The 115,343-nt window shown below is 71.4% G+C and carries 97 protein-coding genes and 5 pseudogenes (2 of these 102 cut by a window edge); 64 read left to right on the plus strand and 38 right to left on the minus strand.

Annotated features, from left to right (window positions below):
* The 3 genes and pseudogenes from JK361_RS07305 to JK361_RS07310 all read right to left on the minus strand — a co-directional run.
* A protein-coding gene (locus tag JK361_RS07305) for an FAD-dependent oxidoreductase (protein WP_201814821.1) crosses the window boundary here: on the minus strand, window positions 1-6 show its 5' portion. Its footprint begins 1,110 nt before the window's first position; only the first 6 of its 1,116 coding nucleotides appear in the window; its start codon is at window positions 4-6; the stop codon falls past the left edge of the window.
* A gap of 13 nt (window positions 7-19) precedes the next feature.
* A pseudogene (locus tag JK361_RS41050) lies at window positions 20-163 on the minus strand (MerR family transcriptional regulator); the annotation flags it as partial.
* Between the two features lie 198 nt (window positions 164-361).
* Entirely contained in the window at window positions 362-1,333 is a 972-nt protein-coding gene (locus JK361_RS07310) for a Clp protease N-terminal domain-containing protein (protein WP_201814822.1), read from the minus strand.
* Window positions 1,334-1,401: 68 nt separating this feature from the next.
* Between JK361_RS07310 and JK361_RS07315 the strand changes: the two genes are divergently transcribed.
* Both JK361_RS07315 and JK361_RS07320 read left to right on the plus strand, forming a co-directional pair.
* Window positions 1,402-1,761 carry an excisionase gene (locus tag JK361_RS07315; RefSeq protein ID WP_201814823.1) on the plus strand — a complete coding sequence of 120 codons (360 nt, stop codon included), beginning with the start codon at window positions 1,402-1,404 and terminating at the stop codon, window positions 1,759-1,761.
* A 562-nt stretch (window positions 1,762-2,323) separates the two neighbouring features.
* Window positions 2,324-2,893, plus strand: coding sequence for a hypothetical protein (locus tag JK361_RS07320; protein WP_201814824.1), 570 nt, complete (start codon window positions 2,324-2,326; stop codon window positions 2,891-2,893).
* A gap of 236 nt (window positions 2,894-3,129) precedes the next feature.
* On the opposite strand, the gene JK361_RS07325 is transcribed toward JK361_RS07320, so the two are convergent.
* Window positions 3,130-4,074, minus strand: a complete 945-nt coding sequence (locus tag JK361_RS07325; protein WP_201815022.1) for a beta-ketoacyl-ACP synthase III — start codon at window positions 4,072-4,074, stop codon at window positions 3,130-3,132.
* Window positions 4,075-4,177: 103 nt separating this feature from the next.
* On the opposite strand from JK361_RS07325, the gene JK361_RS07330 reads away from it, so the two are divergent.
* Together JK361_RS07330 and JK361_RS07335 are read left to right on the plus strand one after the other, a co-directional pair.
* Complete coding sequence (locus tag JK361_RS07330) at window positions 4,178-4,804, plus strand: TetR/AcrR family transcriptional regulator (RefSeq protein WP_201814825.1); 627 nt, start codon at window positions 4,178-4,180, stop codon at window positions 4,802-4,804.
* 399 nt (window positions 4,805-5,203) lie between these two features.
* The gene (locus JK361_RS07335; protein ID WP_201814826.1) at window positions 5,204-5,539 is read left to right on the plus strand and encodes a hypothetical protein; all 336 of its coding nucleotides are present in this window, start codon (window positions 5,204-5,206) and stop codon (window positions 5,537-5,539) included.
* 63 nt (window positions 5,540-5,602) lie between these two features.
* Here JK361_RS07335 and JK361_RS07340 read toward each other — a convergent pair whose 3' ends face one another.
* The gene (locus tag JK361_RS07340; protein ID WP_372448690.1) at window positions 5,603-5,854 is read right to left on the minus strand and encodes a hypothetical protein; all 252 of its coding nucleotides are present in this window, start codon (window positions 5,852-5,854) and stop codon (window positions 5,603-5,605) included.
* A gap of 162 nt (window positions 5,855-6,016) precedes the next feature.
* Entirely contained in the window at window positions 6,017-6,709 is a 693-nt protein-coding gene (gene snpA / locus JK361_RS07345) for a snapalysin (protein WP_201814827.1), read from the minus strand.
* A 338-nt stretch (window positions 6,710-7,047) separates the two neighbouring features.
* Between snpA and JK361_RS07350 the strand changes: the two genes are divergently transcribed.
* The 4 genes from JK361_RS07350 (at window position 7,048) to JK361_RS07365 (ending at window position 13,185) form a co-directional block, all read left to right on the plus strand.
* On the plus strand, window positions 7,048-9,168 hold the full coding sequence (locus JK361_RS07350) for an SMI1/KNR4 family protein (protein WP_201814828.1): 2,121 nt from the start codon (window positions 7,048-7,050) through the stop codon (window positions 9,166-9,168).
* Window positions 9,158-9,895: an 8-oxoguanine DNA glycosylase OGG fold protein gene (locus JK361_RS07355; RefSeq protein WP_201814829.1), complete on the plus strand. Its 738-nt coding sequence runs from the start codon at window positions 9,158-9,160 to the stop codon at window positions 9,893-9,895. Before JK361_RS07350 ends, JK361_RS07355 begins: the two co-directional genes overlap by 11 nt.
* Before the next feature lie 493 nt (window positions 9,896-10,388).
* Window positions 10,389-10,826, plus strand: a complete 438-nt coding sequence (locus JK361_RS07360) for a CAP domain-containing protein (protein ID WP_201814830.1) — start codon at window positions 10,389-10,391, stop codon at window positions 10,824-10,826.
* 796 nt (window positions 10,827-11,622) lie between these two features.
* The gene (locus JK361_RS07365; protein WP_236052657.1) at window positions 11,623-13,185 is read left to right on the plus strand and encodes a TROVE domain-containing protein; all 1,563 of its coding nucleotides are present in this window, start codon (window positions 11,623-11,625) and stop codon (window positions 13,183-13,185) included.
* Between the two features lie 203 nt (window positions 13,186-13,388).
* Here the strand turns inward: JK361_RS07365 and JK361_RS07370 are convergent, their stop codons facing one another.
* Window positions 13,389-13,802: a winged helix-turn-helix transcriptional regulator gene (locus JK361_RS07370; protein WP_201814832.1), complete on the minus strand. Its 414-nt coding sequence runs from the start codon at window positions 13,800-13,802 to the stop codon at window positions 13,389-13,391.
* A 161-nt stretch (window positions 13,803-13,963) separates the two neighbouring features.
* Window positions 13,964-15,756 (minus strand): annotated as a pseudogene (locus JK361_RS07375) (pectate lyase-like domain-containing protein).
* A 296-nt stretch (window positions 15,757-16,052) separates the two neighbouring features.
* Here JK361_RS07375 and JK361_RS07380 point away from each other — a divergent pair.
* From JK361_RS07380 to JK361_RS07395, 4 genes are all read left to right on the plus strand, one after another.
* Window positions 16,053-17,126, plus strand: a complete 1,074-nt coding sequence (locus JK361_RS07380) for a DUF1996 domain-containing protein (RefSeq protein WP_201814833.1) — start codon at window positions 16,053-16,055, stop codon at window positions 17,124-17,126.
* Between the two features lie 46 nt (window positions 17,127-17,172).
* Window positions 17,173-18,927, plus strand: a complete 1,755-nt coding sequence (locus JK361_RS07385; RefSeq protein WP_201814834.1) for a discoidin domain-containing protein — start codon at window positions 17,173-17,175, stop codon at window positions 18,925-18,927.
* 30 nt (window positions 18,928-18,957) lie between these two features.
* On the plus strand, window positions 18,958-21,363 hold the full coding sequence (locus JK361_RS07390; protein ID WP_201814835.1) for a glycoside hydrolase family 3 C-terminal domain-containing protein: 2,406 nt from the start codon (window positions 18,958-18,960) through the stop codon (window positions 21,361-21,363).
* Between the two features lie 61 nt (window positions 21,364-21,424).
* Complete coding sequence (locus tag JK361_RS07395; RefSeq protein WP_201814836.1) at window positions 21,425-22,465, plus strand: LacI family DNA-binding transcriptional regulator; 1,041 nt, start codon at window positions 21,425-21,427, stop codon at window positions 22,463-22,465.
* A 27-nt stretch (window positions 22,466-22,492) separates the two neighbouring features.
* On the opposite strand, the gene JK361_RS07400 is transcribed toward JK361_RS07395, so the two are convergent.
* Window positions 22,493-22,867: a peptidase inhibitor family I36 protein gene (locus tag JK361_RS07400; protein WP_201814837.1), complete on the minus strand. Its 375-nt coding sequence runs from the start codon at window positions 22,865-22,867 to the stop codon at window positions 22,493-22,495.
* A 245-nt stretch (window positions 22,868-23,112) separates the two neighbouring features.
* Window positions 23,113-23,853 (minus strand): class I SAM-dependent methyltransferase, encoded by a 741-nt coding sequence (locus tag JK361_RS07405; protein WP_201814838.1) that lies wholly within the window; start codon window positions 23,851-23,853, stop codon window positions 23,113-23,115.
* A gap of 115 nt (window positions 23,854-23,968) precedes the next feature.
* On the opposite strand from JK361_RS07405, the gene JK361_RS07410 reads away from it, so the two are divergent.
* On the plus strand, window positions 23,969-24,223 hold the full coding sequence (locus JK361_RS07410) for a hypothetical protein (RefSeq protein WP_201814839.1): 255 nt from the start codon (window positions 23,969-23,971) through the stop codon (window positions 24,221-24,223).
* Between the two features lie 154 nt (window positions 24,224-24,377).
* On the opposite strand, the gene JK361_RS41055 is transcribed toward JK361_RS07410, so the two are convergent.
* Window positions 24,378-25,742 (minus strand): serine aminopeptidase domain-containing protein, encoded by a 1,365-nt coding sequence (locus tag JK361_RS41055; protein WP_236052526.1) that lies wholly within the window; start codon window positions 25,740-25,742, stop codon window positions 24,378-24,380.
* Between the two features lie 432 nt (window positions 25,743-26,174).
* Between JK361_RS41055 and JK361_RS07425 the strand changes: the two genes are divergently transcribed.
* From JK361_RS07425 to JK361_RS07470, 10 genes are all read left to right on the plus strand, one after another.
* Window positions 26,175-27,377, plus strand: a complete 1,203-nt coding sequence (locus tag JK361_RS07425; protein ID WP_201814840.1) for an RCC1-like domain-containing protein — start codon at window positions 26,175-26,177, stop codon at window positions 27,375-27,377.
* Window positions 27,378-27,818: 441 nt separating this feature from the next.
* Window positions 27,819-28,556 (plus strand): SDR family oxidoreductase, encoded by a 738-nt coding sequence (locus JK361_RS07430; protein ID WP_201815025.1) that lies wholly within the window; start codon window positions 27,819-27,821, stop codon window positions 28,554-28,556.
* A gap of 212 nt (window positions 28,557-28,768) precedes the next feature.
* Window positions 28,769-29,725 (plus strand): DUF4331 family protein, encoded by a 957-nt coding sequence (locus JK361_RS07435; RefSeq protein ID WP_201814841.1) that lies wholly within the window; start codon window positions 28,769-28,771, stop codon window positions 29,723-29,725.
* 708 nt (window positions 29,726-30,433) lie between these two features.
* Window positions 30,434-30,970 (plus strand): DUF3566 domain-containing protein, encoded by a 537-nt coding sequence (locus JK361_RS07440; RefSeq protein ID WP_236052527.1) that lies wholly within the window; start codon window positions 30,434-30,436, stop codon window positions 30,968-30,970.
* Between the two features lie 237 nt (window positions 30,971-31,207).
* Window positions 31,208-33,709, plus strand: a complete 2,502-nt coding sequence (locus tag JK361_RS07445; protein ID WP_201814842.1) for a DUF4132 domain-containing protein — start codon at window positions 31,208-31,210, stop codon at window positions 33,707-33,709.
* Window positions 33,709-36,099, plus strand: a complete 2,391-nt coding sequence (locus JK361_RS07450; RefSeq protein WP_201814843.1) for a DUF4132 domain-containing protein — start codon at window positions 33,709-33,711, stop codon at window positions 36,097-36,099. The genes JK361_RS07445 and JK361_RS07450 overlap by 1 nt, the downstream gene beginning before the upstream one ends.
* Window positions 36,099-36,491, plus strand: a complete 393-nt coding sequence (locus JK361_RS07455) for a hypothetical protein (protein WP_201814844.1) — start codon at window positions 36,099-36,101, stop codon at window positions 36,489-36,491. Before JK361_RS07450 ends, JK361_RS07455 begins: the two co-directional genes overlap by 1 nt.
* A gap of 376 nt (window positions 36,492-36,867) precedes the next feature.
* On the plus strand, window positions 36,868-37,620 hold the full coding sequence (locus JK361_RS07460; protein WP_201814845.1) for an ABC transporter ATP-binding protein: 753 nt from the start codon (window positions 36,868-36,870) through the stop codon (window positions 37,618-37,620).
* A 5-nt stretch (window positions 37,621-37,625) separates the two neighbouring features.
* Window positions 37,626-38,993 carry an FtsX-like permease family protein gene (locus JK361_RS07465; protein ID WP_201815027.1) on the plus strand — a complete coding sequence of 456 codons (1,368 nt, stop codon included), beginning with the start codon at window positions 37,626-37,628 and terminating at the stop codon, window positions 38,991-38,993.
* Between the two features lie 325 nt (window positions 38,994-39,318).
* Window positions 39,319-40,542: a sensor histidine kinase gene (locus JK361_RS07470; RefSeq protein ID WP_201814846.1), complete on the plus strand. Its 1,224-nt coding sequence runs from the start codon at window positions 39,319-39,321 to the stop codon at window positions 40,540-40,542.
* A gap of 7 nt (window positions 40,543-40,549) precedes the next feature.
* On the opposite strand, the gene JK361_RS07475 is transcribed toward JK361_RS07470, so the two are convergent.
* The 5 genes from JK361_RS07475 to JK361_RS07495 all read right to left on the minus strand — a co-directional run bounded on the left by JK361_RS07475 (window position 40,550) and on the right by JK361_RS07495 (window position 45,644).
* Window positions 40,550-41,215 carry a response regulator transcription factor gene (locus JK361_RS07475; protein ID WP_201814847.1) on the minus strand — a complete coding sequence of 222 codons (666 nt, stop codon included), beginning with the start codon at window positions 41,213-41,215 and terminating at the stop codon, window positions 40,550-40,552.
* Window positions 41,216-41,506: 291 nt separating this feature from the next.
* Window positions 41,507-42,019 carry a GNAT family N-acetyltransferase gene (locus JK361_RS07480; protein WP_201814848.1) on the minus strand — a complete coding sequence of 171 codons (513 nt, stop codon included), beginning with the start codon at window positions 42,017-42,019 and terminating at the stop codon, window positions 41,507-41,509.
* Window positions 42,020-42,463: 444 nt separating this feature from the next.
* A complete protein-coding gene (locus tag JK361_RS07485; RefSeq protein ID WP_307787201.1) occupies window positions 42,464-43,432 on the minus strand; it encodes a LysR family transcriptional regulator in 969 nt (322 codons plus the stop codon).
* Between the two features lie 456 nt (window positions 43,433-43,888).
* Window positions 43,889-44,362 carry a hypothetical protein gene (locus JK361_RS07490; protein WP_236052528.1) on the minus strand — a complete coding sequence of 158 codons (474 nt, stop codon included), beginning with the start codon at window positions 44,360-44,362 and terminating at the stop codon, window positions 43,889-43,891.
* 10 nt (window positions 44,363-44,372) lie between these two features.
* Window positions 44,373-45,644, minus strand: coding sequence for an MFS transporter (locus JK361_RS07495; protein WP_307787202.1), 1,272 nt, complete (start codon window positions 45,642-45,644; stop codon window positions 44,373-44,375).
* A gap of 46 nt (window positions 45,645-45,690) precedes the next feature.
* Here JK361_RS07495 and pdxR point away from each other — a divergent pair, with 46 nt between their 5' ends.
* From pdxR to JK361_RS07570, 15 genes are all read left to right on the plus strand, one after another.
* On the plus strand, window positions 45,691-47,100 hold the full coding sequence (gene pdxR, locus JK361_RS07500) for a MocR-like pyridoxine biosynthesis transcription factor PdxR (RefSeq protein ID WP_201814849.1): 1,410 nt from the start codon (window positions 45,691-45,693) through the stop codon (window positions 47,098-47,100).
* 281 nt (window positions 47,101-47,381) lie between these two features.
* On the plus strand, window positions 47,382-48,323 hold the full coding sequence (locus JK361_RS07505) for a DUF6924 domain-containing protein (protein WP_201814850.1): 942 nt from the start codon (window positions 47,382-47,384) through the stop codon (window positions 48,321-48,323).
* A gap of 376 nt (window positions 48,324-48,699) precedes the next feature.
* Window positions 48,700-51,813, plus strand: a complete 3,114-nt coding sequence (locus tag JK361_RS07510; RefSeq protein WP_201814851.1) for an amidohydrolase family protein — start codon at window positions 48,700-48,702, stop codon at window positions 51,811-51,813.
* A 4-nt stretch (window positions 51,814-51,817) separates the two neighbouring features.
* Window positions 51,818-52,159: a hypothetical protein gene (locus JK361_RS07515; protein WP_307787203.1), complete on the plus strand. Its 342-nt coding sequence runs from the start codon at window positions 51,818-51,820 to the stop codon at window positions 52,157-52,159.
* A 192-nt stretch (window positions 52,160-52,351) separates the two neighbouring features.
* Entirely contained in the window at window positions 52,352-53,284 is a 933-nt protein-coding gene (locus tag JK361_RS07520) for a metalloregulator ArsR/SmtB family transcription factor (protein WP_201814852.1), read from the plus strand.
* Window positions 53,281-53,880, plus strand: a complete 600-nt coding sequence (locus tag JK361_RS07525) for a dihydrofolate reductase family protein (protein ID WP_201814853.1) — start codon at window positions 53,281-53,283, stop codon at window positions 53,878-53,880. The genes JK361_RS07520 and JK361_RS07525 overlap by 4 nt, the downstream gene beginning before the upstream one ends.
* Window positions 53,881-54,314: 434 nt before the next feature.
* Complete coding sequence (locus tag JK361_RS07530; RefSeq protein WP_201814854.1) at window positions 54,315-54,902, plus strand: RNA polymerase sigma factor; 588 nt, start codon at window positions 54,315-54,317, stop codon at window positions 54,900-54,902.
* Window positions 54,899-55,213: a hypothetical protein gene (locus tag JK361_RS07535; RefSeq protein WP_201814855.1), complete on the plus strand. Its 315-nt coding sequence runs from the start codon at window positions 54,899-54,901 to the stop codon at window positions 55,211-55,213. The genes JK361_RS07530 and JK361_RS07535 overlap by 4 nt, the downstream gene beginning before the upstream one ends.
* A gap of 112 nt (window positions 55,214-55,325) precedes the next feature.
* The gene (locus tag JK361_RS42345) at window positions 55,326-58,721 is read left to right on the plus strand and encodes a CHAT domain-containing protein (protein ID WP_201814856.1); all 3,396 of its coding nucleotides are present in this window, start codon (window positions 55,326-55,328) and stop codon (window positions 58,719-58,721) included.
* Window positions 58,722-58,945: 224 nt separating this feature from the next.
* Complete coding sequence (locus tag JK361_RS07545; protein WP_201814857.1) at window positions 58,946-59,188, plus strand: hypothetical protein; 243 nt, start codon at window positions 58,946-58,948, stop codon at window positions 59,186-59,188.
* Window positions 59,189-59,569: 381 nt separating this feature from the next.
* Complete coding sequence (locus tag JK361_RS07550) at window positions 59,570-60,244, plus strand: adenosylcobinamide amidohydrolase (RefSeq protein ID WP_307787204.1); 675 nt, start codon at window positions 59,570-59,572, stop codon at window positions 60,242-60,244.
* A gap of 253 nt (window positions 60,245-60,497) precedes the next feature.
* Window positions 60,498-60,989 (plus strand): DUF2975 domain-containing protein, encoded by a 492-nt coding sequence (locus tag JK361_RS07555; RefSeq protein WP_201814858.1) that lies wholly within the window; start codon window positions 60,498-60,500, stop codon window positions 60,987-60,989.
* A complete protein-coding gene (locus tag JK361_RS07560) occupies window positions 60,989-61,210 on the plus strand; it encodes a helix-turn-helix domain-containing protein (protein WP_201814859.1) in 222 nt (73 codons plus the stop codon). Before JK361_RS07555 ends, JK361_RS07560 begins: the two co-directional genes overlap by 1 nt.
* A gap of 331 nt (window positions 61,211-61,541) precedes the next feature.
* Complete coding sequence (locus JK361_RS07565) at window positions 61,542-62,303, plus strand: SAVMC3_10250 family protein (protein WP_201814860.1); 762 nt, start codon at window positions 61,542-61,544, stop codon at window positions 62,301-62,303.
* 457 nt (window positions 62,304-62,760) lie between these two features.
* Window positions 62,761-63,459: a pentapeptide repeat-containing protein gene (locus tag JK361_RS07570; protein WP_307787205.1), complete on the plus strand. Its 699-nt coding sequence runs from the start codon at window positions 62,761-62,763 to the stop codon at window positions 63,457-63,459.
* Between the two features lie 197 nt (window positions 63,460-63,656).
* Here the strand turns inward: JK361_RS07570 and JK361_RS41065 are convergent.
* A pseudogene (locus tag JK361_RS41065) lies at window positions 63,657-64,163 on the minus strand (cupin domain-containing protein).
* Window positions 64,164-64,334: 171 nt separating this feature from the next.
* On the opposite strand from JK361_RS41065, the gene JK361_RS07580 reads away from it, so the two are divergent.
* Window positions 64,335-65,129: a LamG domain-containing protein gene (locus JK361_RS07580; RefSeq protein ID WP_201814862.1), complete on the plus strand. Its 795-nt coding sequence runs from the start codon at window positions 64,335-64,337 to the stop codon at window positions 65,127-65,129.
* A 699-nt stretch (window positions 65,130-65,828) separates the two neighbouring features.
* Window positions 65,829-66,302, plus strand: coding sequence for a hypothetical protein (locus tag JK361_RS07585; RefSeq protein ID WP_201814863.1), 474 nt, complete (start codon window positions 65,829-65,831; stop codon window positions 66,300-66,302).
* 240 nt (window positions 66,303-66,542) lie between these two features.
* On the opposite strand, the gene JK361_RS07590 is transcribed toward JK361_RS07585, so the two are convergent.
* The 4 genes and pseudogenes from JK361_RS07590 to JK361_RS07605 form a co-directional block, all read right to left on the minus strand.
* Window positions 66,543-66,809 carry a hypothetical protein gene (locus JK361_RS07590; protein ID WP_201814864.1) on the minus strand — a complete coding sequence of 89 codons (267 nt, stop codon included), beginning with the start codon at window positions 66,807-66,809 and terminating at the stop codon, window positions 66,543-66,545.
* A 55-nt stretch (window positions 66,810-66,864) separates the two neighbouring features.
* Window positions 66,865-67,686 (minus strand): lipase family protein, encoded by an 822-nt coding sequence (locus JK361_RS07595; protein WP_307787206.1) that lies wholly within the window; start codon window positions 67,684-67,686, stop codon window positions 66,865-66,867.
* Window positions 67,687-68,206: 520 nt separating this feature from the next.
* Window positions 68,207-68,545: pseudogene (locus JK361_RS07600) on the minus strand (NAD-dependent epimerase); the annotation flags it as partial.
* A 124-nt stretch (window positions 68,546-68,669) separates the two neighbouring features.
* On the minus strand, window positions 68,670-68,870 hold the full coding sequence (locus tag JK361_RS07605; protein ID WP_201814865.1) for a hypothetical protein: 201 nt from the start codon (window positions 68,868-68,870) through the stop codon (window positions 68,670-68,672).
* A gap of 231 nt (window positions 68,871-69,101) precedes the next feature.
* On the opposite strand from JK361_RS07605, the gene JK361_RS07610 reads away from it, so the two are divergent.
* Window positions 69,102-72,134 carry an ATP-binding protein gene (locus JK361_RS07610; protein ID WP_201814866.1) on the plus strand — a complete coding sequence of 1,011 codons (3,033 nt, stop codon included), beginning with the start codon at window positions 69,102-69,104 and terminating at the stop codon, window positions 72,132-72,134.
* 220 nt (window positions 72,135-72,354) lie between these two features.
* Here JK361_RS07610 and JK361_RS07615 read toward each other — a convergent pair whose 3' ends face one another.
* Window positions 72,355-73,050 (minus strand): glycerophosphodiester phosphodiesterase, encoded by a 696-nt coding sequence (locus JK361_RS07615; RefSeq protein WP_201814867.1) that lies wholly within the window; start codon window positions 73,048-73,050, stop codon window positions 72,355-72,357.
* Between the two features lie 511 nt (window positions 73,051-73,561).
* Between JK361_RS07615 and JK361_RS07620 the strand changes: the two genes are divergently transcribed.
* On the plus strand, window positions 73,562-74,302 hold the full coding sequence (locus JK361_RS07620) for a dienelactone hydrolase family protein (RefSeq protein WP_201814868.1): 741 nt from the start codon (window positions 73,562-73,564) through the stop codon (window positions 74,300-74,302).
* Window positions 74,303-74,500: 198 nt separating this feature from the next.
* Here the strand turns inward: JK361_RS07620 and JK361_RS07625 are convergent, their stop codons facing one another.
* Window positions 74,501-75,259 (minus strand): maleylpyruvate isomerase family mycothiol-dependent enzyme, encoded by a 759-nt coding sequence (locus tag JK361_RS07625; protein ID WP_201814869.1) that lies wholly within the window; start codon window positions 75,257-75,259, stop codon window positions 74,501-74,503.
* Between the two features lie 124 nt (window positions 75,260-75,383).
* On the opposite strand from JK361_RS07625, the gene JK361_RS07630 reads away from it, so the two are divergent.
* Window positions 75,384-75,923, plus strand: a complete 540-nt coding sequence (locus tag JK361_RS07630; protein ID WP_201814870.1) for a 2'-5' RNA ligase family protein — start codon at window positions 75,384-75,386, stop codon at window positions 75,921-75,923.
* Between the two features lie 177 nt (window positions 75,924-76,100).
* Here the strand turns inward: JK361_RS07630 and JK361_RS07635 are convergent, their stop codons facing one another.
* On the minus strand, window positions 76,101-76,862 hold the full coding sequence (locus JK361_RS07635; protein ID WP_201814871.1) for a MerR family transcriptional regulator: 762 nt from the start codon (window positions 76,860-76,862) through the stop codon (window positions 76,101-76,103).
* A gap of 268 nt (window positions 76,863-77,130) precedes the next feature.
* Between JK361_RS07635 and JK361_RS07640 the strand changes: the two genes are divergently transcribed.
* On the plus strand, window positions 77,131-77,496 hold the full coding sequence (locus tag JK361_RS07640; protein ID WP_201814872.1) for a hypothetical protein: 366 nt from the start codon (window positions 77,131-77,133) through the stop codon (window positions 77,494-77,496).
* A gap of 319 nt (window positions 77,497-77,815) precedes the next feature.
* On the opposite strand, the pseudogene JK361_RS07645 reads toward JK361_RS07640, so the two are convergent.
* Window positions 77,816-78,851 (minus strand): annotated as a pseudogene (locus JK361_RS07645) (C40 family peptidase).
* Between the two features lie 1,002 nt (window positions 78,852-79,853).
* Between JK361_RS07645 and JK361_RS07650 the strand changes: the two are divergent.
* Both JK361_RS07650 and JK361_RS07655 read left to right on the plus strand, forming a co-directional pair.
* Window positions 79,854-80,291: a hypothetical protein gene (locus JK361_RS07650; RefSeq protein ID WP_201814873.1), complete on the plus strand. Its 438-nt coding sequence runs from the start codon at window positions 79,854-79,856 to the stop codon at window positions 80,289-80,291.
* Window positions 80,275-82,404, plus strand: coding sequence for a SpoIIE family protein phosphatase (locus JK361_RS07655; protein WP_201814874.1), 2,130 nt, complete (start codon window positions 80,275-80,277; stop codon window positions 82,402-82,404). The genes JK361_RS07650 and JK361_RS07655 overlap by 17 nt, the downstream gene beginning before the upstream one ends.
* A 196-nt stretch (window positions 82,405-82,600) precedes the next feature.
* On the opposite strand, the gene JK361_RS41070 is transcribed toward JK361_RS07655, so the two are convergent.
* On the minus strand, window positions 82,601-83,668 hold the full coding sequence (locus JK361_RS41070) for a phage baseplate protein (protein ID WP_236052530.1): 1,068 nt from the start codon (window positions 83,666-83,668) through the stop codon (window positions 82,601-82,603).
* 486 nt (window positions 83,669-84,154) lie between these two features.
* Here JK361_RS41070 and JK361_RS07665 point away from each other — a divergent pair, with 486 nt between their 5' ends.
* Window positions 84,155-84,574, plus strand: a complete 420-nt coding sequence (locus tag JK361_RS07665) for a hypothetical protein (protein WP_201814875.1) — start codon at window positions 84,155-84,157, stop codon at window positions 84,572-84,574.
* 202 nt (window positions 84,575-84,776) lie between these two features.
* On the opposite strand, the gene JK361_RS07670 is transcribed toward JK361_RS07665, so the two are convergent.
* Window positions 84,777-85,319, minus strand: a complete 543-nt coding sequence (locus tag JK361_RS07670) for a GNAT family N-acetyltransferase (RefSeq protein ID WP_201815034.1) — start codon at window positions 85,317-85,319, stop codon at window positions 84,777-84,779.
* A gap of 415 nt (window positions 85,320-85,734) precedes the next feature.
* Between JK361_RS07670 and JK361_RS07675 the strand changes: the two genes are divergently transcribed.
* The 4 genes from JK361_RS07675 to JK361_RS07690 all read left to right on the plus strand — a co-directional run bounded on the left by JK361_RS07675 (window position 85,735) and on the right by JK361_RS07690 (window position 90,479).
* On the plus strand, window positions 85,735-87,651 hold the full coding sequence (locus tag JK361_RS07675; RefSeq protein ID WP_236052670.1) for a bifunctional serine/threonine-protein kinase/glutamate ABC transporter substrate-binding protein: 1,917 nt from the start codon (window positions 85,735-85,737) through the stop codon (window positions 87,649-87,651).
* A gap of 282 nt (window positions 87,652-87,933) precedes the next feature.
* Window positions 87,934-88,716 carry a heavy metal-responsive transcriptional regulator gene (locus tag JK361_RS07680; protein ID WP_201814876.1) on the plus strand — a complete coding sequence of 261 codons (783 nt, stop codon included), beginning with the start codon at window positions 87,934-87,936 and terminating at the stop codon, window positions 88,714-88,716.
* A complete protein-coding gene (gene merT / locus JK361_RS07685; protein WP_236052531.1) occupies window positions 88,713-89,024 on the plus strand; it encodes a mercuric ion transporter MerT in 312 nt (103 codons plus the stop codon). The genes JK361_RS07680 and merT overlap by 4 nt, the downstream gene beginning before the upstream one ends.
* A gap of 135 nt (window positions 89,025-89,159) precedes the next feature.
* Window positions 89,160-90,479, plus strand: a complete 1,320-nt coding sequence (locus tag JK361_RS07690) for a DUF4419 domain-containing protein (RefSeq protein WP_201814877.1) — start codon at window positions 89,160-89,162, stop codon at window positions 90,477-90,479.
* Between the two features lie 152 nt (window positions 90,480-90,631).
* Here JK361_RS07690 and JK361_RS07695 read toward each other — a convergent pair whose 3' ends face one another.
* Entirely contained in the window at window positions 90,632-92,098 is a 1,467-nt protein-coding gene (locus JK361_RS07695; protein WP_201814878.1) for an alpha/beta hydrolase, read from the minus strand.
* Window positions 92,099-92,479: 381 nt separating this feature from the next.
* Here JK361_RS07695 and JK361_RS07700 point away from each other — a divergent pair, with 381 nt between their 5' ends.
* Window positions 92,480-93,403, plus strand: coding sequence for a MerR family transcriptional regulator (locus JK361_RS07700; RefSeq protein WP_201814879.1), 924 nt, complete (start codon window positions 92,480-92,482; stop codon window positions 93,401-93,403).
* Between the two features lie 327 nt (window positions 93,404-93,730).
* Window positions 93,731-95,296: an alpha/beta fold hydrolase gene (locus JK361_RS07705; RefSeq protein WP_201814880.1), complete on the plus strand. Its 1,566-nt coding sequence runs from the start codon at window positions 93,731-93,733 to the stop codon at window positions 95,294-95,296.
* A gap of 285 nt (window positions 95,297-95,581) precedes the next feature.
* Here JK361_RS07705 and JK361_RS07710 read toward each other — a convergent pair whose 3' ends face one another.
* A complete protein-coding gene (locus JK361_RS07710; RefSeq protein ID WP_201814881.1) occupies window positions 95,582-96,181 on the minus strand; it encodes a TetR/AcrR family transcriptional regulator in 600 nt (199 codons plus the stop codon).
* A gap of 179 nt (window positions 96,182-96,360) precedes the next feature.
* Here JK361_RS07710 and JK361_RS07715 point away from each other — a divergent pair, with 179 nt between their 5' ends.
* The gene (locus JK361_RS07715) at window positions 96,361-97,152 is read left to right on the plus strand and encodes an SDR family NAD(P)-dependent oxidoreductase (protein ID WP_201815037.1); all 792 of its coding nucleotides are present in this window, start codon (window positions 96,361-96,363) and stop codon (window positions 97,150-97,152) included.
* 99 nt (window positions 97,153-97,251) lie between these two features.
* On the opposite strand, the gene JK361_RS07720 is transcribed toward JK361_RS07715, so the two are convergent.
* The 3 genes from JK361_RS07720 to JK361_RS07730 form a co-directional block, all read right to left on the minus strand.
* On the minus strand, window positions 97,252-98,235 hold the full coding sequence (locus JK361_RS07720; protein ID WP_307787207.1) for a polyprenyl synthetase family protein: 984 nt from the start codon (window positions 98,233-98,235) through the stop codon (window positions 97,252-97,254).
* Window positions 98,236-98,791: 556 nt separating this feature from the next.
* On the minus strand, window positions 98,792-99,394 hold the full coding sequence (locus JK361_RS07725) for an O-methyltransferase (protein WP_201814882.1): 603 nt from the start codon (window positions 99,392-99,394) through the stop codon (window positions 98,792-98,794).
* A 351-nt stretch (window positions 99,395-99,745) separates the two neighbouring features.
* Window positions 99,746-100,429 carry a hemerythrin domain-containing protein gene (locus tag JK361_RS07730; RefSeq protein WP_201814883.1) on the minus strand — a complete coding sequence of 228 codons (684 nt, stop codon included), beginning with the start codon at window positions 100,427-100,429 and terminating at the stop codon, window positions 99,746-99,748.
* Window positions 100,430-100,512: 83 nt separating this feature from the next.
* Between JK361_RS07730 and JK361_RS07735 the strand changes: the two genes are divergently transcribed.
* Window positions 100,513-100,959: a MarR family winged helix-turn-helix transcriptional regulator gene (locus tag JK361_RS07735; protein WP_201814884.1), complete on the plus strand. Its 447-nt coding sequence runs from the start codon at window positions 100,513-100,515 to the stop codon at window positions 100,957-100,959.
* 189 nt (window positions 100,960-101,148) lie between these two features.
* On the opposite strand, the gene JK361_RS07740 is transcribed toward JK361_RS07735, so the two are convergent.
* Entirely contained in the window at window positions 101,149-102,729 is a 1,581-nt protein-coding gene (locus JK361_RS07740) for a hypothetical protein (protein ID WP_201814885.1), read from the minus strand.
* Window positions 102,730-102,948: 219 nt separating this feature from the next.
* Here JK361_RS07740 and JK361_RS07745 point away from each other — a divergent pair, with 219 nt between their 5' ends.
* The gene (locus JK361_RS07745) at window positions 102,949-103,524 is read left to right on the plus strand and encodes an AMIN-like domain-containing (lipo)protein (RefSeq protein ID WP_201814886.1); all 576 of its coding nucleotides are present in this window, start codon (window positions 102,949-102,951) and stop codon (window positions 103,522-103,524) included.
* 245 nt (window positions 103,525-103,769) lie between these two features.
* On the opposite strand, the gene JK361_RS07750 is transcribed toward JK361_RS07745, so the two are convergent.
* Window positions 103,770-104,147: a peptidoglycan-binding domain-containing protein gene (locus JK361_RS07750; protein ID WP_201814887.1), complete on the minus strand. Its 378-nt coding sequence runs from the start codon at window positions 104,145-104,147 to the stop codon at window positions 103,770-103,772.
* A 354-nt stretch (window positions 104,148-104,501) separates the two neighbouring features.
* Between JK361_RS07750 and JK361_RS07755 the strand changes: the two genes are divergently transcribed.
* From JK361_RS07755 to JK361_RS07775, 5 genes are all read left to right on the plus strand, one after another.
* Window positions 104,502-105,329 carry an endonuclease/exonuclease/phosphatase family protein gene (locus tag JK361_RS07755; RefSeq protein WP_201814888.1) on the plus strand — a complete coding sequence of 276 codons (828 nt, stop codon included), beginning with the start codon at window positions 104,502-104,504 and terminating at the stop codon, window positions 105,327-105,329.
* A 288-nt stretch (window positions 105,330-105,617) separates the two neighbouring features.
* Complete coding sequence (locus tag JK361_RS07760) at window positions 105,618-105,770, plus strand: hypothetical protein (protein ID WP_201814889.1); 153 nt, start codon at window positions 105,618-105,620, stop codon at window positions 105,768-105,770.
* Window positions 105,771-105,863: 93 nt separating this feature from the next.
* On the plus strand, window positions 105,864-107,108 hold the full coding sequence (locus JK361_RS07765) for a phenylacetate--CoA ligase family protein (protein ID WP_201814890.1): 1,245 nt from the start codon (window positions 105,864-105,866) through the stop codon (window positions 107,106-107,108).
* Window positions 107,109-107,166: 58 nt separating this feature from the next.
* A complete protein-coding gene (locus JK361_RS07770) occupies window positions 107,167-107,769 on the plus strand; it encodes a hypothetical protein (RefSeq protein ID WP_236052532.1) in 603 nt (200 codons plus the stop codon).
* A gap of 88 nt (window positions 107,770-107,857) precedes the next feature.
* Window positions 107,858-109,102, plus strand: a complete 1,245-nt coding sequence (locus JK361_RS07775) for an MFS transporter (protein WP_307787208.1) — start codon at window positions 107,858-107,860, stop codon at window positions 109,100-109,102.
* Window positions 109,103-109,164: 62 nt separating this feature from the next.
* Here JK361_RS07775 and JK361_RS07780 read toward each other — a convergent pair whose 3' ends face one another.
* Entirely contained in the window at window positions 109,165-110,883 is a 1,719-nt protein-coding gene (locus JK361_RS07780) for a tetratricopeptide repeat protein (protein ID WP_201814891.1), read from the minus strand.
* A 313-nt stretch (window positions 110,884-111,196) separates the two neighbouring features.
* Here JK361_RS07780 and JK361_RS07785 point away from each other — a divergent pair, with 313 nt between their 5' ends.
* Window positions 111,197-111,565 carry a hypothetical protein gene (locus JK361_RS07785; RefSeq protein WP_201814892.1) on the plus strand — a complete coding sequence of 123 codons (369 nt, stop codon included), beginning with the start codon at window positions 111,197-111,199 and terminating at the stop codon, window positions 111,563-111,565.
* 102 nt (window positions 111,566-111,667) lie between these two features.
* Here JK361_RS07785 and JK361_RS07790 read toward each other — a convergent pair whose 3' ends face one another.
* Both JK361_RS07790 and JK361_RS07795 read right to left on the minus strand, forming a co-directional pair.
* Complete coding sequence (locus JK361_RS07790) at window positions 111,668-112,996, minus strand: lipase family protein (protein WP_201814893.1); 1,329 nt, start codon at window positions 112,994-112,996, stop codon at window positions 111,668-111,670.
* Window positions 112,997-113,436: 440 nt separating this feature from the next.
* Window positions 113,437-113,721 carry a hypothetical protein gene (locus JK361_RS07795; protein ID WP_201814894.1) on the minus strand — a complete coding sequence of 95 codons (285 nt, stop codon included), beginning with the start codon at window positions 113,719-113,721 and terminating at the stop codon, window positions 113,437-113,439.
* A 237-nt stretch (window positions 113,722-113,958) separates the two neighbouring features.
* On the opposite strand from JK361_RS07795, the gene JK361_RS07800 reads away from it, so the two are divergent.
* On the plus strand, window positions 113,959-114,327 hold the full coding sequence (locus JK361_RS07800) for a nuclear transport factor 2 family protein (protein ID WP_201814895.1): 369 nt from the start codon (window positions 113,959-113,961) through the stop codon (window positions 114,325-114,327).
* A gap of 97 nt (window positions 114,328-114,424) precedes the next feature.
* Here the strand turns inward: JK361_RS07800 and JK361_RS07805 are convergent, their stop codons facing one another.
* Entirely contained in the window at window positions 114,425-115,042 is a 618-nt protein-coding gene (locus JK361_RS07805; protein ID WP_201814896.1) for a GNAT family N-acetyltransferase, read from the minus strand.
* A gap of 271 nt (window positions 115,043-115,313) precedes the next feature.
* Here JK361_RS07805 and JK361_RS07810 point away from each other — a divergent pair, with 271 nt between their 5' ends.
* A protein-coding gene (locus JK361_RS07810) for a hypothetical protein (protein ID WP_201814897.1) crosses the window boundary here: on the plus strand, window positions 115,314-115,343 show its 5' end (the start). The gene runs 333 nt beyond the window's last position; only the first 30 of its 363 coding nucleotides appear in the window; the start codon lies at window positions 115,314-115,316; its stop codon lies beyond the right edge, outside the window.

Raw genomic sequence — 115,343 nt, forward strand, 5'->3', positions numbered from 1 at the left:
GGTCACGGTTGCCTCCGAACGGTGGCTGCGCGGCGAGGTGGACGCGCAGCTGCCGGGTGGCCAACGCGCGTATGGCACGGGCGAGTTCCGCGTTCACCGTCTGCTGGGCGAGGGGGCGCAGCCGGCGGACGAGCGAGGCGGCCTCGGCCTCGTGGGCGTCCGTGCGGTGGTCTCACGGTGTCGGCTGCTCGCGGCGGTTCGACGGCCATGTGCGCGGCCGGGACCTCCGTCCGCGGCCGGACCGATGCCCGGTTCGCCGGCCGCCCGATCCCGACCGGCTGCTCGCCGACGAGGAGCGCCCTCGGCACGCCCCCGTACCCGCCTGTTCCACCGACCGTTTCCGGCCCGCCGATCGGCCGGTTCATCGGCGTAGCCGGGGCGCGAGCACCGTGCGCACGGCCTTGGCCACCTTGCCCGCGGCGGATCCGTCCCCGTCTTCGGGCTCCGGTTCGAGCAGGCGCTGGAACTGCGTCAGCAGCTGGTTGGTCGACCGCCAGAGGGGGACGAACATGCCGGCGACCGGCCCGACGCCCTGGATCGGGCCGTCGGACAGCTCGGTGACCTTCTTGGCGAGCGTGACCGTCGTCGGGTCCCGCAGGATCAGGTGCACCTCATCGTCGACCAGCCGGATCTCCATCTGGCGCGCGGCGGCTTCCTCCGGGTTCGCGTCCGTGGTCGTCTGCGGATCCAGTTCGTCGATCTTGGCGGCGACCGCGTCCGGATCGACCCCCAGTTCGCGCAGCACCCTGGCCGCCATGCTGTTCTCCGCCCGCAGCATCGCCTCCAGCAGGTGGTGGCTGCCGACCGGTGCGCCACCGGCCAGCGCGCTGGCGGCGGCCACGGTGTCCTCGGCGGCAGGAGTGCCGGCCGGCCATGGGCCGGCCACCGCATCCTGCGATCCCTCCAGTGCCGCCAGCACCGCGGCACGGATCCTGCTGACCGGACTGATCCGCTCGGCGAGCACCTTCGCGCCGACACCCTCGCTTTCCCTGACGAGGGCGAGCAGGATGTGTTCCGTACCGATGTGGTTGTGGTGCAGCTGCTGCGCCTCGCGCAGGGCGAGTTCCAGCGTCTTCTTCGCGCCCGGTGCGAACGGGATGTGGCCGCTCAGCTCCTTCGTGCCGGGCTCGACCGCCGCGGCGACATCGGTCCGCGCCGTCTCCTTGTCGTACCCCAGCCGGTGCAGAACCTGTGCCGCCACGCAGTCCGGCACGTCGAGCAGTCCCAACAGGACGTGTTCCGTGCCGATGTGATGGTGCTTGAGCTGCCTCGCCTCCTCCTGAGCCGAGACGACCACCTTCCGGGCTTTCCCCGTGAACCTTTCAAATGACATGCTTCTATGGTCTCGACCCTGTCAATACGCTGCTTTTGACAGGGTCTCCGTGCTGGAGGGAGGGTGCGATGGCCACACCGTCGGACTGGGAGGACCGGCTCGCACGCTGGCAGAGCGAGCTGGAGTTGTTCGAGCAACTGGACGAGACACCCTGGGTCACGCTGGCCAAAGCGGAAGCGGAGACCGGCGTTTCCCGCTCGGCCCTGCGCTCCTGGTACCGCAACGGAGAGATCCGGTCCCGGCTGGTGGACGGCCCGAACGGGCCACAGCGCCTGGTTCAGCTGGACGCGGTGATCGAGCGTGCCGCCGCCTCACCGCGCATCCAGCGCAGGGCGGAACGGGAAGTGAGTCTGGAAGCCCAAGTCACCTTGCTGCGGCACCGGGTCGACCAGCTCGAACGGAGGCTGGCCGCGCTGGAGCGGAAGTGACCGACGCGAGCAACACCGCGCCGTCGGTCGGGATGGGTGCCATCGGCGTGAGTAACACGGCGCCGTCGGTCGGGATGGGTGCGATCGGCGTGAGCAACAGGGCGCCGTCGGTCGGGTTGGGTGCCATCGGCGTGAGTAACACGGCGCCGTCGGTCGGGATGGGTGCCACCGGCGTGAGTAACACGGCGCCCGCCCGCCCGCCCGCCCGCCGGTCCGCCGGTCCGCCGGTCCGCCGGTCCGCCGGTCCGCCGGTCCGCCGGTCCGCCGGTCCGCCGGTCCGCCGGTCCGCCGGTCCGCCGGTCCGCCCGGCCCGGCGGACCGGCGGTTCGGCTCGGCCCGGGCCGGTGGTACGACTTATCACCGGTATGGGTGGCGGAGTGCCCGGCGAGGTGCCCGGCTGTGGGACGTTGATCTTGCCTCGGTCCGACCGACCATCCAGGGACTCCCACGATGCGACGCACCACCACCCAGCACCGGCCCCCGTGCGCGGCGACCCTCGGCGCGGCCGGTGCCGCCGAGCCGGGCGACGGGCGAGGCTGACGATCCGATGCCGCCTCCGCCCATGCGTGCGCTTCGATCGTTGCCCGCGGCGCTTGCCGCGCTCTGCCTGCTGGGTGGAGTCTCCGGGTGCGCGAACCGGACCGACCGGACCGACCGGATCGAGCTGTCCCCGGACGACACCATCAAGGCCGCGCAGCTCTACCTCACCGACCGATGCCTTGAGCGACAGGGACTGACACCGCCGCGACCCGGCGGGCGTCGACGCAGCGAGGCCGAGCAGCAGCGCGTGAGCGAGGCGCTCTTCGGTTCCGGACCCGCCGAACTGTCCGTCTCGCTGCCCACCGGCTACCGGGTACGCGCTCACACGGACGGCTGCCTCGCCGCCGCGCAGCGCAGCCTGTACGGCGACCAGCGGGCCTGGTTCCACGCATCGACGATCGTCAACAACCTCAAGCCCGAGGCCGCGTACCGTGGCGTCGAGCTGGATTCCGTGCGCCGTATGCACCGCGCCGAACTCGCCGACTGGAGGCGCATGCGCTCCCGAGCGTTCGAGCGGGCCCGCGCCCTGCTGGACCGCTCCCTGAACCACCGCGCGACCGGTCTGCCGCCGGGACCGAACAGCGTCCGGTGATCACGCGCCGCCCCCGCGGGCCGTGACAAGGCGGGGCCGGGGGTGGTGGTACCCCGGCCGCCCGCCGCGACTCGCTACTCGGGGCGGTTTCCCGGGAGGCGCTGCCCCTGTTCCCTGTCGAGGGGCGGGTTCCGGGAGGCGCCGCCCCTGATCCCTGACAGGGCGGAACCGGGGGCGGGCCGGTCGCCGGGTTCGGGCGGCGCGTGGAGGCGGGTTCGCCGTCCGTCGGTACGGTTTCAGGGGCAGGTGACAACCTGGCCGGCCCAGGACAGTCCGCCGCCGAAGGCGAGGAGCAGAACCGGGGCCCCGGTGGGGAGTTCACCGCGTTCGGTGAGCTTGGACAGGGCGAGCGGGACGGACGCTGCGGACGTGTTTCCGGACTCGACGACGTCATGGGCGACCACCGTGCCCTCGGAAAGGCCGAGTTGCCGGACGACGGCGTCGATGATGCGCAGATTCGCCTGGTGGGTGACCACGCCGGCCAGATCGGCGAGGGTCAGGCCGGCCCGTGCGCAGGCTTCCCTTGCGATCGCGGGGAGTTCACCGGTGGCCCAGCGGAAGACCGTCTGGCCCTCCTGGGCGAACCGCGGGTGCCAGTCGTCGACGAGGCGGACGGCATCGCCGCGGGTGGGGTCCGAGCCCCAGCACACGGGGCCGATCCCGGGTTCGGCGGAACCGCTGAGCACGGCGGCGCCCGCTCCGTCGCCGAGCAGGACGCAGGTGCGGCGGTCCATCCAGTCGGTGACGTCGGACATCTTCTCGGCACCGATGACCAGAGCGTGCCGGGCGGCACCCGCGCGCAGGGAATGGTCCGCGCAGGCGAGCGCGGTGCAGAAGCCGGCGCAGCCGTTGTTGAGGTCGAAGGCCACGGGGGAGGGCAGGCCGAGGCGCGCGGCGACCTGGGCGGCGATGGAGGGGCAGCGGTCGACGGCCGTGCAGGTCGCCACGGTGATCAGTCCGATGTCGGCGGGCTCCAGCCCCGACGCGGCCAGCGCCTTGCTCGCGGCGGCCGTCGCCATGTCGGTGACCGACTCGGCCGGGTCGGCGATGCGGCGGGTGGCGATGCCGGTACGGCGCCGGATCCACTCGTCGCTGGTGTCGACCATGGTGGCCAGGTCGTCGTTGGTCAGGACGCGGGTCGGCTGGTGGTGGCCCAAGGCGGTGATACGGCTTCCCGGCACGGCGGAACGCACAGGTGATCTCCTCGGCTCGGCGTCAGGTGTCCCGGAATATAGCAACCGATCGGTCGGAAGCTAAATGGGGGCCGCTCGCTACGATGGGAGCATGAGCCCTCGTCATTCCGCAGCCGAAGCCCGCAGAACCCGGGAACGCATCGTTGAGCGCGGCATGGCCCTCGCCTCCTGCGACGGCCTCGAAGGGCTCACCATCGGACGCCTGGCCGCCGACCTGAAGATGAGCAAGGCGGGGGTCCTCGGGCACTTCGGCACCAAGGAAGCCCTCCAGTTGGCGACCCTGAGCGGTGCCGCGGCGGCGTTCTCCCGTCTGGTGTGGGAGCCGGCGGCGGACGCGGAGCCCGGCCTGCCCCGCCTGCGCGCCGTCTGCGACGCCTGGATCGCCTACATGGACACAGCGCGCGACGTCTTCCCCGGCGGGTGCTTTTTCACCACGGCCTCCGTCGAGTTCGACGCCCGCAGCGGACCCGTCCGCGAATCCCTGGCCCGGATGCACCGGGCGTGGCGGCGCCGCCTCGCCGCCGAGGTGCGCACGGCCGTGGCGGCGGGTGACCTGCCGGCGGACAGCGATCCGGAGCAGGTGGTGTTCGAGCTCGTCGGCCTCTTCATGGCCCTGAACCAGGAGATCCAGCTCTTCGCGGCCCCGGATGCCGTCGACCGTGCCCGGCGGACCCTCGACCGCCTGCTCGGTCCGCGCCGGGAATCGCCGGTTCCGTAGCCGGGCCGCCAGAACATCGGCACGCGGCGGGGCGTCGGAGGACGCGCAGGGGCGCATCCCATGGAGAGGTGGCGTCGGGGCGCGTTCCAAGGCGTCATGTCACCCGGGACCAAGGCGTCATGTCACTCGGGACCAAGGCGTCATGTCACCCGGAGTCGGTGTTCTCGTCGAAATGCCGGGGCCCCTAGCAGGCCTACTCGGTCCGGACCGCGATCCCGTGCGCCTCACCGGACGCGCTGCGAGCGAGGCGATATTCCTCGGCTGGTCAAAACCTCGGCGGTCAAAGCTGAACTTCGCCTGCCAGGTGGAGTTGAAGGTCGCCCGCCAGGTGGCCACGGAGTCTCTGAGGCTCCTCAAGTCGCTTGGCGGCAGCGGAACACGGCAGCCATAGTGAGCCACATGAAAGCAATCGCGGGACTGACCGGAAAACACGACTCCGTACTGCTCATCCGGGACGCGGATCTGGTCATGGCGGCTCTGCGGCAGGCGCTGGCCGACGCCGTGCCCGAGGAACGTCCGGGGCTCGAACGCGCCGTCGCGCTCGTCGAGTCCACGGCCGCCGCCACCGAGACCCGGGTGCGTGCCGACTGGGTGCGTTCCCGGCTGTCCGCCGTCGGCTTCACCGGGGACATCGTCTCGATCGCCGCCCTGAAGGCACTGCGCCGGGCGGAGCCGGGACTGAGCCTGATAGCGGCCGTTCAGCTTCAGAAGGACGCGGTGGCGCATCCGGAGTGAGCCGGCGGGCCCGCCGGTCCGCAGACTCGGGCGACGCGGGTGGCTGGCAAAGCCCGGAGATGTTCAGGTCGTTGGGTGCCCGCTCAGCGGGAGATCGCCGACCGGGTCGTAGGCCGGCAGTTCCGTATGCCCCTCGGACCAGTGGTTGACCCACCCGCAATTTCCGCACGCGTAGCGGCCGTTCACGCCGGAGATCTCCGTACCGCAACGCCCGCAGCCCGTCGTCGTGATCTCCTGGCCCTCCAGGAACGCCGCCGCAAAAGCCCCGGTCCCCGCGTCGGTCGCCGGCTGCGTGTGGTCTTGTGTGCCCGTCACGTCGCCGAGCCTATCGGCGACGGGGCCGGCGAGGTACCGGCGACCGGTCCGGCACCGTGCCGTCGGACATGGCAGCGGTACGGACCGCGGGTCGGCGCACCGCGGTCCGTAGCGTGATCTCGGGTCGGCTGTGGGGAGTTCAGCCAGTCCTGCTCACCGGCGTCAGCCCGCCTTGGCGACCTGCGCGAGGGCCTTGGCGAGGCCGTTGGCCCACAACTGGTTGACGCGGGAGCGCTCGGTGGCGTTCGGGTACCGGTTGGTGCACGAGGTGCCGGGGCCACCACCGGACATCAGTTCGCTGCACGGACCGCTGTAGTGGTCGGGCAGGCCCAGCACGTGCCCGGTCTCGTGGGCGGCGACCCGGATGGAGTCGTACTGCTGGTTCTGCGCGTAGTCCAGGAAGATGTAGCCGCGGCCGTGGCCGTTGGTGGAGGCGTAGGACCCGCGAGGGTCGTTGCCCTCGTAGTAGGCGAAGTCGCCTGAGCCCGAGGTCGCCTGGAGCTTCACGTTCGACACCGAGCCGTTCCATATGGAGGCCGCGCTCGATATCTGGGAGCGGAAGCTCGGGGCTCCCGAGGCGTTGTAGTAGACGGTCACCACCTTCAGTGAGGGCTGCGCGGCCTGCCGCTTGGCGACCGACTTCAGCACGGCGTCGTAGAACGCCTTGTTGGCGGAGCTCTCGGACGTGCCGACGTAGCCGGCGGCAGTGGTGGTGCGGGTGGGGGCCGCGGTGGTGTGCTGGGCGGTCGCGGGGCTCGCGGTGCCCAGTGCGGCGGTGGCCAGACCGAGGCCGAGAGCGAGGGCCGTGAGTCTGGTGGAGTTCTTCGACCCGGTGTTTCTGCGGAACGGCGCCATGGGGGTGGCTCCTTCTCGTCCTGTGGGGTTGAACGATCGGTTGCCAGTGAGTCTCGGGCAGGCCAACGGGTCGGCGGATGATGGCATTCGGGGATAGCCCGGCGCTATCGGCAGTCAATCGGCCTGCCCGGATTGGAGATTTGACCTGCGGATGGCGGGGGAGGACTGGGGCGTCTGCGTGAATCCCCCCTTGTCACAACCGCGTCGGGTTCCCCGGGAGAGCCCGGTTCGTGTGCGCGTGTGAGGCGTTCAGGGTGCGCGGCCCCAGGGACCGTGCCGGTCTTCGTGGCGTCGCCGGCCGTCGGCCGTTGTCAGTGGCGGCTGCCAGGATGGCGGACATGGGGAACTTCGAGTGGCGGCCGCTCCTCACACGATGGAGCGAGGAATGGCTTCAGGCGCTTGCCGCGAACGAGCCGGAAGAGTTCGAGGAGCTGGACGAGGACGTCGTGCGGGACCGCTGGCTGGGATTCGCCCCGGCCGGTCCGGCACGGATGACGGCTCTCCGGGAGCGGATCCGGGGCCTCGGGATCCGGACGCCGCTGCCGCCGTCCCTGTGCTCCTTCCTCGAGACGAGTGACGGCTGGCGCCATGCGGGCGGCTTCGTCTATCTGCTTGCCGGAACGGAGCGCATCGAGCCGTACGGAGATCCGTACGGCCTACAGCCGATGTACGAGGAACACCTGGGCGAGAACCCGGCCGAGAAGGACGTGGTCCTGGCCGGCATGTGGGGCCGGGCGCTGCAGCTGTCGCTCGACTCGGACATGACGGACGTGCTCATCGACCCGGGCGACGTCGGCGCCGACGGCGAGTGGGCGGTGTACGTGTATCACGGCTGGGGCGGGGAGCCTCCCGAGCGGTACGACTCCTTCCGCGCGTTCATGGAGGACATGTACAAGGAGTTCTACCAACTGGGCGGCTCCCACCCCGACTTCGAGAACACCGTGACACGGGACCTCGACGCCAAGGTGGAGCAGGCCCGACTCGTCTGTCTGAAGGGCGAGTTGGACGAGGCACTCGCTGTCTTCGACGAGGCGGGGGAACTCGGCAGGCCGCGAGCCGGGCTGCTGTCCTCACAGCTGAGGGCGCTGCTCAACGGCCGCGGCTCGGTACCGGTCGACCCGCGCATGGACGACCCGCTGTACGCGGGCGAGGTGCTGCCTCTGAGGGTGAGCGACCACCTGCGTGAACGCCGCAGCGACGACACCCTGGTGCTCGGGCCCGTGACCGAGGACTACGCGACGGACAGGGAGCGGGCCAGGGTCGTCCTCGAACAGATCCGGCAGCGCACCTACGAGTACAGCTCACAGGGGCCCTTCGGCCGCGCGGTCGAGGAGGCCAGAGAGCTGGCGCGCTGGGGGGACACGGACGGAGCCTGGCGGGTGCTCGCGGCGGCGGTCCCGCTCTGGGAGCCGTACCGGGAGGACCATGTCGCCCCGTTCGGCCTGCTCGGCGACCCACTGCTCGGGCCGCTCGTCACACCGGAGCGGGGCCGACAGCTGCTGACCACACCCCGAGCCGGTCAGGCGCGGGCCACGAATGCGGCTGGTACCGCGACTGCGAGCACGACTACGGCTGCGGCCGAGGCCCCGCCCACGCCCTCTGCGGAGGTCAGGACAGCGCCCGAGGCCCCGCCGGCGCCCACGCCCTCTGCGGAGGTCAGGACAGCGCCCGAGGCCACGTCCCCGCCCGCAGCCGAGGCCGTGTCCGCCGCTGAGGCGGAGACGCTTGAGCCCGCCGCCGAGGCCACGCCCCCGGGTGCCGGGCTGGGGTGGCTGGCCCACAGCCACCGCAGGGTCGGCCCGCTCCGGGAGAGCTACCGGTTCGTACTGGTCGAGGGCATGCGCCCCGAAGAGCTGGCGGAGCGGTTCGGGGCGGGACCGCTGGAGCCGGTGGCGAGCGAGACGGATCTGTGGCACATGCAGTTCGTGCGGCAGCACGAGCGACGCGGTCCCATGGCCCGGGTCGGCGCCCGCGGCGGCTGGAGCTTTGCTTTCGAGTCGGCACACCGGCTGACGTTCGACGCGTCCCGCCTGACCGACCCCGGCACCGGTCTCTCGCAGGGCGCACGCGCCCTGACCGTCTGGTGCGGGCCGGGCCTGTTCCACTTCGCCTTCGCCGAGGACGGGGAGCAGCGGTATGCCTTCACGGTCCACCAGGCCGAGCGGCACCGGACGGGCACACCCCCCGCCGCCCTCTCGCCCGACCAGCTGTTCCCCGACCCCGCGGGTCCGGCGACCGACCGCTCGGACGACGCCCGCGCCCTGGACGCGATAGCCGCGGCCTTCCAGGTCTCCCTGCCCGAATTCGCCCTCGAGCACGGCAGACTGCCCACCCTGCCGACCCGGCCGTGGATCAGGCCGCCGGGGCCGGGGGAGGGGTACACGGCGGTCTCGATCACGCTTGGCGGTCCGCACGGGGCTGCGGGACCGTTCCATCAGGGGACCGGCGGTGGCGGCTGACGAGGCACCGGCACAGCAATTGAGGGACCGTCAGTGCGATCACCACGTCGGGCTCACCACGGTCCTCGGCGATTCACCTCGGCTCGCCGCCGCAGATGCGTCGAGTTGGACCGAGACACTCGTCGCCAGCTATGTCTGGGGGCAGGGCGACAACGGCTACGGGGCATACCGGCTGGGGGAGATCCTGCGCGACTCGTCGGCAGAGGCGGTGCTGGGGCGCGCCGTCGCGGTGCTTGCGGACGACGGAGCGGTGGCGGCCTACCGCGAGCTGCGCGGCGCGATCCGAGGCCTGGGACCGGCGTTCTTCACCAAGTTCCTCTACTTCGTCGGCGGCGCCGTACCGGACGTGCCGGGCCCACGCCCGCTCGTCCTCGACCAGCGCATCGCCCGGGTCGTGCGAGCCTATGCGACCCGGGTGGGGCAGGAGGCGGGACTCGAGCAGCCCGCAAGGCTCGCCACGTGGTTGTGGAGCGATGGCGGATGGACCCCGCACCGCTACAGCGTCTACCTGAGATGGATGCACGGCGCGACCGAGCAGCTGACCCGGTCCACACACGGGCCGCCCACGCCCGACCTGCTGGAACTGGCACTGTTCAGGGGCGCGTGGACCCCGCAAAGGGCGCCCGCCGGGTCGCCTGGCCCACCAGACGGATTCACCGCGGCCTCTGAGGAGCTGGCTGCGCAGGAAGGTCTCCACGAAACGGGGGATTGCCGGATCTCCGATTAGCCGCGGGCTGCCTACCCCTGCTCAGCACGCTGCGTACGTCTGGGCGGCGCCTGCCGTGGGCTGCCTGGACAGGAGATCCGATACCCACAGCGCTAAAATGGGGTGGCAGGCAGACTCAAAAACGACCAGGGCCGGACACCGAAGGCCCTCGTGACCGGCCTGGAGCCACCTCCGCGCCGGGGCTGGCCGAACGAGGCGGCGGAAAGGGCCTGAGGCCGTGCCTCGACGGGCACGTCGACGCCCCAGTCACCGACGGTGACGGCAGCGTTGCCCCGCCGGTCAAAGGTCACCACTGCCAGCGGCGGCCCGTGCCTCACGGCTTGCTGTCTGAGGCCGAGGCGCTTACGGAGCCGACCCTTCGCGAGGTATGCGCCGGACAACCGCGAACCGTACTCCCCGGTGCAGACGTTGAACGAACGAAAGGAATGCTATGCGCGCCCTCACTCACCGACTCCACGGTGCATGCGCTGTCGCGTGCGCAATCCCCCTGCTCGTGCTGCCCGCCGCAGCCGGCGCGAGCGCCGCTCCCGCCGCCCCTGCCGGGCCCAACGTCGTGCAGCAGGCCAACGCCAACGAGATCCTGGCTCTGGAGAACGCCGCACGAGAGAAGGCCGGTTGCGAGGCGCTGAGCATGAACGGCCAGCTCACCGCGGCCGCGCAGGCTCACAGCGAGGACATGGCCAAGAACAACTTCTTCTCGCACACCGGATCCGACGGATCGAGTATCGCGCAGCGGGTCGAAAAGGCCGGCTTCAGCCCGTCCATACCGACCGAGGAGAACATCCACCAGGGTGGCTCCACCGCGAAGGAGGTCTTCGACAGCTGGATGGGCAGCGGACCTCACAAGGCCGCCATCCTGAACTGCAAGTGGAAGCAGACCGGACTTGCCGGCGCCTCCGGCAACCTCTGGACCCAGCTCTTCGGAACCTGACCGGTTCCGGAACCACAACCAGGGGTCCTGAGCGGTCTCAGCGTCGCCACTGATCGGGTGACGCCGGTGAGGTCGAGGCGAGGGCCGCACCGCACAAAGCCCCCGTGCCGTTGGGGGAGGCGTTCGAAGCCTCAACCCAGCGGCACGGGAGCCTGGTTGGTCCCCCAAAGCTGTCGGTGCGATCCGAGCCTTCCGCGCTTGACGGAGACGGACCGATGGCGGTGGCGGCCACACTGCCGAGTATCGCGTGCCGTTGTCGGCGAGCAGGCCGACGCCCATCGTGGGCTGGTGCCATACACGGGATCGGCCGTGGTGGCCACGACGTCCGCCGTCGTCGCGGGTGCCCGTGGCTCCGGGCACGCGTGCCGCCGGAACGTCCGGGGGCGTCCGCGTCTCCTCCGGGAACCGGGGCCGGGTTAATCGCTGGTGTGTGGCCTCGTGGTTCTTGTAGGTTGGCAATGCGACCGCGCCTCCGATGCGCTCGGCTGCGGCTACTTCCTTCTGACAACCAAGTGATGCCGCCGCCTTCTTTGATCTCGGCAGGCGCGGGCGTGGCGTCTTCGCCCTGTCGTACCTTCGCGCCCCGCCGGATCTCGGACCCGTCGGACCTTCGCCCCGCCGGATCTTGGACCCGTCGGACCTTAGCCCTGTCGGACATCGCTCCGTCGGACCTCTGGCCCGGGGCCGTCCAGCCCTTTGAATCCGGGGAGATTCACTGCCTCGTCACACCCCACGCGTCTCCAAGATGTGGTCCGAGATGCTCGTGGCCCCGCACATCTCGGCGGCCGCCCGCTCCATGCCCGCACCACGGCTCCAGCACCACCCCGCCAGAACGGACCTGCGCACCCACGAGGGCGGACCAGCCTTCGTCCGGGAGCCCCGCGAGGAACTCTTCCTGCTTGCGGTCGCCAACTTCGTGTCCCAGGGGACCTTTTACGAGAGCGGTGAGGAACGCGACGACCGGTACATCCGTCTCGTCGGTGAACTCGCTGTCGAGGACCCGGTGTGGACGGCCGGTCTGCTGAGCTGGCTTCGAGGCGAGGGCAACCTGCGCACGGCGTCCCTGGTGGGCGCCGCGGCATACGTGCGGGCCCGGCTGCGGGCCGGTGCGTCCGGGGGCCCGTCCAACCGTTCCGTGATCGACTCGGTGCTCCAGCGCGCCGACGAGCCCGGCGAGCTGCTCGCCCACTGGATCTCGGAGTACGGGCGGAACGTACCCCAGCCCGTGAAGCGGGGCATCGCCGACGGCGTACGCCGGCTGTACACGTCCCGTTCCCTGCTCAAGTACGACACGGCGACCAAGGCCATCCGCTTCGGCGACGTGCTCAACCTGGTGCACGCCTCACCCGACCCGGACAAGCCCTGGCAGGGCGCGCTCTTCCGATACGCCCTGGACCGTCGCCACCACCCGGAGCAGGCGGCCCCGCAGGCCTCCGACCACCTGCTGACCGCCCACCGGGCGCTGATGGAGACGGCTGCCGACGACCGGCGGGCGGTGGTGACCGGGCCGGGGGGCTCCGAGCGGCTGGCCGCCGCGGGCATGACGTGGGAGGCCCTGGCGGGCTGGCTGCACGGACCGATGGACGCGGCTGTCTGGGAGGCCGTCATCCCCACGATGGGACCGATGGCGCTCCTGCGGAACCTGCGGAACTTCGACGAGGCGGGGGTCTCGGACGAAGTCGCGGCCCGGGTCGCCGAACGGCTCTCCGGCGCCTCCGAGGTCGCCCGGTCCCGGCAGTTCCCCTTCCGCTACCTGGCCGCCTACCAGCACACACCCTCGCAGCGCTGGGCGGCCGCGCTGGAACGGGCACTGGACCACTCCCTGGCCAACGTACCGGCCCTGCCCGGCCGCACGCTGATCCTGGTGGACCGGTCGGACTCGATGTTCTGGGACACCGTCTCCGAGCGGTCGAAGCTGACCCGGGCGGACGCGGCGGCCGTCTTCGGCACCGCGCTGGCCATGCGTGCCGAGCAGGCGGATCTCGTGGAGTTCGGCTGGAACAGCAAGGCGGTGCCGTTCGAGCGGGGGGAGCCGGTGCTCGAAGTGCTGAAACGGTTCCACGGCCTCGGCGGCACCTACACCACGAAGGCGGTGCGCAGACATTACCGGGAACACGACCGGGTCCTGATCGTCACCGACGAGCAGGCCGCCCCCGAGGGCCCCGGCGGACCGGCCGATACGGTCCCGGCCGGCATCCCGGTCTACACGTGGAACCTGGCGGGGTACCGGCCCGCCCATGGCCCGACCGGCCCCCACCGGCACACCTTCGGCGGCCTCACGGACGCCGCGTTCCGCATGGTCGGCCTCATCGAGGCCGGCCGCGAGGCCGCTTGGCCGTGGACCACCGATCGGGCCTGATCCCGCTCGATCCGGCCTGATCCGGCTCGATCCGGCTCGATCCGGCCTGATCCGGAAGGAGACGCCCGGTCGGCGCAGTCGAGTTCGCCTCATGCACGGGTGTCCGTCCTGGCGCGTGGCCCGGGCCGGGGCCGGGCCACCCTTCCCTGACCGGGATCCGTCCGCAGACGTACCCCGCTCCGCAGGTCTGGGGCACCTCCGGTTCAGGCGGAAGTGCCTCGGAGCGAGCCGGTGCTCTGCGACTCCGTGGCGTCATAGTCGGCGCGCGCCTCCGCGATGGCGGTCCGGTGCCGCTCGGCCCAGTCCACCAGACCGGTCAGCGAGGTGTAGAGCTCGCGGGCCATGGGCGTCAGCTCGTACTCCACCTTGGGCGGGACGGTCGGGTACACGGTGCGGACGAGCAGTCCGTCGCGCTCCAGCCTGCGCAGGTTGAGCGTGAGCATGCGCCGGCTGATGCCCTTGATGGCGCGCTCGATCTCGGTGAAGCGGATCGGGCCATGGGCGGCGGCGATCAGGATTCCGATGCTCCACTTACCGGCCACGTGATCGAGCACCTCGGTGACCGGGCACGCCTCGACCTGCACTGCTTCCGCAATACCGGTGTCACTCCGGGACATTGATGGGCCTCCTTGCGCCGAGTGCCCACGTTACCGGGTGCCCTGTCCACGTGGCCGCCGGCGGAGCGGTGCGGACCCGGCCCCGCACAGTAGGGACGGGCCCGACCGGCGCCCGGGTCACGCCGCCGTCATCGGCTCAGGGCTACGCCGCCACCGTCGGCTCAGGGGTACGCCACCACCGTCGACGGCGTCGTGGACGTACCCGACGTAGGCGAGCCCGTCTCGTTGATCACGTGTTCGTACTGGCCGTTGCCGCCGAGCGAGACGACCAACAGGTTGTGGAATTTCACGCCAGGGCGGCCGGGCGCGGAGAAGCCGTGGTGCTGCACGATGGACGGGGCGACGTTGTAGTAGCAGTAGCTGCCGAGGCCCCAGCCCTCGTGAGCGGTGACGTTGTCGCCGACCTTGTAGGCGGCGTACCCCTTGACGGAGCCGTTCTGGATCGCGGCCTGGTTCGGGGCGTCGTACGCCTTCTCGTTCTGGAAGAAGATCGTGCGGCCCCGCTGGCCGTTCCACTGCACGTCGTACTTGTTGAAGTGCTCCACGAACAGACCGGTGCACAGGACGTCGTCGCCGTTGACCACGACCCCGTAGTCGGCGCGGTTGGTCTCCCAGCCGACGCCGGTGCCGTGGTCCGCGCGCCAGACCCAGGTGTGGTCGACGATGGTGTGCCGGCTGTTGATCACCATGCTGGTGGTCGCCTTGCCGGCGCCCGCGCCGCCGATCCGGACGAAGACGTCCTGCACGGTCGTCGGGTTGGCCGAGTGGTCCGCAGACGCGCCCGCCGGGCCGATTTCCAGCAGCGTCGCGGAGTTGACGGGACCGGCGTCGATGAGGAAGCCGGCGAGCCGTACCCCGTCGACATCGGCGACCTTCAGCACCGTACTCCCGTTGTCGGGCACGAGGGTCGCGTAACCGAGGCCCAGCACCACGGTGTTGGCGCGGTTGACCTGTAGGGGCCGGTCCACGTGGTAGACGCCCGGCGTCAGCAGCAGGTGAAGTCCCTGTGCCAGAGCCTGGTTGAGGGTCGCCGCGCTGACGCCCGGCTTGGCCACGTAGAACTGCGACAACGGCAGGGAGGTGCCGCGCGGTGTGCCGCTGCCCCAGGTGACCCCGCGGGCGTTGGTCCGCTTCTCCGGCAGGAAGACCCGGAACTCGCTGCCGCTGACGTACAGGAACGGTTTCTCCCGGGAGACGGGGGTGGCGTCGAGGGTGGTGTACGGCGGGTTGGGGAAGCTCTGCGCGGGAGCGCCCTGGACGCCGGAGAAGACCATGTTCCACACGCCGTTGAGCCAGCTGCCGATGACACTGTCCCTGGTGTACCACTGCTGCTGGGAGTAGGGGCCGACCTGGCCGTCGATCCGGCTGTCCGCGATGTAGCCGCCGCTCGCCCAACCGTAGCCGGACGGCGCGAGGTTGAGTCCGCCGCGCACGTGTATCCGGCGGAACGGGGCCGCCTGCGCCACCGCCCACCGGTTGGTGCCGTTGGCGGGTACCAGCGCCAGATTCTCCGCGGAACGCCAGAAGTTCTGCGTGGCGTTGCCGTTGAACCAGCCGGCGTCGACCGTGACGTCTCCGTTGATCGTGGTGTCGTCGGGGGACAGGCCGAGCCCCGCGATGGAGGTGTAGAAGCCGATCTGGGCGTTCAGCCCGTTGTAGGTACCGGGTTTGAACAACAGGGCGTAGCGGCCGGTGCCGAACTGCGCCGACTCCTGCTGATGGAAGACCTGGTCCAGCCTGGCCTGGATGCCGGGCGTGGACGGGTCGAACACCAGGACGTTCGGGCCGAGATCGCCTCCGCCGGGCAGGGCCGGGGAGACGTGCGCGAGGCGCCGGCCGCGCGGGCGGGCGTGGAGACCCCGGCCAGCACGGGCACCGCTGCGGCCGCCGCACCGAGCACGGTCCGGCGGCCGACGGACGGCGAGGAAGAGGAGGTGGGGGAGGAGGGAGACATGCGCGACTCTCCTTGTTCAGGAAATGAACGAAGTGGGGGTGGGGGAGCGCTCTCTTGACGTTGGATGCTTCATCGGCGTGAACGTTGCGTCAAGAGTTACGACCGAATTCCCGTGTCCTCACGCCTGATTCACCGTCACTTCGCCTTCTTTGTCTTCGAGAAGTGAGTGAAGTCGTCCTCTGGTTCTTTGGTGGTTTCCCTTGACACCCTCCCGTCTCCGCCTCAACACTCCAGCGTTGGGAGAGCGCTCTCCCACCTCCGTACGACCTCTCCTTCCCCTCCGTCGAGGAGCCCCCATGTCACGGAGATCGAAGATCCTCTCGGGCGCGCTGATCACCTCCGCCCTGGTGCTGACCTCGTTGGGCGTCACCGGAGTCGCCGCCTCCTCCGCCCCCCGCGCCACGGCGCCGGCCACGCACGCCGGCCACGGCACGGCGCTGTCGACGGCCGCCTCACCCGAGGACCCCGACGGCGACGGCTACATCCCGGCCAACCCGCCCGTCACCGGCGTCACCCCGTCCACGCAGGTCCCGCCGCACCGCTACTTCCACGAGTTCCAGGCCAACTGCGCGGTCAGCCACACCAAGCCGGACGACCCGATCGTCTACCCGCAGCAGCCCGGAAAGTCCCACGACCACACGTTCATGGGCAACACCAGCACCTACGCGGGCAGCACGACCGCCTCGCTGAGCGCGGGCGGCACCACCTGCAAGGCCCCCGGAGACCTGTCCGGCTACTGGATGCCCACCCTGTACGACGGGGACCGGCCGATCCTGCCCGTCGGCCCGCAGGTCATCTACTACAAGGCCGGCGTCACCGACTACACCAGCGTCCGGCCCTTCCCCAAGGGCCTGAGGTTCGTCGTCGGCAGCCCGATGCAGAGCGCCGACGAGTTCCGCCACCACCCCGGCTTCGTCGAGGGCTGGGAGTGCGGCGACAGCTACTTCAACACCGAGTTCCCGGCGACCTGCCCGAACCGTGCCGACGTCCAGCTCAACATCCGCTTCCAGGCGCCCAGTTGCTGGGATGGCAAGTACCTCGACACACCCGACCACAAGGGCCACATGGCCTACCCCGTGGTCAAGCCCGGCACCAACGACAACGTCTGCCCCGCCGACCATCCGGTCGCGCTGCCGATGATCGAGTTCAAGATGGCGTTCCCCGTCAACGGCGACATGTCACGGGTACGGCTCGCCAGCGGCACCGGCCACAGCTTCCACTACGACTTCTTCAACGCCTGGGACGACCGCACGCTCAAGGCGCTGGTCGACCACTGCGTCGTCGGCGGACTCCAGTGCGACGCCCGCGGCTACGACGAGACCCACCCCGAGGCGGGCGCCGTCCTGAACTCCGACTACCGCCTGCCCTGACCGCCTCCCACGCCACCCGCACTCCCCACGGAGAACCGGACTCACCATGACCCCACCACCCCGCACCCGCGCGCACCGCCTCGCCGCGCCCCTCACCGCCGGTGTGCTGACCGTCGGAGCACTCACCGCCCTGCCGGCCGCCCAGGCCCACGCGGCCGGCAGCGTCGTCAAGGTCACCGGCACCCAGGGCAACTGGCAGCTCACCGTGGACGGACAGCCGTACCAGATCAAGGGCCTGACCTGGGGCCCGTCCACAGCCGACGCCGACCGGTATCTCCCCGACCTGAAGTCCATGGGCGTCAACACCATCCGCACCTGGGGCACCGACGCCACCAGCAAACCGCTGTTCGACTCCGCCGCTGCGCACGGCATCAAGGTCATCGCGGGATTCTGGCTCCAGCCCGGCGGCGGCCCCGGCAGCGGCGGCTGCGTGAACTACGTGACCGACACCGCCTACAAGAGCCGGATGCTGGACGAGTTCCCCAAGTGGGTCCAGACCTACAAGGAGAACCCCGGCGTCCTGATGTGGGACGTCGGCAACGAGTCGGTCCTCGGACTGCAGAACTGCTACAGCGGCACCGAGCTGGAACGCCAGCGCGACGCCTACACCACCTTCGTCAACGACGTCACGAAGAAGATCCACGCCGTCGACCCCGGCCACCCGGTCACCTCCACGGACGCCTGGGTCGGCGCCTGGCCCTACTTCAAGAAGAACGCCCCCGACCTCGACCTGTACGCCGTCAACTCCTACAGCGCCGTCTGCGACGTCAAGGCCACCTGGCAGCAGGGCGGTTACAACAAGCCGTACATCGTGACCGAGACGGGACCGGCCGGCGAGTGGGAGGTGCCCGACGACATCAACGGCGTGCCGCTGGAGCCGAGCGACCGGGCCAAGGCCGACGGATACACCCGCGCCTGGGGCTGTGTCACCGGGCACAAGGGCGTCGCGCTCGGCGCCACGATGTTCCACTACGGCACCGAGTACGACTTCGGCGGCATCTGGTTCAACCTGCTGCCCGCCGGCCAGAAACGGCTGTCGTACTACGCGGTGAAACGCGCCTACGGCGGGGACACCTCGCACGACGACACCCCGCCCGTCGTCTCCGGCCTGACCGTCGAGGGCGACCCGGGCAAGGTGCAGGCGGGCCGGGACCTGGTCGTCGCGGTCAAGGCCACCGACCCCGACGGCGACCCGCTCGCCTACGAGGTCCTCGACAACAGCATGTACGTCGACCAGGGCAAGAACCTCGACCCGCTGCCGTTCACCGACCTCGGCGGCGGCCGGCTGAAGATCACCGCACCGGACCGGCCGGGCGTGTGGAAGGTCTACGTCAAGGTCACCGACGGCCACGGCAACGTCGGCGTGGAAGCCCGCTCCGTCAGGGTCGTCCCGCCCGTGGTCGACGGCACGGACATCGCCCTCGGCAAGCCCGCCACCGCCTCCTCCCACCAGCCCGGCTACGGCGACTGCCCGTGCCCCGCCGCCAACGCCGTCGACGGCGACCGGAACACCCGCTGGGCCAGCGACTGGAGCGACCCCCAGTGGATCCAGGTCGACCTGGGCGCCCGCACCAGCTTCCGCCACGTCCAGCTGCTGTGGGAGGCCTCCTACGCCAAGGCGTACAGCGTCCAGACCTCCGACGACGGCCAGACCTGGCAGACCGTGCGCACCGTGACGGACGGGAACGGCGGCGTCGACGACTTCGACGTCACCGGAACCGGCCGGTACGTCCGGATCAACGGCACCGCCCGCGGCACGGGCTGGGGCTACTCGCTGTACGAGTTCGGCGTCTACAACTGACGAACACCGTCGACACACGAGGGGGTGGGGATGGCCGACGAGGACGAACTCGACCGGCTGCTCGACAAGCTGACCCTGCGCGCCAAGGTCCGGCTGCTCACCGGCGCCACCACCTGGCGCACCGCGGCCGAACCGGACCTGGAACTGGGTGAGCTGGTGCTGTCGGACGGCCCGGCGGGGGTCCGCGGGGAGAGCTGGGACGAGCGCCGCACGTCCGTGCTGCTGCCGTCGGCCTCCGCGCTCGCCGCCACCTGGGACGAGCAGCTGGTCGGGGAACTCGGCGGCCTCCTCGCCTCCGAGGCACGGCGCAAGGGCGTGGACGTGGTCCTCGCCCCCAACCTCAACCTGCACCGCACCCCCCTCGCCGGACGGCACTTCGAGTGCTTCTCCGAGGATCCCCTGCTGGCCGGCCGGATCGGGGCCGCCCTGATCCGGGGCATCCAGGCCCACGGGGTCGCCGCGACGGCCAAGCACTTCGTGGCCAACGACGCCGAGACCGACCGCCTCACCGTCGACGCGCGCATCGACGAACGCACGCTCCGCGAGGTCCACCTGGCGCCCTTCGAGGCGGCGGTGGCGGCGGGCGTCCGGCTGGTGATGGCCGGATACAACCGGGTCAACAACACCACCATGACCGCCCACGCACTGCTGACCACACCGTTGAAGAGCGAGTGGGGATTCGACGGCGTCGTCGTCTCCGACTGGGGCGCCGTCCGCTCCACCCGCGACACCGCCCGAGCGGGGCTGGACCTCCAGATGCCGGGCCCCGCCGACGAGTGGGGTGAGCGGCTGGTGCGGGCCGTGGCGTCGGGCGAGGTCGAGGAGGCGGCCGTGGACGACAAGGTGCGCCGGCTGCTCCGGCTGGCCGCCTGGGCCGGGGCCCTGGGCAGACCCCGCCGCCGGGTCCGCCCGCACCTGCCGCCCCGGCAGGCGCGGGCCCTGGCCCGGCGGGCCGTCGCGGCCGGGGCCGTCCTGCTGGCCAACCGCGGCGTGCTGCCCCTGGACCGCACACGCCTGAACACGGTCGCCGTCATCGGCGCGGCAGCCGCCCGCACCCGCACCCAGGGCGGCGGCAGCGCCGGCGTCTTCCCGCAGGACGAGGTCTCGCTCCTGGACGGCATCAGGGCGGGCCTGCGCGGCCGGGCACGCGTCGTCCACCTGCCCGGCCCCGCCCCGGACGGCCCGCCACCGCCCCTGGACCCGGTCACCGGCTCGGACCCGCGCACCTCCACCCCCGGCGTGCTGCTGCGCGTCCTCGACGCCGACGGCACCGAGCTGTACGCAGAACACCGCAACAGCGGACGGCAGTTGGAGCCTCCTCTGCCACCGGGTGCGCACACCGTCGAGATCAGCGCACGACTGCACCCATTCGGCCGCCTCAGCCTCCACCTCGACGGAGACCCGCTACTGGAAGGCGAGTTCGCCCCCACCACCGATGACCCCGCCGTCCTCCACGTGAGCCCGCCCACCCACACCGTCACCGCACGACTGACCGCCGGACGCACCCCGTTGCTCGTCGCCCGCCGGGAACTCGCCGCCGGCACCGGGCGGGCCACCGTCGTCGGCGTCCAGCCACCCGGGCCCGGCCGCGCCCAGGCGCTGGCCGCGGCGGCCCGCGCGGCCCGCGAGGCGGACGCGGCCGTGGTGGTCGTCGGAACCGGCGAACAGCACGAAGCCGAGGGACGCGACCGCACCCACCTCACCCTCGGGCCCGGCCAGGACGCCCTGGTACGCGCCGTCGCCCGGGCCAACCCGCGCACCGTGGCCGTCGTCAACAGCGGCGGCCCGGTGGAACTGCCCTGGCGCGACGACGTCGGCGCGCTCCTGCTGGCCTGGTTCCCCGGCCAGGAGGCAGGCGGCGGCCTGGCCGACGTCCTCCTCGGCCGCACCGAGCCCGGCGGACGGCTGCCCACCACCTGGCCCGCCCGGCTCGCCGACGCCCCCGTCACCCGCACCCGCCCGGACGCCGGCCGGCTGCCCTACGACGAGGGCATACACGTCGGCCACCGCGGCTGGCTGCGCGCCCGGCGCACCCCCGCCTACTGGTTCGGGCACGGACTGGGCTACACGACCTGGGCCTACGACGCACTCTCCGGCCCGGCGCACACCACCGTGGGCGAGGACGTCACCGTCCGGGTGCGGCTGCGCAACACGGGACCACGCCCCGGACGGGAGGTCGTCCAGGTGTATCTCTCCCGCCCGGGCACCGGCAGCGTCGACCGCCCCGAGCGATGGCTCGCGGGGTGGACCGCGGTGCGGGCACAGCCCGGCGAGACGGCCGTCGCACAGGTACGCATCCCGGCACGCGCCCTGAGCCACTGGGACGTCCACCGCGGCGGCTGGCGCACGGAGCCGGGCCCGTACCGCGTCCTGGCCGGCCGCTCGGCGGGTGAACTGCCCCTGACCCTCTGCTTCCTCGCGCGCGAGGAAGCCTGAGCGGCCCCCACCCGGAGAGCGCTCTATCCGGGCGGGCCGCCGGGCCGTTAGGGTGCGGGGCATGAGCAGACAGGCCCCGACCCTGGAGGACGTCGCCCGCGAGGCCGGCGTCTCCCGGGCCACCGTCTCCCGTGTCGTCAACGGCGTACGCAATGTGGACCCGGCGATCCAGGAGCTGGTCCGCCAGGCCATCGACCGCACCGGTTACGCACCCAACCGGGCCGCCCGCTCCCTGGTCACCCGGCGGGCCGAGACCGTCGCGCTGGTGGTCTCCGGCGCGGGGGACGCCTCCGACGAAGCGCAGGCCGCCTTCGCCGCCCGCGTCTTCTCCGATCCCTTCTTCGGGCGGGTGGTCGCCGGGATCGTCGGCCACCTCCGCCCCCGCTCCGTCCACCCGGTGCTGATGTTCGCGGAGTCGGCCGCCTCCCGCCGCGAGGTGGTGACCTATCTGCGGCAGGGGCGGGCCGACGGCGCACTGGTGGTCACCAGCCACGCCGACGACCCGCTTCCGGCCCTCCTCGCCGAAGCGCGGCTGCCCGCGGTCCTCTTCGCCCGCCCGGCCCGTCCCGTCCCGCTCAGCTACGTCGATCTGGCCCACCGGGACGGCGGCCGGCTCGCCGCCGAGCACCTGCTCGCTCGCGGATGCCGCAGACCGGCCACGATCTGCGGGCCGCTGGCGGTCGCCGCCAGCCAGGAGCGGCTGGCCGGCTTCCGCGACACCCTCGCCCGCCGGGGCCTTCCCTACGCACCCGTCGCCGAGGGCGGTTTCACCCTGGACAGCGGCCTCACGGCCATGACCGGCCTGCTCGCCGAACACCCCGACGTGGACGGGGTGTTCGCGGCCAACGACCTCATGGCCCGCGGTGCCTGCCAGGTACTGCGGGAGCACGGCCGACGGGTACCCGAGGACGTGGCGGTCGTCGGCTTCGACGACTCGACCGCCGCCGTCAGCCGACGGCCGCACCTGACCACCGTGCGGCAGCCGGTGGAGGACATGGCCGCGCGGATGGCCGGCCTCCTCGACGAACACGTCCACGGCACCCGCACCGAGCCCACATCGATCGTGTTCGACCCCGAGCTGGTCGTACGGGAGTCGGCCTGACGCATGCCGTCGGCCCCGGCCGGCGGCTCAGCAGCCCGCGGCCCAGGTGTGGGAACCGCCTCGGTCGTTCGCGCCCGCGTCGTAGCCGACCTCCTGGCCCGGGGCCAGACAGAGGGTGACGGGTCCCAGCAGCTCTCGGCCCTCGTACACCTTCACGTGATCCTTCACTCCGGGGCCGGAGAGACCGTGGTTCGCCCACGACGAGTCGTGCTTGAACATGTCGCCCTCCCACCAGTGGTCGTCGCCGCTGTGTTCGATCTTCAGCCCGTCGAAGTTCACGTCCGTCCAGACACAGAAGTATCCGGAACGGCACTCCGCGGCCTGTGCGGTGGCCGACGACGTGGCGAAGACGGCGCCGGCGGTGATCAGGGTGGCGGTGAGGAGGGTGGTGAGGCGCTTCATGGTGGCGGTTCTCCCGTGGGTCGAGGTGCCGAGCCGATGCCGGGACGCACGTGTTCCGGGGCGGCCCTCGCGGCCGGAGTGATCAACTTGCCCGCCAACCTCACCACTTGGCAGCCGCCCGCTGCATCCGCCATTGGAGTGATCGGCGAGGACCGCATCGACATGCCAGCACGAGGGCGGGTCGACCGCACATGCACGCCTGCCGCGGGGGCGGGTTGTACGGCACGGGGGCGCCGGCGCCAGGCTCACGCGTGCGTCGTCAGCAGCATGTAAGGCGCGGTCCGGGTCTCCGCGGCGGCCTCCGTGACGGTGCCGTCGGCAGGGAGTGTGGGCAGGTCGATGGCGGGGGAGGGGAATCCTGCCTCGGTCAGGAAGGACCGGTAGCGGTCTAGGGAGCGGTAGTAGGTGGCGCTGGTCATCGTGGTGCCGTCGCGCAGGCGCAGCAGCGTCGGGACCGTGTCGCCGTCGTCGTAGACGGCTTCCGGCTCGCCGTGGCGCAGGGTGGAGAAGGCCACGCCGGTCGCCGCCGGATTGAGGTCGGCCAGCAGGTACGGGGCGCCGGGGCGCAGGACGCGGCGGATCTCGGCGGTGAGTGCGGCCAGCCGGCCGTCGTCGGGATCGGTGCAGTACACCAGGCAGCACACGGCGGCGTCGACGCTGTCGTCGGCGAGCCAGTCCAGGGTGCGCCCGTCGAACAGCCGGTAGGAGACGCGCGGATGAGGGCGGTCGGAGCGGGCGATGCCCAGCATGTCGGCCGACGGATCGAGAGCCTGCACCGTCCACGCCCCGGTGCGCGCGAGCTGCGCCGCGACCGCGCCGGTGCCGCACCCGATGTCCAGGGCCAGCGGGTCGGGCCGCGAGCCGCCGGCCAGCCGGCGCAGCACACCGGGGAAGATCAGCTGCTCGGCCAGCCGCATGTCACGGTCCCGGTAGGCGCCGGCCGCGGCGGAGGTGTCCCAGCCGATGGGGTTGTCGTCGGCGGTCAAGGGCGGTGCCTCCTGCACTGGACCGGGCCCGGACGGTCGGACCGGGGCGTTCGGCGGCAGCCTGGCACACGACGGCGCCGTGGGTCCTGCGGCGCCGGAGGATTCCCTCGACGGCGTGTCCGCTGAACGGACGGTTGACGAGGTCCCCGAGCGCCACCGACGTGATGGTGACCCGCTCGCGTTCGATGACGGAGAAGCATTCGGCGGGGTCGGCCCCTCGACCAGGACGACGGTGCCGCCGACGGAGAGGGTGCCGACGATCCCGGGGCAGCCGAAGGAGAAGTGCGACCCGGCGGGCAGCGCGGCGGGATACACGTCGTTCTCGCTCAGCGACACCAGCCCGGCGGCGGCCCCCGCCTGGCAGGCGTAGTCGTCGTGGCTGCGCGGAACGAGCCGGGGCGTCGCGCCGTCGGCCATCCAATCCGTCGGCCCCCTGCACACAATGCGCGTTCCCGCCCATGGACCCCGCAGCCCATGGGCGGAACGTCCAAGGAACGCCGCTGACCAGGAGGCATGGCCGGTGCTCAGCCCGATCCGGTCTCGCCGCGCTCTGCCGTCGCCTTCGCGTGGCGCGACCTGAGCGCCGCGTCGAGTTCCGCCACCGTGCGGCCGAAGGCCGACTCCAGATCGACGTCGTAGAGGTGGGCCAGAACGAGTACCGACCACAGGCAGTCGGCGAGTTCGTGCTCCAGCGCCGTACGGCCGCCGGGTGCCTCCCGGGCGCCCTCCTCGCCCATCACCAGCTTCGCCAGGTCACCGACGTCGCCCAGGAAGCCGAGCATGAACTCCTCACGCGTCCACACCCTGCCCCGCTCGTGGCGGTTCACCACGTCGTACAGATCGCGGATGCGCAGCGCCTGCCGCGTCAGCCCCTCGATGGTCGAGCCCGCGACGGTCCCCTCCGCATCGACGCCGGCGGAGGCGGGATGCGACGGGTGTGCGTGGGCCGGGGAGGCCACGACGGGCCCTTCTGTCCGACGCGATCCGTCGGCGGGCGGAGGAACCCGTCGCGTGCCGGGGCGGCCCAGGTGGTGGAGGAAGAAGGCGGCCGCCTCCTCGCCGACCCGGTCGCGGACGGCCGGATCGGCCGGTCTCGGCGCGAAGAAGTCATCGTGGCGGACGTCGGGGCCGGCCGAGCGGCCGTTCGCCGTGGGAATGTGGTCCAGGTAGGGCCTGGTGTCGAGGTCGTACGGGGCGATCGTGTCCGCACCGCCCCAGCGGATCTCCACCGGCACCCGCACGGTTGCCAGGCTCTCCGGGGTCACGAGCGCGCCGACTCCCGGCGCCACCTGGAAGACCGCCCGCACGCGCGCGTCCGAGACGTCCGCTCCGGCGCGGTCCAGCGCATCGAGCGACGCCTCGTCGTCCGGGTACTTGTTCAGCAGCGCCTCCAGCACCCCGGGGAACTCGGGGATCTCCGGCAGGGGCACCGCCCCGGTCACCACGGCTCCGAGGATCTGCGGGTCGAGGCGTGCCCCGGCGAGTGCCACCGACGTGTAGGCGCCGAGCGAGAAGCCCGCCGCGCCGACCGGACCGAGGGGCTGTTCCCGGGCGAGCACGTCGAGGACGAAGGACACGTCCAGGGGGCGTTCCCAGACGTGCAGGAACCCCTCTGGTTCGTAGCCGTCGACGAAGTTGTTGCCGTGGTGGTCCAGGGCGACCACCCGGAAGCCCGCCTCGCGCAGCGGACGCACCAGCCAATCCATGTTGCTGCCCGAGCCCCCGGTGCCGTGCGAGACGACGACGAGCGGAGCGGGCGCGGCCGGCGGATGGCCGGGCTCCCACAGGTAGACACGGATCGGACGCGGACGATCCGGTTCTCGCAGGTCACTGCGGGACTCGTCGTAGAGGACACGTATCAGCGGTTCGTCCTGTCCGGTGATCGTCATGGCGGCATCGTACGGTTGGGCGCCGCTGGGAGGACGGGCGGTGACCGATTGGTTTTCGCGAGGCCCACGGTCTGCAATCACGGACGGTGTGGCGCAGCCACGCCCGTGCCCGAGGCGGACGCGGACCGCCCCCCTGTCACGATCCTCCACGGCAGCGCCTCGCTGGGACGGCGTGGACGGCGTGGACGGCCGTCGGCAGGCCGGGCTGAAACGGTCCGGGCGCGGTACGTCACACGGGCGGGTGGAATGATTTCGAGTGCTGGTTCGAACGGGCTAGGGACTCGTTCGCGTTTCCGATCATGTGATCTAGGTTCTTCCGTGCCCTACGTGCGGGATCCGCAGGCCCGCCCCCGGGAGGCCGGCGCAGGTTGTCCCGGACGCGCGTGACCGACGGCAGGCAGGTTCCGTCGCCGCTCTTCACGAAAGGCCGACATGACCCGATCTCCAAGACGCGTGCTCCACCGTCTGGCAGTCCTGGCCGGCGCCGCCACTGTGCTGGCCTGCGTTCCCCCGGTCTCCGTCGCCCAGGACACCGCCCCCACCGTCATGAGCTGGGGAGCGGGCCGCACCGGACAGCTGGGCAACGGCACCCTCGAGAACAGCCTCACCCCGGCCCCGGTGACCGGTCTGCCCCGCGCCGGGGTGGACCAGCTCACGGCCGGCGGAACCTCCTCGGCCGACTCCTTCGCCCTCGCCCGCACCGGCAGGACCGTCAAGGCGTGGGGCCACAACTCCTCCGGCCAACTGGGCACCGGCGGCCACGACAACCGGACCGTGCCGGCCGCCGTGCCGCACCTGACGGACATCAAGGACATCGCCGCAGGAGGCAGGCACGCCCTGGCCCTCGACGCCGGCGGCCAGGTGTACTCGTGGGGCGACAACCATTACGGCCAGCTCGGGGACAACCGCACGGGTGACAGCCGTACCATCCCCGACCGGGTTCGGGGCATGCCCAAGGCCACGCAGGTCTCGGCGGGCTGCGACTTCAGTCTGGCCCTGCTGGAGAACGGCGAGGTGTACGCCTGGGGCCGGGGCGCCCACGGCCAGTTGGGCACCGGGAATCGTGCCACCAGCGCCGTGCCCCGCCAGGTCGTCGGCCTGAAGGACGTCGTCAGGATCGACGCGGGCTGCCACCACGCCCTAGCGCTCACCGCCGACGGCACGGTGAAGTCCTGGGGCTACAACCTCTACGGCCAGCTCGGCGACTCCGGTACCAAGTCCTCGGCGGTCCCCGTCGCCGTCGACCGGCTGAAGGACGTCGCCGACATCGAAGCCGGCGCCTACCACAACTACGCCCAGACCAAGGACGGTCACGTCTGGGGCTGGGGCAACAACCAGTTCGGCCAGCTCCTCGAAGCGGAAGAGTCGTCCGACGAGAACGTCTTGCGCACCAACCGGACCGCGCCGGTGGAGATCCCACGCCTTCTGGGGGCCGTGCACCTCTCCGCCGGTGCCCGGCACGGAGTCGCCGTGTCGGCCGACGGTGACGTCCTGACGTGGGGCCACAACGGTGAGGGCCAGCTGGGCAACGGCACCACCGATGCCCGCTTCCGGGACGTGGAGATCGCCCAGGACGTCTCCGTCATCAAGAGCGCGGCCGTTTCGCTCGGGGGCAACACCACGTACGTCTACTGAGCTTCCCGAGCCGCGCCATGCGTTCGCCCGGGTCGTACGGGAGGCACCGGCCCCGTGAGCGGGCCGACCGCTCCTGCCTGAGGGGGCCGGCCCGCTCACGGCGCCGTCACGGGACCAGTGGGGCCATGCCGGTCCCGGCCGCCGACCACGGTTGGTGACCGCTGTGGTCGTCTTGCGGCGTCCCGCGCTCCGGGTGAGCGTGGACGAAGGCCGGCACCGCTGCCCCGGCTGCGGGCAGGGCTGCCCCCGCTACGGCAGGGCCCCCGGCGGTGGGCAGGGCTGCCCCCGGCTACGGCAGGCTCCCAGCTGTGGGAAGGGCTCCCACCCCGGCTGTCACAGACCTGGCCGCTGCCCTGTCCCTCTGGGTGCGGCTCGACGCACCGGTCCGGCGGGGCGTCCGCCGGTGTCCGTCGGGAAGTGAATCAGCAGATGGAGACAGTGATGAAGATCGTGGTCATCGGCGGTACGGGGCTCATCGGCTCCCAGGTGGTCAAGCTGGTGCGCGACCGTGGGCACGAGGCCGTGGTGGCCTCTCCCTCCAAGGGCGTCGACACCGTCACCGGCCAGGGTGTGGCGCAAGCCCTAGAGGGCGCGGACGTGGTCGTGGACGTGTCGAACTCCCCGTCCTTCGACACCGAGCCCGCGCTGGACTTCTTCACCCGCTCGGCGCAGCACGTGATCGAAGCCGAGAAGGAGGCGGGTGTGCGGCACCATGTCACGCTCTCCATCGTCGGCGTCGATCAGGTACCCGACTACGGCTACTACCGGGCCAAGGTCGCCCAGGAGGAAGCCGTGCGCGACGGCGGCGTCCCGTACAGCATCGTGCGCGCGACGCAGTTCTTCGAGTTCGTCGCTCCCGTGATGGACATGTCGACCGACGGCGGGCAGGTGCGTATGCCGTCCACGCGACTGCGCCCCATCGCCTCCGCCGATGTCGCCGCCGCCGTCGCCGAGGCGGCCCAGGGGGAGCCGTCGAACGGCGTGCGCAACATCGCGGGTCCCGAGATCTACCGTCTCGACCAGCTCGGTGAGATCACGCTGGCGCAGAAGCCGGACGGCCGCACTGTCGTCACCGACGAGGACGCCGGTCCGTTCGCGGGCATGCCCGATGTGCTCGTCGGCGACGCCACCGCGCACGTCGCTGCCACCCGCTACGAGGACTGGCTCAAGCGGAACTGATTCCGGCGAGTCGTCGGGGAAGGACTGTGGCCGGTCCACGGTGCCGATGCCTCCGCAGGTCGCTTCCGTTGCCCAGGCGAACCCCGGTACACGGCACGCCTGCTCGCTCTGACGCTACGGAGGCTGTCCGTCCACGTGGCGACGGCGTGATTTCCGGGGGGTGGCCGCCGTGCCACTGAGCCGGCGGACGTCGCCGAACGGATGCTGGGCGTATGTCTCACCACCTCAGCGGCCCCAACCTGCGCTCGCCCCTGGGCGATGCCAGGCTCGACCTCACGGACCTGTTCGCCTTCACCGCGCCCGGCGAACGAACCGTACTGATCATGAACGTGAACCCGGTCGCCCCGACCGGGGGCCAGGCCTTCCATCCGGACGCGGTGTACCGCATCAACGTGGACACCGACGGCGATCACCAGGCCGACGTGGCCTTCAGCTTCGTGTTCTCCCCACCCGCGGCCGGACAGCAGACCGTCACCGTCCACCGCGCCGTCGGCGACCAGGCGCGGACGCACGAGGCCGCCGGCCAGACGGTCTTCACCGACGTGCCGGTGAGTCTCGGTACCGAGCCCGCGGTGGCGGTGTCCGGGCCGTACACCTTCTTCGCCGGGTTCCGCAGCGACCCGTTCTTCGCCGACCTGGACGGCATCGTCAACAAGTTCCAGTGGACCGGCGTGGACTGGGGAGCCGACAAGAACGTGTTCGGCATCGTGCTGGAGATGCCGGACGCCGAACTCGGCACGGATCCCGGGATCGGGGTGTGGGCACGGGTGAGCCTGCGTCAGGACGGCCGGCTGAAGTCCGTCGATCGGGGCGCCCACCCGTCCCTGACCGCTTACTTCAACGCCGAGGACGCCAAGGACGCCTACAACGCCGGCGAGCCCGCCGACGACTGGGACACCTACCGCGCCCCCTGGTCCGCGGTGCTCGAGCACTTCGGCGACTACGACCGGCAGTCGGCCGAGGAGGCCCTGCGTACGGTGCTGCCTGACATCCTGCGTCTCGACCGCAGCGAGCCCGCCGCCTATCCCAACGGCCGTACCCTCACCGACGATGTGACCTCGGCCCGGCTGGCCATGCTCACCGGCGGCAAGATCACCACCGACCACATCGGCCCCCACACCGACCTGCTCCGCGGCTTCCCCTACCTGGGCACCCCCCACGCCGGTTGACGGCACCGGTCCGCGGCTGTGCTCATGGCGTCAGTGGCGAAGAACGGGCGATGGGGACGGCCGCGTAGCCACGGCACGCGGCGGACACGTCCGGCGCGCCAGAGGCACTGCGTTCGCCGGTCCCGGTCCGCGGGCGCCCGTCCGCGCCCGCACCCGCGACGCGGCGATCGCGGTGACGGTGCGCTACCTCTCGGCTCCGCTCGCCATGCATGGTCGCAAAAGGGCCGATACCGTCGGATTCACGGACCAGCAGGCCCCAGAGGCCGCCTGGCGGTCGACGGAGGCCCGTTCGTTGGTGGAGGGCGCTGCCGAGCTGCCAGGCCAGTCAGGGAGACAGGCATGAGCCGAGCCAAGCGCAGGCCCCGCGGAACCTCCGGCGGAGGGGCGACCCCGAAGCAGGACGGCGGCTCCGGTTCCGCTCCGCACCTCCGGCCCGCCGGGTACCAGCGCACGCTTCCCCCCGATGAGGCCAGGGCGCGAACCGCGCCCTGTGCGGGTCCCGAGCGGCGGCGCGTCCCGTCGGAGCAGCCCGGCCTCCATGCGGGATCCGCATCCGGCCACCCTGCCCGTCCCGGGCCGAGCCCGAGCGCCGGTCACCCGTTCGGAGCCACCGGCCCCGGCCGGCCCGCCGTGACCGCCGGTACCAAGAGGCGTTTCATACCCTCCGGTGGGCCCACCCTGCCCGGTCGGCGAACGATACGGCTGCGGTTGGCGGAGGCCGATCCCTGGTCGGTGATGGTGACGAGCGCCGTACTCCTCGGAGGACTGGGCCTGGTCGCCGTCGTCACTGCGTGCGTCGTCTGGATCATGGTGGATGCCATGACCCCGGAGGTCCTGCCCGCCCTGACCACCGTCCTGCTGATCGCGGTCGCCGTCGTCAGTCTGGAAGTCGTCCTGGGCACGTGTCTCGCGACGTTGGGTGCCTTCGTCTACAACCTGTCGGCGCTCTACAGCGGCGGTGTCGAAATAGCCGTGACGGACGGCCCGGACGGTCCGGACGGCCCGGCCCCGGCCGCTCCCCAGGCCCTGCCGCGCATGGCCCGGGCCCGCGTCCGCGTCCGCCGCTATCTGCGCGCGCACACGCCGTCCTGGCGTGCCGGTGTCGTACGGCGCCGGTTCGTGGGCAGCGACGCCCGGACACCCGCCGACGGTGCCGGGCCCGCGCGGGCGAGGCCGGAGACCGACGGGCCGGCGAGGCCGGGCGAGGGCCTCGATACACCAGGGGGCGTCTCCGACACGGCCTGACCCCCGGCCGAGCGGTCGAGAACCGAGCCGATCGAGAACGGAGCCGATCGAGAACGGAGCGGGTCGAAACCGAGCGGGTCGAGGACCGGGACGGAGCGCCCGCTAGAGCTTGCCTTTGCGTGCCGTACCGCGCCATGGGGACAGACCTGGCTCGCGGCGACGGCCGACCTGTCCCGCCTGCGGGTCGACGGCACCGGCCCTGATCGCATTGTCAGTCCCCCCTGCCATCATCCGGCCATGCTGTACGACGCCCTGATCACCGCATCCCGCAGGCACGACTCACTCGACGACGTCAGGTCCGACGCACTCGGCCGCGTCCGCTGGCTCGTCGACCTTCTGGAGCGTCAGCGGGCCGATTCCCGGCGCTCGATGGGGCACGAGCACGAGCACCTGCAGTCGAGAGCGGCGGGCGCGGCGACCCGGGCCGAGATCGACAGCCGGCTCGCGGCCTGCACGGACGAGGAGGGCAGAGCCGCGGCCCTGTGCCTGATGCTGGCCGCCCGCTTCGACGGCACCGGCCCGTGGCTGTACGACGCCGAGATCGGGTCCCTGCTCTCGAGAGTGCGTGGCTGGACGCCCGACGAGGTCGCGGTGATGCTGCTCCGCGCCACGGAGTACGACAAGGGCTACCGGTTCGCCGACGCGCTGGGGGCGGCCCTGAACACCGCCGAACAGCTCGACGCCGAGGGCCACCGCGCGGTCCTGCCCTGGCTGCGGCACGCACACGCACGCCTCATGGACGTCACCGTCGAGGCCTACCGTCGCACCTCACTCGCCCAGCGTCTCCGCGCGCTGCTCGCGAGCGCGGACGAGGCATACATCCCCGAGGGAGTGCTCCCCGCCCACGCACCCTGGGCGGCTCCGCTGAACGACCGTGCGAAAGGCGCGCCGACGCCGGAACTCGCTCGCTTCATACGGCACTTGGCGAGCCTCTCGGGGCCGCGTCCCACGCGGCGATGGCGGCGGACGTGCCTCGAACTCGCTGACGCGGCCTGCGCGCGGGACCTCGCGGCCGACGTCCTGCGGGCGCTCGCGGAGGGCGACCTGCTGTGCAGCGAGGGGAGCGGCACGCACGCCGACTGGCTCCACGGCGAGTACCACTACCACTACCTCGTCCACCAGAACGACGGAGACCTGGCGCGCGGCGCGGTCTGGGCGGCCGCACTGACCGGCGGCGCGGGCGCCGTGCGGCACCTCGGCACGCTGGTCCTGCGAACCGGCGGCCCGGGCAGGGACGGGACGGAGAATCCCAAGCTCGCCGGTGCGGCGGTCAATGCCCTCGCCGAGACCGGCGATCCGTCCTCCCTGGAGGTCCTGTGGCGGTTGCGGTCACAGATCAGGCACCGGGCCCTGCGCAAGCAGCTCGACACCGCGCTGACCACGGCAGCCGCGAAGCAGGGGATCACGGCCCAGCAGCTCATCGAGCGCAGTGTGCCGGACCACGGCCTGGCTGCGGACGGTTCGCTGGAGCGGCAGCTGGGCGAACACCGCGTACGGGTGGCGATCGAGGAGGCGGCGACCGTGCGGCTCACCTACACACGCCCCGACGGGACGACGACCCGCACCGCTCCGGCGGCGCTCAAGGACGGTTTCCCGGACCAGCTGCGGGAGTTGAAGGCCCTGGCCAAGGAGGTGCGGGCGACGCTGTCCGGGGAACGGGCCCGCGTGGAGGCGCTGCTGTCGACCGGGCGCGAGTGGCCGTACGACGAGTGGTGCCGCCACTACCGCGACCACCCGGTCACCGGAACCCTCGTCCGCGGCCTGATCTGGGAGTTCCGGGACGCGGACGGCGAGTGGGCCGCGGTGGCACCGATGGCCGCACCGGACGGCCGGCCCGTCCGCGTCCGGTTGTGGCATCCGATCCGGGCGTCGACCGAAGAGATCAGGGCCTGGCGGGAGCGGCTCGTCACCGCACGGCTCAGGCAGCCGTTCAAACAGGCATTCCGGGAGATCTACCTGCTCACACCGGCGGAACAGCAGACAGGCGTCTACTCCAACCGGTTCGCCGCCCACATCGTCCACTACCGGCAGCTCTACGCGCTGTTCAAGGAACGCGGCTGGCAGGCCAACTTCCTCGGCCCGTACGACGGTGGTCACCACGGGCAGGCGCGGGCCGAGTTCGCCGACGGCGAGTGGCGGGCCTGCTTCCACCACGAGCCCGCCGCGGACGACTATGACGGCTACTCGCACGAGCACGCCGCGACGGACCAGGTCCGCTTCGAACGGCGGGACGGCCGGCGCTGGCGGGAGGTTCCCCTGGCGGAGGTGCCCCCGCCGGTGTTCAGCGAAGCGATGCGGGACGTCGACCTGTTCGTGGGCGTGACCTCGATCGCCGCCGATCCCGACTGGACCGACCGGGGCGAGGACCGCTACGCCGGGTACTGGCGCACGGCCACGTTCGGTGAGCTGACGGCGAGCGCCGAGGTCCGCCGCGAGGCCCTGGCCCGGATCCTGCCGCGCCTGAGGATCGCCGACCGGTGCGCGCTCGACGGCCGATTCCTGACCGTCCGCGGGGACCTGCGCACGTACCGGATCCACCTCGGCTCGGCCAACGTCCTGATGGAACCGGACGACGCCTACCTGTGCATCGTCCCGTCACGAGGCAGGCCGAACGGGAAGGTCTTCCTGCCGTTCGAGGACGAACGGCTCTCCCTGATCCTCAGCAAGGCGCTGCTGCTCGCCGCCGACAAGAAGATCACCGACAGCACCATTCTCCACCAGATCCAGAGGAGCGCCTGATGCATCTCGCGGACCGGCTGTTGCGAGCCCTGACCGACCCGGCCCTCACCCCACCCGGCGAGGACCCGCACCCGGATCTGTCACAGGTCTCCGACGAGCAGCTCGGCAGCCTGCTGGTGGCGGCCTACCGGTCGGACGACCCGGCCACGCACGAGGTGGCCCGTCTCCGCTTCGAGGTCAGGCGCGCGGCCGCGGAACGGCAGCCCCGCTATACACCCGAGGCGTGCCGCCGGATGTTCGACGCACTCGTCGAAGAGTGCGAGAAGAGCGGCTGGGCGGACGTCACCCTGGGCCTGGACGTACTGGAGAACTGCACAGGCCCACTGCCCGACCTGTCCGAACCGGTGCGCGCCCTGGTGCGGTTCTCGCTGGAGAAGGACACCGTTCGCCAGCCGTACGCACTGCTCGCGGTCGCGACGCTCGCCGGCGAGGACACTCTGCGCACGGCCGTGGAGCGCCTCTCCCGCGACGTCGGTCCGATCGTCGCGGACGAGATCGCCGTCGTCGCGGGCCTCCCACCGGGCGGACAGACACTGCTGACCGGGATCGACCGGCGAAACAGGTTCGCCTCGCCGCACGGCCATGCGTGGGGCAGGACGGCCGAGAACCCCGCCTACGTGGCGTTCACCCGCCGCGCCCTGGAGGCGGCGGCCGACCGCACCGACGCCATCCGGGCCGGCGAGATCCCCTACCGGGCGGACAAGGCGTTCACGGACCGGGAGGTCACCTCTCTCGGCCAGGCCCTGCGGGTGGCGCTGCTGCGCGACGAGCCCTGGCTGCCGGAGCTGTTCGACCGGCTGCTGCCCGGCATCGCCCTCGCCCCGACGACTGCCAGGACGCTGCCCTCGCAGGCCCTGCTGTACGAAGTGGTCCGCGCCGCGCAGGACTACCCGACGCCCGAGCTGGTGACCGCGATCCGCACCGTGCGCCGGACCGTCCGGCACGCGGGGGTCCCCAAGCAGCTCGACAAGATGCTCAAGAAAGCCGACGCGGCCCTGGCCGAGCGCACCGATGTGGCCCTGCGGCTCCCGAGGCTGGGGTTCGACGCCGTAACCACCGGCGGTTCCCCGACCGGCGGTTCCACGACCGGCGGCTCTGCCACCGACGGCTCTGCCGTGGGCGGCGTCCTGCGCCGGCCGGCGGGCGACTACATGGCCGTCGTCACGGTCGCCGAGACCGCCACGCTGACCTGGGAGAAGGACGGCCGTCCGCTGCGCGGCGTCCCGGCGCCGGTGCGCCGCGACCACGCCGCCCTGGTCAAGGAGCTGCGCGACCTGGTGAAGCGGGTGAACGCCCAACTCGTCACGCTCGCCCGCGCGCTGGAGGGCGGCTACACCGTGGATGCCGCCCACCCCTATGGCTGGTGGCGCTCCGAGCTGGCCGGGCACCCCCTGGCCCGCTCCCTCGTGCGCCGGCTGATCTGGGAGGTCGAGGTCGCGCCCGGACAATGGCGGGCCGTACTGCCCGAGACCGACGAGCACCTTCCCGACGCCCCCGACGACGCCCTCGTACGCCTCTGGCACCCGCTGCGCTCCCGACCCGACGACGTGCGGGCCTGGCGGGACCTGCTCACCGAACGGCGCATACGACAGCCCTTCAAGCAGGCGTTCCGCGAGATATACCTGCTCACCCCGGCGGAACAGGAGACCCGTGTCTACTCCAACCGCTTCGCCGCACACCTCGTGCACTACCGCCGGATGTTCGCGCTGTTCCGGGCCCGCGGATGGAAGAGCGCCCTGCTCGGCCCCTGGGACGCCGGGGACGCGGACGACGCCGAGCGCACCCTCGCGGCGGGGGAGTGGCGCGTCCGCTTCTTCCACACCTGGGCCGACCGGGCGGGGGAGGACGAACTGGCGTCGACCGACCAGGTGCGGTTCGACCGGCGGGTGGACGGTGCCTGGCGCGAGGCACCGCTCACCGACGTTCCCGCGCTGGTGTTCAGCGAGGCGATGCGCGATGTGGACCTCTTCGTCGGTGTGACCTCGATCGCCGCCGACCCCGACTGGACCGACGGCGGTCCCGAGCGCCACTACTGGGAGCGGGCCGCCTTCGCAGAGCTGACGGCGTGCGCCGAAGCGCGCCGCGACGCCCTGGCCCGGATCCTGCCGCGCCTTAAGATCGCCGACCGGTGCGCGCTCGAAGGCCGATTCCTGACCGTCCGCGGGGACCTGCGCACGTACCGGATCCACCTCGGCTCGGCCAACATCCTGATGGAACCGGACGACAGCTACCTGTGCATCGTCCCGGCCCGGCGCCCGGCGGACCGCAAGGTGTTCCTGCCGTTCGAGGACGACCGGCTCTCCCTGATCCTCAGCAAGGCGTTCCTGCTCGCCGCAGACACCGAGATCACCGACGAGTCCATCCTCATGCAGATCAAGCGAGGTGCCTGATGGCCACCGTGACATTCCGGGACGAGACCGCGACGGGCAAGCCGGTCATCGAGTGGGAGGTCTCCGGTCTGCCCGAACAGATGACCGTGCGGGAGCTGATCAGGCTCCGGGTCCGAGAGGAGGTCGCCCGGCACAACGCCCGCCCGGGCAACCGTTTCCACGGCCTCGTCCGCCCGGACGACGCCGAGGCGGAGCTGAACGGCTACCGGCTCCGCGAACCCCGCCGCATCGACTGGGAGCGCCAGGCCGAGATCGCCGAGCACGCCTTCCTGACCAACGGATTCTTCGTACTGGCCGGGGAACGCCAGGTCGAGGAACTCGACGAGGTCGTGGACCTCACCGCGGACCCCGACCTGGTCTTCATCAAGCTCGTCGCCCTCGCCGGCGGCTGATTGCCGTTCGACGGCAGGAGCCCGGGGTCGGGATCCGGGGTCGGGAGCTGGTTGCCGGGAGGCGGAAGCCGGGTGCCGGGAGCCGGTTGCCCGGAAGCCGGTTGCCCGGAAACAGGAGCCGGCAGCAGGGAGTCAGGAGTGCGCGGTGCGGGGAAGCGCGTCCCGGAGTCCTGGTGGCCCGGAGTCCTGGTGTGCCGGTGCCCCGGGTCTCGATGACCGGAGGGCGCTGCGGCCGACACCGAGCACCACATGGGACCGAGGCTCGGCTCCAAGCCGTCGGGGCGCACCCGCCGGCGACCGGGGTTCGGTTTCCCGCACCCCGGATTCGGGGGCGGGCACGATCGATCGTCCCGGGCCGCTTGCCGAGGATGAGGGCATGACAGAGATGACGACGGATCCCGGGACGGGAACCGCCGCCCGGGCGGACGACCTGCACCGCCAGTACGGACGCGGCACTGCCGCCGTGCGGGCGCTGCGCGGGGTGTCGGTGGCCCTCGCGCCCGGCACGTTCACGGCCGTGATGGGCCCGTCGGGCTCCGGCAAGACCACCCTGCTGCACTGCCTCGCCGGGATGGACCGGCCCACCCGGGGCTCCGTCTGGTGGGGCGGTACCGAGGTGTCCCGGCTCCCCGAGCGGCGCCTGGCGGAGCTGCGGCGCAGCCGGGTCGGGTTCGTGTTCCAGGCGTACAACCTGATGCCGGCGATGACGGTCGCACAGAACATCGAGCTGCCCGGCCGGCTGGCCGGCGACCGGCCCGACCGCGGACGGGTGCTGGACGCGCTCGCCCGGGTGGGACTGGCCGGACGTGAGAGGCACCGGCCCGGACAGCTGTCCGGTGGGCAGCAGCAGCGGGTGGCGATCGCCCGGGCACTGGTCTCCCGTCCTCAGGTGCTGTTCGCCGACGAACCGACCGGCGCGCTCGACCGGGCCACCGGCCACGAGATCCTCGCGCTGCTGCGCGCCGGTGTGGACCGGGACGGCCAGACCTGCGTGATGGTGACCCACGATCCGGTTGCCGCCGGCTACGCGGACCGGGTACTGCTGCTGGCCGACGGTGCGTTGGTGGACGAGCTGGACCGGCCCACCGCCGCCCAGGTCGGCGAACGCCTGAGCCGGCTGGGCGGGTGAGCGCGATGGTCGTGATCGCCCTCGGGCAGATGCGCCGGCGGCCGACCGCCTTCGTCGGTCTGGCGGTCGCGCTCTTCCTCGCCATCGGCACCGTGACGCTGTTCGGTTCCCTGTTCGCCGCCGATCTCACCGCCCCGGAGGCCGCGCGGAAGGCGGCCGCCGGGCCCGGAGTGATGGTGATCGCCGGTGCCTTCGGTGAGATCGCCGTGCTGGTCGCGTTCTTCGTCGTGGTCAACGCCTTGGGCTTCGCGCTACGGCAGCAGCACCGCGAGCTGGCCCTGCTGCGCACCGTCGCGGCGACGCCCCGTCAGGCGCGGCGGCTGGTCCGCGGCCAGGTCGTCGCGACCACGCTGCTGGTGACGGCGCCAGGGTGGATCGTCGGCGCGGTGGCCGCCCGCCGCTTCCTCGCCGAGTTGCAGCGGCGGGGTATGGCGGCGCCGGGTGTGCGGGTGCCGGGGACACCGGTCCCGATGCTGGTCGCGCTGGCCGCCGTGCTCGCCGTCGGCCTGGTGGCCTCTGCGGTCGCCGCCCGGCGGATCTCCCGGATCGCGCCCGCGGCCGCTCTCACCGCCGGCTCGACCGAGAATTCCCGGACGGGCACGCCCCGACTGCTCGCCGGGATCGCCGCGCTGGTGGGTGGCGCCCTGCTGCTGCGACTGGCCGCGACACGGCCCGCGGAGCAGCCGGACAAGGCGGGGCAGGCGGCGTTGCTCGGTTCGCTGGTGCTGCTGATCGCGGTCGCGCTTGCGGGGCCGCTCGCGGCGCGCGCCTTGGCGGCCGTGCTGGGCACGCCGGTACGGGCCCTCGCACCCGGTACGGGATGGCTTGCCGACGCGAACTTGCGCGGATACGCACGGCGGTTGTCGTCCGCCGTGGTGCCGGTCGCGCTGCTCGTGGGGTTGTCGGGGACCATGGTGATCATGACAAGTACCGCCGAGCAGGCCGAGAGCATGACGGCGTCCAGTGTCACTTCCGGCACGGACGTCTGGCTCCGCCAGGTCGAGTTCACACTGCTGGCCTGCTTCGCCGCCGTCTCCACCGTCAACACCCTGGTCGCCGTGACCGCGGCCCGGCGCCGCGAGTTCGCACTGCTGCGGCTGGTGGGCGCGACCCGGTTGCAGCTGCTGCGCATGCTGACGGCGGAGGCGGTGCTGACCGCGGCGGTGGGCGTCCTGCTCGGCGCGGCGGTCGCGGGCGCCGCGTCGGCGGCGTTCAGTACGGCGACGACCGGCTCGGCGATGCCCTCCGTCCCGGCGGCCTGCTGGTGGATCGTCGCGGGCGCGGCCGCGCTGACCGTCCCAGGCATCCTGGCCACGGGCCTGCGGGCGGTACGAGGACCGGCGGCGCAACTGGTGAGCGGTGGCCATGAGTGAGCGCTGCGGTGGAGTGGTGGTGGCGACGAGTGAGTGCTGCGGTGGGCTGTGGCCGGGGTCAAGCCCGTGGGGGTGTGCGGTGGCCGTGAGTGAGTGCAGGGTTGGGGTGTTGGCTGTGTCTGAGTGCTGCGGTGGCCGTGTCTGAGCGCTGTGGTGGGTCGCTGGCCGTGGGGGGCGGCGCGCGAACCACGAAGGTGTACCGACATGGGCCGGTGAACCGTGGCGTGCGCTCCGTTGGTGTGCCCTTTGCCGGTGGGCGCTGTGCTCGACGGCTCGGCGCCGCCGCTCGCTCCGGGTGGGCCGGCGGAGATGCCGGGGAGCGGATATGACTGAGCGACGGCGCTACTCTTCCGTCCGTGGCGGCGAATGGACGTTCGCCGTCCTCGGGCTGCCGCTCGCACTGCTCGGCGGCGGCTACGCACTCGCCGTGCTGTACGCGGGGGCGTTGCTCTCGCTCACCGTGCTCGGGCTGCCGTTCGTGGCCGTCGCGCTGCTGGGCGCGCGCGGCCTCGGTACGCTGCACCGGCGGCTGGTCGGCCGGTTGCTCGACGCGCGCGTGGACGCACCGGCCAGGCCGCCCCGCCCGGCGGGCCTGGTCGCCCGTGGGCGTGCCGTGCTGACCGACCCGGTCGCCTGGCGGACATTGCTGTATCTGGTGCTGCGACTGCCGCTCGGCGTGGCCGGGTTCGCCGCGGCCGTGGCGCTTCCCCTCGGTTGCGGCTGGCTGATCGGCTACCCGCTCTGGGCCCGGCTGCTGCAGCCCGGCCCGATGCCGTTCACCTGGCTGGATGCCGGCTCCCCCGTGCTCGGTCTGATCCTGCTGTCCGCGGTGCCCGGCGCGATCCGGGGATTGAGCGGAGCGAACCGGTGGCTCGCCCGGCTGCTGCTCGGCCCGGCGGGTGCCCAGCAGCGGGTCCGGGAACTGGAGACCGCACGCGCCACCCTGCTCGCGGAGAACACGGACCAGCTCCGCCGCCTGGAGCGCGATCTGCACGACGGCACCCAGGCACGGCTGGTCGCCCTGGCCATCACGCTCTCGCTCGCCGACGACGCGCTCGCTCCCGTCGCCGGGCCGGACCTCGGCCGGCTGCGCACCCTGGTGGGCCGTGCCCGAGGCCAGACCGACGACACCATCGCGGAACTACGGCGGCTCACCCGGGGCATTCACCCGGCGGCGCTCGACGGCGGCCTCGGCGAGGCGTTGCCGGGGCTCACCGCCACCTCACCGGTTCCCGTCGCGGTCCGCCTGGATCTGCGGGAACGTCCGGACCAAGTGGTGGAGCGGGCGGTCTACTTCTGCGCCGCCGAGCTGCTCACCAACGTCGCCAAGCACAGCGGTGCCCACTCGGCCGAACTCGTGGCCGACGCGGGCGGGGGACGGGTCCGCCTGACCGTACGCGACGACGGCCGCGGCGGTGCGGCCCTCGGTGTCGGTACCGGCCTGGCCGGTCTGGCCGAGCGGCTCGCGGCGGTGGACGGCGTCCTGCGGATCGACAGCCCGCCCGGCGGTCCCACCGTGATCACCGCGGAGCTTCCCACGCGCATCTGATGCCAGATCAACTTCGCTGTTCGGCAAGGTAGGTGAGGACGGCCTTCACCCGCCGGTTGTCGGCTTCCGTCGCCCGCAGGTCGAACTTGGTGAAAACGGCGGCGACATGCTTCTCCACCGCCCGCTCGGACACCACCAGCAGCGCGGCGATGGAACGGTTGGAGTGGCCTTGCGCCATCAGCTGGAGCACCTCGCGCTCACGTGGCGTCAACGTGTCCACCCGGCCGCGCTGGGCGCCACGCATCAGCTGGTCGACCACCTCGGGGTCGAGCGCGGTACCTCCGTCGGCGACGCGGTGCAACGCGTCCACGAACTCGGAGGTGCGGGCGACGCGTTCCTTCAGCAGGTACCCGATGCCCGCCGCGCCGTCCGCCAGCAGCCGGGAGGCCCAGGCGGCCTCTATGTGCTGCGAGAAGACCAGGATGCCGACCTGGGGTGCGCGCTCACGGATCTCGACGGCGGCACGGATGCCCTCGTCGGTGTGGGTGGGCGGCATCCGGATGTCCACCACGGCCACATGGGGCTGGTGCCCGGACACCGCGGCGAGCAGCTCGGGCGCCGTCCCGGCGGTGGCCACCACCTCGCATCCGCGGGCGCCGAGCAGCTCGACCATACCGTCACGGAGAACGACGGAGTCCTCGGCCAGTACCACGCGCAGATGCCTGTTGATCATGACGCCATTATCGGGCCCGATCGCCCGCCACTTGCCGCCCGCTCGCGGTTGCGGCCCCGGCGACGGCACCGGTGAGGAGGAGCCGCGCTTGCCGGGCGGGCGTACGGCGTCGGTAAAGGGGAGCCGCGCTTGCCGGGCCGGCGTACGGCGTCGGTAAGGGGGAGCCGCGTTTGCCGGGCGGGCGTACGGCGTGGGCGAGAAGGCGCGGAGGTTGCCGGACCGGCGTACGGGCGTCGGCGCGGTGGTGCCGCGCGGGGGTGTGCAGCCTGCCCCCGCGCGGCACCGTTCGGATCAGATGCCGAACGGAGCGGCGTAGTGGACGGTGCCGCCGGGGAGCGGATGGCCGGCGTCGAGGCTGAGCGCCATCAAGGCCTCGTCGGGGACGTCGATGGTCAGGCCGATGCCGTGCTCCGAGGCGCGGGTGAAACCGAACCGGGGGTAGTAGGCCGGATGCCCGAGTACGACCACATGGTGCTCGCCCAGGGACCTGGCTGCGGACAGCGCCGCACGGACGGCCGCGGTGCCCGCGCCGGTCCGCTGCTGTTCCGGGCGCACGGCGCACGGGGCCAGGCACAGCGCCGGTGTGGTGTCGATGTGGCAGCGGGTCAGCAGGGCATGACCCACCAGGCGGCCGGTCGCGTCCGCCGCGACGAGGGAGAGGCCTTCGATCCAGGCGGTCGGGTCGGCGCGCAGGGTATCGACGAGGTCGGCTTCCGCGGGGGTGGGGAAGGCGGCCAGGCTGATGTCGCGGATGGCGGGGATGTCGGCGCTGGTCTCGGCGCGTGTGATCCAGGTGTTGCGCATGATGATGAAGATCCGTTTCGGATGGTGTTCGTGTGATTGCCCCGCGAGCTCACGCTCTCGGCGAAGCGGACAGGAAGGGTCAGGCCACGGCCCGGGACGTGAGGGAGACACGGGCACTACGCACGGCGGCCTTGAGCGCGGTCATCAACCTCACCTCCCCTTTCCTCGGTAACTCCAGATCCAGCACGAACACGTCAAGTCTACACCGCGGCTGTTGGGGCCGACGCCTCACGGGGCTGCGCCGTTCCACTGCCCGACGCTCGTGCCGGCTTCGCCACCCGCTCGTGCCGGCTTCGCCACCCGCTCGTGCCGGCTTCGCCACCCGCTCGTGCCGGCTTCGCCACCCGCTCGTGCCGGCTTCGACGCCTGCGCGGCCCTGGACGCACCGGCTGGCCACCAAAACCACGTCGACCCGGCGACCCTGGGCAGTCTCGGGGGTGGCCGTCAGCTGTTTCTCAGGTACGGGCCCCAGGAAGAGCGGGCTGACGTCACCAGGAGCAGATGTTCGTACGGGGGCTCCGGCCCGACCGGGCGCCAGAGCAGCTCCGCGTCACCTTGCGAGCCGCTGGACGTGCGCAGCGCCACCAGATCGTCCTGCCCGATGAGCCGGTGACGGAAGAGGGTGTGGCTGCCGTGGTCCTCCGTGATCGTCTCCGCGGTCCAGCCCCGTTCACGCACGTGTGCGAGGACCGCCGCCGCGTAGCCGGGGGCACGTTCCGACGGAAACCACAGCAACCGCTGTCCCGTCAGGTCGGACCAGGTCAGCCGGGGCCGGTGGGCGAGCGGGTGCCGACTGTGCAGCACCACGCCCAGAGGCTCGTCGTTGATCGTGCGCAGCTCCAGGCCCGCGGTGTCCACGGGCGCACGCAGGATGCCGAAGGCCAGCGTGCCGTCCCGAAGCAGATCGCCCTGGCGCCGCGAGTCGACCTGTTGGTAGGAGATCCTGTGCCGGCCGCCACGCGTGATGATGCGCTCCGCATGGGCCAGGACGGACTCCGCCACCCCTCGGCACACCCCGACGGTCGCCACCGGAACCGCGGCCCGTGCTGCCGCGACGGACGAACTCAGCTCCGCCAAAGCCCGGTTGGCGCCCTCGAGCAGCAGACGACCTCCCTCGGTGAGTTCCATGCCCTGCGGCAGGCGACGGAACAGCGTTGTGCCGATGCGCCGCTCCAACAGCCGGATCTGCTGACTGAGGCTCGGCTGGGCGATGCGCAGGCGCCTGGCCGCCTCGGTGACGGTGCCGGCCTCGGCGACCGCGGCGAAGTACCGCAGGTGGCGCAGCTCCACGCCCGGGATCTCGTCCATGCCCGGTTCACCCAATCCCATCTGCGGCCATAGGCACCAGCCTATGGCATCGGTCATGAACCGGTCTTGGCGCTCCCGGCCCCGCTTGCCGTTGGCTGAAGGCATGTTCGTGATTGTGTTCAGGTACCGCGCGCCGCTGGAAACCATCGACGCGCTCAAGGACGCCCACTACTCCAACCCGCACGGAGTGTTCGCCAAGGGGATGGCACGTTTCGCGGGCCCTCTGGAGCCCCGTACGGGCGGATTGGTCCTGGCGGAGGGCGAACGCTCGGCGATCGAGGCCGCCGTCGCCTCAGACCCGTTCGTCACCAGCGGCGCCGCCACCGCCGAGATCCTCAGGTTCCGACCGACCTGGCCCCTGAACCAGACCGCCGCCCCCACACCGATCGCGAACGTCGCCCCCACACCGACCGAGGACGTCGCCGCCCCGCCGACCGAGAACGTGGTCATCGCGTCAACCGAGAACGTAGTCGTCACGGCGGCGACCGACGACGTGGCACCACCCTCGCCGGAACACCAGGACGTGGGGGACACCGGCGCGGATCCGGGGCCGTATACCCGTCAATCAGCTGTCGCCGGGCCCATGCCGGTGGGCGGCCGGACTTCCTGCCCTTCGGCAACAGTGGCTCCAGCGCTGCCGTCGACGCGTGGCTGTGCGGGGTGATGGCGGGCGCATCGTTCCGTGGGTGACCAAGGGACCCAGGAAAGAGCCTCGCGCCAGCCGGGCCGCCCGAAGGCCCAGGCCTGAAGCACCTCGGCGACGGGTTCCACTGCGAAGACCCCGTGATCGCGGGGCACCCACGCCTGGAAGTGCCGGTCCGGCCCTCCCTCGCGGTATTCCACCTGGTAGCTCAGGTCGTCGTTGAGATACACCTGCATGTAGTGCTGGTCGGCGGGTTCCAGATCGAGCCGCTTCACGATCACGAACCGCCATGTGAGGCTCATGTCGGCCAGCAGGTCGTGGAGTTGGTCCTCGGACGGGTCCTCCCAGGTCGTCCCGGTCGCCTCGATCGCCTGAATCACTGGTTCCGTCATGCGCGTGACTCTAGTGACCGATCTTGCTGTCGGCGTCGGCAGGTTCGGCTCCCGATGCGGCGGCCCGGTCGCCCGGCGGAGGACCACCCGGGACGGCCTTCGGGCCCGGGCCGCGCCAGGCCGGTACCACGGAGGTCAGCATCGCCGCGCCGGTCAGTGCGAAGGCCCAGGGGTAGCCGGTCCCCGCCGCGAGCCAGCCGAACGCGACGGCACCGATGCCCATACCGGCGTCGTACGCGAAGTTCCACAGCGCGCTGACGGTGCCGTAGCCGGCCGCGTGGACTCGCTCGTACATCAGCGTCAGGGTGGCGTTCTGCACGACGCCGAAGCCCACTCCGAACACCCCGACCGCGACAATGACGGCCACCGCGCTGCCGGTGAAGGCCATCAGCAGCGTGCCGACGGCCGACAGCAGCAGCCCGGGCAGTACCAGGCCGCCTGGGCCGTGCCGGTCTCCGTGCCGGCCGGCGACCCAGCGGGCGAGCGTGGTCGCCGCGGGCTGGACGAGCAAGGCCACGGCGACCGTGTTCGTCGCCGAGCCGGGAACGGCGAGAGGCAGGAAGGTGACGACGATCCCGGCCGCGACGGCCGTCACGGCGAAGAGCACGGCAGGGCACCGGAGTTCGCGTGTGCGCAGTCCTTCCGCCATGCCGACGGGGCGCCCCGAAGCCTTGATCCGGTCGGGCAGGCCGGGCACCGCCAGGATCGCACCGAGCGCGGCGACCGCCCCCGCCGTGAAGACCACCCCGTATCCCGCGTGTGAGGCGAGCCACACACCGAGCGGCAGCGCCACCAGCGAGGGCAGCCCGCCGACGAGGCCTACCAGGGCCAGACCTTCCCCACGCCGTTCGGCCGGGATGAGGGACGCGGTCAGCGCGCCACCGGCGACCACGGTGAACGCGAACCCCAGTCCGCGCACCAGGCAGACCCCCACGATCCACCACAGGTCCCGGGAGGCCGTCAGTGCCAGCGCCGGTGCGCCCAGCAGGACCAGGCCGACGGCCAGCACCGCGCGGTAGCCGTAGCGGCCGACCAGGGCGGGCGTCGCGAGTTCGCCCACCACCGTCGTCAGCATCAGCGCGCCGGTGGCGAGCCCGGCCGCGCCGCCGGCCGTTCCGCCGCCCCCGCCGCCGGTCGTGGCGTACCGGGGGACGACCGACAACAGCAGGAAGAAACTGGTCGAGGTGCCCAGTATGGAGACGAAACGCAGCAGCAACGGCCTGGTCAGCAGCGGTGGACGTGTCGCAGGCGTCCGGGACTTCGTGTCGGGGGTTTCGGTCACGGGACGACGCTAGGCGGCCGACCGGACCGCGGTAAGCTCCACTTCCATGCCGCCGGAGTGGTCCAGTTGCCCGCCCGAGCTGCTGCTGGTCGTCGACCGAGGCAGCGGCCTGCCGCTGCGCGCTCAGGTGGAGCACGGGCTGCGGGACGCGATCCGCACCGGGCGCGTGCGGGTCGGTGAGAGGCTGCCGTCCTCCCGGGAACTCGCCCGCACGCTCGGCATCTCACGCGGGCTGGTGCAGGAGTGTTACGCCCAACTCCAGGCCGAGGGCTACCTGGTGACACGTCCGGGCTCCGCCACCCGCGTGGCGGCCGGCGCCGCCGCACCGCCCGCGGCGACGCAGCGGCGCCACACCGCTTCCCGCCTCGTGGCCGACTTCCGTTGGGGCGTACCGGACTTGGCCGCATTCCCCGTCCAGGACTGGCTCCGGGCCACGCGCGAGGCGGCACGCGCCATGCCGAGCGCCATGTTCGACTACGGCGACCCGCGCGGCAGCCGGACCCTGCGCGAGGTCCTCGCCGGATATCTGGGCCGGGTCCGTGCCGCGACGACCGACCCGGAAGACATCGTGGTCTGCAACGGTTACGCCCAGGGCCTCGGCCTCGCCCTCCACGTCCTCGCGGGCAGCGGAGTGCGAACGGTGGCTTTCGAGGATCCCGGCTCACCCGCCACCGTCCGTGGGACCGCCGCTGCCGCGGGCCTGCACACGGTTGCCGTGCCCGTCGACGAGCACGGCATCGACGTACACGCACTGGCTGCGACAGACGCCCGCGCCGTCGTCGTCACCCCCGCCCATCAGTGGCCGACCGGCGTCGCCCTCGCCCCGGAACGGCGGCTGGCTCTCATCGAATGGGCCAGGAACCGGGACGCGTTCATCATCGAGGACGACTACGACGCCGAGTTCCGCTACGACCGCGAACCCGTCGGCGCGCTCCAGGGCCTGGCACCCGACCGGGTCCTCTCCCTCGGCACCGTCAGCAAATCCCTCGCCCCCGCCCTGCGGATCGGCTGGATGATCTGCCCGCCCCACCTGACCGAAGCGCTCGCCGAGCACAAGAACCGCAGTGACCGCGGCACGCCCACGCTCGACCAGATCGCCCTGGCCCGAATGATCGAGACCGGACGTTTCGACCGCCACCTGCGCCGCATGCGCGCCGCCTACGCCACCCGCCGTACCGCCCTGCTCGCGGCACTCGCCGAACACGCACCCGGGCTGCCGGTCACCGGCCTCGCGGCCGGCTTCCACGCGGTGACCCACCTGCCGCCGGGCGTCGACGAACTCCAGGTCGTCACCACCGCCCGGGAACGGTCCGTAGGCATCTACGGCATGAGCACCTGCCGCGCCTCCGACGCCACCACCCCCGCACAACTCGTCCTCGGCTTCGGCAACGTCGGCGAGCGAGCCATCGTCGAAGGCATCGCGGCCATCGGCCCCCTGCTCACCGGCCGGCCCTAGCGTCCGGCCGGCGCCCCCGCGCTCGCGCCCTGACGCCTGGCCGGCGCCTCCGTGCTCGTGCGCCCTAGCACCCGGCCGGCGCCCCCGTGCGCGTGCACATGCCCTGGCATCCGGCCGGTGCCCCCGCGCTCGTGCGCCCTGGCGTCCGGCCGGTGCCCCGTGCTCATGGACAACCAGCCGACCAGGGGCCCCGGTTGCCGGCCGAGGCGCCGCGAAGCGCTCGGCAGCCGGGCTGGTTGACTGGTGCCGAGATCGCCGCACCGGTCCTTCGAAGGAGCGTCATGTCCTTTCCCGAGCTGCCCCAGCCCGCGCCTGGTGAAGTGCTGTTGGTCTGCACGTGCTACGAGGATGGCAAGGCGCTGTGGGGCGGGCTGCCCGACCAGATCGGGAGCCGCAGGGAGGGCGACGTGCTCGTCCTCGGCGGCAGCGGCGTGCGGCTCCGGCCGGTCGAAGACCGCGGCTGGGACCACCTGCGCGGCGGTAACGTACCGGCGCTCGTCCCGGACGGCGGCCCCGGCACGCCGGTGGCCGTCCTGGCGGACGTCTCCGTGGTCTACGGCGGGGACGGGCCGCTGCTGATCGACCTGACGGCGATACCCGGGCGCGGCGTCCGGGTCCCGTCGGACCGGCTCGGCGAGATCCTGACCGCTCTGCTGGGCGGCGCGCTCGCCTTCGACGACCTGGTGCGTGACACGGACAAGTACGGCATGTACCAGGGGGACGGCGGCCGGCCCGCCCTCCGCACCCCGACCGTGCCACCGCACCGGCCCTTCCCGGCGCTGCCCTCCACGGCCTCGGCCCTGCTGGTGCGTACCTCCTTCGACGACGAGCAGGCCTGGCTTGCCCTGCTGGAGGAAGTGGGCGGGGTGGACGAGGACGGCTGGGTCGGAACCGGTCTGGACCCCGACGAGATCGACGTCGAGCACTACCCGTTGGAGGCGCTGGTCGTCGACGACCCGGCCTTCGCGGGCCTGGGGCCGGGCCACGTACCGGCGTTGGTCCCGCCCGAGGAGCACACCACGCTGGTCGTGCTCGCCGACGCCAGGACCTTCGCCGAGCCCGGCCGGCCGCTGACCGTCGTCGACCTGTACGACACCCCGGGGCAGTCCACGGTCCTCCCGTGCCGCGAGGTCGGATCGATGGTGTGCAACCTGGAGATCGGCAACATGGACTTCCACGAGTTCGTCGCCGTGGAAGGCGTCAGGCCGTGGTGGAACGGCTGATCAACGGATCGCTCCGGTCGGTCCCGCCTACGAGGCCGCGCGTCGCACTTTCCTGACGGCAGGACCGCTCGCCCTGTACGCGCACGAGCCGTTCACGGGGGACTCGCTCGCCTGGCTGGACCAACACGTCACGACCACGGCGAACGCGCCCGGCGACACGCGGACCCGCCCAAGTACGGCCATGGGAAAACCGTGTTGTCAGGGAGCGAGGCGGGGACGAGGGGGTACGAGGCCGTCATCCGAAGCCCTGCTTCGCCTCGTCCGGGGCGGCGCACCGACGCGAACGTGGCAGTGCTGCGGGCGCGTCGTCCGGCTTCCGGTCCCGGCCCTCGACACCATGGACCCGCCGACTGCCCGGGGTGAGGAGACCGCGACGATGACCTACGTCCCTCTCAGCCGCCGTGACCTCCTGCGGGCGTCCGTGGCCGGACTGGCCGCAGCGACCCCGGCAGTGCCCTCGGTCGCGGCGGCGTCCACCGCCGCCGGGCAGCAGATGCTGCACTACCGGGAATCGACCGGCGGGTCGGTGACCGCTTCGCCGGACGGATCCGTGCTGATCGCCGAAGTGCAGGGCGTCCTGTGGCGCGTGCCGCCCGGGGGCGGCGCGGCGGTCCGGATCACGGACTGGGAGCTGGAGGCAACCCGTCCAGTCCTGTCGCCCGACCGCAGGCGGCTCGCGGTGGGCGGCTACCGGGGCGGCGGGTTCCATCTGTGGACGCTGCGGACCGACGGCAGCGGGCTGCGCAGGATCACCGACGGGCCGTGGGACGACCGAGGCGTGGCCTGGTCGCCCGACGGCACCCGCCTCGTCTTCTCCTCCGAGCGCGGGGGCGACGCGGTGACCGGGGCACCGTTCGGGCTGTGGACCGTGGACGCGGACGGCGGGCACCCCGTTCGGCTCACCGGCGGGAATCACGAGGACTTCGACCCCGTCTGGTGGCCGGACGGGCGGTCGGTGGTGTGTGTCCGCGCCGCCCACACGGCCGAGGGCGGCAGCGACGGCGGCCTGACACTGGTCCGCGTGCCCGTCGCGGGCGGCCGTGAGCAGGTGATCCGCACGGAGCGGGAGGGCCGGCTGCTGTGCCCGTCCGTGTCACCTTCGGGCCGTATCGCCCACCTGCACCTGTCCGGCACCACGGCTTCCCCGTCCCTGCCGGCCGCCCAGGTGGCACTCATGGTCGACGGCCGGGTCGTCACCGAGGACGAGGACCCGGCCGCGGCACCCCCGTGCTGGCTCGGGGACGACCGGCTCCTCTACGTGGCCGACGGCCGCATCCGCGTCCGCACGCTCGACGCGCCCGGCGCGGCGCGGGACGTCCCCTTCACCGCCCGCATGCCGGTCCCACGGCCTCGCCGCCGTACCAGACCGCCCCTCGCGGAGGCTGCCGAACCCGTGCGCGGCATCCACGGGCCGGCCCTGTCGCCCGACGGGAACAGTGTGGCGTTCGTGGCGCTGAACGCCCTGTGGCTGATGCCGGTCGACGGCATGCCCCGCAAGTCGGTGCAGGCCTCCGCCGTCCACCATGTGCAGATGCCCGCCTGGGCGCCGGACGGGCGGAGCGTGCTGTACTGCACCGACCGGGACGGTCTGACGGCCGTACGCCGAGTCCACCTCGACAGCGGACACGACGAGCCGGTCACCGGCCCCGGCCGGCTGAATCCGGCGCTGTCCCCGGACGGCTCGCGCCTCGCCTGCCAGGACGTCAACGGCAATCTGCTGGTGCGTGACCTGCCCGGCGGCGACGAGCGGGTGCTGGCCCGGCCACTGGCCACCGACGGACCGCCGGGCGCTCCGACATGGTCACCCGACGGCCGGTACGTTGCCTTCTGCGACCGCAACCGGCTCAACCGCCGCTTCCGGGAGGGCTATCACCTCATCCGTGTCCTCGACACCCGCACCGGCACCGAGAAACGCCATCTGCCCGCCGCTCACCAGTCCCTGTCCGACCGCGCCGCCGCCGGGCCCGCCTGGTCGCCCGACGGCCGCTGGATGGCCCTGGTCGCCGAGTCGACGCTGTGGCTGCTGCCCGTCGCCGGCGACGGCACCCCGACCGGTCCCGCCCGCAGGCTCGCCGACGAACCGGCCGACCACCCCACCTGGGCACGCGAGAAGAACACCCTGCTCTACCTGTCCTCGGGCCGGCTCCGTCTCCTCGACCCAGCCGCCGCCCTGTCCGGCCCCCGCACACTCTCCGTACCGATCAGCCGCCGCCCGGCCCGCAACCAGGAGCGACTCCGCGTCCACGCGGGCCAGTTGTGGGACGCCACCGGCACCGCTCCGCGCGACGACGTCGACATCCTCATCGACGGCGGCCGGATCGCCGCCGTCGAACCCCACCGTCCGCGCCGGCCCGGGCACCGGACCGTCGACGCATCGCAACACACCGTGCTGCCCGGCCTGTTCGACGCCCACACCCACCCCTACAGCGCCACCTACGGCGCCCGGCACAGCCTCACCGCGCTCGCCTACGGCATCACCACCACAGCCTGCCTCGGCGCTCCCCTGTACGAGGCGGTCCGGCTGCGCGAGTCCCTCGCCTCCGGACACAGCCTCGGCCCACGACTGCTGGCCTGCGCCGAACTGATCGACGGCGCCCGCACGGCCTACTCCATGGGCCGCGCTCACCGCACCACCGCCGGCGTGCGGCGCACCCTGGAGCGGGCCACCGCTCTGAAGGTCGACTTCGTCAAGACCTACGTCCGTGCCTCCGGCGAGGTCATGGCCCAGGCAGCCGACGCCGCCCGCATGCTCGGGGTCCCGAGCGGCAGCCACCTGTGCTCGCCCGGCCGGGCGGCCGGACAGGACCTCACCACCCACCTCCAGGCGACGCAGCGCCTGCCCTACGGCCACGCCACCACGCCCAAGGGCCACATCCACGACGACCTCGTCCAGCAGTACGCCGACGGCGGCTTCGCCATGATCATGACCCCGTTCACCGCGCAGTTCCTGCTCGGCGACGACCCGGCCCTCGCCGACGACCCACGCGTACTCACCCTCATGCCGCCCTGGGACACCGCCGCCGTGCGCGAACGCGCCCACAGGCCGCCGACCGGCCACGAACGGCAGGCCCTAGCCACCGAGATGGCCGACTACCGCAACCTCGCGACCCACGGCGCCCTGCTCGCCCTGGGCACCGACGCACCCCTGGTCCCGGCCGGCCTCTCCCTCCACCTGGCCCTGCGCGCCCTGCACGCCCACGGCTTCTCACCCGCCCGAGCGCTGCTGTGCGCCACCGCCGCCCCCGCACGACTCTTCCGCGTCGAGAACGACCTCGGCACCGTCCAGCCCGGAAAGATCGCCGACCTCACCGTCGTCGACGGCGATCCCTTCACCGACTTCAGCCGTCTCGTGCGCACCCCACTGGTCCTCCGCGCCGGCACCGCCCACCAGCAGACCGACCTGGTGCACGCCCTGGAAACCGCGCACCTGGTGCAGACCGGGGGATCCAGCCGAGCAAGTCGTCGACGCGCGCTACGAGTTCCTCGGTGACCGGGTGCGGTACCGGCAGCCCGACCCGCTCGACGTGCCCTCACTCGCGGCCCGCGCCGCCGCCCTCCCGGGCCGCGTGGCCGCGATCGAGGCCTACTGGGACGGCGACACCGTCCACGACTGGTTCGTGATTCTGGTCGCGGTCCTGGAGGAGCCCTCCGGTCACGGGCACTTGGCGACCGTCTGTCACCGCCGTGGCGGGCCGGCACCGGGCAGCGCCGCCGACGAGGCGGGGCGAGCACTGGCCCACCACCTCGGGCTGCCGTTCCACTTCCCCTCCCCGGACGTCCCCGACGACGAGGCCCCACGCCGGCGCACGGTCCGGCGTCCGTCCGAAGGCCCGTGACGGTCGACCCCGATGGCCCCGCGACATCGAGCGGCCGAGGCGCACGGGCAGGCTGACGCACCGGCCACACGCGCCGCGGCCCCCGTCCGTCCGACTTCCCGGCCGGGGGACCCGCCTGGCCGATCCGGCGGGGCTGGAGCGTGGCGACAAATTCCTTGACACGAATATTCGCGGCGAGGAATAATCCATCCCATGGACGCACTCCTCACCGCACTGGCGGACCCGGCCCGCCGGCGGCTCGTCGAGCTGCTGGCCGAGCGGCCCCGCTCGGTCGGTGTTCTCGCCCAACTCGCCGAGGCGCGTCAGCCGCAGACGACCAAGCACCTCCAGACCCTGGAGCGTGCCGGCGCCGTCGTCTCCCGACGCACCGGTCAGCGCCGCATCTACGCGCTCAGGCCAGCTGCCCTACGAGAGTTGGCGGCTGCGCTCATCCGGCTCGCCGACACCGCCGACCAGGCTGACGGCTCGCACGCGACCTACGACCGCTATGGGCTCAGCCTCCGCGCGGAACGGCTCGCGGCAACGGAGCCGGGGTGGGCCGACGGCCGCTCGTTCACGTTCCTCAGGCCGCTGGCGGGGCGCCCCGAACTAGTCTGGCGCCATCTGACCGAGGCCTCGCTGCTCGCCCGATGGTGGACGCCTGACGATCTCCACGTCTCCGAGCTCGTCTTCGAGGCGCGGCCGGGAGGACGGATCCTTCAGGAGTACCGCGATGCCCAGGACGCCGACGGCTCCGACGCCGTCGCCGGGCGCGCGGAGGGAGTCGTCGACGAGGTCCGCCCCCATGAGCGGCTCGCCTACCGCCTTTCCCCTCTGCTTCCCGACGGCGGCCCGGCCTTCACCGCCCACGTCGGCCTCGCCCTGCGGCCCACCGGAACCGGAACGGACCTCGACGTCCACTGGCGGATCACCGACAGCACTGCAGACGCCGCGGACTTCATCGCAGGCATCGAGATCGGCTTCGGCCAGAGCCTCGACAAGCTCGCGGCGATCCTCGCCGCAGACTCGCACGACACCATCGACACCGCAGACTCGCACGACACCGCCGACACCGCCGACACCACGGACACCGCAGACTCGCACGACACCGCCGACGCCGTCCCCGACACCAGGAGCATGAAGTGACCAAGCAGACCAATGGCCGCCGAGTCGTCACCAACATGGCCCTCTCCCTCGACGGCCGCTACGCCGGGCGCGATCCTCTGGACATGGGCTGGGTGATGCCGTACGCCGTCACCGACGTCGCCCGTGACCACCTGACCAGCCTCTGGCAACCGGCGACGACGGCCCTGCTCGGGCGGGTCAATGCCGAGGGGTTCCTGGGTTTCTGGCCCACCGTCATCGGTATGGAGGGTGCCGACAAGCGGGACGAGGGCTTCGCGAAGTGGCTCGTCGACACCGACAAGGTGGTCCTCTCCTCCACCCTCGGCGAGGCGCCCTGGGAGCGGACGACGATCGTCGACGAGCCGGCCGTCCAGGCGGTCGCTGACCTCAGGGCGACCGAGGGCGGCGACATCCTCGTACTCTCCAGCGCGAGCGTCATCAAGGCATTGCTGGTCGCCGACGAGGTCGACCGGCTGGCGCTCACGATCTTCCCGGTCTTCCTCGGCGGCGGTCCGCGCCTCTTCGACGACGGCCTGCCCACAGGGCAGTGGGCGCTCGTCAGCCAGGCCGCCGGCGATCACGGAACGCTGGCCCTCGTCTACGACCGAGTCCGCTGAGCCCGACGCCCAACCCCCGGCGGCCATCGATGGAGTACCCGGCGTCGAGGCGAAGAGCGAGAAAGTCCGCTCCCGAGGGGAACGCGGGGCCGTCGCCGGCCCTTGTTCGGGTATGACCCTTGTGCCCGGTCGCTGCTGGAACCTCGCCCGCGCCGGCCAGACACCCGCCGTGGGGGAAGGACGTACCCGTGACCTCATCCAGTGAGCCGGTCCTGCCCCCGGCCGAACCGCCGCCTGCCTGCAGGAGTGTCGAGCCGCAACAGGAGCGGGATACCGGGCTCGATCCCGGGACCGGAACCGGGACCGGCTGTGAGCCCGCTGCCGATGCAGGCGCAGCGTTGCGGTTTCGCGGTCCGGCTCTGGCCGAGCTCTCCCCCGTCCCGTCCACGCTGTATCAGCGGGGCAGGCCCACCGAAGCACTCGACGAGGACCAGGTGACGTCCCCGGGGCCCGGACCACGCACCGCCGTCATCCCGGCCGCGCCCCGGGTCCCCGCGCCCACCACCGTGTGCCCGACGACCGCTTGCCCGGACGTGGAGACCTTCTTCGTCCGCGAGAACTTCGAGAAGACACGGCGCGCGATCAGCGCCCTGCTGCGCGAGGATCCCACGCAGGCACAGGACATCACCCAGGAGGCGTTCGTGATCGCCTACGAACGCTGGGATCGGGTGTCGCGGATGGACAACCCCCTCGCGTACGTCAAGATGGTGGCCTGGCGACTCGCGCTGAAGTGGCTGCGCGCCCGAAAACGCGCGCGCGAAGTGGAGGCCGCGCTGCCATGGCCCGTCAGCGACGGCGGGGCCGAAGCGGCGGGGGTCATCGCGCGCGTCGATCTCGTACGGGCGTTCTTATGTCTGAGCCACGCGCACCAGGAGGTCCTCGCGCTGTCCATGTCCGGTCTGGAACCGCAGGACATCGCTCCGCTCCTCGGCATCCCGGCCAGGACCGTGCGCACCCGTCTGTTCCGGGCACGCAAGGCATTGGCGGCGCATCTCGAAGACCCCCGGGAGGGACAGTCATGAAGCACGGCAACGACGGCTCGATCACCGCGGGGGCCGACACCGCCGACGCCTGGCTCGCCGGGATCAAGGCGGAGGCCGCCCGCAGGAAGGAAGTCCGCGACGTGTCGGCGATGAGCGAGGACGAACTCATCGACGAGGCCGCACGCGGCATGGCCGAACGCCGCGCGGCGCGACACGACTTCATCGGCGCACTGGCCTGGGAGGAGATCGCCGAAGGCCCCCGCAGGAGGAATGACCGCAACGCTCCCGCAGCGCCCCGCCACATCGATGAAACCGGATGCCCCGCGGTGGAACGGACCAGCAGCGATTGACCCCTGAAGTGCGAGCGAGAGCCCGGGGGTGGCGTCCGACCGATGATGCTCGGTCGTACACCACCCCTGAGGCATGGGGCGAGGCCCCTGCCGTCACCCCGGTGGAGCCCCGGTGATCGACACTTTGCTGGCCGCGTTACGCTCCCGGCTCGACGCCCTGGCCGAACACGGCGACGCGGCCTTGCTCTTGAACGACCAGGCGGTCCGTGAAGCCCGTCTCCTCGTGGCAGCGCTCCCGGCCGAGGGCGATGACGAGGCCACGGGCCCTGCCGTGCTGGAGGCGTTGCTTGTCGCGGCCCTGGTGCACTGGCACCGCTACTGCCTTCGAGGAGGCGCTACCGAAGAGGTCCAAGAAGACGAGGACCGTGTGGCGGCCGTCGAGCTCTTCGCGCGAATCCACCGCCATGATCCCCTCACGGTTCCCGACCCCCTGCTGCCGCTGGTCGACACCGCGGGCGACGTCGCCGAGGAGGGACCGGGCGGCTGGAACGGCATGGCCCAGCCCTACCTCGCCCGGTACGAGAGCACCGGCGACGCTGCCGACCTGCGCACGGCCGTCCAACTGCTGGCCGCCGGGCTCGACGCCACTCCAGAGGAGTCACCTGAGCGCCCCGAGATCGTGCTCCGCCTGGCCGGAGCGCTGATGGCCTTGCACCAGGACGCCGGTGATGAGGGGGTTCTGGCTTCCTGCATCGAGACGATGCGGGCCGAGACGCGCTGCGCGCAGACGGCGGACCATGGCGCGGCCGCCTTCTCGGCCCTGTCGGCCGCGCTGCTCGTCCGTTTCGTCGAGGACCGTGAACCGGGAGGGCTGGAGGAGTCCGTACGAGCCGCGCACCGGGCAGTGGAGCTGGCTCCGCAGGAGGCCGGCGCCGATATCGCCGCGTATCTCGGAACCGTCTTTTCCACCGTTTTCGACCGCACCGGACATGAGCGTCTGGTGCCCGAGGCACTGCGCTTCCTGCGTGAGGCGGTCGCACACACGCCGCCGGGGGAGCCTGAGTTCCGGTTGCGGTTGCAGGCCCTCAGCGAGGCCCTCCTCGTCCAGTACAGGCGTACGTCGGACCCGGCCGCCCTCCAAGAAGCGATTCTCGCTGCCCACCGGGCCTTCAACGAGCTGTCTCGCCGGGACAGTGCCGGCCGGGCCCGCGTGGTCGGTGTCCTTGCCGGTGGGCTGGTGGAACGCTGGCGCCGGGACGGGGACAGGGTGGATCTGAGCGAGGCGGTGCATCTGTGGCGCTGGTGTCTGGCCGCTCTTCCCGCCGACGATTCGTTTCGTCCGACCGCGGCCGCCGAGGCCGGCGCTGTGTTGTGGTTGCTGCACCAGGACGCCGGTGACATGGAGGCCCTCGAGGAAGCGATCACCTACGCCCAGGAGGCGGTCGAGTCGACGCCGGACGGCCACGGCTCCCGAGCCGGCCTGATGAGCAATCTTGCCGCGATGCTGCGCGCACGCTTCCTCAGCGAAGGCGACTACGCGGATCTCGATCGTGCGATCAGCCTGCTGCGTACAGCCGTCGCCCGGCTGCCGGCCGGTCACGCCAAGCGCCCAGCCCTGCTGAGCAACCTCGGCAACGCCTTGCGCAACCACCACGACCTGACCGGGGACGTTTCGGCACTCGCGGAGGCGGTCGCGGTGAGCCGGGCGGCCGTCGAGGCGACACCTCACGGACATCCGAGCCTGCCGGTCCATCTCGGCAACCTCGGCGCCGTCCTGCGCGCACGATACGAGTCCACCGGTGCCGCCGCCGACCTCGACGAAACCGTCGCACTGCTGCGAGCAGCCGTCGCGGCCTGTGCGATCGGTCATCCCAGCCGCACCGTGCCGCTCGCCAACCTCGGCAACGCCCTGCGACTGCGGCACGAGCACACCCGGGATCCGTACGATGCCGCCGAGGGCCGCCAGGCGCTGTGGGCCGCCGCCGCACCCCCCGCGGCCTCCCCGCTGGTGCGGCTGCGTGCTGCCTGGGCCTACGCGGAAGCGGCACGCCAGGACGACGACACCGCCGAAGCCCTCAAAGGCTTCGAGCTGGCGGTGGAACTCCTGCCGCGCATCGCTCCGCCCTCGGTAGCCCGGAACGACCGCGAGCACAGGCTCGGGTGGTATGCCGGGCTCGGCTCCGAAGCCGCCGCCGCCGCGCTCGATGCGGGCTGCCCCGAGCGCGCGCTCGAGCTGCTCGAGCAGGCTCGGGGCATCCTGCTCGCCGAAGCACTCACAGCACACCGGGAGATGCGGGAGCTGGCAGCACACGACCGTGTCCTGCACACGCGGTTCCAGCGACTGCGAAACGCCCTGATGCTGCCCGAAGTCGACGCGGACACGAGGCACTCCCACGGCATCCGGTTGGAAGAGACGATCACGCAGATCCGTGCGCTGCCGGGCTTCAGCCGATTCCTGTGTCCACCCGCGCTCGCCGAACTGCAACACGCGATCAGTGACGGCCCGGTCGTCGTCGTGAATGTCACCGACCACCGCAGTGACGCGATCATCCTGAACCCCGAGCCCCGCGCCCACCCCCGCGTCGTCTCCTTGCCGGGCCTCACACCGAACGCGGTGACCACACACGTCAACAGCTTCCTCACCGAGACCATGCCGCAGACAGCGGCGGAGATGCACCGGGCGCCGTCACAGATCATGTACACGCTCGCCTGGTTGTGGGATGTGGTGGCCGCGCCGGTCCTGCGAGCCCTGGACATCACCGGCCCACCGGCCGAGAGCGACCCCTGGCCCCGGGTGTGGTGGTGTCCGATCGGGCCGCTCGCCTGCCTGCCGCTGCACGCAGCAGGCCTGCACCGGAACGGCAATGACTCGGTCCTGGACCGGGCGATCTCCTCCTACACCCCGACTCTCCAGGCCCTCGCCGTGAACCGCCGCCGTACACACGCCGATGCACCCGGGCCGGCCGCGCAGCACACCGGCGCGCTCGTCGTGGCGGTGCCCGAGTCGCCGGGAGCACCTCCGCTGCCCCATGTCCGTCGGGAGGCGGACGCCGTGTCCCTGATGATGCCGCAGGCCACACTGCTGGTGGGGCTCGAGGCGCGCCGCGACAGGGTGCTCGCCGAGCTCGACCGGTATCCCGTGCTCCACTTCGCCTGCCACGGTGTGACGGACTGGCGGGACTCCTCGGCGAACCGCTTGATGCTTTCGGACGGGCCCTTGTCGGTACGCGACCTGATCAGCCGCCGGCTCGATAGGACGCAGCTGGTGGTCCTGTCCGCATGCAGTACCGCCACGGTCGGCGTCAGACCGTCCGACGAAGCGGTACACCTGGCCTCTTCATTCCTCGCAGCCGGCGCCGCCCATGTCGTCGGCACCCTGTGGGCGGTCGAAGACGAAGCCGCCGCCCGGGCTGCGACAACCTTGTACGAGCACCTGACCACCGGGGGCAGCCGGCCTCCGCACCCCGGACAGACCGCGCTCGCGCTGCACGCGACGATCCGGCGGCTGCGGCAGCAGCGCCCGGGGGCGCCGGGGCTGTGGGCTCCCTTCGTCCACATCGGTGTGTGAGCAACCGCGGCAGACGAGACGAGCCCGACGGCGCGACTTCCGGCTTCGCAGGACGACTTCGCGGCGGCCGCAGCCCTGCTCCTCGGCTGCCCCCTTCCCCGCTCTCGCCGGATCGGCCCGGCACATCCGAATTCCCTGTAATGCGGGAGGGGGCCCGCGCCTTAAGGAAGTGACACAGCGCTCAGGCGGCGCTGGCGACGGTGAGGCGGAGATGGGGAGGCACCATGGACCCGGTGACGGTCACCGCGGGCTGCGGCGTGGCGGCGTCGGCGTTCCGGTTCGGATATGTCTGGCTGACCGCGCGGTCGCACAAGCGCCGCATCGAGATGGAGATCCGGCGCGCGGAGGCACAGAGTGCGCTGCTGATGACTACTGTCGGTTCTCTGCCTCCCGGCAGCGAGATCACCGAAGTTCTGCCCGACGGCCGGCGAGTCACCATCAAGCTCCCGCCCGGCGAGGCAGCGTGATGCCTGTTCGCCTCCAGCGACATCCGTACGACCGGGGGCGCTTCGACCGCTGATCCTCCGCGACGGATGCCGGGCGGCGGCATGGTTCAGTCCCGGGTGAGATCTCCCCTCCGTGATCGGCACGGCCCGGCACCGGTTGGCCGGGTTCTTCGTGACCTTGACCGCGGGCAAGCGCCGGCCGCGTAGACGACCGTCAGCGCCTCGCCACACAGGTGGATCAGGTCGAGGACGTCGGACAGCGCATCAGCGGACGCGTCGAGCGGGGCGGCACAGTGCCCGACCGCATCACTCATGTCGATGCACCTCGGTCCGGTGCGTTCCGCCTCGGCGGCCCTGCGTACGATCACCGGGTTCCCCCCGACCCTTGAGGAGTCCCGCCCTGTGACCGTGATCCCGCCGCCCCGCACCACGACCGGCGCGCTGCCGCTCCAGCTCGTGACCCGTGTCGAGGACGGCGAGCAACTGCACGCCCTGCTGTGGCGGGCGGGTGCCGGCTGGCGGATGATCAGCAGCGCCGTCCTGGGCGGCGGTATCGGAGAGCGGGCCTGGGTCCTCAACGCCCAGGTCTCCCACGGCTACCGCCGCACCGACCCCGCACGCCACCTCGCCGGCCTCGCCCACGACGCCGGCGCACACGGACCGGGAGTCGGCCTGATGACCGCGGCCGACGTACAGGCGCACGGCCGCGCGCAGGACGGCGGCGTCGAAGCGGTCGCCACCGCGGGGCTCGGCGTACGCGGTTGGGCCGCCTCCCCGGCAAGGGGCACCACCGCGCAGGCAGCGCCCGGCACGATCAATATCATCGCCGCGCTCCCGGTGGCGCTGACCGACGCGGCACTGGTCAACGCGGTCGCCACGGCCACGGAAGCCAAGGTGCAAGCCCTCCTTGACGAGGGCTACGACTGCTCCGGCACGCCCACCGACGCCGTCTGCATCGCCGCGCGCATCCCCCGCCCCGGCGAGGAGATCCAGGCGTTCGCCGGACCCCGCTCCCTGTGGGGCGCCCGACTGGCCCGGGCCGTGCACTCTTCCGTACGCACAGCGGCCACGCCCTGACCTGGCGTCGCGTGCCCGAGAGCGGCAGAGCCGGCCCGTGCCCGGCGGAGGTCAGGCGGGCGCTTGAGCGTCCCACTTGCACTCGAGCGGGATCGGCTCCGGCGAGGTCAGGACGGTTCGCGCGGACGCTGTGCCACGGGAGGGGGCGGCGTCCCGCCACGGTGTGAAAGCGCCGCCCACTCGCTGCACCAGCCCTTGCTTCATCTATCGAAAATCGATAGCTTTCCATCGCATCTCGATGGAAAGTTGGGTCATGGGAAAGCTGACAGTGCGTGCGCTGCGCGCCGTGCTCGTGGTGGTGCTCGCAGGCACGGTGTTCGTACAGGCAGGGATGGTGTGGGCGTTGGCCACCGGGAGCGACCCGGAGGACGGCTCGATCCCACTGACCCCGCTGCGCGTGATCACGGTCCTGGGCATGATGTCGGTCCAGGTCGCCCTGGTCTGCGTATGGCGGCTGGTGACGATGGTGCGACGCGGCACCGTGTTCTCCCACGCCGCCTTCCGGTACGTGGACGGGGTGATCGGCGCGATCGTGGCGGCCGCCCTCCTGTGGTTCACGGTCACGGCCGTCAACGCGCCGGGCCAGCGGGACGACCCGGGCGTCACCGTCATCATGGGCGGGGTCGGCGTGGCCATCCTGGGGGTCGCGCTCATCGTGCTCGTGTTGCGGATGCTGCTCGCCCAGGCGGTCGCGCGCGACGTCGAAGCGTCGCAGATGCAGGCCGAGTTGGACGAGGTGATCTGATGCCCATCGTCGTCGACATCGACGTGATGCTGGCCAGGCGGAAGATGTCCGTGGGCGAGCTCGCGGAGCGCGTGGGGATCACGCCCGCCAACCTGGCGGTACTCAAGAACGGCCGTGCCAAGGCGGTGCGCTTCGCGACGCTCGCCGCGCTCTGCGAGGTGCTCAAGTGCCAGCCGGGCGACCTGCTGCGCTGGGAGGCCGAGGACGCCGCGGGCGTATGACGTGCCCCTGGGTGTGCCGGGGCACGGCATCGGCGGCCCTCGGTCCGGCCGTCTGCTCGCGACGCGGCGAGTGCGGCGCGCCAGACAGCGCTGTCGACGTAGTGGTTGTCGTACCGCTCCTCAGCCGACGGGTTCGCGGATCTTGGGGTGGAATCGCGAGGAACCGGAGGGGACTTGGCGCCCGCTGGCGAAGTAGCCGACGGGTTGCGGACTTATCTCGGATAAGAAGTGGGCATCAAGCACGTTCTCCGAACTAGCGGTGGGTATTAACCTCGGCGGGCCCGCAGTAGCTGGGTCCGCTTGTCCGCGTTCAGCCCAGGACGGTGCTTCCATGGCCACGACGTCCCGACCGCCCCGCTCCTACCTCTACATCTCCGATTCCAAGGTCTTGAGCATGTTCAACCAGATGCCCAGACGGCGTCTGCGCAAGGCTTTCAAGGAGGTCAAGTTCGATCTCAAACTGTTCGGGGCTTCCCTTGCAGAGCCAGCCGATACCCGCGAGTCCCGTTTGGCTGCGGTGGAAGACTTCCTGGAATCGGCCGGCATGGTCGGCACCCTGGAAGCCCCGAGCACCTACTTCCGCGGTGTGATGTCGATGCGCTGGAGTCCTTTACCTCAACCCCACGGTGCAATCGTTTACTTCGGCGGGGAAAACGAGCATTCGATCATAGGTCTGAGCGGGTCGATCCACCATGTGCTGAGTTCCTCGACCAACGTCGGGCCAGGTCAGCCTCCTCCGCAAAGCTCGGTGTCTGACACCGGCATCGGCCCGGCGTTCATCGGCGGTTCGGCGGCGCCCGCGTTGACCTCTGCACTGGAGACGATCGCCGAAATCGAGCTAGATGGCCTGAGCACTGCCCAGGCCGCCATCGACCATCATCATCGGGCCGTCCTCGCCGTCAATGCCAAGCTCAAAGGCCCTGTGTTCGTCGCGGAGTTCCTCGCCAAGCGCTTCACCACCACCGGGATCCTCGCCACGCCTGCTTCGCTCATGGGAGCCCTGACCGGACATCACGATCCGGTGATGGCCATGCGTCGTAGGGGCAAGAACGTTGTTCTGGGCACCCCCGTCTACGTCGCCCAACTCAACTGACCCACCGTGTGCACCGTGCCGCTCGAACGCACGATTTTCGTTCCGTCAACACGCCTGATGCAAGAAGTTCTCGTGGTCCGTGCCCGACAGATATCTCCGGGTCGTTCAGGCACGTACGGCACGCATTGCCTTCAGGTCCCGCACCGGCACTCTCGGGGGCGCCACCCCTCCTTTTCGCTCACCCACTGCTACAGCTTCGCAACAGTAGGTGCATCGACCGCCTGCCACCCGTATCAACGTCTTCATGGCCGCCATACCGCCCCGCCGCTCCGGCCGTGCTGCCCGTCTGCAGCGCGTTGCCCGCCGCCGCACCCACACCGCGTCCCATCGCGTTGCCGCTCCGATCGGCTCGCGTCCACCAGGCCGACGCCGCCGCACCCCCGCCCCCACATCTCCCGCTGCCCAGCAGCCGGCCGTTATCACACCAGTGGGCTGGTGGACGCGCATCCAGGAGGCCGTGGGCACTCTGGCCGCTCTGGGCACCCTCGCCGTGCTTGTCTTCGCCTGGCTGTCGATCCAGCAGGTTGACGACGAACACGCCCTCACCTGGGAGGGGCAGGTTACCGACCGCTACAACGCCGCCGTCACCAACATCGGTGAGGACCCTCCGGAGGTGCGTCTGGGCGGCATTTACGCTCTGCAGCGCATCATGAGGGACTCCCCCCGAGACCAGCCCTCCATCGTCAACGTCCTGTCCACCTACATCCGTAACCACGCCAAGAAGCCGAAGCAAGCCATAGACGCCCTCAAAAGGAAGCCGACCAGCGACGTCCAGGCGGCCCTCACCGCACTCGGAAGCCGGAATCCCGTTCACGACGGCACCGCCCGCGTGGATCTGCACGGCGCGAACCTGTCCGGCGCGGACCTGTCCGGCGCGTACTTGCACGGCGCGGACCTGTCCGATGCGAACCTGATCGTCGCGGACCTGTCCGGCGCGGACCTGTCCGATGCGAACCTGTCCAAGGCGAATCTGTCCGTCGCGAATCTGTCCGTCGCGGACCTGTCCGTGGCGGACCTGCGCCGCGCGGACCTGCCCGGGGCGTACCTGCCCGATGCGGACCTGCGCGACGCGATCCTGTTTGCCGCGGACCTGCGCGACGCGGACCTGTCCGGCGCGGACCTGCGCGGTGCGGACCTGCGCAACGCGAGGCGGTAGCGCACCACCCAGTTCGGGCCAGCGGCTCGTGCCAGCACGGGATGAGAGCCGTCACGTGGCGACGGTTACTTGTACCGCTGTAGCGATGCAAGGCGGGGACGCCGATCAGGCTTGGCTGGGCTCTGGCCCGAATCGGTGGGGGTGGGCTGCTTTGACGTACTTCAGTGCGGTCGTGTCTGAGATTCCGAAGACGCGCATCAGGTGCACGGGGTCGGCAGTTTCGTGTGCCTCATTGAGCAGCCGGTCGATGCGGAGTGTCCGGGGCTGGACTGTGCGGCTGCTGAGTATGTCCTCGATGTCCCTTTGGGTGATCTCACGGAGACTGCTGACCCGTTGGCCCCACTGCTGCAGGGCCGGGACGTTGAAGGGGAATCCGTCGGAGCTCCACTTGACGACTCCGCGATCGTCTTCGGGTCGGCTTCGCCGCGCATCACGCTGCCCATGAGGCGCAGCTAGTCGAAACGGGCCATGCCCGGCGTGAAGGTGAACAGGACGTCGGCCTTGCAGCCGGGCGCCGCGGCGAACGCGTGCGGTGTGTGCGGGGGTACGGCGAGGAAATCGCCGGCGTTGAGGACGGTGATCCCCTCGCCGACCAGCACCTGGCGGGAGCCGCTGATCACGAAGAACAGTTCGATGGCCTTGGTGTGGAAGTGGGCGGGCGCGCTGTGGTGGTGGCCGTGGCGGTAGCCGTGCCGTATTCGCATTCCTAGCCGTAGCCGTAGCCGTAGCCGTAGCCGCAGTCGTGGCCGTGGCGGTAGCCGTGGCCGTGGCCGACGTGGGCTCGCGGAGCGGCACCGTTCACCCGAACGGATCAATCTGGCCGCCCCGAGCCCACCCCGGCGCATGACCGGGCCCCCACCGGTGAGAAATCGGACATGAATGAACCGACATCGCGAGGCCCGCTGCCGGCCCCGCGCGACCCACCGTCGTCCGACCTCGTGTTCACCGCCGACTTCTCCTCCACGACCCAGTGGGTCGCGGGCCGCTCCTGGGCCTATCCGGGAGGTGGGCCCGTCAATCCGGGCGACGACAAACTGGACCACCTCGTACGCGACGCCGACTACAGCCGGTCGGGCGTCTTCCGTGCCACACGCCGGGCGGACGGAATGTGGAACACCGGACTGCTGACCACCGAGGGCAGCGAGGAGGACTTCACCGTCCAAGCCGGGGACGTCCTGGAGGCCCGCGTGCGGCTGCCCCGGGAGATCGGCGCGTGGCCCGCCATCTGGACCTGGCGCGACGGCGACCAGGAGATCGACGTCTTCGAATACCATCCGGACAACACGGACGTACTGGAGTTCACCAACCATGTGAAGGGCGCCAACCGGTACCTGCACTCCGACGCCGTCCAGCCAGGCGCCTGGGTGGACCTGCGCACCGAGTTCGGGGCCCGCTCGGTGGTGTGGTGGCTGAACGGCACACGGGTCTTCGCGGACGGTCGAGGCGTGGGCCACTCCTGGTACGCCTACCTGATCGTCAACCTCTCCGTCTGCGCCGGGCGTTACCATCCGCGGCCGTCGCGCGGGACGACCGAGATGTCCTTCGAGGTGAGCAGCCTGGTCGTACGGCGTCCTCGCGCGGGTGGCACGCCGCAGCGGGCGACGGCTGCCCACGGCCCCGGCGCGGCGACCACGGAAGGAGGCAGTGAGCCGCAGCCGACGGGTCCGTAGGACCACCGGACACCGTCCCCGCCGTTCCACGCCGGACACCGCCCCGCCTGCCGCACGGCCGTTCCACGCCGGTCACCGCCCAGCCTGCCGCACCGCCGTTCCACGCCGGTCACCGCCCCGCCTGCCGCACGGCCGTTCCACGCCGGACACCTCGACCGGGTTGTCGCCGACGCCCTGCGCCACACCACCCCCTCCCCGGTCGGCTACACGCCACCGCCCCCTACTCGTTCTCGCCGGCCCCTCGTCCCCGCACAAGCCAGACTCCTGCCGCTCCTCGGCCCCGCATGCCAAGACGCCCCACGCCGAACACCCGTCCCCGCCTTCGGCACCGCACCCACTACCGCCCCGGGGCCGGTCACCGCCGGCATTACGCGCGCACCCCGGGGCAACGTCTACCGCCGGTCGACCGCACTTCCGGGCGGCCGGTGGTGGTCGTACAGGCGAGGGCCTCCGTCGGCGAGGACGAATCCGGTAGCGATACGCCCGCCACCGGCTGCGTAACGAGCGCACGGTCCTCACCGCGCTCGACGTCCGCTCCGACGCCCGCCCGGGGCGGTGCCGGGGTGGTGCCGGGGTGCGATCAAGACGGACGAGGGGTGCGATGGATACCCGGAGCCGTGCCGCGCCTACCCGGGGCCCCTGAAGCCCGCCCACCGCGCGGCAGTCCCCACCAGGTCCCCACCAGATAGAAGAGCGGCGGTGATCACCATGACCGCGTACGTCGAAGCCGTGGCCCGGCGGACCGGCCCGCGCTGCCGGGGCGCCGCGAGGTACGTCGGCCTCGTCCTCCTGCTTTTCGTCTTCGCCTACGCTCCTGCGGCCCGGGCCTGGTCGGGCGGCTCCACGGCGCCCTCCGAGCGATGCAGTCCGGGCTGGGTGTGCGGTTGGACCGGCCCCTCGTACACCGGTGTGGTGAGCCCCGCGGGGCAGGACATGCCGCGATACCCCGAGACGACCGCCTACGTCGGCTTCAGCAACGCGGCGTCGGTCTGGAACGGCGCTGGTACATGGCGCGCCGACGGCGAACTCTGGGGCCGGTGCGTCACCGTGTACAACGGCACCGCTTACCAGGGACGAGGCCTGACCCTCGCCCCCGGCCAGGGCATCGCGCAACTGCCCCCTTCCTTCGGCCACGTCCACTCCCACCGCTTTCACACCTGCCGACTGTCCTGACCCGCGGACCGGCACCGTCGGTCCGCAGCCTTGACGGTCAGGGGGATCGTCGACCACGGAGGCGTCGGCCGGGCGGATCTCCAGCACGGCAGAACGGCGGGCAGGCACAGCGGGTGCTCACCCAGGCCACCGACCACGGCGACACCATCGGCGTGCTGGAGCCGTGCCCGCCCGGCGGCTACGGTGGCCCGGCTGCGGAGCGCTGCGCACAGTGGCGTCCCGGGACCGGTTCTTGCCGTGTCAGGTGAGGGGGCGCTTGACCAGGATCCGGAAGTCGGTGGCGGTCATTTCCTGCTGCATGTCCAGGGTGGGGGCCGGTGCGTCGAGCGTGGGCAGCCGCATGGCCTCGGCGTCCGAGCGGGGGAAACCGGCTCTGGCCAGGCCGAGGGTGACATGCGGCCAGTAGCCGTCTTCGGTGATGCCCAGGCGCTGGGTGATGTCGGTCTGCATCTCGCGGAGTTCCCCGGTGTGCTCGACGCCGAGGCGAACCTGCTCGCCGTTCTGCACGAGGTCGTCGCGGTCGGGCGCGATGGGTGTGTGTGGCGGCGGCGCGGTGCCGGGGTCAGGTGAGGTTCTTCTCCAGCGCGGTCAGGTAGCTGTGCATGAAGTGGTCACGGACGCCGTCGCCGGCGGGTGCCAGGGGGTCGGCGAGCAGGCCGGCGGCATGGTCGGCGAGGCCGCCGATCAGCGGCATCGCTTCGTGGACCTTGCCGTGGGAGTCGATGTAGCGCAGCGCGTCCACGTGGGAGTAAGGAGGCGCGGGCGGCATCTGGGGAACGACGTCGTTGTTGTTGACGAAACGGTACATCCGGCCCTTTAGGCCCTTGTTGTAGGCCTTCGCCAGGACGCTGTCGCAGGTGCGGGGCTGGCCGTAGGTGTAGACGCCGTCCGCTGCCAGGCGCGGGTCCTCCAGATACATGCGGGCGCCGGCGAGCATGGCGAGCGCCCCGCCCAGGCTGTGCCCGGTGAACCAGACGGTCTGCCCGTTGGTGCGCAGCTCGGCGTGGGTGTTCTTCACGTCGGGCCAGATCGACTCGAGCGCCTCGCCGAAGCCGTCGTGGACGTAGCCGGTGCCGGCCGGGCCGGTCCGGGGCGGGGTCGTGGCATCGGAGAGCCAGTCCTTGATCTGCTGCGGCTCCGTGCCACGGAACGCGGTGACGATCACGTCGTCGCTGGCCATGGTGTAGGCCTGGGTGTCCTGAAGCGGGAACGGCGGGGTGAACCGTGTCTGGTGGTGCCGGACCGTGTCGCACCCCCACTGCCTGGTCTGCGCCTCGATCGTGGCCTCGTCCTTGTACGCCAGGTCCGAGGCCAGTGCGAGCCAGTAGGCACGCTTGAGGCTGTAGTCGGTGGAACGGTGATCGATCTTCACGGGTACGGCCACAGCGGTATCCTCCTGGTTCGGGCCGGGCATCGACCGGCCGGCCGCACCGGCATCGGGCAGCCCTTCGGCCAAGCCTCGCCTCGGCGGAGGCACTTGCCTCCGGCACTACACCCCTTCCACGCCGACACGCCGACGGCCCCACGGTTCACCCAGATGGACAGAGCGCACCGGGGACAAGGGCAGGAGCACGCCGCGCCTTGGCACACGCGCCCCGTCAGGCCGGCCAGCCCCGTTCCGCGCGGTGGCCGGACGCCGGGCCGTCACCCGTACCGGGTTCATCACGGCACCCTCACCCGTACCGGGTTCATCACGGCACCGTCACCCGTACCGGGTTCATCACGGCACCGTCACCCGTACCGGGTTCATCACGGCACCGTCACCCGTACCGGGTTCATCACGGCACCGTCACCCGTACCGGGTTCATCACGGCACCGTCACCCGTCCCGGGTTCATCACGGCACCGCTACCGCGGTCTCCGCCACTGCCGCCGACGCCGGATCTGCCCCGGCGCGAATCCTCGCTAGCTCCTGGGGTGGTCGGCCAGGTAGTCCTGCACGATCGACTGGAAGCCAGGGTCGGGGCGCAGGCCGAGTGCGGTGGCACGTCGGTTGTCGAACACGGCCGGCCATGAGGCGACGATGGCTTCGGTGGCCGGGTCGGGCGAGATGGTGACCAGGTCGGCAGCGGTGTCGCCGGCCACGCGTCGCAGGGTGGTGAGTATGTCGGCGACGGAGACGGTCAGTGCGGGAAGGTTCACCGGCAGCGGGCCCTCCAGCTGTCCGGGCCCGGTGCCGCGTTCGGCTTCGGCGATGCGGAGGATCCCGTCGATGGTGCTTCTGGGAGAGGCCAGGGCCACTTTCTCGGCCCGTCGCCTCTTCCGGGGCCTTTGCCGGACCCCACCGCATTCCGGCCGGTTCCGAGCCATCCCGGGTGAGGGCGTCCGCAACGGCCGTCGGTACTTCTCGCGGGGCTCACCACATCGGTCACCCGAGGACGGTGGCAAGGGCTGCGGTCACGGCGGAGGCGAGGGTCAGCACGGCGGCGAACGCGGTTGCCGCACGGAAGAAGGCAGCGGGGTAGGTCGCGCCGTCGAGACGGGCGATCTTGCCGGCGACCGCCGCGGCAAGGAGTGCGGCGATCAGAACCAGGGCGATGGTGAACAGCACGACGGTGAGACCGGACACGTCAGGCTCCCAAGAGCGTCGGAAAATGGTCTCCTCGAAGGTCGCGGATCCGATGTGCGCCATGGTTCAGGTGGCCGAAGATGGACATTGCTGAACAACAGCGTGCACGGCAGGCCGGGGGGCGAGATGGGCGGCGCGGGAGACAGCAGGAGCGACTCGAATGAACCACGGGCGGCTCTGGCCAGACTTCAGGCATGCCTGACGGATGGTCTCGCGAAGTCCGGACAGAGCGTGACGCAGTTGGCCGGACTGACCAGGCTGGGGCGTACGACGGTGAGCAACGCCCTGAACCAGGCTGAGGTCCCGTCAGCCAGGACGGTCGCCAGGATGGCCAAGGCGCTGCGGCTGAACCAGGAGGAGTTACTGGAGCTGCGCCGCCAGGCCGCCGCCGAACGGGACGAGCCGGATGGGCCGCAGCTGCCGGCGCCGGCGGAGACCGACGAAACTCCGGACCCCGAGGTCGAGGACGCGACCGTGCCGGAGGGGGCGCCGGCGCCCGACGGGCGTACCGGGCCGGTGACGCTGCCCCCGCTGGCGAAGGAGTTCACCGGGCGCGCCGGGGAACTGCGGGACATCCTCGACCGGCTCGACCCCGCCGCGTCGGCCTCCCGGCCGGCCGACGTCCCCAGCGGCACGGCCCGACCGGCGACGGTCGTCGTCTCGGCGGTGATGGGCATGGGCGGGGTCGGCAAGACCGCCCTCGCCCTGCAAGCCGCCCACCGGGCCCGTCTGCGCGGCTGGTTCCCCGGCGGAATCCTCTTCGCCAACCTGTACGGCTACAGCCCCCACCAGGAGCGGACCCCGGGCGAGGTCGCGGACCAGTTCCTGGGCGCCCTGGGCGTCAGGAGCGCGGACATCCCGGTCACCGCCCAGGGCAAGCTGGACACCTGGCGGATCGTCCTCGACCGCCTTACGGCCGAAGGCCGCCCCTTGCTCGTTGTCCTGGACAACGTGCGCAGCGCCGGACAGGTCTCCGCGCTGCTTCCGCAGCCCCCGCACCGCGGGTTGGTGACCTCACGGCATTCCCTCCCCGCCCTACAGGGCCACTGCGTGCACCTGGCGCCCCTCACCCCCCAGGAGGCCGTGGACCTCGTCCAGCAGGTCCTGTGCGCCGGCGGCATCCGCGACGACCGGGTCTCCGCCGAGCCGGAGGCGGCAGCGCGCCTCGCCGAACTGTGCGGATACCTCCCCCTGGCCCTGGAGATCATCGCCGCCCTGCTGCGCAGCGAACCGAGCCGGAGTCTGGAGAGCCAGGCCGAGGAGCTGACCGCCGCCCGGAACCGCCTCAGCGTCATCGAGATCGAGGAGACCGACGCGGAGAGCCGCCCCATGGCGGTACGGGCCTCCTTCGAGTTGTCCTACCGGCATCTGACGGAGCCCCAGGCCGCCGCGTTCCGTCTGCTGGCCGCCGCTCCGGGGCCGGACGTCTCCAGCGCCGCCGCCGCGGCCATGCTCGGCGATCCCGGCAGCCGGCGGCTGCTGGCCGAGTTGTCCCGCGCCCACCTCCTGACAGGATCGCGCGACCGCTGGTCGATGCACGACCTCATCCGCCTGTACGCCGAGGAACAGGGCGACGCCCACTCGGACGGCGACCGGCGGGACGCCGCCCTCACCCGCCTGCTGGAGCACTACCGGACAACCTCCGCGGAGGCGGACACCCACCTGACCGGCATCCCAGGCAACCGGTCCCCCCGCTTCGGCGGGCGTCGCCAGGCCCTGGAATGGCTGGACGCCGAACACACGAACCTGGTGGCGGCTGCCACAGCCGCCCCGCAGCTCGGGCATCCCAGCGTGGCAGTGGCCCTTGCCGGGTCCCTCTCCCACTACCTCGGACACCGCCGCTACTTCGACGACTGGATCACCCTGAGCACCATCGCCCGCGACGTCAGCGGCGAAGACGGCGACCTCACCGGCGAAGGCACGGCGCTCGACAACCTCGGGCTGGGCCTGCGGCACCTGCGTCAGTTCGAGAAGGCTGTCGCGGCGCACACCGAGGCCGCCGGGATCTTCCGGCAGCTGGGCGACCGGGGCCGGGAGGTGCTCGCGCTGAACCACATCGGCATCGCGCTGAGCGAGCAAGGCCGGACGGACAAGGCCATCGCCGCCTACACCCGGGCCAGGGAGATCCTCGCTCTCACCGGTGACCAGCCGCACTTGACGGCCTCGGTCGTGGGCAACCTCGGCGCGGCACTGCGGGAAGCGGGCAGGTACGAGGAGGCCATCACGGCCCATACCCAGGCCGCCGAGACCTTCCGCCGGATCCGCGACGAGAGCGAGGAGGGGGCGGCCCTCACCAGCCTCGGGGGCGTCCTGCAGCATGTGGGCAGGTACGAAGAGGCCATCGACGCCCACAGCCGGGCCGTTCGTATCCACGCGCGCCTCGATGATCCGCACCGCGAAGCCGCGGCGCTGAACAACCTCGGCGGGGCCTGGGAGTTGACGGGACGGACGAAGGAGGCCATCAGCGCCTTCACCGGGGCCGCCGAGATCTTCCGGGCACTCGGCGACCAGTACAGCGAGGCCTTGGCGCTGGGCAACCTCGGGGATGCGGTGCGGCAGACGGACCCCGAAGAGGCCGTCAGCACCCTCACTCGGGCCGCCCGAATCCTCCGGGAGTCCGGCGCCGACGGCTACGAGGCGCGGGTGTCCCATTCCCTCGGGAAGGTGCTGTTGGCGCTCGGCAGGAACGAGGAGGCTGTCACCGTCTTCTCCCGGGCGGCTTTGCTCTGCCGCGGATCGGGCGACCACGGCAACGAAGGCGCGTCACTGCTGGGTTCGGCTGACGCCCTGGATGCGGCGGACCGGCCGGACGAGGCTGCTGACAGCTGTGCGCAGGCCGCCGCGGCCTTCGAGCGGGCCGGCGACGACCCTGCCAGGGGCTGGGCGCTGACCAACCTCGCGGGTGCGCTGTTGTCGGCAGGCCGGACCGGGGAGGCACTGTCGGCGGCGAATGCGGCGTTGGAGCACAACCGGAGCGTGGTCACGGACGAATCCGTCGAGTACACGCATGTCCTGGCGCATTCCCTCATGCTCCTGGCATGGCTGCGTGAGGAGGAGCAGCAAAACCTGCCCGGGAGCCTTTCGGCGGCGATGGAGGCGGCCGGGCTCTTGACCCCGCTGGCCGCGGCTCAGCCCGAGACGTTCGCCGCCCGCCTGAGGGAGGCGCTCGAACAGTGGGCGCACGTTCTAGACCTGCTCCAGCGTACGCGGGAGGCCGAAGAGGTACGCCGCCGGCTGGAGGGGATGGACCGCGGCCAGGCCTGACCGGGTGCCTACGCACGCGGGATCGTGGACGCGGGGACGGTCCCGAGCCCGGCAGGCCGAAGCCGACGGACTGGTTCAGGGAGTTTCGGCGGGTGGGGCCGGGGTGGGATCGGCTGCCTCTTGGTCGTTCTGCCGGCGGTATCACTGCTGAGCAGGGCCCGCGTTGCGCGCACTCTTCTCCGACCGCACGGGCGGCCGGTTCCGTTCCGGACCGTCCGGGTCAGGCCGTGGCCTCGACCAGCCGCTTCATGCCGGGCTGGTCGGTCACGCAGCCCACCAGGCCGAGTGTCCGGGCAAGGGCCAGGTCGCGCTCGTCGTTGACGGTCCAGGCCATGACGTCGATGCCGGCGGCGTGGCACTTGTCCACGATGGCTCGGTTCAGCTGGCGCAGCTCCACGCTGACCAAGGTGGATCCGACCTTCTGAGCGCGGCCGACGAAGGTGTCGCGGTGCGCGCTGGGGCCTGCCACCAGCACGGTGCGGGCCTGCGGCAGCAAGTTGTGGATCTCGATCAGCGCCACGTCGTGGAACGACAGCACCGAGACCCGGTCCAGCAGGTCGCGCTCGGTGAGCACCCTGGCCAGCGACCGGGCGGCGGCCACGTCCTTGATCTCCGCCTGGATCGGCAGCGTCGGCCCGACGGCGTCCAGCACCTCACCGAATGTGGGGACGCGCTCGCCGAGGCCGGCGTCGAGCTTCTTCAGCTCCCGCAACTCCAGGTCGGCGATCGGGCCGCAGCCGTCCGTCGTGCGGTCCAGGGTCTCGTCGTGCATGACGACCAGCTCGCCGTCCTTGCTCAGGTGCAAATCCAGCTCGATGCCGTCGAGTCCCTCGCGTTCAGCCCGCAGGAACGAGCGCAGAGTGTTCTCCGGCTCGGCGGCCATGACACCGCGATGGCCGATGGTGAAGAAAGACACTCGTCGCCGTCCTTGGGTGGGGTGATCCGGGGCGGGCGGTCGCACGAGCACCGTCCTCCCCGCCGGAGTGCCCAAGCCTAATGGCCCCGTCCCACCGCGACCTCGGCCGGCCCGGACCGCACTGGAGCGCGCCCCAGGACAGCACGGGTGCGTCGGGCCCCGCTCACCAGGAGCTGCCACCGCACGGTCCCGCTGGTGCGATGCGGAACTGGGGAGGCAGGGCCCGTCGTCATGGACTCGGGCGCCAGCGCACCCCGCCGTCGCAGAGCCGCCACCGGGGAATTCGCGACGACACTCCGAGCAGCTCTGGCATCCGGCCACGGTGACTCCGTACAAACCCGTTGGTGTGTGAGGGCGACCACTGCTAGATTTCCGGAGGCCGTGCGAGAGATCGAGGAGGTGGTACCCGTGAACGCAGTATCGACATGGGTGCTCCCCTCCGGGGTCACGGTCGGGCGATAGGCGGGTCGTCCGGGAGCGCCGTTCCAGTGCACTCCCGAAAGGCACGACCATGCATTTCACCTCCGAGCAGCGCCTCGACGACGGCGTCCTCGAACGCGAATTCACCCTCGGTGAGATCCCCGGCATCCTGTGGACACCCGCATCGGTATCCGCATCCGCACCGGCTCCGCTGATCCTGCTCGGCCACCCTCCCCTCGGGCTGCGCAAGATGTACCCCCGACTGGTGGCCCGGGCCCGGCACTCCGCGGCGGAGGGCTTCGCCACGGCCACCATCGAGCTTCCCGGAAGCGGCGACCGGCCCCGTTGGCCCGCCGCCGAGCAGGCCCGCGCCGACCTGCGCCGGGCGATGGAGGCCGGTGAGCCGGTCAGCGACGACATCATCGACGCCCTCACCCTCCCGATGGTCGAAAAGGCCGTCCCGGAATGGCAGGCCGCCCTGGACGCACTCCTTTCTCTGCCGGAGATCGGCGGCCCGGTCGGTTACTCCGGGGGAGTGATCTCCATCGGCATCCGGCTGGCGGCGGTCGAGCCGCGCATCTCGGCCGCCGTTCTGTTCGCCGGGAGTTTCGTGCCTCGCGCCCTGTTCGAGGAGGCCCGGCAGGTCACCATTCCACTGCACGTCCTGCTGCAGTGGGACGACGAAGGCAACGACCGGCAGGCGGCCCTGGACCTGTTCGACGCCTTCGGCTCCAAGGAGAAGTCCCTGCATGCCCATCTCGGCGGGCACACCGGTGTCCCCCAGTTCGCGGGGGACGCCGCGGCCCAGTTCTTCACCCGCCATCTGAAGTGAGGCCACGCCGTCGGCCCGGCGGCAGACAGTAGCCGACGTCGGCCGGCACACCGCTCATCGAGGACCGGTCCACCCCAGTTGGCACAGTCTGGGCGGCACTCGAAGCTCTGCGGAGAACTGGACAGTTCATGACTTCGAGCAGCGTGGGTTGGCACGACTACCCCGAAGGACACCTGCGGCCTGACCTGTGAAGACTGGCTACTCCTCGGGCTCCCAGGCGATCAGCTGCTCGAACACCCGCGGGTCGCCTCCGATCTTCAGGTCGTTCAGCGTGAGGCGGCCCCAGACGAAGAGGAGCAGCTGCTCGGCCGTGCCCGTGGCCGAAGCGGAGGCCGGTGCGGCGTCGTCCGTGAGGGGTGCGGGCCAGGCGCCCGTGCCGTCCAGCGTGAGGAGCCAGGAGCGGCCCTCGGTGGCGTGGTAGTGGATGGTGGCGGCCTCGTGCGGCCAAGCCGCCGGGGTGGAGTTGCAGGTGTCGAGAAACTCGGCCACGCCGTCGATCGCGACGTCCGCCGGCATCGGCTGCACGGCGCCTGCGGCGAGCTGGGCGTCGTAGGTGTGCACCAGCACCTCGTGCACCCGGCGCCGGGCAACGCCCCGGGCATTCGCCGGCGACACGCCGGCGCCCCACCACGCCCAGCACTCGCGCTCCGGGCCGGCCTCGCGCAGCGCACTCAGCAGCAGCTCGTTCGACTCGGCGTACCAGGCCAGCAGCGCCTCGAGTTCGCGCGGCACCTCCGCGGCATCCTTGGCCGGCGGAGCCTCGGCCGGGCCCGCGGCGACGATCGCGGCCCACCAGCGCTGGCCCCTACCGAGGTGCTGCACCAGATCGAACAACGTCCACCCGGGGCAGGACGGCACCGGTGCGTCAAGGCTGGGCGCGGCAACCGCACTCCGGAACGCGGCCGACCGCTCGTCGATCAGTTGCAGCAGTGCGGAATACGCAAGACTCTCTGTCACATCGCTTGCCTATCAGGCCAGCTCAGCCGACCGCACCCCATTTTCCAGGCCGTCGGCTGCGGGAGTCGGAGCACCTGATAATGAGTGCTGCAAGTCGACATCCGAGGTGACAGCATGCCGTGTCATGGCAGATGACAGCACGAGTAGGTTCCAGGCAGGCCAGACGGGCCTCATCGTCAGGATTCCGGACGCCGAGCCGGCCGTCCGCGCATGGCGTGAGCGGTTCGATCCGTCAGCCCGAGCAGGAGTGCCGGCGCATGTCACGGTGCTGTTCCCGTTCCTCGACGAGAGCAGCATCGATGCACGCGTCTGCTCGGCCCTCTCTGAAACGCTCGGCAGCCATCGTGCCTTCGACGTGCGGTTCGAGAGCTGTGGGCGGTTTCCGGGGGTGCTGTATCTCACTCCTGACCCAGACACGCCGTTGCGGCGGCTCACTGAGGTGATCGCTGACCGTTGGCCCGAAACCCCTCCCTACGGGGGCCAGTTCGCCGAGATCGTGCCCCACCTGACCGTCGCCGACGGCCAGGACGATGCGGTTCTCGACGAGATCGAGGCCGACCTGCTCGGCAGACTCCCCCTCACGGCGCGCGTCTCGTCAGTTGACCTGATGGTGCATGACGGCGCGAAGTGGCATGAGCGGGAGTCGTTCGCGCTCCTTGGATGAACGGGCCGTGAGCTTGGCCGGTCAGCCGCGACGGGCCGCGGACCAGTGTGGAGACGTCGGCCGGCTGGTTTCGAGCCGCTCGGTGCGACCTCGGGTGCCGGCGAGCCGGCGAGCCGGCGGGAGTCGGTACCGGTCTCGAGATGATGCGGACGTCCGCGTCGCGTTCAGGGCCGACGGTCAGCTCAGCCGTGCGTCGGCGTAGACGGCCATCGCGTCGCACTGGTAGCGGGCCAGCCCGTCGGCGATCCGGTCGAAGTTCGTACGGAACTGAGGGTCGTCCACGTAGGTCTGGCCCAGTCCCTTGTACGCGGCCGCGCACGGGGTCCAGAACGCGCACACGCCCTGGTAGTGGGCGTCCACCTCGGCCTGCACCGCGGGATCGGCGACGGGTGTGCCGGCCGCCATGAACTCCGCCATGCGGATCATCTGCGCCGTCACCTCACGCTGCCACTGCTCCATGTCCTCGGCGGTCATCCCCGCGATGGCTCGCTGGGACTGCTCCCACTGCTCCGGCCACCGCTCGCGCGCCTCCGCCTCGTGGCTGCCGGGCTCGAATCCCTCGAACAGGTTCTCCGGCCTGTTGATCTTTGTCATGTCGCTGCTGTCCTTTCCCTCCTCCAGTTCGGCGATGGTGCGGCCGACCGTGCGGGCGAGTGTCTCCAGCCGGTCGCGTTCCGCAAGCAGTCGTCGGTGGTGTTCGCGGAGCGTGGCCAGCTGATCGACCTGGCTGTCCAGGACCGCCTGGATCTCGCGTAGCCCGAGGTCCAGCTCCCGCATCAGCAGGATCTGCTGGAGCCGCAGCAGATCGGTCTCCTCGTAGTAGCGGTGCCCGTTGCTCCCGATCCACGCCGGCGGCAACAGGCCGATCTCGTCGTAATGCCGCAGAGTCCGGGACGTCACCCCGGACATCCTGGCCACATCCGCGATCGACCAGGCCATTGCCCCGCCTCCCATCGCCGGGCCGGTCTCTCCGGCCACACCGATTACGGTAGAAGTTGACGCAGCGGAAACCGCAAGCCGGAACCGGCACCGGATGCTGGACCACGGCTGCGGCCGCCGCAGGTGCTGGAACCTCCGCCCGAACTCGGCCGGCCCGGCCCGTCCGCCGAGACCCGACCGGCCCGGTCCTGGTAGGCGTGCTCCAGCGCGCCGGCCAGTGCCACCACGAGCAACAGCGGATTTTTGAGCCACGACAGAGGGAACACAAGTGGGCGTTTATGTGTCGGTCAGAGGATGGCTGGAGTGCGACAAGACGCAACTCGCCGCCGTTCAAGAGGTGATCTCGACCCACGCGGACGAGCACTACTCCAACGGATGGAGCACACCTCGGCAGCAAGTCAACTGGACCCATTACATCTTCTACGGCGCCGACATTCGCGAGTCGGCCCTGGAGTGGTTCACGAACCAGATCACCGAGATCGCCCGGATTCCGGCGTCCGACGGCGACGGAGACCGCATCCGAGGCCTGTTCCTTGCCAGCCACGAAGTCGATGGGACGACCGAGTGGCAGGTCCGTGACGGCCGGCTCGTCATCTCGCCCGCCGACGCCAGACACCAGTACCTCGACGAATAGACCCACCAGTTCCGATAGACCCACCCGTTCCGAGGGCTCCCATACCCGGCTCCGCTTTGGGACCACCGGGTGCCCGAAGAACGCGCCCGCGCCCCTGATGTCACAGTTCGTGGTGTCCGGTCCGCCGGCCCGCCTTCGGATCCACTGCGGTCTCGGCGATCTCCGACAGCGGCTTCCCGCCGCCGTCGGTGGCTGCCGGAGTGAGTGCGAGCCTTTCGCTCGTGACGGCCGTTGGCTATGTCTGCCCGGGCGGACCGCATCCGGCCCGCGGCATGGAGCGGGGTGAACGTCGATGCGGTCGGCCCGGTGGCCGGTCAGGTCAGACGCGGACACCGAACATGAACGGTCCGCCGATGGTGTCCATCGACTCGTACCGTACGACCGTTCCCGAGCGAGGGGCGTGCAGGATCTGGCCGTTGCCGGCGTACAGGCCGACGTGGTGCAGGTCGTCGAAGAAGAAGACCAGGTCGCCGACCTGGAGTTGGCTCCGCGTGAGGCGGGTCCCGATGCCCGACTGGGCCTCGGAGGTGCGCGGTATGGCGACGTCGGCCTGGGCGTAGGCCCAGGAGGTCAGGCTCGAGCAGTCGTACGAGGAGGGGCCTGTGCCGCCGCGGACATAGGGCTTGCCGATCTGGCTCTGAGCGGCGGAGAACGCGGCACGGGCCCGACCGGAAGCGGGGGTGTCGTGGCCGAGGTTCACCCGCTCCGCGGATGAGCGGCTGGCGCGCTGCTGTTCGGCGGCCAGGGCCGCCTTCTCCTTTGCGGTCAAGGTGTTGAGCAGCTTCTGCGCCTCGGCGAGCTTGCTCTGAATTTCCCTCTTCCTGTTGCCCAGCTGGTGCGCGTCGTGGCGAGATCCTTGAGCTTCTCGGTGGCCTCGGCGCGCTCCTGGGCGAGTTTCCGCTGTTTGCCCTGGATCTTCTTCAGCGCGTCGACCTGCCGGCTGCTCAACTGGTCGAGGGCGGATGCCCTAACGAGGAGTCGTCCGGGTCCGACGAGAGGAGGAGCTGCACTGAAGGGTCGATGCCTCCGGAGCGGTACTGGGCACTGGCCAGCGAACCCAGGCCGTCGCGCAGTGCGTTCAGTTCCTGCTGGCCGCGGGCGACGCCGTCCTGGATGGCGGAGACCTCCTTCTGAAGCTTCCGCTGCTTCTCGTTGGCTCCGTTGTACTTCTCCGTGGCCTGCTCCGCCTGCTCGTAGAGCTTGTCGACCTTCGTCTTGACCTCGTCCCTGCTGAGCTTCTGACCGGGTGTGGCGTCGGCGGCGTTCGCACTCAGGGCGACGGCAGCGGCGGCTGCCGTGGTCAGCACGGTCACGCGCGTGCGGCTGGGCTGCTTGGGTCGGCGATGGGACGTCACGGTGTCGGACTCCTGTTTCTTCAGCCGCCGGCCAACGTCGTTGGCGCCAGCGGGGTTGGGAACAAACCCTTGGTGGCGTTCCCGCGCATCGATCAAGGGCTTGCAGGAGGAAATAGAGGAAGGTGGGCGCGGAGCTTCCTCACAGGAGCGCATCGACGCTGCGCACCGCGGTCGAGTCCACGGCACGCTGTTGGGGTCGCGCCTGGTCCGCACTTCGAGGAGAGCCTCGGCCGTCGGGCCCGGCACCGGCCTGACAGGGCGCGGGCCCCGGCCCCTCACTGATCAGTGGGCAGCGGTACGCGCAGGGGCGCGGCCGTGTGACTCGCCCACGGTGGTCACGGGCGCCCGGGGCCGTCCTGCACGGTGCAGCTCACTTGCCAGGCGGTCCGCGATGCGCCGGAGTCGCGGCGGCCAAGGCCCCGACTGCCGTGAGGGCACTCTTGAACCTGCGCATGTGCATGCTCCCGCGCCGAGTAGCGTGATCCTGCAAAGGGGACGGGAGAACCGGCGTTCCCCGCGCCACTGGAGAGTTGATCACGAGCAAGTGGGGTGGACCATGCAGAACTACCGGCAGAAGTAGCGCCCTTACCCCAGCCGCCTTGAGAGGCCCGTTGGCAGGGCCCGCGTTGCGCGCCACCGGCAGCACGTGATCCTCGCGATACGCCGTACGACGACCGGCAGCATTTAAGGGCCTCTCGTCTGGATCAGGCCGGGCTCGCGCGGTCTGAGCCGAACGAAAGACCCTAGAGGCCCGCCCTGGACATCGACCATCTGGTTCCGCTCACCGGGGACTGGGACTCGGCCGCCTATGCGTGAACGGTGCTGGCCGCAGGACACGCCGACGACCTGGGTGACGGCCGTGCGCTGATCGCGGTGCCGGCCGCCTCGAACCGGTCCGTGGCCGCTCAGGCCCCGTCCACGTGGCTGCCGGGGGCCGAGGGCTGTCGCTGCGCCGGAGCTGCCGGGGACGCCGTCGCCGCTGTGCGGGCGTAGTGTCCTGGTATGGGCGACGCACGCTGTGCCTGGTGCGGGGCGGCACTTCCGGATTCCGCCGGTGCCGGCCGCCGGTACTGCCACGCCGGCCACCGGCAGGCGGCCTGGCGGGCCCGGCGGCGCTGGAGCCAGGCCGAGGCCGCCCGGCGCACCCTGGTCACCGCCGGCTCGATGCTCCTGACACAGGTCGAACAGGAACTGGCCGGCATGGCCGCCGACGACGGTACGGCACTGGAGGGCGCCGCCCATTGCACGGCCGTCGCCCGCATTCCCCGCCTCACCGAACGACTGGTGCGCCTGGCGGTGCTGGCTGACCGGCAGGCCGGGGCCAGCTGGCCGCAGATCGGCAGGGCGCTGGGCATCAGCGGCGAGGCCGCCCGCGCCCGTTTCACCCGCCGGGGCACCTGCGAGGGCCGACCAGGACCGGGCGATGTCCCGCCCCGGTGACCGGCCCGCCACAAGGCCGCCGGAGCAGGCCCTGGACCGGACGCTGGCCGCGGCCGTGCGCCGCACCAGGGCCGCGGCCGGCGGCCTCTACGTCCTGGATGAGCGGCGGCGGGTGCTGTGCCTGGTGGCGACCGGCGGCCTACCCGCCGAGTACGCCGAACCCTGGACGCGCATCGCGCTGGCCGCCCCGGACCCGGTGGCCGACGCCGTGCGCGAGGACCGCCTGGTATGGGTCGGCGGCCTGGAAGAGCTGGCCCGCTGCTATCCGCGCGCGGCCGCCGCTCAGCCCTACCGGTTCTGCATGGCTGCGGCGCCCGTCTCCGGACCCGGCACCTGCCGGGGCGCTCTGCTGCTGCTGTGGCCCGCCGGCCGTTCCCCGCGCGCCGGCCACCGCGAACGCGCCCGCATGATGCATGCCGCCCACCGCATCAGCGGTCTGCTCAGGGCCGCCGGGGAGCCGCCCGTCATCCCCGAGCAACCACGCCTGGTGCAGGTCCACGGCCTGGACACCCGCGCCCCGCAGGCAGCGCTCGGCTTCGCCGAACGCCTGCCCGGGGGCAGTCTCGCCCTCGACACGGAGGGCCGGATCACCTTCGTGACCTCCAGCGCCGCCCGCCTGCTCAACCACGATGCCGCGTCGCTGCTGGGCCGGCTGCCCTGGCAGGCCCTGCCCTGGCTGGACGACCCCGCCTACGCGGACAAATACCGCACCGCACTGCTCAGCCGCGAACCCGTGTTCTTCCACGCCCTGCGTCCACCCGGTACCTGGCTGGACTTCTACCTCTTCCCCGGGCCCGACGGAATCAGCGTCCGCGTCGTCGAGACCGCGCTCGCCGACCGGCCACCCACCCTGATGCCCATCAAGCCGCCCTCGGCCGGCCGGCCGATCGGGGTGAGCCGCCTGTACCAGCTGATGCACCTGGCCGCGGCCCTCACCGAGGCCGCCGGCGTCCGCGATGTCGTCGACCTGGTGGCCGCCCAGATCCTGCCCAGCTTCGGTGCCCAAGGCCTGGTGCTGTCCACGGCCGAGGCCGGACGACTGAAGATCACCGGCCACCGGGGCTATCCGCCCGAGGTCATCGAAAGCCTCGACGGCCTGCCGCTGGACACCGTCATCACGCCCGCCGGGCAGGTCCTCGCCAGCGGCGTGCCCTCCTTCTTCGCCGACCCGGCCGAGATGGCCCGCAGCTACCCGAAAACACCCAAACTCAGCGACAAGCAGGCGTGGGCGTTCCTGCCGCTGATCGTCTCGGGGCGGCCCGTCGGCTGCTGCATCGTCTCCTACGAGCGACCCCACACCTTCACCGCCGACGAACGCGCCGTCCTGACCTCCCTGGCCGGACTGATCGCCCAGGCCATGGACCGCGCCCGCCTCTACGACGCCACCCACCAGCTCGCCCACGACCTGCAACAGGCGCTCCTGCCCCGGACCCTGCCCCGCATCAACGGCCTGGACGTGGCCGCCCGCTACCTTCCCGCCAGCCACGGCATGGACATCGGCGGCGACTTCTACGACGTCATCCCGCTCGACCAGCACACCACCGCGGCCGTCATCGGTGACGTCCAGGGCCACAGCTCCGCCGCGGCCGCCCTCATGGGGCAGGTCCGCACCGCCGTTCACGCCCATGCCACCGCCGGCGCCACCCCCGACCAGGTCCTCGCCCGCACCAACCGGGTCCTGACCGATGTGGAACCCGACCTGCTCGTCTCCTGCCTCTACGCCCACCTCGACCTCTCCGCCCACCAGATCACCCTGGCCAGCGCCGGCCACGCCCCACCACTCATGCGCAGCCCCGACGGCCGCACCGCTCCCCTCACCCTCGACCCCGGCCCACTGCTCGGCATCCACGCCGGCGCCCTGTATCCCCCCACCACCGTGCCGCTGCCCGTGAACACCCTCCTCGCCCTCTACACCGACGGGCTGGTGGAAGTCCCCGGACGAGAAACCGATGACACCACCGCCGGCCTCGCCGACCACCTCGCCCGCACCGACGTGTCCGACCTCGATCAACTGATCGACAACCTGGTGCACCACAGCTGGCCCCAGGGCTGGCACACCGACGACATTGCCCTGCTCCTGCTCCGCACCACCGGCGCACCCGGCCGGGCCTGAGTCCCTGCCACACACCCTGCGGGACATCTCCCGCACGACCGGAGGCGACGACGGTGACCGAGTCGTCGCCGACTTCTCGAGCACCGCCGCTGCACCGGACCACGCCGCGGACGAGACCGCTCGGTGAAGAGGCCGCCGAGCGTCGCGGCCGCTACGGAGGCGACATCGTCCGCATCCGTGTCGCCGTTGTGGTGGGTCAGACGAGGAGGTCCTTGTAGTAGAAGCTGGCCTTCTTGTCGGTCCGGCTGAGGGATTCCTCGGATCCGAAGCCGAGGTGGAGGCGGGCGGCGGTGGGGTTGCCGGTGTTCGGGATCTGTATGGCCAGCCCCTCGGGCTCCCGGTAGAAGAGGGTCTTGCCGGCGTTGCTCAGCCGCCGCTCGTAGACCGTGCCGTCCCAATCGATGGAGGTGACGTAGGTGTTGCTGGTGGTGGTCTGCCTGCCGTCCTTGTCGTAGTCGTAGGCGTCGCCGTCGAGCGTGTACAGGTACTGACCCATGGACACGTAGCCCTGGAAGGTCGGGCCGGTGAGCACCGAAGGCTGGGTGATGGTGGCCAGCGGGGTGAACGTGCCGGCCTTGAACGCGGCCAGGTCGTACAGGCTGTACTTCCAGGTGGTGCCGTCGATGCGGTAGCGGTGGACGATGCGGTTGTAGACGGGGTCGATGGCCACACTGTTGTGGTCGGAGCCGGCTACGGGGGTGTAGCGGGTGACCTGGGCCGAGTCGGGCCGGAGGACGGCGCCGTTGGCGAACTTGAAGCGGGCGATCTTCGTGCCGTAGCCGTTGTTCTGGCTGTCGGCCACGGAGTCGCTCTCGGTCCACAGAAAGGCGCTGCTGCCGGAGGGCTCCACGCCGATGGACACGCCGTGCCCGAAGCCCTTCAGGTACATCCGGCCGGTGATGTTGCCCTGCCAGTCCAGACGGGTGATGCACAGGTCGCCGTTCTTGGAGCGGTCGGCGTCGCTGTAGGCCTGGGACTCGCCGGACAGCGTGCGGCCACCTTGCACCAACTGAGCGGCGTAGAGGTGCTTGTTGGTGTTGTCGAACGCGAACGACTGGAGGATCCGCCTCTCGTTGAGCAGGATCTCCCGGAACCATTCGTCGGAGGAATCGGTGAGATCGAAGCGCTTGGAATCAGCCACGGTCGCCGACGCCGTGCCCGCCTGGGCGAGGGACGCGGACCCGACCACGGCAGCCGCCGTCAAACCGCCGACGCGCTTCAGGACCTGGCGTCGACTCGGGTGGCTGACGTTCTCACGCTTCATCTGTCTTCCGGCACCTTTCCTCGGGATGACATGGGCATCGATGTGTAGCCCTTGTGTGCACCGTGTGTCTGTCGCAGGGATTGAATCACCTCAACATCCCCTGCGCCAGCGTCGTTTGCCCAGGCGGCGAGCCAGTTGGCCGAGAGTTGGGGAAGCGAATGCAAATTGACTTCGGTGAAGGAGGGGTGAAGGGGGCGGCGTCGGAGGGCCGGATGGGGACGCGTCCGCCGGCTGCGCCCCAGCGGCACCGCCGGCGACAGGCACTGGCGGGGGCCTTCGCTCACGGCGCGGGCGGCGCGAGACGTCGTGCAACTGGCGTGGCACAAGGTGAGTTGTGCCACCGCCCTTAAGTTACCGGCCAGTTGTCCGAATGTGATCGCGTGTCGTACTGTTTCGCTGCTCCGGAGGCCCGAGCCGCCATCCGGACTGTCAAATCGAACTGGAGGGCGGTCTGAGTCCGCCCTGCCCTGAACTTTGGGGGGAACCATGGGTTTTCGCGCACCTCGGGTGAAGAGAGCGCTGATCACCGCGGCGGGGGCCGCGGTGCTGGTGATCGGTGGACAGGGCGAGGCTTCCGCGTCCTCCGACATCTTCGTCAGCTACGGCGCGGGCAGCGAGGGCTACTGGACCGCTGACCCGTACCGCGACCTGACCGGTGACACCGTCATGGCCTGCGACAGCAACAAGGACGGCTGGGGTGTCCAGGCCGAACTCGACATCAACCCGAACCCGCTCAACCCCGGGGCCTTCAGCGCGGACCGCATCGCCAGCACGCGCGGCCACGACTCCCCGTACTGCGACAAGGAGTCGGGCAACCTCAAGGAAGACACCCCGGTGGCTCTCCGTGTGTGCCTGGTGAAGGGTTCCGAGAAGAAGTGCACGCTGCCGAAGTACGGTAGCGCCTGAGCCTCGTAGCTGGCACGGGCAAGGAGTCGGCGCCATGGGCGCCGGCCCCTTTCGTGTCCGGCCGCAGGGTCTCGCCGGGCCGGCGCCCGACGGCCGGACCGGCAGCGGAGCACGCCGGGTCGGCGGGTCTGATGCACAATTCCGGCCGCCAGGTACGACGATCGCGCGGTCCGCTACGAGGCCACCGTCCTCGTAGCCGCCGTCAACGAGTGTTTGTGACGTACTCGTCCGACGACAACTCGAACACCCGTACTCGCCGACCGCCGGTGGGGTTGACGGTCTCACGGACCGGGTGCATCCCCAGTTTGGTCATGATCCGTTCGGAGGCGTGGTTGCCCACTTGGGCGATGCTGACGAGGCGGTCCAGCCCTCGCTTCTCGAACCCGAACTGTACGGCGGCCGCAGCGGCCTCGGTGGCCAAGCCCTGCCCCCAGTGGGAACGTCCCAGCCGCCAGCCGACCTCGACCGCCGGCAGCACCTCCGGCAAGAAGTCGGGTACCGAAAGGCCGGTGAACCCGGCCAGCTCGCCGGTGGACCGGATCTCCACGGCGAACAGGCCGAAGCCCTGCGACTCCCACTCGCTCTCCCACGCCTGGATCCCACCGCGGGTCTGCTGTTCGTCACGGACGCTGCCGTCACGGATCCACCGCATGACCTCGGGGTCGGCATTGATGGCGGCCATGGGCGCGACGTCTTCGTCGCGCCAGCGACGCAGGACCAAACGGGGAGTCTGCAGCATGACCATCCGCTGATTCTGGATCACAAATCGGCTCTCCGCCATCCTCACCAGGCACTTGCGATACACGCCATGCGACGGATGCGGGGCACTTCCAGCGCCGCCCTGGACCGGTCGGTGTCCGCCTCGACGGTATCGGGCCCCGGCGCGGAATGCCGGTGGCGTAGGTGACCACAGGATGGCTGCCGTCCGTCCTGCCCCGGTCAACGGGGCTTCGTCCCGTCCTGGACGATCCCGTTGATCACCGGTCTCATACCGCTGCCCGGGGCCTCACTCATGTGGCAGAGTCGGCCACGGCTTCGGGAGAGGGCCCGGTAAGCGTGCGAAGACCGTGATCGGGATCTCGTAAGGGCACAGGGGGAGCGGCGTGGCGCGGGTGATCGACGGCCGTTTCGAGCTGGTGGAACGGCTCGGCGGTGGCGGCATGGGGCTGGTATGGCGGGCGCGTGACCTCGCGCTGCACCGCGAGGTGGCACTGAAGGAGGTACGACCGCCCGACCCGGCGCTCATCGAGTACGACCCCGAGGCTGCCGCGGCGCTGCGGGGCCGCGTCCTGCGCGAGGCCAGGGCACTCGCCCGTATCGCCCACCCCAACGTGGTGACCATCCACCACATCGTGGACGGTGGCGAATACCCCTACCCCTGGCTGGTCATGGAACTGGTCCCCGGCGGTTCGCTCCACGACCGCCTCGCCGGCGGCACCCTCTCCCCTTCCGAGGCCGCCGCTCTGGGCCGAGAGGTGCTGGCCGGCCTGCGCGCGGCCCACGCGGCGGACATCCAGCACCGCGACATCAAGCCCCCCAACATCCTGCTGCGTCCCGACGGCCGCCCCGTCCTCACCGACTTCGGCATCGCGACCGTCCTGGGCGCCACCGTGCTGACCCCGGCCGGGTCCGTCATCGGAACCCCCGACTACATGGCCCCCGAGCGCGTGGCCGGCCACGACGGCGGTGCCGCGGCAGACCTGTGGTCCCTGGCCATGACGCTCTACGTCGCCGTCGAGGGCCACCACCCGCTGCGCCGCGCCAACACCCTCGCCACGCTCGCGGCGGTCCTCAGCGAGGACGTGCCGCCTCCGCGTCGGGCCGGCCCGCTGGCCGGGGTACTGACCGCCGTCCTGGTGCGCGATGCCGCCGCGCGACCCGACGCCGAGGTACTGGCCCGGATGCTCGCGGAAGCGGAAGCGGAAGCGGAGGCGGAGGCGGAACCGGAGGCGGGAGCGGTAGCCGAGGCGGAGACAGGGTCGGAACCGGAGGCGGGAGCCGAGGCGGCAGCGGGAGCCGAGGCGGAAGCAGGGGCGGCCGCAGTGTCCCGGGCCCAGCCACCGGCCGCTGCCGAACGCCCCGCCACCACGACCCCGACCTCGTACCGGATCGCCCCTCCTCAGCCGGCGGACCCGCGGTCGGTACAGCCACCCGTACCCCTCACCGCGCCACGGACCGCCGGCCGTAGGCACGGCCGCGCCTACGCGTACGCCGCGGGCGCCCTGGCAGTGACCGGCGTCCTCTTATGGGCCCTGCTACCCGGCGCCAAAGGTGACGACCAGGCCGACGGCAATCGCCCGAACGCGACCGGCACACCAGACGGCACCGGGCCCGCCGCCACCACAGGCGGCGTGGGGGGCAAGGGTCCGGCCGGCGGCAAGAAGGTCACCATCGGCATCAGGGCGGACCAGCCCGGCCTCGGGTACCGGGCAACAGACGGCACCTATGCGGGTTTCGACATCGACGTGGCCAAGTACGTCGCCGCGTCCCTCGGCTACGACTCCGCCCACATCGTGTGGAAGGAGGTCAGCAGCAGCCTGCGCGAGACTCAACTCGAGCACGGGGACGTCGACTTCATCGTGGCCTCGTACACGATCACCGACGAACGGGACAAGCGCATCGACTTCGCGGGCCCCTATCTGTCGGCCCACCAGGACATCCTGCTGCGCGCGGACGACACGTCGATCCAGGTGCCCCAGAACCTGAACGACAAGAAGGTCTGCGCGATCACAGGCTCGGTCTCCGCCCTCACCATCGAGACGAAGTACGCCCCCGAGGCACAGGTCCTGCCCCGCGAGACGTACCTGCTCTGCCTGGACGACCTCGCACGCGGCTCCGTGGACGCCGTCACCGGCGACGACACCATCCTCGCCGGCTACGCCGCCCGGGAGTCCAGCAGGTTCAAGCTCGGCGGCCTCCAGATGTCCGACGAACGGTACGGCATCGGCATCGCCCACAGCAGTCCGCTCAGACAACGCATCGACACCGCACTGCGGAAGATGACCGAGGACGGCACCTGGGCCAGGTCCCTCCAAAAGAATCTCCCCGGCCTCAGGACCATCCCGCCGACGCCATGACACCCGGCCCGGCGGGAGGATCGCGAGGCCAGGCGATGTCCACGCCCGCCCGCCGCCCGGGGACATGAACCGCGCCGGACCACGCCCCTTGGACAGCCCCGTCGGCGTGGTCCGTACCTCGCCTTGGCGCCGCCGGGCGAGGGGGATCATCCACGCCCCTCAAGTGCATCCGCGGGCAAGAGGCCGATTCGACCTGGCAGTCACGCGAGGGACGGCTCGCTGGTCGAGGAGCCGACAGTGGGCTTGACCTTCCAGTCGGGTCGAAGGTTTACGGTCGGCGGCATGACGACCTACCGCATCTCGCAGCTGGCGGAGCGCTCCGGTGTGCCGGCCACGACGCTGCGTTTCTACGAGGACGCCGGTCTGCTGCCCGCAGACCGCACCCCGGCCGGCTACCGCGTGTACGGGCAGGACGCGGTCGAACGGCTGGCGTTCATCTCCTCGGCCAAGCTGCTGGGGCTGGCCCTGGACGAGATTCGGGAGCTGCTGGACGTGCGCGAGGAAGGCGTGTGCGCGTCGGTGCGGGTCCGGATGCTGCGGCTGGTCGCCGGGCGGATCACGGAGACCGATGGCCGGATCGCCGAGCTGCGGGCCTTCTCGGCCCATCTGGCAGGCGTCCACGCCGAACTGTCCGGACCGGCCCCCGGGGGCGCGTGCGGACCGGACTGCGGCTGCACCACGACCAGCCCGGAGAAACAGGGGCCGGTGATGGTTGAGCTGTCACCCACCCGCTCCGGCTGGGGCGAATCGTGGCGTGACGCCCCGGTCGCGGGCACGCTGGGCGGCACTGAGCTTGGTGAGCGCATCGAGCGGTGGCGGGAGCTGGCCGGCAGGGCCGAGGGGTACGAGGAGATCCCCGACGGCGTTCGACTGGTGTTCCCGGCGGGAGCCGAGCCGGCCGCCGAGGTGGCCGCGGAGGTGGCCGCCCTGGCCGCCGCCGAGCAGGGCTGCTGCGCGTTCTTCGACTTCACCCTGCACCTGACCCCTTCCGCCCTCCAGCTGGATGTGCGGGCACCCGAGAGTGCCGCCGGAATGCTGGCCGACCTGTTCGGAGCGACCGCATGACCACCTCCTCCCCTCGCCCGCCCCGGTGGGGCGCTCTGGGCGCCGGCGCGGCCGCGGTCGCCGCCTGCGCGATGTGCTGCGCGGGACCGCTCCTGGCCTTCCTCGGCGGCATCGGCGTCACTTCGGCGATCGCCTCGCTGTGGTTGCCCGTCCTCGCGGTGCCGGCCGTGGTGGCCGGGATCGTCGCGCTGGTGCTCCGGCGCCGCCGCGAGACGGCGGCCTGCCGGACCGCCTCGACCCGGGCCGACCTCGGCATGCCCGCCATCGGCGCCGCCCCCGAGAAGCCGGGAGCCAGGCAGCGCCCGTGACCTGTCGCCGGGTTGGTCCCGGCGGCCTGTGAGGATGAAGGACCTGCCTCTTGGGCCACGCGACCGGAGGGACGGGGCCAAGGGGCGCATCGGCCTTCTGGGATCATGGCCGATCATGGCTTCTAGGGGATACGGATGGCTTTCGAGATAGACCTGCCGCTCGCTGAGGACACCGAGGCCGCCGGGCTCGCTTCCGGGCTCACCGAACTCGGCAACGAGCGCTTCCTGCGGGCTGTGCTCCGCGACCAGGGGCGTTTCCACCACCGCAGCACCGAGCGCCTCGTCGGCTGGCCCACCGACGTTCCGGAGAGCAGTGAGCCCACCTCCAGCCTCCTGCTGCGCGCCGTCCACCTGTGCTTCACGGCTCACCTGCCGCTGAGCCTCTCGCCCGACCTGCTCTGGTACGCCGTCGTGCACGAGGTGGCCGTCCACGTCCGCCTGAACTCCGGCACATACGCGGGTGTCTTCACCGAGACGCCGGGGCACCGGCAGACCATCGCCGTCCGCGACGACCTTGCCCCGCTGGATTGGGCGCGCTCGATCAACCTCGTCCAACAGCCCCTGCGTGCCCGCATCGGCGACGAGGTGGCCGACCTGTTCCAGCCCGCCTTCTCGACCACCACCCCAACCGAGGCCACGGCCGCCCTGGTGGCGCTGATGGACGTGGTCAGCCCGTACTACCGGTTCCGGTGGAGCTCGCTCTGCGGCATTCCCCGGATCCGGCTGGAGGGCACGGACCGCGACTGGCGTCTGCTGGCGGGCCGGGTGCGGGAGCTGGAGGGATGGTTCGAAGGGCTGCGGCCGTGGTTCGCCGCCCTGCACCCCGTGCTGGACTCGATCAGCGCGACGGCCTCGGGGTGGGGTGTCGACGAGGAGTTCTGGCGTTCGCTCTACAAGTGGGAGTCCGCGTCCGGCGGCGACACGGTCACTGGCTGGATCAACGCCTTCTTCGCCCACCGGTACACCGACGACGGGCCGTCTCCCAAGCAGTCGTTCGGCCCGGGGACCACCGCCGAGGAGGACTTCCCCTCGCACGTCTCCCGCGTCCCCTTCCGCTGGGAGACGCCCACCGGCACGTTCGAGATGGCCTTCCTCGGCGGTGTGCTCGGCACGGAACGCGACGGTGAGTGGATCCGGCCGGCCCTCGGCTACGCCGTGGTGGAACTGCTCCCGGCCACCGAGCCCCACGACGAGCGCCTGCCCGAGCCGTGGACCATGGCCGACGTTCAGCGCGTCACCGGCTGCCCACAGGCCGAGTTTCTCACCACCCTCGGCACCGTCACGCTGCACGGCGAACCCCTCCGAGCCGACTGCGCGATCAACTTGGCGGGGCTCTGCGCGGTGCGGGCCGAAGACGGCGACTGGTGTCTCGGCGACCTTGTGTCCGACACCGGCGATATCCGGTGCTGGGGCAACTACGGCCCGGACCTCGGCCACGCCCTCCGGTCGCTCTAGCGGTTGCCAGCAGTTTCCATGACGGAACCCGTCCGGCCCGATCGTCCCCCGTCGGCCCGCAGCCACAGGGGTCGGTGCGGCGCAGTCCGGGGACCAACCTCCCAGGCCGCGAGGAGGGTACGGCCGGCGATCCGGTCGACGGACGCCGACGGTCAGGAGTCCAGCCGGCGCAGGACGGCGGTCATCGCCCGTTCCACGGCAGCCCGCGACTCCTCGGTGCCACCGAGCGTCTCGAAGCCGTGCCTGCCGTGCGGCACGTCGACGATCTCGACGGGCGCCCCGCACTCGTCGGCGGCATCCAGGAACCGCTCCACCGTCACCGCGAACGAAGGGTGTTCCAGCCCCGCCCGGGTGAGCACGGTCTCCAGCCGCCCCGCACCGCGCACGGCTGCCACAGGACGGAACCGGGCGTCCACGGTCTCCCAGCCGGAGGGCGGGGCGAGCACGGGGTACGTCATGGCCAGGCAGCGCAGCCACGGCGGGGGCGCCGCCAGCCAGTCCGCCGAGAGGAGGCCGCCGGCGGAGAAGAACCACAGCGCGATGCGGTCCGGGTCGACCCGCGGATCCGCACGGACCTGCTCGACGGCCTCCGCGACGTCCTCGGCCGCCTTCGCGTAGTCGGCGAGGGAGTGGAGCCGGTGATCGAGGGTGACGCCGACCGCTCCGAGGCTCGCGGCGTAGCGCCCGTAGCCGAGGTAGAACGACGTGTCCCGTGGGGTGGGCCGCCGGGCGGGGTCGATCGGGCCACCGTGCACGAAGAGGACCGCGGGCCGGGGTCCGTCGGCCGCCGGGAGATGGAGGTCGATGCGGCCGGTGCGCTCGCGGGGTACCTCGGGCGGATCGAGGAGGAACGTTCCGAGGTCTTCGGGACACTCCTCGTCCGGCACGTCGATGTGGTGGCCCTCGCCCGCCGCCGCCCGGAGCAGCACCTCGGCGAGGTCGTCCGGGCAGGACAGCATCGGCCAGTGGCCGGTGGGGAGTTCGAAGAAGGACACGCGCGACCCGGCGAGTTCCCTGAACTGCGGGGGACCGGACCGGACGAGCATCTCGACCATGTCGATGCCGGGCCCGTCGCCGGTGCACAGGACACCGGTGGCGGGCAGCCGGTGCGCCGCGCCCGTGAGCCGGAGCGGCTCGGTGAGCGTACCGGCGGGCTGGGGCCTTGCCAGCCGGTCCAGCCGGGCGAGCGCCGCGGCGGACAGGCCGTCGGTGCTGCCCCACTGCTCCCACGCCCGGCCCCGGGGAGGCGGCACCGGTGCGTCGTCGTGCGCGAGCCGGTTCCGTACCGTCTCGTCGCGGACGAGCAGCACAGCGGGGTCGCCGTTCTGAGGCAGACCGGCGGCGACGTACACGACGCGGGAGACCCGTTCCGGACGCCGGTCGGCGGCGGCGAGGACGGGGTGAATGCCGTAGTCGTGCCCGACCAGGACGACCTGAGGCGCCTCGATCCCGTCGAGGAGCCGCAGCAACTCCCCGGCGTGGGTTTCCAGTCCGGCCCCGGGATCGCCGTCCAGCGTCACCGGCCACGCCTCTTCCCCCGTGGCCCGCAACCGTCCGGCCACCTCGTCCCACAGCCACCCGCCGGTGAAGGGACCTCCCACCAGAACGAACGCCGTCATCCTGCCTCCTCGTACGCCGTACCGCGCGCTTTCGCGCTCGCCGGCAGGCTAAGAACTCCCCCAGGGGGAGCTTCAAGCGGCTCCCGGGTGGCCCGGCCACCCCCGCTGGGGTCTTTCGGTTGGATCAGGCCGGATCAGGGAGCCGGCTCTGGTGACGGGGCCCCTCCCACGTCGTTCAGGCAGTGGAGGAGCGACGCGAGGCGGCGGAGGGCGCCATCGCAACGCCATGGCAACCGACGACAACCCGGCGGTGCGGCACCTCCCGATCGAGCGAAGCCGAGAGCGGGGGAGCGGTGCCAGGGCCCGCGAGCCCGGCATGGTCCGAACAAGAGGACCTAGGCTGGGCGTTCGGCCGTCGAGACACCGTGGGAGGTGCGCGTCGTGCAGCCGGACGGGCTGTGGAGCATCGGAGAACTCGCCGAGCGGGCCGGGGTGACCGTCAAGACCGTGCGGTACTACTCGGACCGCGGGCTGCTGCCGGAGGCCGGCCGCAGCGGGGGCGGGCACCGCCGGTACGGGCCCGGGGCGCTCGACCGCATCCGGGTCATCCGGTCGCTGCGTGCGCTCGACCTGGCCGTGCCCGAGGTCGAGCGGGTACTGGACCAGGACGAGGCGCTGGAGGAGGTGCTCGCGGGACGGCTGCGGAAGGTCGAGGGCGAGCTGGCCGCGCTGCGGTGGCGGGAGGCCTCGTTGCGGCTGCTCGCGGAGTCCGCGGCCGAGGAGCGGGCGGAACGGCTGCGACTGCTCGGAGCGGTGGCGCTGCCTCCCGACACGGGGGCCGTGGTCCGCTTCTGGCGGCGGGTGCTGCCGGTCCGGCTGCCGGCCGGGCTGGCGTCCCGGGTGCTCGACGCGGTGGTGCCACCGCTCCCGCCGGATCCTGCCCCGGAACAGGTCCTCGCCTTCGCCCGGCTGCACGCGCTGGTCTCCGATCCGCAGCTGGACCGCGTCCCGGGACTGCGGCCGGGGCCGCCGCTCGCCGGGGAGTCGTACCGGCCGGCCGTCCTGTACGAGGGGCTGGAGGAGACGTACGGCCTGGCGGGCGCGGAGGCGCGCGGCGGCCGCCCGCCCGAGGGCGGGGGCGCGCTCGACTGCTTCGTGGCCGCCTACGCCGCGGCGCTCGGCGCCGGGGACGGCCCGGCCTTCCGGCGACGGCTCGTGGAACTGCTCGCCCGTGACGACGGGTTCGTGATGGGGCGCTACTGGAAGCTGGCCGCTCCCTTGCTCCCGGCGGACGAGCCGGCCCTCGGCCTGCTGCACTACCGGCTCGTACTCGCACTGCGCGCCGACAGCGCTCCAACTGCCTGAAGCGGGACCGCCCGTCGGTAACCTCACGTCTTCCCGGTCCGCCGATCCGGATCTGCCAGCCGCGCCCGGGCCGGGACGAGGTCCCGTGGATCCAGGCCCGCACGGGCCTTGCGCCAGGCGCTCCGGGCGGCAGCCGCTGTGACGAGGCCGATCGGCGCGGACGTCGTTCGGCCCGTTCGGGTTCTCCTCCGCAAGTCTCTTTCTCTGTACACCGGGAGTCGCAGCAAGACCGCCCTGTAGGGGGATTCGCTCGCCCCGCGAACACGAAATCGTCGTCCTGTCCTGTTAGTTGACCGAAAGGAACGGCACATCGTGCGGATAGGACGCATGGCTCCCTTGCTCGCCGTGGGGGTCACGGCGACTCTCGTCCCCGCCCTCGCCCCGACGCAGGCGTCCGCGGCGGAACCGCTGACGAGATTCGCGAACCAGAAGCCTGCGTGGCACAGATGCGACGCGTCGCTGCCGGCCGCGTTCCAATGCGCGACGATCAAGGTCCCGCTCGACTACAGCCGTCCCGACGCCAAGACGATCAAGCTGGCGATCTCCCGGGTCAAAACCAGCGTTCCGGGCAAGCGGCACGGCGTGCTCCTCTTCAACCCGGGCGGTCCGGGCGGGGAGGGCCTGGACATGCCGGTCATGGCGAAGGACATGCTGCCCAAGAAGGTGCGTGAGCAGTACGACCTCATCGGTTTCGATCCTCGCGGCGTCGGGCGCAGCAGCCCGGTGACGTGTGGCCTCACGAACACGGAGCAGAACTTCGAACGCCCGTACACGGCCGAGAAGTTCAACCGTGACGTCAAGTGGGCCCGGACCGTCGCGGACAAGTGCCGCGCCAAGAACGGCGACAGGCTTCCCTACATCACCACCCGCAACACCGCCCGCGACATGGACGTCATCCGCGCCGTCCTGGGAGAGAAGAAGCTCTCCTACCTGGGCTACTCGTACGGCACGTACCTGGGCGCCGTCTACGCGCAGATGTTCCCCAAGCGGACCGACCGCTTCGTGCTGGACAGCGCGGTCGACCCCGCACGGGTCTGGCGCGGCATGATCCAGGTCTGGGCGGAGGGCACTGAGCCGGCGTTCACCCGTTGGACGAAGTGGACCGCGCAGCGCCACCGCACCTACAAGCTCGGCGACACCCCCGCCAAGGTCAAGAAGACGTTCTGGGACCTGATCGCCCGCGCCGACCGCACTCCCGTCGACGACGGCGGCGAGAAGTTCACCGGCGACGACATCCGCGCCGCCCTGCGCCCCATGTTCTACAGCCCCAAGGACGCGGCGGAGGCGGTCGTCAGTCTCAAGAAGGCCGCCCGCGGCCATGCCGGGCATCCCCTCCGCTCCTCCGCGCCGGCGCGTCCGCAGGCACCGCGCTGGAGCGCGGCCGCCGCACAGCCGCCGGCCGACAACGGCACCGCCGCCTTCTGGAGCGTGGTCTGCGGTGACACCGGGGCCTGGCCGCACGACCCCGAGCAGTATCGGCGGGACGCGATCCGGGACAAGGCCAAGTACCCGATCTACGGCGACTTCGGCTCCAACATCACGCCGTGCGCCTTCTGGGACCAGCCCGCCGAGCCGGTCACCGCGGTGGACAACAACGTCGGCCTGCTCACCGTCCAGAACCAGTGGGACTCCCAGACCCCCCTCGTCAGCGGCCTCGGCATGCACCGCGCCCTGAAGGGTTCACGCCTGGTGTACGTCAAGGGCGGTGAGGGCCACGGCGTTTACGGCGGAGATCCGCGCGCCTGCGCCGACCGCACCGTCAACGCCTACCTGAGCACCGGGAGGCTCCCGGCGCGAGACGTCACCTGCAAGCCGCCGGTCAGCCCGGGCCGGGGCCTGAACCAGCACATCGTCCCGACGCCGCCGCACACACCGGGAGTCCCGCGCTTCTGACGGGCTTTCCCGCCCCCGGCAGTCGGTGTGCACACCGATCGTGTGGCTCGTCCACCGAAACGGAAGACCCCACTGCGAACGCGTGCTGCCCTCGCCCAGGACAACCTGCGCGGGACGGCACGCGTTCGTCGTGGTGAGCCGGGATCGCCCGGTGTCCGAGCTGCCGCGGGACGACATGTCGACGACCAGCCGTGTGCCGCTGACCGCGGCACCGGCCCTCGAGCGGGCGCCGCCCGGGGTGTCGCGGGGTGGTCACGGGCGTCGAGGGCGCCGTGGCCGTCGCTGTCACGCCGGCGTGTCCTGCCCGGCCGGCTGGACGGCGGCCCCCCGCGCGAGCAGCAGGAGTGCGTCGACCAGGTCTTCCGCGGGGCTCCCGGTGGCCAGGCGCCGGAGTTGCAGACCCATCACCACGGCGACCGTGGTGGCCGCCAGGCGCTCCGCGTCCGGGACGCCCAGGGCGGTGAGGATCCGGGTGGCGAGGCGGTCGTAGGCCCTGAACGCCTCCGCCGCCGCCTCCCGCAGCCGCTCGTCGCGCCCGGCGTGGATGTACAGCTCGAACGGGGCGAGGTGCGCGCTGTCCAGGGCCGTGCCGCACGCCACCTGGCCGGCCAGGGATGCGGCGTCCTCCACGCCGATGCCCTCGGTCTGGCACTGGTCGGCCAGCTCGGTGAAGTGCCGTGCCTCCTCGCGCACGAAGTACAGCAGGCTCTCGCGCAGCAGATCGTGCTGGGTCTCGAAGTGGTACGTCACCGAGCCGAGTGACACTCCCGCCTGCCGGGCGATCCGCCGGTTGGTGACCGCCGCGACGCCGTCCTCGCCGATGATCTGAAGGACGGCGGTGATGATGCGCTGGCGCGTCGAGGCGGAGGATGCGGCGTTCGGCATGCCATGCATTGTTCCATCAATCGTCTTCCGCCCCTGACTGCTCCCGGCCCGTCGGCGGCCGATGCGGATGACGCCCGATCAGGCCTTCCGGCCGGTCGCTGGGCATGACCGGGTGCCGGTGGACAGGAGTCCCTGCCGTCTCTATTGTTCGTTCGAACGAACAGAATCGGAGGGTGACCGTGCACATCGCAGGGACAACTGTTCTGCTCACCGGAGTCACGGGCGGCATCGGCGGCGCGGTCGCCGCGGAGATGGCGGCACGCGGCGCGCAACTGATCCTCACCGGGCGGCGGCGCGAGGCACTGGAACCCCTGGCCGACCGCTACGGCGCGCGGACGGTCCTCGCCGATCTCGCCGACGCCGAAGACGTCAGGCGCCTCGCCGAAGAGGCCGCCGGCACCGACATCCTCATCGCCAACGCGGCCCTGCCCTCCAGCGGCGACCTGCTCGACTACACGCCGGCCCAGATCGACCGGGCGCTCGCGGTGAACCTGCGGGCGCCGGCGATGCTCGCGCGGCTGCTCGCGCCGGACATGGTGGCCCGGGGCCGCGGACACATCTGCTTCGTCGGATCGCTGTCGGGCATGGCAGCCACCAAGTCGTCGTCCCTGTACAACGCGACGAAGTTCGGGCTCCGCGGCCTCTCCCTCGCCTTCCGCCAGGACCTGCACGGCACAGGGGTCGGTGTCTCCATCGTCCAGCCCGGCTTCGTCCGCGACCTCGGCATGTTCGCCGACACCGGTTCCCCCACGCCGGGCGGTGTCCGTACGGTCGCACCGCAGCAGGTGGTCAAGGGTGTTGCGCGGGCGATCGAACGCGACGTCGCCGAGATCAACGTCGCCCCGCTCGAACTGCGTTTCCTCACCAAGATCGCCTCCCAGTTCCCGGGGTTCGCCGAGCGGGTCCAGCGGCGCGCGGGCGCGGAGAAGACCATGAACGCCATCGTGGCGGCGCAGCGGACGAGCCGCTGACCCGCCCTCGCACGCACGGCGACGGCGGGCGCCCCGTGCAGGGCCTCCTCGCCCGCCGCCGCTCGACGCCGGTGCCCTCGCAGGGCCACGCGGGGCAGGTCAGATCCGCGGCTCGAGAAGCATGGGGGACGACCGGTCGACGAGGTCCCTCAGCGTGGTCAAGTAGTCGCCGTCACCGCCGAGTTCATCCAGGATGCCGTGGGCACGGGCACGGAACTCGCCGACGGCCTTCTCGAAGCGGCACAGCACCGCGGGCGCGAGCAGCAGATCGGTGAGGTCCGCACGGGCGCGGGCGGAGTGCCTCGCGGCAGCGTGCAGGGCGAGGACGCGCTCCGTCGAGCCGGCTGTGGCCGCCTCCTCCAGGGCGCAGGCGAGCAGGTAGGTCACGATGCCGTTCCGCAGATCCTCGCCGCGGCCGGACAGGATGTCCTCCTGGTCGTTGAAGAGCTGCCACAGGACCCCGAAGACGGTGCCGAACTCGCGCCACAACTCCACGCGCGGCTGCCGGGCGCCCGCCAGTTCGGCGGCCATCGCGGTGACCATGCCGAAGGGAGCGCCGGACTTGCCGAGGTACGCCGTGACCACCGACGCGCATGTGGCGGCCGCGGCCCTTCCTTGCAGGTCCCTCAGTTGTCCCTCGGTCGCGAGGATCCAGCAGCGCACTATCTCGGCGGACAACGTGCCCCGGACCGGCTCCGGGATGCGCTCCGACTGGACGACGAGGAGGGGAAGGGGAGTGCCCGCGACGACGGTGGCGAGCAGCGCCGCGTTCTCGTCCAGGTCGCCGGCCCGGTAGGTGCCCTGCGAATCGGCGAGATCGTCCAGGCAGCAGGCCGAGGTCCACCACAGCTCATGGGCGACGGCCAGGGGGAGCGCCGGTTCGGGGGCTCCCGTCTCGGCGGCATGGACGATCAACGGCAGGACCGATAAGGGGTACTTGAAGGTGCGGTGCCTCAGGAGTTCCGCGACGACCGCGCGGACCGCGGGTGCCGACGGGCCCAGCAGTCCGAGTGCGGCGTCCCTCTCCGCTGCGATCGCCGTGGCCGTCTGCCGATACAGGTCCTCGTACGTCACCGTCGTCACGCAAGCCTCTTCCGTCACTGCCGAGTGCAACGCACCGATTCGATCACTCCCTCCGGGTGAGGAGCCAGATCGAGTTCTCGCCACGACCGGTTCGCTCGGTGCGTCAACTTCCGCAGCAGCGGGCGGGAAGAACGAGGCTCACCGAGGTGACCGGGACGACGAGCCACAATCGGCCGGCTGCCGTGCACGGCCCGTGCCTCTTCTTTGTCACCGCGCGTGGTCCACGGGCCGCCCCCGCGGGATGTGCGGTCCATCTACGCCAACTTCAGCGATCGAGTGCACGCGCCTGTGGGGATGTGGGACGGTTGTGTCTGGCCGGGCTCGTCGCTTTCCCCCGTGGTGACGGGCCCGTCCGCTCGTTCCGCCGGTGATGTGTTCGTACGGCACCCATCAGCGCCGCCGTTCGCCGCCGTTCGCCGCCCTGAACCGCCTGCTGCCCGGCCCCTGCGCCTTGCGGGTGCCGTTGCCCTTGGCTTGCGTCTTGCGGTGCCGTTGCCTTTGGCTTGCGTCATGCGGGTGCCGTTGCCCCTGGCTTGCGCCTACGGGTGCCGTCGCCTCAGCCCTTCGGCAGGTGGGTGCCGACGATCACGCTGAGGTCCGCGGCGAGGCGAAGCTCTGCGGCTCGGAGTTCCGGGTGTTCGAGCCAGTGCAGACGTGACCGGTCGGGTGCGCCGTCGAAGCGGGGCGGCCATGTCGTGGCCGGGGTGAAGTCGTCGATCACCACCGTGCCGCCGGCGGCGAGCAGCCGGGCGGGTTCCGCGGCGCCGTCACCCTTGGCCTGGCCTCCGCCGTCGAGCACGAGCAGGTCGTAGGGCCCGTACTCTTCGATGCGCCGCCAGTCGCCGTGGAGGACCTCGACCTGGCCGCAGTCCCGGAAGACGTCCGCGGCGAGGCGGGCTCGTTCCGCGTCTCGCTCGACACTGAGCAGCCGGGTGTGCGGAGCGGCGCCCGAGGCCAGCCAGGCCAGGCCGACACCGCAGCCTGTCCCGGTCTCGGCGATGCGGTGGGCCGCTCCCGCGGCCAACACCTGAAGCAGACGCCCCTGTTCGGGCCGGCAGGAGAACCCGAAACCGTGCGCGCGCGCTGCCTCGACGGCTCGCTGGACCAACGCGGGCAGTGAGTCCACGTCCTGGTAGGCGTCCGTTCCATGAAGAGACATGTCGAGCAGTATGGCCGCGCGGCCGTCCGGTCGGGCCTGCGGGAGCACACGGCGGTGACGGACACGGCCGGCACGTCGGAGGAGGCGGGCGGCAGGCACCAGGGTCTTTCGTTTGGATCAGCCCGGATTGATCCAAACGAGAGGACCTGGGTGAGAGGGTAGGGGGATCCTCGCGCGACTTCGCGAGCGGACTGAGGCTGAGCGGCCGTCGGATCTAGGGCCCTGCACGTGCTCACCCAGGCCGCGACGCAGGAGTCCAAGGCTTGAGTCGGTCGATCCCGCACTCGGCCGCGTGTCGCTGCCTGTAGGCAGACGTGATCACCGAACCACCGGATCCACTGTCGCGGCAGGCTAGGCCTGGAACGCCCACGCCTCCGGCACGCCCAGGTCCTCGTACAGCCGGTGGCGCTGGTCGGGGCCGAGGGTGCTGGAGACGACGGCCAGGGTGCTGTCCGCCTGTCCCGGTACGGCTTCGACGACGCCGCGGACGATCGCCGCCCGGGACGCGGGCGGCAGCGCGGGCAGCATCCTGTGCAGGTCGGTGAGGGACTCCTCTTCGCTGCGGGAGGCACGGAAGGCGGTGAACACGGCGCTCAGCTCCTTCTCGCTCGCGTACTGCCACAGTGCCGGCATCGCGACCGTCTCCTCCAGGTGGAGGTGTGCGAGATACGCACTGATCACTTCGTTCAGGGCCAGGTAGAGCGCGTGCTGGGCCTCCGGCAGGTTCTCGGCAGAGGTGTTCGGCATCGCCCGTGCCCGCTCGTCGAGCGCGGCGAAGGCCGCGTCGAGGCGGATGTGCTCGGCATCCAGCGCGTCGGCCGCCTCCGGTGCCCGCTCCCGCAGGAGCTGATGGATGAAGGTGTCCTCGTGGTCGGCGTGCTCGCGCAGTTCCTGCGTCATGGCGAGGCACCGATTCGCCTGCTCGGTGGCGGCGCCGCGGCTGGTGATGTCGGAGGCGCCGAGCTCCGTGGCGAGCGTGAACAGTCGCGCGCGCTGTCCCATGTGAACATTCCGGTAGAGGTCGATCCTGGGCATGGCCTGTCCTTGAGGTGGTCGTTCCATTAGGATGACAACATGTTGTCGCTGTAGCAATGTGTTGTCAAGTGGAGAGGTGTGCCATGTCCGATGAGACGGCCCTGCTGATCGCCGATGTGTTCGAGGCCGCGGGGGCCCTGCGTCGCCTGGGTGAGGAAACCGCCGCCGCGGAGGGCCTCACCCAGGCCCGATGGCAGGTGCTGAGCGCCGTGTCCGAGGACCCGCTCACCGTTCCCCAAGCCGCGCGCCGCCTCGGCGTCAGCCGGCAGAACATCCAGCGGGTCGCCAACGACCTCGTGGCCCTCCAGTTCGCGGCCTACGCCGCCAACCCGGACCACCGCGGATCCCCCCTGCTGACGCTGACGCCCCGCGGCGAGGAGTCGCTCGCCCGGGTCACGGCCCGAGCCGAGAACATCCATCGCACCCTCTTCGCGGCCATCCCCGACGAGGAGGTCCGCGCCACCAGGGCATCACTGCGCCGGCTGCTGGCCGAGCTGGACCGCCATGAAGGAACGGCGGGCAAGCGGTAGACACCGCCTCACCGCGGATCGAGTACCAGGAGCTGTTCGCCGTGGCGCCCCGCCGCTATTTGGTTTCCGTCGTCCGCCTGCAGCGGGCTCCCGTGCGGCCCCTTCTCGTACCGGTGAAGCCCGGCTCCGGCGAGGGAAGGGGCCGCAACAGCGTCCGCCGGGAGCGCACGGACGCCGGTGCGGGTGGGGTCAGTTGCCGTCCCGTGCGGTGGCCAGGCCGTTGAACACGCCGACGTAGGCGGTGCCGTCCGGTCCCAGGGTGATCGGTGCCCAGTCGTTGTCGTACCCGATGCCGGTGCCCAGGAGTTGCTTCCATCGGGTCTGCCCCGTGCGGAAGTCCACGGCGGTCAGGTACCAGGCGTCGACGCCCAGGGGGTTGGGGTCCTTCGTGTACAGGTAGACCAGTCCGTTGCCCGTGGACAGCTTGGGCACGACGGAAGGCGACCGTTCGCCGCTCACCCACACGGTGTCGCAGCCGCTGCCGTCGGGACGCACGTCGATCCGGGTGACCCCGCCGGTGACGCTCCGCCCGAAGGTGAGGGAAGTGATGTCCTCGTAGCCGTAGTTGTTCTCGACCACGAGGCTGTTGCCCCAGCTGATCAGGGAGTTGTCCGTCGTGGAGGCACCCGCGCCGAAGACGGGGACCTCGCACACCGGACGCCGGTCGGGCAAGACGTCCGCGCCGCGCCGGTAGACGAGCACGTGCATGCGGTCGTCGGCGTTGTCGGTGATCGCGACGTACCTGCCGCCGGCACCGAAGATGTCCGGAGTGGTGCCCGAGCCCTGGTTGACGGAGCCGGGCTTGGTGCCGCTGCCCCGGTCGTACGTCTGCCGCCACACCACGGCCGGCGTCCCGTCCGCCGCCGCGGTGAACTCGTACAGCGCGTGGTCGGAGACGATCGACACGCCGTCCTCGGCGACGGAGAACGAGTTCTGGATCTCCTCCCCGGCGAGCCGGACGGACCGGACGGCCCCGGTGGCGGGATCCACGGTGCCGACACGGCCCTGACGGGTGACCCACCAGATCCGGCCCTGCCAGTCCGGCATGACGGAGGTCACCGGATCACAGGTCCCGCTGGGGTGCAGGTTGGTCCACGTCACGCAGTCATGGGGAACCCGCGCGGTCAGGTCCCAGTCGTCGGTGAGGGTGAACTCCCAGCCGCCGTCCGGCTTCGGCCGGTGGGCGAGACGAACGATGTGCTGCCGGGAGTCCGCGAGCACCAGACGGTCCTCGTTGTCGAGGTACGAGTACGCGCCGCCGGAGGTGTCCTTGAAGATGCGGGAGAAGTCCAGCCGGGTGATCGCCTCCACCGTGGACGGACGTTGCGGCAGTTCGTACTCGGCGAGGGTCGCGAGCGTGCGCGGGTCGAGCAGCTTGACCAGGAACCCGGTGAACGTGCCGCACACGGTGACGATCCGCCCCGCCCGGTCGAAGGTGACGTTGGCGCATTCCCCGCCCAGCGCCGCCATCCGCTCGCTGCCGACCTGTGGGTGATCGCCGAGCGGACCGGACCACGGGTAGGTGGCGCTGCCCCAGCCGTCGGCATGCATTCCGGAGCGGCCGTTCGGCGCGAGGTACGGGTGCTGCGGCGGCGGGGTGCCCGGCAACGGCTGCGCGGTGGCCGGGGCGCCGGAGAAGGCGTCGACCAAGCGGTGGCCGGGCGCCCTGGGGATGGGGTCGGCGAGTGCGGGGGAAGGCCCGGCAACGGCCGTGCCTGCGGCCAGGGCCAAAGCGAAGGCCAGGGCCCGGCTGAGCGTCCTGCGGGACATGCGGCTCCTCGGGATGCTTTCGATGGTCGCGCCGCCGCGACCATAGGAGCGCCCCGGCGAGGAGTCCATGGAAACCTGAGGATTGTTCATGATCTCGCAATGGGCGGCGGGGCGGCTCCGGGCTCACCGAAGAAGAGCGGCCGGCACCCGCGTGCAACCATCCGCGCAACCCGCGTGTCTCATCCCATAACAGCATGACGCTCGACGAAGGGGGACATCATGCGACGAATAGGGGCCGCCCTGGCGGTACTCGTTCTGGCGGGAGCCGGGCTGGGAATGGCGACGACCGCCGCGGACGCCGCGACGGCGGTCACTGCCCGTGCCACCGCCTGTCCCACCGGCTGGGGCAGCGGAGCGAAGGGCGGCGCGGCGACGGGAGCCGTGCCGCTGAAGAACATCAGGACCGGTCGGCACGACTGCTTCGACCGCATGGTCTTCGACGTGCCCACGGGCGGATCCGTCGGCTACCACGTCAGATACGTCGACCGGCTCACCCAGACCGCCACCGGTCGCTACATCCCGGTGGGCGGCGGAGCCGTGCTCGACGTCCGCGTCGGCGCGCCCGCCTACGACCCGGACAGTGGCGCACCCACGTATCCAGGACGGGTGGGCCGCACCCTCCCGGGCGTGAACGTCAGCGGGTACCGCACTTTCAGGGACACCCGGTTCGCCGGCAGTTTCGAAGGGGAGACGCAGATCGGTCTCGGCGTCCGCGCCCGCCTGCCGTTCCGGGTGATCCAGCTGTCCGGCCACCTCGTGGTCGACGTGGCCCACAACTGGACGGGCAGCCGCTGACCGCCCGCGTACGGCACATCGGGGTGTGCCTGTGGTGATGGCCGACCGTCCGCCTGCGCGCGGGGCGACGGCGCGTGCGCGGTGCTGCCACGACTCATCCATGCGATGAAACGTCTCGGCAGCACCACCCGCCGCCCACCCGCCCGACCGGCTCCGGCGTGGCGAGGCTCGGACGGCCTCTCGTGTGACGAGGTCGGGCGGGTGCGCGGCGCGGTGGTCGCGCGTGCGGGTGGCGGCGGCGGGCGTCAGCACCAGCTGGTGTCGGGATGCAGCGCCTTCCAGGTGTTCGGCCCGATGATGCCGTCCTTGGCGAGCCCGCAGTGCGACTGGAACTGCTTGACCGCCGAAAGTGTCAGGTTGCCGAAGTAGCCGTCGCTGCTCAGGCCGCCCTGCCAGGCGTTCCGGTGATAGTTCAGGAGCAGGCACTGGGCGTGCTCGACCGCTGCCTTGTACGTGCTCGGGGCGTAGGACAGCGTGGGATGGCTGCCGCTGTAGCCGCACTTGCCCGAGGATGCGGCACTGACGCCTGTCGGTGTCTGGGCCGCGACGGCGGTGCCGGCGCCGACGCCGGACGCCAGAGCGCAGACGGCGACCACGGCCGCCAGTGAGCGTGCGCGTTTCATGGAGTCTCCTGTCCTGAGTTCGAGTGGGGCCGCGGGGCACGCGGATGCGCCGTGCGCGACCGCCCCTGCCTGCGGGGCCCGTGCCTCGACCGGGCCCCGACGACGACCGGTGCCACCGTCCGGGAGCCGACGGCCGGTGCTGGAGAACTTACGGCCGTGGCCTCGCCGGGGCGTCCCGCGGCGGTTGGAGTTACCGGTCAACCGATGCCGTAGGAACGCGTACGACCACCGCGGTACGCCCCTCGCGGTGACCGACGGCGTCCACTGCGCCTGCCTGGCCTTGCCGTCGATGGATGGCCAACGCCCGGCAGGGTCGGGGATGATCCGGCGAGGCGGAACGAAAGGGCGACAGTGATGCGCGTGCTGACGTGGAACCTGTGGTGGCGTTTCGGACCCTGGGAGGAGCGGCGGAAAGCCATTCTCACGGTGCTGCGCGATCTCCAGCCGGACATCATCGGCCTTCAGGAGGTGTGGGCCCGCGGCGGAGAGAACCTCGCGGGATGGCTCGCGTCCGACCTCGACATGCACTGGACCTGGGCACCGGTCCGTAAGCCGGAACGATGGCGGAGCCGGCTCGGGGACTCGACGATCGACATCGGCAACGCCGTCCTGAGCCGCTGGCCGATCGTGCGGCACGACGTGCTGCCGCTGCCTGCCCGCGAGGAGGACGATGACGGCCGTCTGGCCCTCTATGCGTGCGTCGACGCTCCGGCGCACCAGGTGCCGTTCTTCACCGCCCACCTCACGTCGGCCACTGACGCCTCCGCGGTGCGTTGCCGACAGGTCAGGGCGCTGGCCGAGTTCGTGTCGTCGCACAGTCGCGGAAGCGACTTCCCAGCCGTGATCACGGGCGACTTCAACGCATGGCCGGACTCCGACGAGGTGCGGCTGTTCGGTGGCTACAAGACGGCGCCCGCCGTCCCTGGCCAGGTCTTCCTCGACGCGTGGGAGTACGCGGCTCCGGGGCAGCCGTCGGCGACCTGGAACGCGGCGAACCCGTATGTCGCGGCCGGATTCGCACCCAGCGTCCGTATCGACTACATCCATGTGGGCCAACCGGGCCCCCGAGGACTGGGATCAGTCGGTTCGGTCCGGCGTGCGGGCGACGAGCCGGTGGACGGCGTCTGGCCGTCCGACCATGCCGCGGTCCTCGCGGAACTGAGGGGTCCCGCGGAGAGCTGAGGAGCACGGGGGAGATTTGGGACGGGGGAGATTCGGACACCTTCCAGGGGCGCCCCGCGGCCGCGGGGTCCCGCCAGGTGTCCGTGGCGGAGCCGACCACGCGGGCGGCGGCGGGCGTCTTGCGTCATGCTCGGCCGCCGTGGGCGAGGGACAGTTCAGGTCATCTGCTTGGCCTCCTGTTGACGTTCGATTGACCACCTCTTTACCTTCGGTGTCGGCGGGTGGGAACCGTGAACCCGCCCCTTCACGAGCAGATCCCATGTCCCTTCCCTTTCCGGAGGTTTCGCCTTGGAGCAGCTCATCAAGCGCATGACCGAGGAGTCCGCGTGGCGTAAGTGGGTCGCCCTCAACTCCGCCCAGGGCGCGAAGGACGGCTGCATCAGCGTCACGCCCAAGAGCGGCTGTATCAGCGCCACACCGAAGAGCGGCTGCATCTCCTGACCTGCTGGTGCGCAAGGTCGTCGGCGCGAGCGCCTGCCGCGCCGACGGCCCCTCTTCCCTTCCCGCCGCCGAACCCGTCCGGGAGAGCCTGCTGTGAACCGCCTGCCCAGCGCCGACGTCCTGGACCTGGTGCGCGACATCCCGATCTACCGCGCCTCCCTGCGGCGCGGTCACTTCCCGATCCTCGAGAAGCCGGAGATCGCCCGGGGCTTCCCCGACAACTGGATGACCCCCGAACTGGCCCGCGCACTGGAGGCGGGAGAGGCCGAGTTCGTGCTGTCCACCGGCACCAACCATGCCCGCATGCAGCTGATCCGCCCGCCGTACTTCCTGCTCCGCTCCTACTACCGGCTCTGGAGCGAGCACCCCGATCTCGGCGCCTGCTGGCACGAAGGGGCCCGGCGGATCTCGCTGACCACCGTTCTGGCCACCGAACACGTCGCCCGGGTCAACGCCCGCAAGCCCGGCACGACCCCCGGTGAGCGCTGGCTCGACGACCGCACGCTCTACCTCAACCGCCGCCTCGACCCGGCCGATTGGGGACGCGACGAGGTCGAGGGGATGCTCGCCGAGATCCGCGGCGTGGCCACCGCACACCCCGACGGCGCATACCTCCTGGACTGCTCCGGCTACCACCTGGCGCATCTGATCCGCAAGGTGAGCGCATGGGGCCTCTGGGCCGGCTTTCCCCGCCCGGCCGGCATCGTCCACGCCTACGAGTACACGCCGTCGAGCGTCCGCGCCTACCTGCGCGCCCACTTCGACTGCCCCGTGGTCGACCTCTTCGGCAGCACCGAACTCGGCTACCTCTTCTACAGCGACGCCGAGGGCCGCTACCGCCCCTACCTGGCGGGCATGAGCGTGGAACTGATCCCGGTGGAACCGGGCAGCGGCATCCACAGCCTCATCGTCACCAGCGTCCGCAACCCGTACATGCCGCTGGTCCGCTACCGGTCCGGCGACTGCGTCCGCACCGGCGACGGAAGCACCGACCCGGCACGGATCGTCTCCTTCTGCGGGCGGGAGAAAGAACTGCTGCCCACCCCCGAAGGCCCGGTCGCCCAGGCCGACCTCGACGCGCGTATCGCAGGCGTGTGCTCCCGCGTCTTCCTGCACCAGCTCCGCCTGACCGGCGAAGGCGAGTGCGGCCTGTCGTACACGACGTTCGACGGCGCGCCGCTCACACCCGGCGAGACGGCCGAACTCGGCGCCTCCATCAGTGCCTTGACCGGACGCCGCTGCCGGGTGGAGCACCGCACCGGCATGCCGATCGGGCGCTCCGGCAAGTACGCCTGGCTGACCACACCCGACGACGCCCGGCCGCACAACCCCTTGTGATCGCCCCGGGGGCCGTACGACCCGCCCCGTCCCGCCCACCACTCCGACGGGATTCCCCATGCCCACACCAGCAGCGCACACCACCTCGGACACCGCCACCGGACCGGCGCCCACCACCGAGCAACTCCTCGGCCCCGGCCTGCATGACGAAGTGGTCCGGCACTTCACGGCCAAGCCCGACGCCCCGTCCGAGACGACCGTACGGCACCGGGTCCGCGAATGCCTGCGCTACCTCTACCTGGTCTCCCGCCACCCCGACCGGCTCGGCGGCCTCTTCCTCCCCGTCGAGCAGGACCTCGACGAGATATGGCACTACCTCATCCTGCAGACCCGCCAGTACCGGGAGCTGTGCGAACACAGGCTGCCCGGAGGGCACTTCATCCACCACCGCAGCATCTCCTACGACGCCTATCAGGAGGCCCCCGGGCGTGAGACGGCCGCCGAGGAGGCACTGCGCTGGATACCCCTCTACACGGCCGCGTTCGGCCCCTTCGACGAGGACGCCCTGCCGCACTGGACGATCGTACGGTTCCTGCACGACGAACTCGGCCTCACTCTGACGGAGTTGGCGGCCCTGACCGACGCGGCACAGACACCCGGACCGGCCACCGGGAAGCCGGGACAGGACGGCACGGCAGCCCGTCCCCAGGGGCACACGTGAGCACCACGGCAGCGCCCACCGCGGCGCCGGACCAGTCCCGGGCAGTGCGCCGGACGCTGAAGGTACTCGTCGCGACGCAGGGGCACACGTGACCGCGACGACCTCTGCGAACGCGGCGCCGGACCACTCCCGGGCAGTGCGCCGCGCGCTGAAGGTACTCGTCGTCTCGCAGATCTTCGGCGGTGCGGGCATGGCGGCCGGCATCACGGTCGGCGCGCTGCTCGCCCAGGACCTGTTCGGCTCGACGAGCCTGACCGGACTGCCGGTAGCGCTGTTCACCATCGGCGCCGCCTTGGGAGCCGCTGTCCTCGGTAGGGTCTGCCAGCGCTCAGGGCGCCGCCTCGGCCTTGCGCTGGGCAACGGGCTCGCCGCGCTCGGCAGCGCGGGCGTGGCAGCGGGAGCCGCGGCGCGATGGCCCGTCCTGCTGCTGGCCGCACTGTTCGTGTACGGGGCGGGAACGGCCACGGGACTGCTCGCACGCTACGCGGGCGCCGACCTCGCACCGCCCGAGCGGCGCGGCCGCGCCACCGGGACCGTGCTGTTCGCCATGACACTGGGCGCCGTCGCGGGCCCGAGCCTCGTCGGCCCCACCGGCGCGCTCGCCCACGCCTGGGGCATGCCACGCCTGACGGGACCGTTCCTCCTGGCGGCGGCCGCCTACGCGGTTGCGGCCCTGGTACTGCTGCTGTGGCTGCGCCCCGGTCCGCCGTCGTCGGCGTCGTCCCGGCACGCGCCGGCCGTCGCGGTGAGGGGCGGCGCCACCCCGCTCAGGCCGGCACCGGGTGGTCCAGGCGTCGTCACCGGCGCCACCGTGATGATCACCGCACAACTGGTGATGATCGCCGTGATGACCATGACTCCCGTCCACATGACCGGTCACGGCCACACCCCACAGGCGGCCGGGCTGGTCATCGCCCTGCACGTCGGCGCGATGTTCCTGCCGTCACCGCTGAGCGGCCTGCTCGCCGACCGGTTCGGCACGCGGGCCGTGGCGACCGCGTCCGGTGCCGTCCTGCTGAGCGCCGGCCTGCTCGCGGGCCTCGCCCCGCCGGCCTCCGCTCCTGTGCTGGCCTGCGCGCTCGTTCTCCTGGGCGTCGGCTGGAACCAGGCGCTGATCAGCGGCACGGCCCTGATCACGGACGCCGCTCCCGTCCGTACCCGTGCCTCGGTGCAGGGCCTGGCCGACGTGGGCATGTCCGTGGCGGGCGCGACAGGCGGCATGGCATCGGGCCTGGTCGTGGGAGGCAGCGGGTACACCACCCTGTCGACGGCGGCCGGGGCACTGGCCCTCGCGGTGATCCCCGCGGTGGCCCTGCGGAGCACAGCACCTTGACGGCCCGCGGCGACGGGTGCCGGGGGTCGCGGGTGTCACGGCTGTCGGCCGTGACACCCGAATCACGCCGAGGGCGCGGCACCGGACCCGCCGTGGGCTTCGGTACAGCAGCCTTGGGACTCCGCGCGCCCGACGCTCTCCAGACGGCAGAAGCAGGATGCCTCGATGGGTACGTCCGCCATCGCGACGGCGATCCTGAGCTGCTGGGCCACGATGTGGGCCTCTTCCGTCTTGCCGAGCCGCACGAGGCATTCGTGGAAGCCGTGCAGCGCCCACACATTGCCGGGGTGCTGCTGGGGGCGTGGCAACGTGTCGTCGAGCCCGAGGTCGGCCCGGTAGACGGCCTCCGCTTCCGCGACCAGGCCCCGTTCGAGGAGCAGCGCGCCGTATGCGTGCCGGGTGGGCTGCATCCACCCCCACGGCTCGTCGTACGGAAGGCTGTCGTCCAGCTCGATCGACCGACGCAGCGCCGCGAACGCGGCGTCGTGGTCACCCCGGCGGTAGTCCAGCTCTCCGTCCAGCATGTGCGCGGCGATCGCCAGAATGTCCGCGCAGGTGTTGTTGAACAGCGTCCGCGTCTCCGGCACCCGGCCGACCGCCTCGCGGAAGAGTTCACGTTCCCGCGCGGCCTCGTCGATCCGGCCGGTGGCCGAGAGGGCGACGCCGCGCGCGTAGCGCAGCATGGCCGTGGTCACGCAGTACAGCAGGGTGTCGGCGGGCAGCGGCAGGTTCAGGATGTCGGTCCAGCGGCCGAAGCGGATGAGCACGTGCACCCGCATCGCCAGGAAGCCTTCCAGCCAGTCCGCCATGGGCGGGCTCTCCACGCGCAGCAGTTCCTCGGGCACGGCCGCTTCGAGCCGGTCCGCCGTCGCGACCGCGGCCGCGTAGCGACCGAGGAACATCGCACCGTAGATCTTGAAGTGGTAGTTGTGACACCGGTAGAGGGTGTAGAAGTTCATCGCCCCGGCCCTGGCGCGGAACTTCTCGTCCGCGGCGATCGCATCGGTGTTGTCGGAGACCACGCGACGGTAGTCCCCGCAGAGCACTTCGAGGTGCGAGGGCATGTGCTGGAGATGGCCCGCGTCCGGCACCAGACCGCGCAGCCGGTCACCGATGGGCAGGGCGGCCTCGGGAGTGGGGGACATCTCCATCAGGTGGATGTACATGTGGAGCAGGCCCGGGTGGCGTGCACCCGCCTCCGTGGCGATCGCCCGTTCGAGGACCGACCGGGCCTCGGTGGTGCGCGCTCCCGCGGCCGGACGGCCCGTACGGATGTCCCACAACTGCCAGGGCGTGAGGTTCATCAGCGCGTCGGCGTACAGAGTGGTGACGTCGAGGTCGTCGGCGGCAAGCCGGTGGACGGCCCGCATGCTGTCGGCGTAGGCGACGCTCCACACGCCGCACTCCTCGGCGTCCGGGGTCTGGGCCCGCGGGTAACGGGCCGCCAGGGCGCCGATGAGCGCCTGCTCGACCGCGGTGGCACCGGCCGCCTTCGCCTGCGCGCGCAGCACGGCGGCATGCGCACGCTCCACCGTCCGCCCCAACTCCTGCTCGTCGAAGGCCTCCCAGGGCTTGTTGTAGTTGGGGCCCAGCGCATAGGCCTGACCCCAGTCGGCCATGGCACAGGACGGATCCGCCGCGGCGGCGGCCTCGAAGCAGCGGACGGCCTCCTCGTGGTTGAAGGCGTACGTCCAGTTCAGCCCGCGGTCGAACCACGTCTGCGCCTCGGGGGACGACGTCGTCACACGTCGGCCGTGGCTACCGAGGTCGTAGTAGTGCATACAAGCTCCTCAGGGCTGACGGCGGGCCGCCCGAACCTTGGCACGGCACGCCGGTGACCGGTGCCACGACGCTAGCGAAGAACGGTGCCCGCACCGCCCTGTCTCCGCGGGAAATCACCCGGGCGCTGACCTCGTTGCCGCGACCCGGTCCGCCGGCCCGATGAGTCGAGGTCGCGGAATACGGATCTCGCAGTGGGCCGAAAGCAACCAGTAGACCCTGCACGGGTTCTCCACCGAATGTCACCTTGCGTGTGCTCCTCGTCGCGCTGCTAAAGTCCGCGGCACGACGAGAAGGAAGCAGGAGGGGGAACCTGTGAGAAATTCCCTGCGGTTCAGGTACGTCGCGTCACTGGTGGCTGCCGCCGCCCTCGGCCTTGCCGTTCCGGGCACGGCAGGCGCTGCGCATCGGTCCGCCGAGTCGGCCCGGTTCACCAGCGGCTGCCCGACGGGCGAGGTGGTCGCCGTCGCCACCGTGTACGTCAGGACCCAGCCGAAGACAACAGCCCCTGTCCTGGAAAAGGTAGCGGCGCACGACTGGCGCTACTGCTATTTCGACAGCGTCAAGCTGGGCGACCGTTACGACGCCTGCGGACACAGAAACGCCAACGGCTGGATCCACATCGCCACGAAGGTGGACAACCGATGGGGCTGGTCCGCCATGACGTGCTGGAACGACGTCTGATCCCTGTCGTCGAGATCTCCGGTTGTCCGGGCGTGGGCCGGGCCGGTCGTCCGACCGGCCCGGCCCTGGGCGCGCGGCGCGTGCCCGTGCTGGGGCAGCGCGTCAGCGCGTGAAGTGGTTGACCAGGAAGTCCGTCAGCGCCCGACGCGGCTCGCTGTGCGGCGAGTTCTCACCGTCGCACAGGAAGTCGTCGAGGTCGCTGCGGTCCCGGTCGAGGGAGGAGATGTCGAGCGCCGGGTCGACGTCCCAGGTCGCGGGGTCGAAGTCCAGGGCGATGGCGCTCACCGCGGGCACGAAGCAGGTGCTGTCGAATCGCTCGTCGACCTCGATGCCGAGCGCCTGCGCCACCATGCCGAACGAGCCGAGGGTGCCGCCGGGCACGCCGTCGAGCGCCGGCACGGCGGTGGTGGAGCTGCGACGGATCTCCAGGGCGATGTGCATGCTGCCGATGGGCTCACTCTCCCCCTTGTCGGGCTGGACGAGGGCCTTGGCACTCACGGTGTTGTACCGGTTCTTCCAGTCGAAGGCGGTCTCGCCGGGTGTCAGCTTCAGGCCGACGCCCGCCCCGTGGCCGTTGGCCACGCCGATCTTCTTCGGCCGCATCGGGAAGTTGCCGTAGCTCGCCAGCTCCCGGAGGAAGTCGGTGCGCAGCTTGCTGGACGTGGCCACCGGTCCCTCGTACTTGGAGTTCTCGACCCAGGCCCACAGCAACTGCTGGGCGGCTGGGCTGCGGATCAGCTCGGCCTGCTTCGGGTGGCCCGGCTCCTCAGGGATGAACGACTCGAAGAAGTACGCCATCTGCTGGAGGATCAGCGGGATCCAGGCTCCGTTGTGCGGAGTGTCCCAGGAGAAGTAGGTTCCGGTCTGGTGGTCGTGGTCCTCGGACTCCATCCGCGCCAGGGCATAGCGGGTGATCATGCCGCCCATGCTGACGCCGCCGACGATCAGCGGTTCGCTGCCGATGCGTTCGGAGGCGGCCCGTTCGATGCAGGCGACCGCTACGCCTGCGTTGGCCTGGATGTAGGTGTGCCGCTCGTCGAAGCCGAGCAGGATGACGTCGATGCCGGAGTCGCGGAGCCGGGTGAGGAAGTTCCCGCCCTCCTTCTTGTCGAAGTGCTTCCACAGGCCGGGCAGGTCACTGGGGCCGTAGTTGAAGCCGTCGGCGAGGATGAGCGGACGTTCGAGGTTGCGGTGGCCCGGTGCGAGGAAGACGTGCGCGGTGCCGGTCGCGGTCTTGCCCTCGTGGGCGTAGGCGCCCTGGAGCGACCACTCGAAGGTCGGGCTGGGTGCGGTGCCGGCGCGGACGTCCTCCGTGGCGAACCAGACCTGCTGGCGGAGGTGGGGGGCCGGTGTGACGGGCTGGTCGCCGGAGGGCGCCTGGACGCCCTCGACGATCTTGCGGCTGACGTGGATCTCGGCCTGCTGAGCCATGACGGGAGCCTCTGTTCCGGGATGCGTGGGGACGCGCGCCGCCAACCACTCGGTTCACGGCGGCAGGATGGCAATCTGTGATAAGGGTTACACAGAGCGTGATGAATCGCCTGTGGAGCGGACTGCGAGTGCGCGGCACCCCAGCCCGACAGGCGCCGGGAGCGGGCTGCTGAGAGCGCCGGTGGGCGGGCGGCGATGGTGGCCGGCGAACAGGACCCACTCGCGGCCGGCGGCTCGGCGCTGATCTTCAGGGTGTGGGGCGGGAACGAGGCCGCCATGAAGCTGTACGCGAGCGCCGGCTACCGGGTCGTGGAGGAAAGCCGTCCCCGCGACCTGCCCCGCCGTGCGGGCGGGCTGACGCGACGCACGGCACGACGGCCCGACGCCGACCTCCGCGCACCTGCCGAGTCGAGACGCGGTGTACTACCGGTTGCGGAGGATCAGGCCGCGCCGCGGGAGCGGATGCGGTGGGCCTCCGCGAGTACCCGGTCGGTGGCATCGTCCCAGTCCGCTGTCGGGTCTTCGCCGCGGGACTCGGCCTCCGCCATTTCGTGCCCGCGCCGCACGGTGTCAAGGGTGTCCTTGGCGATGCGCTCCCACTTGGCGAAGACGGTGAGGAGTTCATGGGCCGGCGCGCGGTTGATCTGACCGAGGAAGCGCTGAGCGAGGGCGGGATTGCCGAGGGCTTCGCGGATCCGTTCGATGGTCCACGGCTGCTCGCTCATGATCGCCTCCGGCCGCGCAGATCTCGTGACTCCCGGGTGCTGCCACCGTAGCGCACGGCTGCGTGGACCGCCGGGGGCTTCGGCGGACCAGGGCCTCATTACCTCACCGGTAATCGCGCGGCCGGACGGGACGCGGCAGGGTGAAGCCATCGGGTTTCGGGCCGGCGCACTCCGGCCCGAGACCCGGACCAACCGGGTTGAGAGTCAGCCCACTTCAACCGGAACGGGAGTCCCGTCATGTCGACCTACGCCACCGCCGTCGCCCGCTACTTCGAGGCCTGGAACGCCACCGACACCGACGCCCTCGCCAAGGCGGTCGCCGCGGCGTGGACCGAGGACGGCACCTACACCGACCCGCTGGCCGACGTGCGTGGCCACGAGCAGATCGCCGCGGTCGTCCAGGCCGCGCACGAACAGTTCCCCGGCTTCGAGTTCAAGCTGACCGGCGATGTGGACGGCAACCACCACATCGCACGCTTCAGCTGGGAACTGGTGTCCACCGCCGACGGCTCCGCGCCGGTCGCCGGCTCGGACGTGATCACCCTCACCGAGGACGGCCGGATCACCTCCGTCCTCGGCTTCCTCGACCGGCTCCCCGAGGCGTGAGCCTGCGCCATCGGCGGATCGTGTCGACCGCAGCCCCGTACGCCGTCGCGCTGTCCAGCACAGCGCGACGACGAGCGACCTGACACCAGCGGCTCGGTCAGGCTGACGCGTGGCCCGCTGTCTCCGGACGTCCACCGTGCTGGAACCACTCCGGCGCCAGGATCGACATCACCGTCGCGTCCACCCGCTCGCCCTCCCAGAGCAGCGCGTCACGCAGTACGCCCTCGGCGACGAACCCCACCTTCTCGTAAGCGCGGCGGGCTCGCGGATTGAACGCGTAGACCTCCAGCGAGATGCGGTGCAGCCCCAGTTTCTCGAAGCCGTATCCGACGATCAGACGGGTCGCCTCCGTCCCCAGGCCAGATCCATAAGTGCCGGGCACCAGGCAGATGCGGAAGCCGCAACTTTCGTTGCCTGGGTCCCATTCGTTGAGGACCGCTTCGCCGATGACGTTCCCCGTCGCCCGCTCGATCACAGCAAGGTCCAGCCGGTCATCCTGCTCGTGACGGCTGTCGTACCAGGCATGTATGCGCCCCTCATCGGGTGCGCCGTCGTCATGACTGCCGGTCAGCCGTGATGCCTCTGCGTCCAGGAACATTGGCATCAGCGCAGGCACGTCGTCCGCCGTGACCGGCCGGAGCAGCACCTGTTCGCCGCTCAGCGACGGCTTGCTGAGGAAATCCGGGCGTGGAGCACTTCGAACGTGATCAACCATGGCCGCATTGTGTCCGGCCGACCCACCTGACGTCCTCCTCATATTCGCCACAGGACCTGGTCGACCCGTCTCCCGCGATCGGGGAGACAGGGCCTAGATCACCCGTGCCGTGAAGCGCAAGCTAAAGATGCCGCAGTGCCGACCGGAGGTGATCCCTGGCTGCCTCGCCGGCCCCGGTCTGGTGCTGGAAGTGTGAGCACGCCGGCTGGCCGACGGCGATGGAGCCTGCATCGTCGGAGTCTGAAAGTCGCTGGTCAGATACGGTGACGCGATGAACGAGAGCCTGCCTGTCGACGTAGCC

The organism is Streptomyces musisoli, assembly GCF_016741855.1.
Lineage (GTDB): Bacteria > Actinomycetota > Actinomycetes > Streptomycetales > Streptomycetaceae > Streptomyces > Streptomyces musisoli.

Excerpts from the sequence above, each read along its gene's own strand:
- JK361_RS07555 (WP_201814858.1), top strand. The coding sequence starts at position 60,498 with ATGGGAAAGCTGACAGTGCGTGCGCTGCGCGCCGTGCTCGTGGTGGTG.
- JK361_RS07310 (WP_201814822.1), bottom strand. The coding sequence starts at position 1,333 with ATGTCATTTGAAAGGTTCACGGGGAAAGCCCGGAAGGTGGTCGTCTCG.
- JK361_RS07755 (WP_201814888.1), top strand. The coding sequence starts at position 104,502 with ATGCGCGTGCTGACGTGGAACCTGTGGTGGCGTTTCGGACCCTGGGAG.
- JK361_RS07780 (WP_201814891.1), bottom strand. The coding sequence starts at position 110,883 with ATGCACTACTACGACCTCGGTAGCCACGGCCGACGTGTGACGACGTCG.
- JK361_RS07435 (WP_201814841.1), top strand. The coding sequence starts at position 28,769 with ATGTCTCACCACCTCAGCGGCCCCAACCTGCGCTCGCCCCTGGGCGAT.
- JK361_RS07505 (WP_201814850.1), top strand. The coding sequence starts at position 47,382 with ATGTCCTTTCCCGAGCTGCCCCAGCCCGCGCCTGGTGAAGTGCTGTTG.
- JK361_RS07790 (WP_201814893.1), bottom strand. The coding sequence starts at position 112,996 with ATGGCTCAGCAGGCCGAGATCCACGTCAGCCGCAAGATCGTCGAGGGC.
- pdxR (WP_201814849.1), top strand. The coding sequence starts at position 45,691 with ATGCCGCCGGAGTGGTCCAGTTGCCCGCCCGAGCTGCTGCTGGTCGTC.
- JK361_RS07545 (WP_201814857.1), top strand. The coding sequence starts at position 58,946 with ATGGACCCGGTGACGGTCACCGCGGGCTGCGGCGTGGCGGCGTCGGCG.
- JK361_RS07680 (WP_201814876.1), top strand. The coding sequence starts at position 87,934 with ATGACGACCTACCGCATCTCGCAGCTGGCGGAGCGCTCCGGTGTGCCG.
- JK361_RS07580 (WP_201814862.1), top strand. The coding sequence starts at position 64,335 with ATGAATGAACCGACATCGCGAGGCCCGCTGCCGGCCCCGCGCGACCCA.
- JK361_RS07395 (WP_201814836.1), top strand. The coding sequence starts at position 21,425 with ATGAGCAGACAGGCCCCGACCCTGGAGGACGTCGCCCGCGAGGCCGGC.
- JK361_RS07730 (WP_201814883.1), bottom strand. The coding sequence starts at position 100,429 with ATGCCCAGGATCGACCTCTACCGGAATGTTCACATGGGACAGCGCGCG.
- JK361_RS07370 (WP_201814832.1), bottom strand. The coding sequence starts at position 13,802 with ATGTCCCGGAGTGACACCGGTATTGCGGAAGCAGTGCAGGTCGAGGCG.
- JK361_RS07475 (WP_201814847.1), bottom strand. The coding sequence starts at position 41,215 with ATGATCAACAGGCATCTGCGCGTGGTACTGGCCGAGGACTCCGTCGTT.
- JK361_RS07705 (WP_201814880.1), top strand. The coding sequence starts at position 93,731 with ATGGCTCCCTTGCTCGCCGTGGGGGTCACGGCGACTCTCGTCCCCGCC.
- JK361_RS07510 (WP_201814851.1), top strand. The coding sequence starts at position 48,700 with ATGACCTACGTCCCTCTCAGCCGCCGTGACCTCCTGCGGGCGTCCGTG.
- JK361_RS41070 (WP_236052530.1), bottom strand. The coding sequence starts at position 83,668 with ATGAAGCGTGAGAACGTCAGCCACCCGAGTCGACGCCAGGTCCTGAAG.
- JK361_RS07320 (WP_201814824.1), top strand. The coding sequence starts at position 2,324 with ATGCGTGCGCTTCGATCGTTGCCCGCGGCGCTTGCCGCGCTCTGCCTG.
- JK361_RS07740 (WP_201814885.1), bottom strand. The coding sequence starts at position 102,729 with ATGTCCCGCAGGACGCTCAGCCGGGCCCTGGCCTTCGCTTTGGCCCTG.
- JK361_RS07665 (WP_201814875.1), top strand. The coding sequence starts at position 84,155 with ATGGGTTTTCGCGCACCTCGGGTGAAGAGAGCGCTGATCACCGCGGCG.
- JK361_RS07770 (WP_236052532.1), top strand. The coding sequence starts at position 107,167 with ATGCCCACACCAGCAGCGCACACCACCTCGGACACCGCCACCGGACCG.
- JK361_RS07670 (WP_201815034.1), bottom strand. The coding sequence starts at position 85,319 with ATGGTCATGCTGCAGACTCCCCGTTTGGTCCTGCGTCGCTGGCGCGAC.
- JK361_RS07520 (WP_201814852.1), top strand. The coding sequence starts at position 52,352 with ATGGACGCACTCCTCACCGCACTGGCGGACCCGGCCCGCCGGCGGCTC.
- JK361_RS07455 (WP_201814844.1), top strand. The coding sequence starts at position 36,099 with ATGGCCACCGTGACATTCCGGGACGAGACCGCGACGGGCAAGCCGGTC.
- JK361_RS07655 (WP_201814874.1), top strand. The coding sequence starts at position 80,275 with ATGTCCCGCCCCGGTGACCGGCCCGCCACAAGGCCGCCGGAGCAGGCC.
- JK361_RS07390 (WP_201814835.1), top strand. The coding sequence starts at position 18,958 with ATGGCCGACGAGGACGAACTCGACCGGCTGCTCGACAAGCTGACCCTG.
- JK361_RS07635 (WP_201814871.1), bottom strand. The coding sequence starts at position 76,862 with ATGGCCTGGTCGATCGCGGATGTGGCCAGGATGTCCGGGGTGACGTCC.
- JK361_RS07675 (WP_236052670.1), top strand. The coding sequence starts at position 85,735 with ATGGGGCTGGTATGGCGGGCGCGTGACCTCGCGCTGCACCGCGAGGTG.
- JK361_RS07485 (WP_307787201.1), bottom strand. The coding sequence starts at position 43,432 with ATGCCTTCAGCCAACGGCAAGCGGGGCCGGGAGCGCCAAGACCGGTTC.
- JK361_RS07795 (WP_201814894.1), bottom strand. The coding sequence starts at position 113,721 with ATGAGCGAGCAGCCGTGGACCATCGAACGGATCCGCGAAGCCCTCGGC.
- JK361_RS07535 (WP_201814855.1), top strand. The coding sequence starts at position 54,899 with ATGAAGCACGGCAACGACGGCTCGATCACCGCGGGGGCCGACACCGCC.
- JK361_RS07400 (WP_201814837.1), bottom strand. The coding sequence starts at position 22,867 with ATGAAGCGCCTCACCACCCTCCTCACCGCCACCCTGATCACCGCCGGC.
- JK361_RS07690 (WP_201814877.1), top strand. The coding sequence starts at position 89,160 with ATGGCTTTCGAGATAGACCTGCCGCTCGCTGAGGACACCGAGGCCGCC.
- JK361_RS07735 (WP_201814884.1), top strand. The coding sequence starts at position 100,513 with ATGTCCGATGAGACGGCCCTGCTGATCGCCGATGTGTTCGAGGCCGCG.
- JK361_RS07805 (WP_201814896.1), bottom strand. The coding sequence starts at position 115,042 with ATGGTTGATCACGTTCGAAGTGCTCCACGCCCGGATTTCCTCAGCAAG.
- JK361_RS07565 (WP_201814860.1), top strand. The coding sequence starts at position 61,542 with ATGGCCACGACGTCCCGACCGCCCCGCTCCTACCTCTACATCTCCGAT.
- JK361_RS07335 (WP_201814826.1), top strand. The coding sequence starts at position 5,204 with ATGAAAGCAATCGCGGGACTGACCGGAAAACACGACTCCGTACTGCTC.
- JK361_RS07465 (WP_201815027.1), top strand. The coding sequence starts at position 37,626 with ATGGTCGTGATCGCCCTCGGGCAGATGCGCCGGCGGCCGACCGCCTTC.
- JK361_RS07380 (WP_201814833.1), top strand. The coding sequence starts at position 16,053 with ATGTCACGGAGATCGAAGATCCTCTCGGGCGCGCTGATCACCTCCGCC.
- JK361_RS07630 (WP_201814870.1), top strand. The coding sequence starts at position 75,384 with ATGGCAGATGACAGCACGAGTAGGTTCCAGGCAGGCCAGACGGGCCTC.
- JK361_RS07460 (WP_201814845.1), top strand. The coding sequence starts at position 36,868 with ATGACAGAGATGACGACGGATCCCGGGACGGGAACCGCCGCCCGGGCG.
- JK361_RS07425 (WP_201814840.1), top strand. The coding sequence starts at position 26,175 with ATGACCCGATCTCCAAGACGCGTGCTCCACCGTCTGGCAGTCCTGGCC.
- JK361_RS07560 (WP_201814859.1), top strand. The coding sequence starts at position 60,989 with ATGCCCATCGTCGTCGACATCGACGTGATGCTGGCCAGGCGGAAGATG.
- snpA (WP_201814827.1), bottom strand. The coding sequence starts at position 6,709 with ATGGCGCCGTTCCGCAGAAACACCGGGTCGAAGAACTCCACCAGACTC.
- JK361_RS07480 (WP_201814848.1), bottom strand. The coding sequence starts at position 42,019 with ATGCGCAACACCTGGATCACACGCGCCGAGACCAGCGCCGACATCCCC.
- merT (WP_236052531.1), top strand. The coding sequence starts at position 88,713 with ATGACCACCTCCTCCCCTCGCCCGCCCCGGTGGGGCGCTCTGGGCGCC.
- JK361_RS07445 (WP_201814842.1), top strand. The coding sequence starts at position 31,208 with ATGCTGTACGACGCCCTGATCACCGCATCCCGCAGGCACGACTCACTC.
- JK361_RS07315 (WP_201814823.1), top strand. The coding sequence starts at position 1,402 with ATGGCCACACCGTCGGACTGGGAGGACCGGCTCGCACGCTGGCAGAGC.
- JK361_RS07385 (WP_201814834.1), top strand. The coding sequence starts at position 17,173 with ATGACCCCACCACCCCGCACCCGCGCGCACCGCCTCGCCGCGCCCCTC.
- JK361_RS07620 (WP_201814868.1), top strand. The coding sequence starts at position 73,562 with ATGCATTTCACCTCCGAGCAGCGCCTCGACGACGGCGTCCTCGAACGC.
- JK361_RS07430 (WP_201815025.1), top strand. The coding sequence starts at position 27,819 with ATGAAGATCGTGGTCATCGGCGGTACGGGGCTCATCGGCTCCCAGGTG.
- JK361_RS07365 (WP_236052657.1), top strand. The coding sequence starts at position 11,623 with ATGCCCGCACCACGGCTCCAGCACCACCCCGCCAGAACGGACCTGCGC.
- JK361_RS07450 (WP_201814843.1), top strand. The coding sequence starts at position 33,709 with ATGCATCTCGCGGACCGGCTGTTGCGAGCCCTGACCGACCCGGCCCTC.
- JK361_RS07330 (WP_201814825.1), top strand. The coding sequence starts at position 4,178 with ATGAGCCCTCGTCATTCCGCAGCCGAAGCCCGCAGAACCCGGGAACGC.
- JK361_RS07350 (WP_201814828.1), top strand. The coding sequence starts at position 7,048 with ATGGGGAACTTCGAGTGGCGGCCGCTCCTCACACGATGGAGCGAGGAA.
- JK361_RS07650 (WP_201814873.1), top strand. The coding sequence starts at position 79,854 with ATGGGCGACGCACGCTGTGCCTGGTGCGGGGCGGCACTTCCGGATTCC.
- JK361_RS07800 (WP_201814895.1), top strand. The coding sequence starts at position 113,959 with ATGTCGACCTACGCCACCGCCGTCGCCCGCTACTTCGAGGCCTGGAAC.
- JK361_RS41055 (WP_236052526.1), bottom strand. The coding sequence starts at position 25,742 with ATGACGATCACCGGACAGGACGAACCGCTGATACGTGTCCTCTACGAC.
- JK361_RS07710 (WP_201814881.1), bottom strand. The coding sequence starts at position 96,181 with ATGCCGAACGCCGCATCCTCCGCCTCGACGCGCCAGCGCATCATCACC.
- JK361_RS07695 (WP_201814878.1), bottom strand. The coding sequence starts at position 92,098 with ATGACGGCGTTCGTTCTGGTGGGAGGTCCCTTCACCGGCGGGTGGCTG.
- JK361_RS07470 (WP_201814846.1), top strand. The coding sequence starts at position 39,319 with ATGACTGAGCGACGGCGCTACTCTTCCGTCCGTGGCGGCGAATGGACG.
- JK361_RS07745 (WP_201814886.1), top strand. The coding sequence starts at position 102,949 with ATGCGACGAATAGGGGCCGCCCTGGCGGTACTCGTTCTGGCGGGAGCC.
- JK361_RS07750 (WP_201814887.1), bottom strand. The coding sequence starts at position 104,147 with ATGAAACGCGCACGCTCACTGGCGGCCGTGGTCGCCGTCTGCGCTCTG.
- JK361_RS07490 (WP_236052528.1), bottom strand. The coding sequence starts at position 44,362 with ATGACGGAACCAGTGATTCAGGCGATCGAGGCGACCGGGACGACCTGG.
- JK361_RS07725 (WP_201814882.1), bottom strand. The coding sequence starts at position 99,394 with ATGTCTCTTCATGGAACGGACGCCTACCAGGACGTGGACTCACTGCCC.